This window comes from Pseudomonas sp. XWY-1 (assembly GCF_002953115.1).
GTDB classification, from domain to species: Bacteria; Pseudomonadota; Gammaproteobacteria; order Pseudomonadales; family Pseudomonadaceae; genus Aquipseudomonas; species Aquipseudomonas alloputida.
The window spans coordinates 114,021-223,889 of the sequence record NZ_CP026333.1; the positions used below are offsets into that span (position 1 = coordinate 114,021).

The 109,869-nt window shown below is 56.1% G+C and carries 124 protein-coding genes and 6 pseudogenes (2 of these 130 running past the window's edge); 90 read left to right on the plus strand and 40 right to left on the minus strand.

Features of this window, described 5'->3' with window-relative positions:
• Together PRJ_RS28175 and tmk are read right to left on the minus strand one after the other, a co-directional pair.
• A protein-coding gene (locus PRJ_RS28175; protein ID WP_104963019.1) for a tetratricopeptide repeat protein crosses the window boundary here: on the minus strand, positions 1-1,884 show its 5' portion. The gene continues 840 nt to the left of window position 1, outside the view; only the first 1,884 of its 2,724 coding nucleotides appear in the window; its start codon is at positions 1,882-1,884; its stop codon lies beyond the left edge, outside the window.
• A gap of 42 nt (positions 1,885-1,926) precedes the next feature.
• Positions 1,927-2,556 carry a dTMP kinase gene (gene tmk, locus PRJ_RS28180; protein WP_104963020.1) on the minus strand — a complete coding sequence of 210 codons (630 nt, stop codon included), beginning with the start codon at positions 2,554-2,556 and terminating at the stop codon, positions 1,927-1,929.
• A gap of 40 nt (positions 2,557-2,596) precedes the next feature.
• Here tmk and PRJ_RS28185 point away from each other — a divergent pair, with 40 nt between their 5' ends.
• Entirely contained in the window at positions 2,597-3,976 is a 1,380-nt protein-coding gene (locus PRJ_RS28185) for a radical SAM protein (RefSeq protein WP_104963021.1), read from the plus strand.
• A gap of 267 nt (positions 3,977-4,243) precedes the next feature.
• On the opposite strand, the gene PRJ_RS28190 is transcribed toward PRJ_RS28185, so the two are convergent.
• From PRJ_RS28190 to istA (PRJ_RS28235), 8 genes are all read right to left on the minus strand, one after another.
• Complete coding sequence (locus PRJ_RS28190; RefSeq protein WP_104963022.1) at positions 4,244-4,549, minus strand: hypothetical protein; 306 nt, start codon at positions 4,547-4,549, stop codon at positions 4,244-4,246.
• 915 nt (positions 4,550-5,464) lie between these two features.
• Positions 5,465-5,824 carry a histone-like nucleoid-structuring protein, MvaT/MvaU family gene (locus PRJ_RS28200; protein ID WP_104963023.1) on the minus strand — a complete coding sequence of 120 codons (360 nt, stop codon included), beginning with the start codon at positions 5,822-5,824 and terminating at the stop codon, positions 5,465-5,467.
• 56 nt (positions 5,825-5,880) lie between these two features.
• Entirely contained in the window at positions 5,881-7,797 is a 1,917-nt protein-coding gene (locus PRJ_RS28205) for a TniQ family protein (protein WP_104963024.1), read from the minus strand.
• A 238-nt stretch (positions 7,798-8,035) separates the two neighbouring features.
• Positions 8,036-9,186, minus strand: a protein-coding gene (locus PRJ_RS28215; protein WP_104963025.1) for an IS3 family transposase whose coding sequence is annotated in 2 segments (ribosomal slippage) — positions 8,036-8,949 and positions 8,949-9,186 — 1,152 coding nt in all. Because the reading frame shifts where the segments join, the coding sequence is not laid out codon by codon here.
• 22 nt (positions 9,187-9,208) lie between these two features.
• Entirely contained in the window at positions 9,209-10,798 is a 1,590-nt protein-coding gene (locus PRJ_RS28220; RefSeq protein WP_256597988.1) for a DDE-type integrase/transposase/recombinase, read from the minus strand.
• Entirely contained in the window at positions 10,779-11,375 is a 597-nt protein-coding gene (locus tag PRJ_RS28225; protein ID WP_104963026.1) for a TnsA endonuclease N-terminal domain-containing protein, read from the minus strand. The genes PRJ_RS28220 and PRJ_RS28225 overlap by 20 nt, the downstream gene beginning before the upstream one ends.
• 115 nt (positions 11,376-11,490) lie before the next feature.
• On the minus strand, positions 11,491-12,246 hold the full coding sequence (gene istB / locus PRJ_RS28230) for an IS21-like element ISPre4 family helper ATPase IstB (RefSeq protein ID WP_034000379.1): 756 nt from the start codon (positions 12,244-12,246) through the stop codon (positions 11,491-11,493).
• Positions 12,247-12,266: 20 nt separating this feature from the next.
• Positions 12,267-13,781: an IS21 family transposase gene (gene istA / locus PRJ_RS28235; protein WP_034000381.1), complete on the minus strand. Its 1,515-nt coding sequence runs from the start codon at positions 13,779-13,781 to the stop codon at positions 12,267-12,269.
• Positions 13,782-15,272: 1,491 nt separating this feature from the next.
• Here istA (PRJ_RS28235) and PRJ_RS30495 point away from each other — a divergent pair.
• The 5 genes from PRJ_RS30495 to PRJ_RS28260 all read left to right on the plus strand — a co-directional run bounded on the left by PRJ_RS30495 (position 15,273) and on the right by PRJ_RS28260 (position 18,395).
• Positions 15,273-15,671, plus strand: a complete 399-nt coding sequence (locus tag PRJ_RS30495) for a hypothetical protein (RefSeq protein ID WP_256597989.1) — start codon at positions 15,273-15,275, stop codon at positions 15,669-15,671.
• Complete coding sequence (locus PRJ_RS30500) at positions 15,668-16,732, plus strand: hypothetical protein (protein WP_256597990.1); 1,065 nt, start codon at positions 15,668-15,670, stop codon at positions 16,730-16,732. Before PRJ_RS30495 ends, PRJ_RS30500 begins: the two co-directional genes overlap by 4 nt.
• 164 nt (positions 16,733-16,896) lie before the next feature.
• Complete coding sequence (locus PRJ_RS28250) at positions 16,897-17,313, plus strand: hypothetical protein (protein WP_158682593.1); 417 nt, start codon at positions 16,897-16,899, stop codon at positions 17,311-17,313.
• Between the two features lie 441 nt (positions 17,314-17,754).
• Positions 17,755-18,087 (plus strand): hypothetical protein, encoded by a 333-nt coding sequence (locus PRJ_RS28255; RefSeq protein ID WP_104963029.1) that lies wholly within the window; start codon positions 17,755-17,757, stop codon positions 18,085-18,087.
• A gap of 8 nt (positions 18,088-18,095) precedes the next feature.
• Positions 18,096-18,395, plus strand: coding sequence for a hypothetical protein (locus tag PRJ_RS28260; RefSeq protein WP_104963030.1), 300 nt, complete (start codon positions 18,096-18,098; stop codon positions 18,393-18,395).
• Positions 18,396-18,550: 155 nt separating this feature from the next.
• On the opposite strand, the gene PRJ_RS28265 is transcribed toward PRJ_RS28260, so the two are convergent.
• Positions 18,551-19,834 (minus strand): Y-family DNA polymerase, encoded by a 1,284-nt coding sequence (locus tag PRJ_RS28265; RefSeq protein WP_104963031.1) that lies wholly within the window; start codon positions 19,832-19,834, stop codon positions 18,551-18,553.
• Positions 19,824-20,252 (minus strand): LexA family transcriptional regulator, encoded by a 429-nt coding sequence (locus tag PRJ_RS28270; RefSeq protein ID WP_104963032.1) that lies wholly within the window; start codon positions 20,250-20,252, stop codon positions 19,824-19,826. Before PRJ_RS28270 ends, PRJ_RS28265 begins: the two co-directional genes overlap by 11 nt.
• 277 nt (positions 20,253-20,529) lie before the next feature.
• Here PRJ_RS28270 and ligD point away from each other — a divergent pair, with 277 nt between their 5' ends.
• From ligD to PRJ_RS28300, 6 genes and pseudogenes are all read left to right on the plus strand, one after another.
• Positions 20,530-21,483 (plus strand): non-homologous end-joining DNA ligase, encoded by a 954-nt coding sequence (ligD, locus tag PRJ_RS28275; RefSeq protein ID WP_104963033.1) that lies wholly within the window; start codon positions 20,530-20,532, stop codon positions 21,481-21,483.
• 18 nt (positions 21,484-21,501) lie between these two features.
• Positions 21,502-21,786 (plus strand): hypothetical protein, encoded by a 285-nt coding sequence (locus PRJ_RS28280; protein ID WP_104963034.1) that lies wholly within the window; start codon positions 21,502-21,504, stop codon positions 21,784-21,786.
• A gap of 555 nt (positions 21,787-22,341) precedes the next feature.
• Entirely contained in the window at positions 22,342-22,989 is a 648-nt protein-coding gene (locus PRJ_RS28285; RefSeq protein ID WP_104963035.1) for an SOS response-associated peptidase, read from the plus strand.
• Positions 22,990-23,071: 82 nt separating this feature from the next.
• Positions 23,072-23,344 (plus strand): annotated as a pseudogene (locus PRJ_RS28290) (tyrosine-type recombinase/integrase); the annotation flags it as partial.
• A 317-nt stretch (positions 23,345-23,661) separates the two neighbouring features.
• On the plus strand, positions 23,662-23,994 hold the full coding sequence (locus PRJ_RS28295; RefSeq protein WP_100852527.1) for a DUF2790 domain-containing protein: 333 nt from the start codon (positions 23,662-23,664) through the stop codon (positions 23,992-23,994).
• Between the two features lie 133 nt (positions 23,995-24,127).
• On the plus strand, positions 24,128-24,316 hold the full coding sequence (locus PRJ_RS28300) for an AbrB/MazE/SpoVT family DNA-binding domain-containing protein (protein ID WP_100852528.1): 189 nt from the start codon (positions 24,128-24,130) through the stop codon (positions 24,314-24,316).
• Positions 24,317-24,421: 105 nt separating this feature from the next.
• Here PRJ_RS28300 and PRJ_RS28305 read toward each other — a convergent pair whose 3' ends face one another.
• The 6 genes from PRJ_RS28305 to PRJ_RS28330 form a co-directional block, all read right to left on the minus strand.
• Positions 24,422-24,877 carry a DUF411 domain-containing protein gene (locus PRJ_RS28305; RefSeq protein WP_100852529.1) on the minus strand — a complete coding sequence of 152 codons (456 nt, stop codon included), beginning with the start codon at positions 24,875-24,877 and terminating at the stop codon, positions 24,422-24,424.
• Positions 24,867-25,649 (minus strand): cytochrome c, encoded by a 783-nt coding sequence (locus tag PRJ_RS28310; RefSeq protein ID WP_104963037.1) that lies wholly within the window; start codon positions 25,647-25,649, stop codon positions 24,867-24,869. The genes PRJ_RS28305 and PRJ_RS28310 overlap by 11 nt, the downstream gene beginning before the upstream one ends.
• A gap of 10 nt (positions 25,650-25,659) precedes the next feature.
• Positions 25,660-26,775, minus strand: coding sequence for a copper resistance protein B (locus PRJ_RS28315; protein ID WP_104963038.1), 1,116 nt, complete (start codon positions 26,773-26,775; stop codon positions 25,660-25,662).
• A complete protein-coding gene (locus PRJ_RS28320) occupies positions 26,765-27,040 on the minus strand; it encodes a hypothetical protein (RefSeq protein ID WP_100852698.1) in 276 nt (91 codons plus the stop codon). Before PRJ_RS28320 ends, PRJ_RS28315 begins: the two co-directional genes overlap by 11 nt.
• Before the next feature lie 14 nt (positions 27,041-27,054).
• On the minus strand, positions 27,055-28,920 hold the full coding sequence (locus PRJ_RS28325) for a copper resistance system multicopper oxidase (protein ID WP_100852532.1): 1,866 nt from the start codon (positions 28,918-28,920) through the stop codon (positions 27,055-27,057).
• A 181-nt stretch (positions 28,921-29,101) separates the two neighbouring features.
• Positions 29,102-29,308: a co-regulatory protein PtrA N-terminal domain-containing protein gene (locus tag PRJ_RS28330; RefSeq protein WP_100852533.1), complete on the minus strand. Its 207-nt coding sequence runs from the start codon at positions 29,306-29,308 to the stop codon at positions 29,102-29,104.
• A 165-nt stretch (positions 29,309-29,473) separates the two neighbouring features.
• Here PRJ_RS28330 and PRJ_RS28335 point away from each other — a divergent pair, with 165 nt between their 5' ends.
• The 8 genes from PRJ_RS28335 to PRJ_RS28370 all read left to right on the plus strand — a co-directional run bounded on the left by PRJ_RS28335 (position 29,474) and on the right by PRJ_RS28370 (position 38,729).
• Entirely contained in the window at positions 29,474-30,151 is a 678-nt protein-coding gene (locus tag PRJ_RS28335; RefSeq protein ID WP_100852534.1) for a heavy metal response regulator transcription factor, read from the plus strand.
• Complete coding sequence (locus PRJ_RS28340; protein WP_100852535.1) at positions 30,151-31,557, plus strand: heavy metal sensor histidine kinase; 1,407 nt, start codon at positions 30,151-30,153, stop codon at positions 31,555-31,557. The genes PRJ_RS28335 and PRJ_RS28340 overlap by 1 nt, the downstream gene beginning before the upstream one ends.
• A gap of 36 nt (positions 31,558-31,593) precedes the next feature.
• Positions 31,594-31,941, plus strand: a complete 348-nt coding sequence (locus tag PRJ_RS28345) for a hypothetical protein (RefSeq protein WP_060519763.1) — start codon at positions 31,594-31,596, stop codon at positions 31,939-31,941.
• Between the two features lie 86 nt (positions 31,942-32,027).
• Entirely contained in the window at positions 32,028-33,278 is a 1,251-nt protein-coding gene (locus tag PRJ_RS28350) for a TolC family protein (RefSeq protein ID WP_100852536.1), read from the plus strand.
• Positions 33,275-34,738 (plus strand): efflux RND transporter periplasmic adaptor subunit, encoded by a 1,464-nt coding sequence (locus tag PRJ_RS28355; RefSeq protein WP_100852537.1) that lies wholly within the window; start codon positions 33,275-33,277, stop codon positions 34,736-34,738. Before PRJ_RS28350 ends, PRJ_RS28355 begins: the two co-directional genes overlap by 4 nt.
• Positions 34,735-37,893, plus strand: a complete 3,159-nt coding sequence (locus PRJ_RS28360) for an efflux RND transporter permease subunit (RefSeq protein WP_104963039.1) — start codon at positions 34,735-34,737, stop codon at positions 37,891-37,893. Before PRJ_RS28355 ends, PRJ_RS28360 begins: the two co-directional genes overlap by 4 nt.
• Entirely contained in the window at positions 37,890-38,243 is a 354-nt protein-coding gene (locus PRJ_RS28365) for a copper-binding protein (RefSeq protein WP_094010849.1), read from the plus strand. Before PRJ_RS28360 ends, PRJ_RS28365 begins: the two co-directional genes overlap by 4 nt.
• Before the next feature lie 159 nt (positions 38,244-38,402).
• A complete protein-coding gene (locus tag PRJ_RS28370; RefSeq protein ID WP_371928162.1) occupies positions 38,403-38,729 on the plus strand; it encodes a four-helix bundle copper-binding protein in 327 nt (108 codons plus the stop codon).
• Between the two features lie 582 nt (positions 38,730-39,311).
• Here PRJ_RS28370 and PRJ_RS28375 read toward each other — a convergent pair.
• The 3 genes from PRJ_RS28375 to PRJ_RS28385 all read right to left on the minus strand — a co-directional run bounded on the left by PRJ_RS28375 (position 39,312) and on the right by PRJ_RS28385 (position 42,570).
• Positions 39,312-39,707, minus strand: coding sequence for a hypothetical protein (locus PRJ_RS28375; protein ID WP_230384856.1), 396 nt, complete (start codon positions 39,705-39,707; stop codon positions 39,312-39,314).
• 355 nt (positions 39,708-40,062) lie between these two features.
• Positions 40,063-40,737, minus strand: coding sequence for a heavy metal response regulator transcription factor (locus PRJ_RS28380; protein ID WP_013974882.1), 675 nt, complete (start codon positions 40,735-40,737; stop codon positions 40,063-40,065).
• A gap of 489 nt (positions 40,738-41,226) precedes the next feature.
• A complete protein-coding gene (locus PRJ_RS28385; RefSeq protein ID WP_094010851.1) occupies positions 41,227-42,570 on the minus strand; it encodes an OprD family porin in 1,344 nt (447 codons plus the stop codon).
• 402 nt (positions 42,571-42,972) lie between these two features.
• On the opposite strand from PRJ_RS28385, the gene PRJ_RS28390 reads away from it, so the two are divergent.
• The 6 genes and pseudogenes from PRJ_RS28390 to PRJ_RS30800 all read left to right on the plus strand — a co-directional run.
• Positions 42,973-44,244 carry a TolC family protein gene (locus tag PRJ_RS28390; RefSeq protein ID WP_104963040.1) on the plus strand — a complete coding sequence of 424 codons (1,272 nt, stop codon included), beginning with the start codon at positions 42,973-42,975 and terminating at the stop codon, positions 44,242-44,244.
• A 69-nt stretch (positions 44,245-44,313) separates the two neighbouring features.
• On the plus strand, positions 44,314-45,594 hold the full coding sequence (locus PRJ_RS28395) for an efflux RND transporter periplasmic adaptor subunit (RefSeq protein ID WP_094010853.1): 1,281 nt from the start codon (positions 44,314-44,316) through the stop codon (positions 45,592-45,594).
• A gap of 24 nt (positions 45,595-45,618) precedes the next feature.
• Positions 45,619-48,780, plus strand: coding sequence for a CusA/CzcA family heavy metal efflux RND transporter (locus tag PRJ_RS28400; RefSeq protein WP_094010854.1), 3,162 nt, complete (start codon positions 45,619-45,621; stop codon positions 48,778-48,780).
• Positions 48,781-48,935: 155 nt separating this feature from the next.
• Entirely contained in the window at positions 48,936-49,259 is a 324-nt protein-coding gene (locus PRJ_RS28405) for a DUF2790 domain-containing protein (RefSeq protein WP_094010855.1), read from the plus strand.
• Positions 49,260-49,465: 206 nt separating this feature from the next.
• Positions 49,466-49,654, plus strand: a pseudogene (locus PRJ_RS28410) (hypothetical protein); the annotation flags it as partial.
• A 2-nt stretch (positions 49,655-49,656) separates the two neighbouring features.
• A pseudogene (locus PRJ_RS30800) lies at positions 49,657-50,114 on the plus strand (phospholipid carrier-dependent glycosyltransferase); the annotation flags it as partial.
• 85 nt (positions 50,115-50,199) lie between these two features.
• On the opposite strand, the gene PRJ_RS28420 reads toward PRJ_RS30800, so the two are convergent.
• A complete protein-coding gene (locus PRJ_RS28420) occupies positions 50,200-50,421 on the minus strand; it encodes a hypothetical protein (RefSeq protein ID WP_094010856.1) in 222 nt (73 codons plus the stop codon).
• 266 nt (positions 50,422-50,687) lie between these two features.
• Between PRJ_RS28420 and PRJ_RS28425 the strand changes: the two genes are divergently transcribed.
• On the plus strand, positions 50,688-51,275 hold the full coding sequence (locus PRJ_RS28425) for a hypothetical protein (RefSeq protein ID WP_094010857.1): 588 nt from the start codon (positions 50,688-50,690) through the stop codon (positions 51,273-51,275).
• Positions 51,276-51,331: 56 nt separating this feature from the next.
• Here the strand turns inward: PRJ_RS28425 and PRJ_RS28430 are convergent, their stop codons facing one another.
• Both PRJ_RS28430 and PRJ_RS28435 read right to left on the minus strand, forming a co-directional pair.
• Complete coding sequence (locus PRJ_RS28430; RefSeq protein ID WP_104963041.1) at positions 51,332-52,750, minus strand: heavy metal sensor histidine kinase; 1,419 nt, start codon at positions 52,748-52,750, stop codon at positions 51,332-51,334.
• Positions 52,747-53,421 (minus strand): heavy metal response regulator transcription factor, encoded by a 675-nt coding sequence (locus PRJ_RS28435; protein WP_094010859.1) that lies wholly within the window; start codon positions 53,419-53,421, stop codon positions 52,747-52,749. Before PRJ_RS28435 ends, PRJ_RS28430 begins: the two co-directional genes overlap by 4 nt.
• Before the next feature lie 699 nt (positions 53,422-54,120).
• Between PRJ_RS28435 and PRJ_RS28440 the strand changes: the two genes are divergently transcribed.
• The gene (locus tag PRJ_RS28440) at positions 54,121-54,447 is read left to right on the plus strand and encodes a DUF2790 domain-containing protein (protein ID WP_094010860.1); all 327 of its coding nucleotides are present in this window, start codon (positions 54,121-54,123) and stop codon (positions 54,445-54,447) included.
• Between the two features lie 32 nt (positions 54,448-54,479).
• On the opposite strand, the gene PRJ_RS28445 is transcribed toward PRJ_RS28440, so the two are convergent.
• The 3 genes from PRJ_RS28445 to PRJ_RS30505 form a co-directional block, all read right to left on the minus strand.
• Positions 54,480-54,830 carry a DUF3147 family protein gene (locus tag PRJ_RS28445; RefSeq protein WP_094010861.1) on the minus strand — a complete coding sequence of 117 codons (351 nt, stop codon included), beginning with the start codon at positions 54,828-54,830 and terminating at the stop codon, positions 54,480-54,482.
• Positions 54,831-54,987: 157 nt separating this feature from the next.
• The gene (locus tag PRJ_RS28450) at positions 54,988-55,893 is read right to left on the minus strand and encodes a cation diffusion facilitator family transporter (RefSeq protein WP_094010862.1); all 906 of its coding nucleotides are present in this window, start codon (positions 55,891-55,893) and stop codon (positions 54,988-54,990) included.
• 55 nt (positions 55,894-55,948) lie between these two features.
• Complete coding sequence (locus tag PRJ_RS30505) at positions 55,949-56,149, minus strand: zinc ribbon domain-containing protein (RefSeq protein WP_244891309.1); 201 nt, start codon at positions 56,147-56,149, stop codon at positions 55,949-55,951.
• On the opposite strand from PRJ_RS30505, the gene PRJ_RS30510 reads away from it, so the two are divergent.
• From PRJ_RS30510 to PRJ_RS28470, 5 genes are all read left to right on the plus strand, one after another.
• Complete coding sequence (locus tag PRJ_RS30510; RefSeq protein ID WP_244891312.1) at positions 56,087-56,278, plus strand: hypothetical protein; 192 nt, start codon at positions 56,087-56,089, stop codon at positions 56,276-56,278. The genes PRJ_RS30505 and PRJ_RS30510 overlap by 63 nt on opposite strands.
• A gap of 507 nt (positions 56,279-56,785) precedes the next feature.
• Positions 56,786-58,483 carry a phosphoethanolamine transferase gene (locus tag PRJ_RS28460; protein WP_104963042.1) on the plus strand — a complete coding sequence of 566 codons (1,698 nt, stop codon included), beginning with the start codon at positions 56,786-56,788 and terminating at the stop codon, positions 58,481-58,483.
• Positions 58,484-58,600: 117 nt separating this feature from the next.
• Positions 58,601-58,729 carry a hypothetical protein gene (locus PRJ_RS30515; protein WP_003253468.1) on the plus strand — a complete coding sequence of 43 codons (129 nt, stop codon included), beginning with the start codon at positions 58,601-58,603 and terminating at the stop codon, positions 58,727-58,729.
• Between the two features lie 150 nt (positions 58,730-58,879).
• Positions 58,880-59,377: a MarR family winged helix-turn-helix transcriptional regulator gene (locus tag PRJ_RS28465; RefSeq protein ID WP_100852545.1), complete on the plus strand. Its 498-nt coding sequence runs from the start codon at positions 58,880-58,882 to the stop codon at positions 59,375-59,377.
• A 43-nt stretch (positions 59,378-59,420) separates the two neighbouring features.
• A complete protein-coding gene (locus PRJ_RS28470) occupies positions 59,421-59,945 on the plus strand; it encodes an arsinothricin resistance N-acetyltransferase ArsN1 family A (protein ID WP_125921898.1) in 525 nt (174 codons plus the stop codon).
• Here PRJ_RS28470 and PRJ_RS28475 read toward each other — a convergent pair.
• Together PRJ_RS28475 and PRJ_RS28480 are read right to left on the minus strand one after the other, a co-directional pair.
• A pseudogene (locus PRJ_RS28475) lies at positions 59,920-60,963 on the minus strand (FAD-dependent oxidoreductase); the annotation flags it as partial. The gene PRJ_RS28470 and the pseudogene PRJ_RS28475 overlap by 26 nt on opposite strands.
• A gap of 42 nt (positions 60,964-61,005) precedes the next feature.
• Positions 61,006-61,344, minus strand: coding sequence for a helix-turn-helix transcriptional regulator (locus tag PRJ_RS28480; RefSeq protein ID WP_100852547.1), 339 nt, complete (start codon positions 61,342-61,344; stop codon positions 61,006-61,008).
• Between the two features lie 115 nt (positions 61,345-61,459).
• Between PRJ_RS28480 and PRJ_RS28485 the strand changes: the two genes are divergently transcribed.
• From PRJ_RS28485 to arsJ, 8 genes are read left to right on the plus strand one after another with little or no spacing between them, the layout of a single operon-like run.
• Positions 61,460-61,873: an arsenate reductase ArsC gene (locus PRJ_RS28485; protein WP_100852548.1), complete on the plus strand. Its 414-nt coding sequence runs from the start codon at positions 61,460-61,462 to the stop codon at positions 61,871-61,873.
• A gap of 8 nt (positions 61,874-61,881) precedes the next feature.
• Positions 61,882-62,238 (plus strand): metalloregulator ArsR/SmtB family transcription factor, encoded by a 357-nt coding sequence (locus PRJ_RS28490; RefSeq protein WP_100852549.1) that lies wholly within the window; start codon positions 61,882-61,884, stop codon positions 62,236-62,238.
• Between the two features lie 19 nt (positions 62,239-62,257).
• Positions 62,258-62,728 carry an arsenate reductase ArsC gene (locus PRJ_RS28495; protein WP_100852550.1) on the plus strand — a complete coding sequence of 157 codons (471 nt, stop codon included), beginning with the start codon at positions 62,258-62,260 and terminating at the stop codon, positions 62,726-62,728.
• An 18-nt stretch (positions 62,729-62,746) separates the two neighbouring features.
• The gene (arsB, locus tag PRJ_RS28500; RefSeq protein WP_100852551.1) at positions 62,747-63,808 is read left to right on the plus strand and encodes an ACR3 family arsenite efflux transporter; all 1,062 of its coding nucleotides are present in this window, start codon (positions 62,747-62,749) and stop codon (positions 63,806-63,808) included.
• A gap of 3 nt (positions 63,809-63,811) precedes the next feature.
• The gene (gene arsH, locus PRJ_RS28505) at positions 63,812-64,528 is read left to right on the plus strand and encodes an arsenical resistance protein ArsH (RefSeq protein ID WP_100852552.1); all 717 of its coding nucleotides are present in this window, start codon (positions 63,812-63,814) and stop codon (positions 64,526-64,528) included.
• A 12-nt stretch (positions 64,529-64,540) separates the two neighbouring features.
• Positions 64,541-65,044 (plus strand): dual specificity protein phosphatase family protein, encoded by a 504-nt coding sequence (locus tag PRJ_RS28510; protein ID WP_104963044.1) that lies wholly within the window; start codon positions 64,541-64,543, stop codon positions 65,042-65,044.
• Between the two features lie 32 nt (positions 65,045-65,076).
• On the plus strand, positions 65,077-66,081 hold the full coding sequence (locus tag PRJ_RS28515; protein ID WP_100852554.1) for an ArsJ-associated glyceraldehyde-3-phosphate dehydrogenase: 1,005 nt from the start codon (positions 65,077-65,079) through the stop codon (positions 66,079-66,081).
• Between the two features lie 9 nt (positions 66,082-66,090).
• Positions 66,091-67,323, plus strand: a complete 1,233-nt coding sequence (gene arsJ / locus PRJ_RS28520; RefSeq protein WP_100852555.1) for an organoarsenical effux MFS transporter ArsJ — start codon at positions 66,091-66,093, stop codon at positions 67,321-67,323.
• Between the two features lie 154 nt (positions 67,324-67,477).
• On the opposite strand, the gene PRJ_RS28525 is transcribed toward arsJ, so the two are convergent.
• Positions 67,478-70,456, minus strand: coding sequence for a TrlF family AAA-like ATPase (locus PRJ_RS28525; RefSeq protein ID WP_100852556.1), 2,979 nt, complete (start codon positions 70,454-70,456; stop codon positions 67,478-67,480).
• 282 nt (positions 70,457-70,738) lie between these two features.
• Here PRJ_RS28525 and PRJ_RS28530 point away from each other — a divergent pair, with 282 nt between their 5' ends.
• Both PRJ_RS28530 and PRJ_RS30000 read left to right on the plus strand, forming a co-directional pair.
• Positions 70,739-71,128, plus strand: coding sequence for an antitoxin Xre-like helix-turn-helix domain-containing protein (locus tag PRJ_RS28530; protein ID WP_100852557.1), 390 nt, complete (start codon positions 70,739-70,741; stop codon positions 71,126-71,128).
• A gap of 639 nt (positions 71,129-71,767) precedes the next feature.
• The gene (locus tag PRJ_RS30000; protein ID WP_162497242.1) at positions 71,768-72,106 is read left to right on the plus strand and encodes a hypothetical protein; all 339 of its coding nucleotides are present in this window, start codon (positions 71,768-71,770) and stop codon (positions 72,104-72,106) included.
• Here the strand turns inward: PRJ_RS30000 and PRJ_RS30805 are convergent.
• Genes PRJ_RS30805 through PRJ_RS28540 form a run of 3 tightly spaced genes read right to left on the minus strand, consistent with a single transcriptional unit; the run spans position 72,056 to position 73,759 of the window.
• A complete protein-coding gene (locus PRJ_RS30805) occupies positions 72,056-72,619 on the minus strand; it encodes a TnsD family Tn7-like transposition protein (protein WP_104963045.1) in 564 nt (187 codons plus the stop codon). The genes PRJ_RS30000 and PRJ_RS30805 overlap by 51 nt on opposite strands.
• Complete coding sequence (locus PRJ_RS29960; protein ID WP_158682595.1) at positions 72,537-72,848, minus strand: hypothetical protein; 312 nt, start codon at positions 72,846-72,848, stop codon at positions 72,537-72,539. Before PRJ_RS29960 ends, PRJ_RS30805 begins: the two co-directional genes overlap by 83 nt.
• Complete coding sequence (locus PRJ_RS28540; RefSeq protein ID WP_100852561.1) at positions 72,845-73,759, minus strand: TnsA endonuclease N-terminal domain-containing protein; 915 nt, start codon at positions 73,757-73,759, stop codon at positions 72,845-72,847. Before PRJ_RS28540 ends, PRJ_RS29960 begins: the two co-directional genes overlap by 4 nt.
• 234 nt (positions 73,760-73,993) lie before the next feature.
• On the opposite strand from PRJ_RS28540, the gene PRJ_RS28545 reads away from it, so the two are divergent.
• From PRJ_RS28545 to PRJ_RS28595, 11 genes are all read left to right on the plus strand, one after another.
• The gene (locus PRJ_RS28545; RefSeq protein WP_104963046.1) at positions 73,994-74,311 is read left to right on the plus strand and encodes a hypothetical protein; all 318 of its coding nucleotides are present in this window, start codon (positions 73,994-73,996) and stop codon (positions 74,309-74,311) included.
• Positions 74,312-74,334: 23 nt separating this feature from the next.
• Positions 74,335-74,559 (plus strand): hypothetical protein, encoded by a 225-nt coding sequence (locus tag PRJ_RS28550; protein WP_104963047.1) that lies wholly within the window; start codon positions 74,335-74,337, stop codon positions 74,557-74,559.
• Between the two features lie 93 nt (positions 74,560-74,652).
• Positions 74,653-74,916 (plus strand): hypothetical protein, encoded by a 264-nt coding sequence (locus PRJ_RS28555; protein ID WP_104963048.1) that lies wholly within the window; start codon positions 74,653-74,655, stop codon positions 74,914-74,916.
• A gap of 10 nt (positions 74,917-74,926) precedes the next feature.
• The gene (locus tag PRJ_RS28560; RefSeq protein WP_104963049.1) at positions 74,927-75,307 is read left to right on the plus strand and encodes a hypothetical protein; all 381 of its coding nucleotides are present in this window, start codon (positions 74,927-74,929) and stop codon (positions 75,305-75,307) included.
• 450 nt (positions 75,308-75,757) lie between these two features.
• A complete protein-coding gene (locus PRJ_RS30520) occupies positions 75,758-75,889 on the plus strand; it encodes a hypothetical protein (protein ID WP_256597992.1) in 132 nt (43 codons plus the stop codon).
• A gap of 83 nt (positions 75,890-75,972) precedes the next feature.
• The gene (locus PRJ_RS28570) at positions 75,973-76,185 is read left to right on the plus strand and encodes a hypothetical protein (protein WP_104963051.1); all 213 of its coding nucleotides are present in this window, start codon (positions 75,973-75,975) and stop codon (positions 76,183-76,185) included.
• Positions 76,186-76,229: 44 nt separating this feature from the next.
• The gene (locus tag PRJ_RS28575; RefSeq protein WP_104963052.1) at positions 76,230-76,520 is read left to right on the plus strand and encodes a hypothetical protein; all 291 of its coding nucleotides are present in this window, start codon (positions 76,230-76,232) and stop codon (positions 76,518-76,520) included.
• A gap of 16 nt (positions 76,521-76,536) precedes the next feature.
• The gene (locus PRJ_RS28580; RefSeq protein ID WP_104963053.1) at positions 76,537-76,725 is read left to right on the plus strand and encodes a hypothetical protein; all 189 of its coding nucleotides are present in this window, start codon (positions 76,537-76,539) and stop codon (positions 76,723-76,725) included.
• A 197-nt stretch (positions 76,726-76,922) separates the two neighbouring features.
• Positions 76,923-77,261, plus strand: coding sequence for a hypothetical protein (locus PRJ_RS28585; protein ID WP_104963054.1), 339 nt, complete (start codon positions 76,923-76,925; stop codon positions 77,259-77,261).
• Between the two features lie 356 nt (positions 77,262-77,617).
• Positions 77,618-78,172, plus strand: a complete 555-nt coding sequence (locus PRJ_RS29965; RefSeq protein ID WP_158682596.1) for a hypothetical protein — start codon at positions 77,618-77,620, stop codon at positions 78,170-78,172.
• 172 nt (positions 78,173-78,344) lie between these two features.
• Positions 78,345-79,307, plus strand: a complete 963-nt coding sequence (locus PRJ_RS28595; protein ID WP_371928165.1) for an IS5 family transposase — start codon at positions 78,345-78,347, stop codon at positions 79,305-79,307.
• On the opposite strand, the gene PRJ_RS28600 is transcribed toward PRJ_RS28595, so the two are convergent.
• A protein-coding gene (locus PRJ_RS28600; RefSeq protein WP_371928166.1) for an IS3 family transposase occupies positions 79,221-80,776 on the minus strand; the annotation gives its coding sequence in 2 pieces (ribosomal slippage) (positions 79,221-80,320 and positions 80,320-80,776; 1,557 coding nt in all). The two genes, PRJ_RS28595 and PRJ_RS28600, sit on opposite strands and share 87 nt — an antisense overlap.
• 66 nt (positions 80,777-80,842) lie before the next feature.
• Here PRJ_RS28600 and PRJ_RS28605 point away from each other — a divergent pair.
• The 7 genes and pseudogenes from PRJ_RS28605 to PRJ_RS29970 form a co-directional block, all read left to right on the plus strand.
• Positions 80,843-81,001 (plus strand): annotated as a pseudogene (locus tag PRJ_RS28605) (IS5/IS1182 family transposase); the annotation flags it as partial.
• A gap of 139 nt (positions 81,002-81,140) precedes the next feature.
• Positions 81,141-81,533, plus strand: a complete 393-nt coding sequence (locus PRJ_RS28610) for a hypothetical protein (protein ID WP_104963057.1) — start codon at positions 81,141-81,143, stop codon at positions 81,531-81,533.
• A 680-nt stretch (positions 81,534-82,213) separates the two neighbouring features.
• The gene (locus tag PRJ_RS28625) at positions 82,214-82,588 is read left to right on the plus strand and encodes a glyoxalase superfamily protein (RefSeq protein ID WP_104963059.1); all 375 of its coding nucleotides are present in this window, start codon (positions 82,214-82,216) and stop codon (positions 82,586-82,588) included.
• A 101-nt stretch (positions 82,589-82,689) separates the two neighbouring features.
• Positions 82,690-83,481, plus strand: coding sequence for a hypothetical protein (locus tag PRJ_RS28630; RefSeq protein ID WP_104963060.1), 792 nt, complete (start codon positions 82,690-82,692; stop codon positions 83,479-83,481).
• Positions 83,482-83,721: 240 nt separating this feature from the next.
• Entirely contained in the window at positions 83,722-84,690 is a 969-nt protein-coding gene (locus tag PRJ_RS28635; protein WP_177429929.1) for an HNH endonuclease signature motif containing protein, read from the plus strand.
• 760 nt (positions 84,691-85,450) lie between these two features.
• Positions 85,451-85,741 (plus strand): hypothetical protein, encoded by a 291-nt coding sequence (locus PRJ_RS28640; protein WP_104963138.1) that lies wholly within the window; start codon positions 85,451-85,453, stop codon positions 85,739-85,741.
• A 295-nt stretch (positions 85,742-86,036) separates the two neighbouring features.
• A complete protein-coding gene (locus PRJ_RS29970) occupies positions 86,037-86,219 on the plus strand; it encodes a hypothetical protein (RefSeq protein ID WP_158682597.1) in 183 nt (60 codons plus the stop codon).
• Positions 86,220-86,275: 56 nt separating this feature from the next.
• On the opposite strand, the gene PRJ_RS28650 is transcribed toward PRJ_RS29970, so the two are convergent.
• The 4 genes from PRJ_RS28650 to PRJ_RS28665 form a co-directional block, all read right to left on the minus strand.
• Positions 86,276-86,569 (minus strand): hypothetical protein, encoded by a 294-nt coding sequence (locus PRJ_RS28650; RefSeq protein ID WP_177429930.1) that lies wholly within the window; start codon positions 86,567-86,569, stop codon positions 86,276-86,278.
• Positions 86,570-86,769: 200 nt separating this feature from the next.
• Positions 86,770-86,952 (minus strand): hypothetical protein, encoded by a 183-nt coding sequence (locus tag PRJ_RS28655; protein ID WP_104963063.1) that lies wholly within the window; start codon positions 86,950-86,952, stop codon positions 86,770-86,772.
• A gap of 45 nt (positions 86,953-86,997) precedes the next feature.
• Positions 86,998-87,183, minus strand: a complete 186-nt coding sequence (locus tag PRJ_RS28660; protein WP_104963064.1) for a hypothetical protein — start codon at positions 87,181-87,183, stop codon at positions 86,998-87,000.
• Between the two features lie 134 nt (positions 87,184-87,317).
• Positions 87,318-87,968, minus strand: a complete 651-nt coding sequence (locus tag PRJ_RS28665) for a hypothetical protein (protein WP_104963065.1) — start codon at positions 87,966-87,968, stop codon at positions 87,318-87,320.
• Positions 87,969-88,121: 153 nt separating this feature from the next.
• On the opposite strand from PRJ_RS28665, the gene PRJ_RS28670 reads away from it, so the two are divergent.
• The 28 genes and pseudogenes from PRJ_RS28670 to PRJ_RS30525 all read left to right on the plus strand — a co-directional run bounded on the left by PRJ_RS28670 (position 88,122) and on the right by PRJ_RS30525 (position 106,922).
• Positions 88,122-88,394 carry a hypothetical protein gene (locus PRJ_RS28670; protein ID WP_104963066.1) on the plus strand — a complete coding sequence of 91 codons (273 nt, stop codon included), beginning with the start codon at positions 88,122-88,124 and terminating at the stop codon, positions 88,392-88,394.
• A gap of 44 nt (positions 88,395-88,438) precedes the next feature.
• Entirely contained in the window at positions 88,439-88,714 is a 276-nt protein-coding gene (locus PRJ_RS28675) for a hypothetical protein (protein WP_104963067.1), read from the plus strand.
• A 247-nt stretch (positions 88,715-88,961) separates the two neighbouring features.
• Positions 88,962-89,261, plus strand: coding sequence for a hypothetical protein (locus PRJ_RS28680; protein ID WP_104963068.1), 300 nt, complete (start codon positions 88,962-88,964; stop codon positions 89,259-89,261).
• Between the two features lie 473 nt (positions 89,262-89,734).
• Positions 89,735-91,156 (plus strand): group II intron reverse transcriptase/maturase, encoded by a 1,422-nt coding sequence (gene ltrA / locus PRJ_RS28685; protein WP_104963069.1) that lies wholly within the window; start codon positions 89,735-89,737, stop codon positions 91,154-91,156.
• Positions 91,157-91,411: 255 nt separating this feature from the next.
• Positions 91,412-91,642: a hypothetical protein gene (locus tag PRJ_RS28690; protein ID WP_104963070.1), complete on the plus strand. Its 231-nt coding sequence runs from the start codon at positions 91,412-91,414 to the stop codon at positions 91,640-91,642.
• 594 nt (positions 91,643-92,236) lie between these two features.
• A complete protein-coding gene (locus PRJ_RS28700) occupies positions 92,237-93,112 on the plus strand; it encodes a SprT-like domain-containing protein (protein WP_104963072.1) in 876 nt (291 codons plus the stop codon).
• 10 nt (positions 93,113-93,122) lie between these two features.
• A complete protein-coding gene (locus PRJ_RS28705) occupies positions 93,123-93,668 on the plus strand; it encodes a hypothetical protein (RefSeq protein WP_177429931.1) in 546 nt (181 codons plus the stop codon).
• A gap of 112 nt (positions 93,669-93,780) precedes the next feature.
• Positions 93,781-94,287: a hypothetical protein gene (locus PRJ_RS28710; RefSeq protein ID WP_104963073.1), complete on the plus strand. Its 507-nt coding sequence runs from the start codon at positions 93,781-93,783 to the stop codon at positions 94,285-94,287.
• Between the two features lie 248 nt (positions 94,288-94,535).
• Positions 94,536-94,940: a TraR/DksA family transcriptional regulator gene (locus PRJ_RS28715; protein ID WP_104963074.1), complete on the plus strand. Its 405-nt coding sequence runs from the start codon at positions 94,536-94,538 to the stop codon at positions 94,938-94,940.
• A gap of 50 nt (positions 94,941-94,990) precedes the next feature.
• Positions 94,991-95,140: pseudogene (locus PRJ_RS30810) on the plus strand (Arc family DNA-binding protein); the annotation flags it as partial.
• 183 nt (positions 95,141-95,323) lie between these two features.
• Positions 95,324-96,112 carry a hypothetical protein gene (locus tag PRJ_RS28725; RefSeq protein ID WP_104963076.1) on the plus strand — a complete coding sequence of 263 codons (789 nt, stop codon included), beginning with the start codon at positions 95,324-95,326 and terminating at the stop codon, positions 96,110-96,112.
• A 111-nt stretch (positions 96,113-96,223) separates the two neighbouring features.
• Positions 96,224-97,144: a recombination-associated protein RdgC gene (gene rdgC, locus PRJ_RS28730; protein ID WP_104963077.1), complete on the plus strand. Its 921-nt coding sequence runs from the start codon at positions 96,224-96,226 to the stop codon at positions 97,142-97,144.
• 167 nt (positions 97,145-97,311) lie between these two features.
• Positions 97,312-98,787 carry a DNA cytosine methyltransferase gene (locus PRJ_RS28735; protein ID WP_104963078.1) on the plus strand — a complete coding sequence of 492 codons (1,476 nt, stop codon included), beginning with the start codon at positions 97,312-97,314 and terminating at the stop codon, positions 98,785-98,787.
• A gap of 151 nt (positions 98,788-98,938) precedes the next feature.
• Positions 98,939-99,097, plus strand: coding sequence for a hypothetical protein (locus tag PRJ_RS29975; RefSeq protein ID WP_158682598.1), 159 nt, complete (start codon positions 98,939-98,941; stop codon positions 99,095-99,097).
• A gap of 102 nt (positions 99,098-99,199) precedes the next feature.
• A complete protein-coding gene (locus tag PRJ_RS28740; RefSeq protein ID WP_041925835.1) occupies positions 99,200-99,523 on the plus strand; it encodes a hypothetical protein in 324 nt (107 codons plus the stop codon).
• A 158-nt stretch (positions 99,524-99,681) separates the two neighbouring features.
• Complete coding sequence (locus tag PRJ_RS28745; RefSeq protein WP_023383712.1) at positions 99,682-99,951, plus strand: hypothetical protein; 270 nt, start codon at positions 99,682-99,684, stop codon at positions 99,949-99,951.
• Positions 99,948-100,106 (plus strand): hypothetical protein, encoded by a 159-nt coding sequence (locus PRJ_RS30145; RefSeq protein ID WP_023383713.1) that lies wholly within the window; start codon positions 99,948-99,950, stop codon positions 100,104-100,106. The genes PRJ_RS28745 and PRJ_RS30145 overlap by 4 nt, the downstream gene beginning before the upstream one ends.
• A gap of 228 nt (positions 100,107-100,334) precedes the next feature.
• On the plus strand, positions 100,335-100,811 hold the full coding sequence (locus tag PRJ_RS28750) for a hypothetical protein (protein WP_023383714.1): 477 nt from the start codon (positions 100,335-100,337) through the stop codon (positions 100,809-100,811).
• 320 nt (positions 100,812-101,131) lie between these two features.
• Positions 101,132-101,380, plus strand: coding sequence for a hypothetical protein (locus tag PRJ_RS28755; RefSeq protein ID WP_023383715.1), 249 nt, complete (start codon positions 101,132-101,134; stop codon positions 101,378-101,380).
• A 148-nt stretch (positions 101,381-101,528) separates the two neighbouring features.
• Positions 101,529-101,768 (plus strand): hypothetical protein, encoded by a 240-nt coding sequence (locus PRJ_RS28760; RefSeq protein ID WP_023383716.1) that lies wholly within the window; start codon positions 101,529-101,531, stop codon positions 101,766-101,768.
• Between the two features lie 8 nt (positions 101,769-101,776).
• Entirely contained in the window at positions 101,777-102,517 is a 741-nt protein-coding gene (locus tag PRJ_RS28765) for a hypothetical protein (protein WP_023383717.1), read from the plus strand.
• Between the two features lie 2 nt (positions 102,518-102,519).
• Positions 102,520-102,780, plus strand: coding sequence for a hypothetical protein (locus PRJ_RS28770; protein ID WP_023383718.1), 261 nt, complete (start codon positions 102,520-102,522; stop codon positions 102,778-102,780).
• Positions 102,777-103,718 (plus strand): signal peptidase I, encoded by a 942-nt coding sequence (lepB, locus tag PRJ_RS28775; RefSeq protein ID WP_023383719.1) that lies wholly within the window; start codon positions 102,777-102,779, stop codon positions 103,716-103,718. Before PRJ_RS28770 ends, lepB begins: the two co-directional genes overlap by 4 nt.
• A gap of 115 nt (positions 103,719-103,833) precedes the next feature.
• Positions 103,834-104,364: a hypothetical protein gene (locus PRJ_RS28780; protein ID WP_023383720.1), complete on the plus strand. Its 531-nt coding sequence runs from the start codon at positions 103,834-103,836 to the stop codon at positions 104,362-104,364.
• A gap of 141 nt (positions 104,365-104,505) precedes the next feature.
• Positions 104,506-104,751, plus strand: coding sequence for a hypothetical protein (locus PRJ_RS28785; protein ID WP_135002420.1), 246 nt, complete (start codon positions 104,506-104,508; stop codon positions 104,749-104,751).
• Positions 104,752-105,372, plus strand: coding sequence for a hypothetical protein (locus PRJ_RS28790; RefSeq protein ID WP_054895178.1), 621 nt, complete (start codon positions 104,752-104,754; stop codon positions 105,370-105,372).
• Positions 105,373-105,477: 105 nt separating this feature from the next.
• The gene (locus tag PRJ_RS28795) at positions 105,478-106,110 is read left to right on the plus strand and encodes a hypothetical protein (protein WP_023383723.1); all 633 of its coding nucleotides are present in this window, start codon (positions 105,478-105,480) and stop codon (positions 106,108-106,110) included.
• Between the two features lie 203 nt (positions 106,111-106,313).
• Positions 106,314-106,922 carry a hypothetical protein gene (locus PRJ_RS30525; protein ID WP_256597972.1) on the plus strand — a complete coding sequence of 203 codons (609 nt, stop codon included), beginning with the start codon at positions 106,314-106,316 and terminating at the stop codon, positions 106,920-106,922.
• Here the strand turns inward: PRJ_RS30525 and istB (PRJ_RS28805) are convergent.
• A complete protein-coding gene (gene istB / locus PRJ_RS28805) occupies positions 106,919-107,674 on the minus strand; it encodes an IS21-like element ISPre4 family helper ATPase IstB (protein ID WP_034000379.1) in 756 nt (251 codons plus the stop codon). The genes PRJ_RS30525 and istB (PRJ_RS28805) overlap by 4 nt on opposite strands.
• A 20-nt stretch (positions 107,675-107,694) precedes the next feature.
• Positions 107,695-109,209 carry an IS21 family transposase gene (gene istA, locus PRJ_RS28810; protein WP_034000381.1) on the minus strand — a complete coding sequence of 505 codons (1,515 nt, stop codon included), beginning with the start codon at positions 109,207-109,209 and terminating at the stop codon, positions 107,695-107,697.
• 264 nt (positions 109,210-109,473) lie between these two features.
• On the opposite strand from istA (PRJ_RS28810), the gene PRJ_RS28815 reads away from it, so the two are divergent.
• On the plus strand, positions 109,474-109,869 hold the 5' portion of the coding sequence (locus tag PRJ_RS28815) for a hypothetical protein (protein ID WP_023383725.1). Its footprint extends 9 nt past the window's final position; only the first 396 of its 405 coding nucleotides appear in the window; the start codon lies at positions 109,474-109,476; its stop codon lies off the right edge, out of view.

A 109,869-nucleotide genomic window follows, 5' to 3' on the forward strand; every position in this document is an offset into this window, starting at 1 on the left:
CGCGTAAGTGGCAACTACCTCCTCGAATAGGCGCTCGGCTGCCACATGCTTCCCTAGGTTGCGAAGCGTCTTAGCATGATGGTGCTTAATTTCGGCAATTTGCTTAGCACTTAGACCGACGATAGCTTCAAGATCCGTATAGGCTTGTAACACTCTGCTCAGCCATGCCCCGGCGGCTACTTCCCCGGACGTTTGCCAAAGGTAGCGTTCTCTCGCCTCAATAGTTTGGAGGACAACTAAGATGTCTACCTCATGATGAGTTGCACTTAGCGATCTGAGCCTTCGCGCTTCATCCAGCGGGTCAGGTAACAAATGCACTGGAATGGCGCTACCTGTCCAGGTCATGGCTACTGCATAGAGATATGCGGGACGACGATCGCCGTTCGCAACGTTGCTAGAAATTTTTCGTCGTAACTGAGAGGCAATCAGTTGCAGACCATGCCCGTCATCGCGAATCTGCTGAAGAATAAAAGACTCGAGGTGTCCGTCAATTTCTTTGGCCCTCTCATCAGTCAACCAATTGAGTGATTTCAGGGCTGCAAAGACGATGTCGTGAATGCGAAGTGATGCCGGACTTTCGGGTGCAGTGAGGCCATGATGTTCGAAAGATCTCAAACGCAACCGCCCGACAACATGTTTGAAGAAGTCGCGATCACAATGGCTCTGACCCGCCCATTGAAAAAGGCACAGCTCCTCTTCAAGTACCGGTTTCAATCGTCCGAGAATACGGTCTGCAAGCCGTACACCATCTACTGGCAGCTTTGCGACGTGGGTACAGTCATCTGCCAACTCACTCCATGACACGCCTTCGCGGGCGGCAGTATTGAGTAGCGCCAAGCTAAGCGGGTGCCCACCCACAGAGCGCCATATGGTGTTGAATTGCTTTCGAGGCGGCGGCGCATCGAGCCCCCTACCAAGCAATGTGCGGGCCTGTTGAGCATCCATTGTAGGCATGACGTAGGCTCCAGATGATGGATGCTGCCGAGTAATCAAAATCCGTGAATCGGGTCCGCACAAATCAGCGAGCTGGTGGACGGCGAGACTGGGACTAGCATCATCTACGACGAGAAAAGTGCTGTTTTTACGCAGCAGCGCGCTAACGTTCCGCTCGGCACCACCTCGACGAACTGGAACCGAAGACAATCGCTCGACGCTGTCGATATCCCGACCGCTTACCCAAAACCGATAATGAAAACGGTCCTCAATGCGCAGCAAATACGCAGCGGCCGCTTGGGACTTTCCAATACCGCCAATTCCACAAATCTCGACGCACGCCTCGGTCTCAAGTCGACGGTCCAGCTCTTTGTTTACAAATTCATTCTCAACATAAACCGGACTCAGTGAAGGCGCCTTCAACGATGCCGGATGGTCATCGCGAATTTCGGCCAAGACTGGCAGATGCTGCGCCAGATCGTCGATCGCATCGTCGCGGAGCATTAGCGTATCAATGATGACCTCGGCGATGGAGCGGCTGTCCATCAGGTGGAGGCGTCTTCCTGACATTCGGTCCTCCTGAAGGGCCTTACCCACCATCGCCTCTATTACGCCAGTCTCAGCGCGCTGCGAACTCAGGAGGTAAATATCCTTGGCACGTGGTGCAAGCAATAGTGAGTGGTCAAGATCGCCCCAGGGCTTTTGCATCGTGCCAGAAAAGTAGCCCTTCAAGATCGAGGCCTCGACGACGATGGTGCCGTCTTCGGAGACAGCATCCAACGCCCCCCCAACTGGGCTGCCATTCACCGCCGAACCTCGCTGTACCAGACGGATATCTAGCATACGTTCAACTAAAACCACTCCGAACCGCTCGAAGAGCGGACCCGGCGCCAAAATGCTAAGCGAGTCAATCACACGCTGTATCAGCAGATTACGTGTCAGGGAATTCATGAACGGTTCCGGCTAAAATCGGGAAGGCGGATCAGAGGTCAATCAGTTGGTTGGCGATGCATTAGTTAACAACGGTTCAACCAATAGCCAAACATCGTGTGCAACGTCCAACGGCGATTGATCACCATTGATGACATGACATCGCTCCGGGTTCTCGCGAGCGGTGTCCAGTAACCCGCTTCGGATAGCTGCGAAGTCCCGAGTCTTTTCTGCCGGATCGAGGTCACCATTGCGCCGCTCCCGCCGATACCTGGCAACTTCAATTGGAAGGTCGAGAATGATCGTTAAATCTGGCATCGTTGTACCGACGACGACCTCACATGTCGCCCTGAACAACCGACCAAGATCCACATCAGAAACCGCGACCTGAAACGCGTATGTCGAGTCAATAAAGCGATCGGAGACAACCCATTGGCCGTTGGCCAACGCGGGCTGGATTACACTCCGCACATGGTCAAATCGCGCAGCGCTTACCAGCAGGAGCTGTTCTGCCGGAACGAGGTCAAGGCCGGGATTGGTCAGAATTGCTCGGACGGCCATGCCCAATTGGCCACCATCCGGCTCTTTGGTCTGTAGAACTGGTTGGCCGATCCTCTTAAGATGCTCGACCAGTAACCTGACTTGCTCGGTCTTACCGCTACCGTCTATGCCTTCGAAGCTTACAAATGGCATGGCATCCCTTCCTTCAGAATTAAGCACATAGTGGGACTAAGTGAAGCGTTCGAACACAGTTGCGTTCATCTCTGCAGGTATGCTAACGCCTAAGAAGCGCGATCATATCCTTGCGCGCCGGCAGTTATATCTTAACTATGGCGCATTGTCGCTGGCGACGATCCTAGATGCTATGGGGACCGAGACAGTTCTGGTACATGGCGAGCACAGAGGGCCCGCCGAGGTGCTCCGCAGTCTACTCGAACAAGGCGTGCTACCGTCTCGGTATCCGATAATGCTATCAATTCCCAGCTTCTACGCTCTGCCGTGGGCGCAGGAGTTTTGCCGGCTCGCACGTAGTACAGATCCAGATGCTAAGATCATTGTCGGTGGACGTTGGGTGGTTGGGCCAGATCCCGACTGGTTACGCGAGAAACTACCCGAGGCAGATCTGCTGATCTCAGGGCTGGCTGAACCGCAAATCGCCAGCCTGCTCACTAGCGCGCCTGACTTAAGGATCCTACCAGCTCCACGACCAGATATTGCCCTGAACCATACGCTGGTATCAGGCTTTGAGCGTTATCAACCCAGTATTGAAGCCTCGCGCGGGTGTGGTGTGGGTTGCGCATTCTGCGAAGAGCGGGATATCCCTTTGGAAAAGCTGGGTGCCCCAGACCAGGTCGCCAGTGCTCTAGCAGCAGTTGTTGCTCAGTACAGCACTAGCGAGATCCGTCCTTATTTTCAATCTTCAATGTTCGTCCCCAATGTGAAATGGGGTACTGGCCTTGCGAACGCATTTAGGGCTTCTGGTCTAAACATTCACTGGCGTACGGAGAGCCGCGTAGATGTGCTTACCCCTGAGACTATCGCCTGTCTCGCCGAGGCAGGATTGAGGGTGCTTGACCTGGGGCTTGAGACAGCATCGCCCACTCAGATCCTGAACATGAACAAATCGCAACATCCGGATCGCTATCTAAATAAAGCGTCGACATTATTGAAAGCGTGTAACGATCACGGAATCGCCACCAAGGTAAACATTTTGCTTTATGCTGGTGAGACGACGAAAACTTTTGATGAAACGCGTTCGTTTCTAGACGACCATAAGGGCTCAATTGCCGGAGTATCGGTTGGTCCAGTCGTCGCTTACGGGCCGCCAAAAACCGCAGACATCCTTCTGCGTGACTGGTACAGAAGCGGTGCCATGCCTGTAGATCCGGACAGCGCGTACAAGTGTGGTATATCTACGATGCACCTCAGCCGTGACTTTGACGCACAATCGGCTGAGTTTGCGTCGCTGGAACTGTCCAGGCGGTACATGGATACGGAAGCTTATTTCAATTTGAAAAGTTTTTCCTACTACCCACGTGACTACTCGCGTGCAGACTTTGATCGCGATGTTGCCGCAAGCGATGAATCTCAGTTGCCGTTTCGGACATCCTAGCCTCTGTACGAAATCCCGAGAAACCCAATCGGCGCCCTTCTGACGCTGAAATTCAGTAGGATTTGCGACATCTCTTTTCGTACAGAACCTAGTGATCCTGCTCTAGGCGGGAGGTGTTAACCACTTTTTTCACTGTTAACCACTGTGGTTTACAGTGAAAAAAGTGGTTAACACGCCGTGGTCCCAAGTCCAGCACCTGATTCAGAAATATGTGATCGATTTCGTTTCATACGTCGGTCCGGCTACCGCTGCTCAGCCGATTCGTGGCTACCGCCAGGGATCAGGCAGCAGTATTTCTTCTCTTCCCTTCTCAATTTCCATGCTCAACACTGACACGAGAGTTTCCGCCACTGTTTCCCAGTGCGCAGCTTTGGCCTTGTACTGGTCAACATCAGTCCAGCCACCTCGCTCTGCGTTCAGTGCAGCGACAGCAGAGGTAGATGACAGCTCACAAGCGGCCCCGTATGCAGCCAGTAAACGGCGATTCTGAGGTGTATCAGGCCATTCCTGGTTCTGTTCGAAGTCATGTCTGCTGATTGCGTGGGTGCTTCCTGCTAACGACAAGGTCGACATATCTGTACTCCTTCCATGATGGAGTGCGCTTAGGCAGGGCTGGCGATGCCCCCCCATTTAAGCCAAGTACACGAACGAAGTATTTCTAGTGCCGCTTGTCACTGGGATATCTGCCAGCGCTGGACATGCTTAGGGAAAGTGGCGAGCTTCAGAAGCCACTCTCGCATCCCCCTGGTGGAGAAGCTATTGCCGTATCGGCTCGCAACGTCAGCGCTCGCCCATCCGTCAATGCCCTTACGGATGTCGTCAAAGCACTGAATTTCCCTGAGGCGGTCAAACCTGCGGTAGGTCCAACAGATCTCCCAGTTCCTCCCGTGCCAACTTCACCCTATCCAATCTGCGATAAGGATGATCAGAAGGCATCCGGATAAGGGATTCAAACCTCGCCGGATCGAATGTAATGACGTCCCTGTGAATGTGCTCAAGCTCCCCTTTGTGAGGTTGCGACACAACAAACTCCATGCTCTCCAGAAGTCCTGACGCTTCGTTATCTTTGACGATCCGGTGGCGGATGAAGCTCATCTTGAGATCGAAGTAGGTGCCCTTCGAACCTGAAAGCTTTCTCGACTCCAACCGACCGTTAGCGTTGATTTCTGCCCCTGGGGATCTGAAGCTACGTTGCGCTATTCGATACTGAGCTTGAGACCGCGGTGGGCCGCACGGCTACGTCGAGAAGGGGAGGCGTGATCCAGTGAAGCACCAGTGCTGTCAGAACGCTTGAGATGGTGTTGACAGCTATCGCGACGAGAGCATACGCATTTTTGGAGCATCCATTTTTTGAAGTGGACCTCTATTTAATGCGCACAAACTGTGTGTCACCACCACCTCAAGAAAATTTCGTCACACCCCAGAATGGGAATTCACGTTCGGGCTGCATCACGTTTTATCTCGTGCCAGAAGCCCTCGGCAGCGCTATCAGCTGGCGAGCCAAGACTCGACTACGTCGGCACCATACTCGTTTTTCCAGGCTTTGAGTGTGCGCTGATTACCACCCTTGGTTTCAACAATCTCACCACTGTGTGGATTCTTGTAGACCTTCACCACACGTGCTTTACGAAGTGCCTTCGGGGCAATCGAAGCGGACGCCACCGCTTGCGGATCGAGGATCATCACCACTTGCCGCAGACCGTAACCGTACTCGTTGAGCAGGGCGCGAAGCTTCGTTTCGAATTCCATTTCCTGCTTCAAGGAAGAGTCATTTTTTAGCGCTTCCAGCTCGGCCAGTTGGGCTGCGAGCTGTTGTTCGAGTAAGCGAAATTCAGCGAGACGGGACATAGGATTCTCCAGATGATGTTAGGTGATTTTAGCAACCAAAAAAGAGAGCTTGCTAACTATCTTGATCCCACATGCTTGAATCGGCTATCGCGAGGCTGAGCGATCGGCGTGGATAAAAGGGTGGTGGCGTCTGGGTCATCACTCTGCATCGCCTCACCCATTAGGTATTCAATCAGTTTTTTGCTTCTCACCCATACGTACTGCCGGCATGCTGCATTTGGTATGGTTGGTCCCGCAACGGGGCGAAACCTAGCCTCCCAAAGGAGTTTGAACGCTTCCTTGGTCGACGTTTCCAGGTACACAGCGATCTCCGGTCCCAAGATGTAGCCTCGCCTGAATCTTTCGATCGCTTGGGGCTTAACCACCAGTTGCGTACGCCTGCCGTATTCGACGTTGGTGCTCCAAAGCAGGCCAAGCCGAACAAACGCGTAAGCGCATTCTTCTTTAACACCCAATAGCGCAGCTGCTTTGACCACCGATAAACCGGGTAGGGTTAAGCCCTTGCCCCCTGTTCGGGCTTGTTGCCACGATGCAAACTCTTGCGCCTTGAGTAACCACGCCCCCACACCAACCGGGCCAGTCTCGGCCTGTCGGTAAGCACGAAGTTCACCTGCACGTATTGCCTGAACCAACTCGACCAACCCCCCCCCCTTGGGCAGAGAATGCTTGGCCAAGTAGTTGATCGTCACCAGACTCTGGTCAGTGCTGGTGGGCAGCTTCTCATCAATCATTTCGTTGATCGAGCGGCGGTCAATGAGCCACCTTTCGCCTGGGCGCGGTTCTCCACCAAAGAACTGGAGGGTACCGGCAGCCAGCAGCTGCCTAACCCGTGTGTGACAGAGGCTTAGTAAATTCACGGTTTGTTTCATATCAACCGCGCCCTGGATTTGCTGCGAGATTACCTTCAACTGATCCAAGTCCACGACCGTAAAAACACGATCTTCATGGGGCTTCTCCCGATAGGCGATTTGTCCCTGCTGATGGAGGCGTTTTACGACTGATACCCCGAGACCACAAGCTTCAGCAGCAGAAGCGAAGGAGACCCAACGATGTCTCTCAATCGTCTCCTCCCTCAAATTGCGATTTCGCTTCGCTAACGGTGCTTCCCACGCATGCTGCAGAAATGATTCGAACTCTCGACGAAGAAAGTCAAAACAAGGGTCATCCAGATCACGGTGGATGTCGTGGTATATCGGGCCGAACGATCTGCTGAGCGTCCAATGTTCGTTATCGGAATGGACTGCCTTGAGGCCACTCAGCAGTTCTCTGAATGCGAGAGGCCAGTTCATGAGAACCACGCCCGCCGCGTTTGCCATAAGCCGCGATATCTCTAGCGAACCTGAATCAGCAACCTTCAGCGGCTGGGTTCTTTCCGTAGGCAAACTTCTGACAGCGAGACGCGATGACAACTCGTGAAACTGTTCGTAGGTGAGGGCAGCCAATCCCGCGTCAGTTGGCAACGCTTCGGCGTAAAACCTATCTTCAAAGCCAGAGGTGAGCCAGGCGGCTGTACCACTCGCCGGCGCGATCTCAAAACTGGTCCCGCACAAAGAGGTGCCACACGCTTGGCAACAATTCGCACTCATCGCGCTTGGATCGGTTTCCTTCAAACAGTTGGGGCACCGCCCGTGGAGTTCAGTGCCGTGGACAGAACATGTCGTAACCAGCGTCAAGCCCCAGCTTTCTCTCCAATAACCGGCTTCGCTCAAACAGATCGGACAGTAACGCGCGTGATGAGTCGTCCATAGCTTGACCCCTTTAGGCTTAGGATCACGAAACTCAGCAGCGACCGTAGGCCAGCTCAGTGGTCCCTCCATCATCTGCAGCCAGTCCGCAACATCAGTCTCGTCGGCTCGTGCAAAGGCTGTGAGCAGTTCCTTTCTGGGTAATCCGTTGGCTTTCGCCAAGCGCTGCAGGTACCCCAAAAGACTTTCGTCGTGGTGTGGTCGTGGGTTGATTAAAAGACCAAACATTCCTATACATCCATGAAATCGAAGACATAAAAATCGAGGGAGTAGAGCCGGGCTAATAAGCCCGGCCCGTGGCCGTCAGGTATTGCTCCCTTCGAACGTCTCAAAAGGCTCCCGCTTCCCAAACAGAGGCTGGAAATTGAAGCTCGCACTGAAGGGGTTTCGATCCTCGGTGGCGTAGCTCCAAACCTCGTCTTCAAAAGCCTGGGCCAGCACAGGAAGTTGAATCGCCCCGGGTTCCCTAGACACTCTCCAAGCTCAGAAAATAGCGTTTCTCATACTCTACTGGCGACAGCTGCATAGCACTGCTGTGTCGACGCTTGGGGTTATAGAACATCTCGATGTAATCGAAAATATCACTTCGGGCTTCGTCACGCGTTGCGTAGATCTTTCGTCGGATTCGCTCCCGCTTCAAAAGCTGGAAAAAGCTCTCGGCTACGGCATTGTCGTGGCAGTTTCCCCTTCGGCTCATGCTACTGATCACATTGTTGGCTTTCAGGAAGCTTTGCCAATCTGAGCTACTGAACTGACTGCCTTGGTCTGAGTGAATCATCACTTGCTGCTGTGGCTTGCGTCGCCACACGGCCATCAGCATGGCGTCGATGGCTAGGTCGCTGCTCATCCTGGGCTTCATTGACCAACCAATGACTTGGCGAGAGAACAGATCCAGCACTACCGCCAGATACAGCCACCCTTCGTAGGTGCGGATGTAGGTGATATCGGTCACCCAGACCTTATTCGGCTCACTGACCTTGAACTGCCTGGCCAGATGGTTGGGCGATGCCGCTTTTGGTTTTCCGCCATAAAACCCAGTACGACGGCGATAGCCCGTTTGAGAACGCAGCCCCTCTGCCTGCATCAAGCGACCGACTCGATTTCGCCCACAGATCTCTCCTAGCTCTCGCAGGTCATCGTGAATCTTGCGATAGCCATACACGCCGCCGCTTTCTAACCAGGCCTGCTTGATCAAACCAAGCAGGCGCTGATCTTCTTTGGCTCGGGCAGATTGAGGCTCGGCCAGCCAAGCGTAGTAGCCGCTGGGATGCACCTTGAGGGTTTGGCAAAGGCGACGCACTGGGTAATCCGTCGAGTGCTTGTTGATGAAGGCGTACTTCAGCCGCACTCCTTGGCAAAGTACGCGGCGGCCTTCTTTAATATGTCTCGCTCTTCTGTCACCCGCTTGAGTTCAGCGCGCAGCTTGCGCAGTTCAGCCTGCTGTTCATTGTCTTGCTGACGCTGCTCTTGGGGCTTGCTGTAGACCTTGATCCAGGCGTAAAGGCTGTGCACGGACATGCCCAGGCGCTGGGCGACCTCGGCGACAGGTTTGCCTTTTTCGGTCACTTGCTTGACCGCTTCGATCTTGAATTCTTCGGGGTAACGCTGACGACTCATGGCACCTCCTATTTGGGCCTCATTATGAGGCTTGGAGGTGTCTACGAAACCAGGGGCGATTCACGTTTACCTTTTCCCCGTCTGCCAAACGCATACGTAGTTCAGCAAGTTCCGTAGAGTGGTAGCCCACTTTGGCTACCTCGATGCCGTAATGGTGAACCTTCACCGAGGCCCGCTTGGCCAGAATGCACTCCAACGAATCCAGGTCGACGGGAAGGCTAATGACATGGTTCGCCTCGCTAGTCCCCCAGACTTGAGCCGGTGTTCTGTTGTCCAGCCCCCGATGAGGAGTCTGGTGGTAACCATCGACGATCCATTTCACTACCACCGCTTCCAATTGAGGGAGCGTGAAGCATGCATTCTTCTCCGAGTCGTAATCGCCACGCTGCTGGATATTTGAGAAGGTGGTACCCGGGAGGTTGTGGATAAGCCCCAGGTTCTGTGTGCTGAAAAAGCGTTCGACGGCACCTTTCCTTTGAGGGGCTCTGGAAGCGGGATACATTATCTCGATACCCAACTCGTTGAACCCCATGATGAGATCACCCGCGTGAAATTCCGCCGCGTTGTCTGGGACGATGCGAGCCGGCAGCCCACGTGCCCACCATTCATTTCTCACTTTAGGAAAACGCTTCAGCAGTTCGGCCTTTGGGCGGATTGAGCGTTCGATCACACGAAGCACGGTCTCCGTATTTGGCGCCGACAGGTGAAGCAGATATCCCATCACCATTCGAGAGAAACGGTCGAGGACGATCGTCAGATAGGGGCGCCCAATGCACAGCCCCGAGGTTTCATCCACAAGCTGTACGTCCAATAGCGTGTGATCAATCTCCCACCGTTCCAAAATCTCATGGACACGTAGGACACCCGCCGCAACGCGGTGCTTTTTGTCTGCTGCGTGTTTTCCGAGCCTCTCCTTATCCACAAGGTACGGATCCAGCTTGGCGATGTACCTTCGGACAGTCATTCCGCTTGGGATCTTGAGCTGATCCGAAGACAAACGACTTTTGTTCCGCTCTTTTATCTGGTCCTCGAATTCTGAAACGACCACGCTGACCGCAGGAATCGTATCCTGCAGGTAGGTTTTATTAATCACGCCTTCAAGAATAACTTCGAGCTCTCCCTGTATCGCGGGGGCCCGTCCCTTTTTGGCATGCTGAGGGATAAGCTTTACTACGTTCTGGCCAATGTATTTGGCTGCCCAACGTCGAATGGTGGAAACCGAGGGTGCGCACGCATCCCCAATCTTTTTGGCGATTTCTCTAAGTGTCTTGATCATGTCTTCGTCACCCGGTAGCTTGTATTTACCGCGCTTAGTTAGGTCGTCCAGATACTTGCGTCGGCGCAATGCTTCATCCCCATGTTTTTTGGGGAAGCATGAGATGTCTGGAGGGATGTTCCGTACATACGGAACCTTCCCGAGATAAGGCTGATCAGCGGAGATCTCGATCTCGCGCTTCTCGTAGGCCTCATAGAACTCCTTTTCGGATAGCTTCGTGGGCTCACCAAGCTCATCGAAAAAGAGCAGCTTCCGGTCGATAAGCCTCTTCTCAAGCACCATCAGTACGCCACGAACGATGACGACCAATTTCACCCTAAGGGAAAAGGTTTGCATGGCGGTGCCCCCCTTGCAGGAAGACCGGGGAATTAGTGTCAATTGACCTATCTAGGTCAATACCCACCACCCCAAGGCCTAACAAGCGCCAGGCTTTCCTCTCACCAACCACGCAGAGCAAATCTGCAACGGTCATAGGCGGCCATTCGTTGAAGGCCGCCATTACCTCCTCCAACGCCTGATGCGAAAGCTCTGGACCGCGCCGGTGATACATCAACCTTCTAAGATTGGTAGCCAGGGGTTCAGCTTCAATTAACTTTTCAGTGATCACCGAAAAGTTACGGGCAGTGGCGTTGAAGTAGCGCTCAGCGGCATCCAGTCGCTGCCTGACGCTGGCAATCTTCAGTCGGTCGTGAGGCTTCACTTCAAACCACCACTCGCGCCCATCCGCGAGGAAAACCTGTACGTCTGGGTAATATTTGAAGTAGCCCTGGAGCGATGGAACACGTTCCTCACTGGGCTGCGGGACGTAGCCGATGACCGCAGGAGACAGCTCAAGAAGCCGAAAAAGAGCGCCTTCGAGCTGGGACTCCCAGGGCACAGGCTTTTTATTTTTGAGCGATGGTGCGGATTCCACGACACTTGGACACTCAGCCCACGATCATTTGGACACTCGTTCCATGCTCACTTGGACACCTGATCCACGTCCACTTGGACAGGCAGTCGGAGCGCAGCGACGCAGGTTTGCATTGTTAGTCTGAAGTCTCTGTCGCCGTCAATTTCGTTGCGCGTCTGCGCATCGATTCGCCCTTCAGTTCGATCCGATAAGCGTTGTGCACCAGCCGGTCGAGGATCGCATCGCCCAAGGTCGGGTCGCCGATCAGCGCATGCCATTTGTCCACCGGCATCTGGCTGGTGACCAGCGTCGAGCGGTTGCCGTAGCGGTCGTCCAGCAGTTCAAGCATGTCGCGCCGCTGCGCAGCGGTAAACGGCGCCAAGCCCCAGTCGTCCAGGATCAGCAGGTCGGTCTTGGCATAGCCGGCCATGAGTTTGGCGAAACGGCCGTCGCCGTGAGCCAGGCCCAGCTCCTCCATCAAGCGCGGCAAGCGCAGGTAGCGCACGCTGTAACCGTCGCGGCAGGCCTTGTGAGCCAGCGCGCAGGCGAGCCAGGTTTTGCCTACGCCCGTTGGGCCGCCGATGATCAGGTTCAGGCCGTCGCGCAGCCATTGGCCGCTGCCCAGTTGCAGGATCAGGGACTTGTCCAGGCCGCGTGGGCTGCGGTAATCGATGTCTTCCAGGCAGGCGTTATGGCGCAGTCGTGCCAGTTTCAGGCGGCTGCTCAGACGCGTGTTTTCACGTTCGGTCAGCTCGCGGTCGACCATCAGGCCGAGGCGTTCGTCGAAGCTCAGATCATTGATATCGGGCGTGGCGTGTTGCTCGCTCAGCGCCTTGATCATGCCGTGCAGGCGCAGGGTTTGCAGCTTGTCGAGTGTCGGGTTGGGCAGCATTTTGGTGCTCCTTTTTCAGGTCAGTGGTAGTAGCCAGGGCCGCGCAGGTTGATGTGTTCGTCGGGCAGTAGCGGCAGGTTTTGCTGGGACAGCGGTAGCTTTTCCAGCCCTTGGCGCAGGATCGATTCAAGGCTTTTGTAGCTGCACGCGCCCAGTGCCAGCGCTCGCTGGCAAGCGGCTTCCAGCCGCTCTTCGCCGTGCTGCTTGCTCAGGCGCAGGATGCCCAGGCAGGCGCGGAAGCCGTGCTGAGGATGGATTCGGCGCTCAAGGATGTAGGCGATAACGCCAGCGGTGTTAGGCCCGGTCTGCTCGGCCCAGCGGATCAGCCGTTGCGGTGTCCATTCGGCGTGCTCCCGGTGGCTCTTGGGCATGTGCTCGGTTTGGGTGGTGTGGCGGCCTTTGTGCAGCGAGCGCAGGTGACTGGCCACCCGCTGGTTGGCGTGGAAGCACTCGACGGTCTTAGCGGTTAGCCGCACTTCGAGTTGGTGCTTCACCAGCTGGTACGGCACCGAGTAGTAATGGCCCTCGACCTCGACGTGATAGTCGATGTGCACCCGCGCCTTTTTCCATTCGGCGTAGACATACGGATGTTCTGGTAGCGGTTGCAGTGCGGGTTGGTCGATGGTCTCGAAGGCCGAGCGGCGTGAGCCGGGCAGCTTCTTGAAGGGCTTTTGATTGAGGCGTTCGAGCAGCAGGCTGATTGCCGTGTTGAGTTCTCCGAGCGAGAAGAACTGGCGGTTGCGCAGCACTGCCAGGATCCAGCGCTCGACCACTTGCACACCCACTTCAACCTTGGCTTTGTCCTTGGGTTTACGCGAACGCGCGGGCAGTACGGCTACGCCGTAATGCTCGGCGAGATCGCGGTAACTGGGGTTGATGTCCGGCTCGTAGCGATGCGCCTTGGTGACGCCACTGCGCAGATTATCGGGCACCAGGATCTGCGATGTGCCGCCGAAAAAAGCAAAACAGCGGGCGTGCGAGCCCAGCCAGTCGGGCAGTTTCTGCGACCAGGTGGCCTCGGCAAAGGTGTAGCTGGACGCGCCGAGGACGGCGACGAAGATCTGGGCCTGACGGATTTCACCGGTCTGTCGGTCGATGATGGGCGCGGTCTGTCCGGCGTAATCGACGAACAGCTTTTCGCCGGCACGGTGCTCCTGGCGCATGACAACGTCGACCTTGGCGGCCCAGAGGCGGTAGTGCTCGCAGAACCAGCTGTATTGGAAGCCTTGCGGGTGAGCGAGTCGATATTCCTGCCAGAGTAGGGCCAAAGTGACGCCGGGGCGGCGTAACTCGGCATGCGCCCAAGACCAGTCAGGCATCGGACGTTGATCGCTGGGAACTGTTGGTGCTGGAGGGAACAGGCATCGCTCCAGTTCGGCATCCGATAACAATGTCGGCCAACTCAGCCCGCAAGCGTTGAAACGGTGCAAGTAATTGCCCGCACTGCCGCTACTGATGCGCAGGCTGGCGGCGATCTTGCGCACGGACAGGCCAGCGTCGAACTTTAGACGTAGTACCTCTCGGATTTTACGCATGGATATACGCTCCACGATGACCTCTTCGCTTCGAGAAAAGAGGTCGATGGTAGTGAATAATCCTGCGTTGCTGCCTGCCTGAGCATGGATCGGATCAGTGGAACATCACTGTCCAAGTGCTTGTGGAATCAGTGTCCAAGTGGCCGTGGAATGAGTGTCCAAGTGGCCGTGGAATGAGTGTCCAAGTCAGCGTGGACTGGGTGTCCAAGTGCGCATGGAATCCCCAGCGATGGGAAGTAGCCGCGGTAATGGTTGGACCGCCGCGTGACCACCTTTCGTACTGTCATGAAACACCTCCGAAAATCTCGAAACGAGCGCCGACGCTGCGCCAAAAAATCAAGGCGCAGAGCGGGCGAAGTGAGGCCTTTCGACAGGCAACACTGTGCCGTCGAGTGGCCTCGCTAAGGTCGAAAAGATGGGAGAGGATTGACAGCCGCTTCGAAAAAGCAGACATTGCGGATTCTCAGTACGCAAGTCAGCTTCGCTAAGCGCGGTCAGTCCTCTGAGGATTGGTCGCGTTTTTCTACATTTTGAGGCCTCCTTTTCTGCTCATAAGTCATGACCCTCATGACTGATCAGAATCTCAAGCAAGCGGCTTGCTCTATTTACTTCTAAACCGCCACGTGGTGATTGCCCGAGCAGTTTTGATCTGATCTGAAGTTCTCGCTCCAACCAGCTGATTGGATTACAAATCTTCAGAGCGATGCTGAAAAAGTTAGTCATAGATCTTATTCCAACATCACTTCGAAATCTACAATAAATCTAATTCGGCAAGTTCTGCTCAATACTGCCTCGATACTAAGTTTCTAAAAATAGATACTTAACAAGTATGTGTAATTAACTATTAACTTGTACGAGTATAAATTTTGGAATCGCAGCAATCCCTCAACACCTAAGGTCCGCCGCTGACCTTTTCAGTTTTCCCGGCTGCCCATCAGATCCCTTCCTCAATGCATCCCCATCCCCCTGAAATTCCAACGAGTGGAGTAGGGCGTACCGGCGGAACTCCGGGCAAAAAAAAAGCCCGCGATGGCGGGCTTGATGGTGACCGACGGGGACCAGGTTCGCAGTCCCGGTCGGTCAACTATTTGTGAAACCGTGCAGCTATTCTGTGAACCTACACCCGGCAGATCTTAATTCCTAGAAAACACGGCCCCTCACTGCGCAGTTTAGCCTAGCCAATCTGATCATCTACAGATAGATTATGTTTACGCGTTATGAATCGATAGTGTGAGGGGTGGCATGGGCGTAAATAGAAATGCTGATGGATCATTAGCCACGAGCTTAGCTGTAGAGCGCTCTGTGGTGACAAAACTTGTCATCACGGGAGCTGTAAACCTTGACCCGATCACCGTCTTTCTGGAGGACCTCGGGTCCCGACTGTCTCCACGTGATGACGGCCCAGATAGTGTCAGTTGTCAGGGTAACCTAACCATTCGTTGCGCAGGGGAGAGTTGGACCTCCTACTGGGGTGGCATGGGTTCAAGGACGGTGACTGAGTTCGTTGCCAAGTGCAGTGATGAGTACATCCTGAATTGCCTCAGCCGCGGCCTGAGCAGCACTCGATTCAGCGCAAAGGCTCTTAAACAGCTCTCAGCACGGTGCATCATCGATCGCCGACGGGAGCAGAGCGGTACTGATTGGGAGCTGGGGTATCTCGACGCAGAGGATGCACGTTCGCTGTACAGGAGGCTCGATGAGCTTCGCGATGTTGAATCGTTGCGGGACTGCTGGAGTCATTCCGAGCTCCTATCCCTTTTGTTCGGTGATGAATGGCATTACCCCGTCGATCGAGCTACCGAACCAAACCCGGACTACATGTACCTGCTGCGCATAGTCCAAGCTGTCCAGCAAGCGCTCACACAACCTGTCGAGGTGGCGGCAGCATGAACAGTTCTGGACAGCGGACAACTCTGCCGCCCTTCGCTAACCTGGTCATCCGAAAACTGCAGCGCTTTGACGAATGCGCCAGCGATGGCCAAGGCGCTGACATTGGCACCCAGTGGTTTGATGTTCTCACCCATCTGGGCTTGCTCAAGCGAGTTCAGCGAAGCCCGGCCCTATGGCAGGTCACCGATCAAGGGGAGCAGCTCTTGGAGCACCAGGCAGGCCCCCAGCGCAGCGAGGATGCTGTGCGGGTTGAAGCGGTCGCTGTGACACGCACTGATGAGGAAGGAATGCGGCTTGAGTGGCTGCTTGAGGGCGGCATCGCAGCGCTGGAGCATGCGGATCAGTTCCTACTGATTGCTCATGGCTCGATCACGGACGAGGAGGGCGCTGGCGAGGTCTATCTGAAAGCTCCAGCTATGCCGTCCGCAGAGCAGCGCGACATGGCTCGGGTATACGACGTCATTGGTCTGCACCATGGACACCCTGTGGGCGTGCTGCTGACGAACTTGGGTAACATCAAGCGCTTCTCGGACTACCTGGGAGCAGTGGAGCGCGCATTCTTCATGGTTCCAGGTGAGCCGTCGGAAGAAGTCGAAGATGCAGGCGCATCCATCGACGAAGAGTGCCTGTTGAATAAATTCCCGGCGACCAGTACTGAGCATTACGTTAATCAATTCCGTGAGGCCTTGATCACGATCGGGGCCTTACCGCGTAACGAGTCTGGTATCTCGGAAGTCGACGAGCTCAGGTCCGAATGCAGCCTGTTGAGAGCCCAGCTGGCTGAGTTGCCGGCGTACATTGCAGCGCTTGAAAAATTCCAGGCCGAGGACGGCGATTTTATCCGCCTCGCCGATGTGCTCGCAGCACTTTCAGCCTGTGCCGACCGGACACAGGCAACCGGTTATCGTCTGTTGGCTCCAGGCGAGAAGATGCGTGCTGATGACCAGTTTTTGGCTGACGACGCAGCTACCTGGAGCCAGCTTGCAGAAAACCCGTTGTTTATCGGCATGCCCTATTCACGCGGCTTGCTCCCGGTGCGCCGGGTAGCTTCTTCGGCATAAGGCACCACCACCCTCAACCCGGCCTGGCCGGGTTTTTTATGGGTCGAATTCAGGGAGCAAGCGGGTGCGGCCGACTTTCACTCTCCCGGCACCAGGGCTGGAGGCAGATCTTCATGCTGCGTGTGGTTCATCTCATTGGCACTAGGACAACGTCGAGGTATGCCATGACCTGTTTCATCGCGATTAAAACCAGCTGCACCATTCCTGAAAAAATGCATGTTCATTCTGTTCTGAATGAGCAAGGCCTTGTGGGTAATCGTTACCCCAGGACTATGGAGCAAGTACCTCGCGCAGTTCGCGAGTACTTCGAGCAGCTTCCGCTCGGTCCCGAAGCAACGAGTATTTTTTCGAACGAGGTGGAAGCTCTATCTGATCGTAAGGCAGCTGCTGGCTCTCTCGGACAGGCGCTTGAAGCACTGCCGGATTCGAAAGTACGAGGCCCAGTTAGGACTGCGCGCATTAAATGTAAATTGGCGGCGCAATACGGTAAGTCGCATACGGACCTGACTGACCGCTACTGCGAAGTGAGCGAGCTGCTCCATAAGGGCGGTGTGACAATCCATTTAAACAAAAACATATAAGCGCGTAGCGCTTGATAGGGGTAAAACATGAAAGCAGATGTCGGCAGTTTCGTTAAGCACGCCCGCCGTGTAAATCGTGTGGTTGTCCAGTGGAAGAAGCAGGGCGAGCACGCCAAAGCAGTTTACTGCCAGGGCATTCGTAAGCTTTGGATGTCTGAGGCTCGCCGAGCCGCTACATGACCTACCTCATTTATCTCTGTATCGAGCGGACTAACCAAAAGTTAACATTATGACCAATCACTAAACGGTTAATACTCACATCAACATGATCCGCGCTGGCGACACAGTTCTCCACAACGGCAAGCTTCGCACCGTCTGCAACTCGGACATCAAATTCCGCGGTTTCATGGGGACGACGCTTTTTGGTGACAGCTATCGCTTGGGCACTGTACTCGTGCAGCTAGCCTGTATCAATCGCGCCATCTAACAAGGAAAGCCCATATGCAATACAAAGTGACTTACCTGCTTGGTGACCAAGTGCGTGAAGCTGTTATGACACAGAAAGAACTGGATGAGTGCCGAAGCCGCTGTGGGGTGATCGAAGCGGTTATCGTCAGCGACCAGGAGACCTCTGCCACGGATTCCAATTCTGAAGGTCCGGAAAACGATGGTTGGACAGAATTTTCCTATGGTGACAAGCGCTGGTCGTTCGATTCTGATCAGTTGGCACTATGGGATGAACAGTTACAGGGATTTGATTTCTTTGGTTACCATATGCTGGTTAAACCCACAATTGAGTCAGTCACTGATTTTATTAAACGTCATGGTCACTAGGATTGGATATGATCAGCCTCGACTTCAATATAAAATACAGCCAAGCCGCTACGCAGTTGATAAGGGCTGGTATCTGCAGCGCGGAACACATTCCTTCTCTGGATGACATGAAAGACGCAATACTCCAAGGTCAGGAGTGTGAGCAGATATCATCGCCGTACTTTGAAGCATTCTTTGACTGGTGGGATTACTATACAGCCATTGAGCAAATCGAGAGTGGCTTCTCTGCAGAGGACCAAAAACCAATCCTTTTAGTTGCCTACGAGGCGCTAATAGCGTCTGGAGAGCTGTGCTCCGCATGGCATTAGTGTTGGGATTTAGGGCATCAGTTCAACATGTAATCACGAGGAGTGAGGATCACAACAAAACCAGACGGCGCCGGCAATATGTGGCGTATTGGGTTTCTACATTAAAGCTACACAGACCCGGCCTAAAGCCGGGTTTTTTTTTGAGAAGACGGGCCTCATCGGCAATGAACCCTCCACAATTGCTCCCAGCTTGTCATGTAACTGGGGCTCAGTAGTTCTCGACGCATACCCCAATCCGGGGTCAACGGTACCGCAGCGGTTCGCAGACAGTCATGCCCCCAGCGCTGGTTGATCTTATCCATCGTGGTCATAAGTGCGTCAGTGCGCTCAGGCTGGCTCGGGGTGAACAGGTCCTGGGTGTACTCCCCTCGCTTGCGCAGATCCATCAGCAGTACCTCGGCCTTGCTGTAGGCGTAACCTTGGCGGTAAATTCCATCGAGTGCACGCAGCGCGTAGCGCGTGAGCTGCCGCACGTCATCGGTTGGATAAGCCGGAATAGTCGTTGCGGCATTTGCATACTTCGGCCCGTCCCCATGGAACGAAGTCTGAATGCCGACGCGCAAGGCACCGCACAGTGATCGCTGCATGCGCAGCTTCTCAGCGGCTCGGTGAATGTAGGTCGCCAGTGCTTCCTGTAGGCCCTTGAGCGTACGCACTCGCTGGCCAAACATCTTGCTGGAACAGATCGACTGCTTTGGCGGCACAGATTGCTCTAGGTCCATGCAAGACTCGCCCTGTAGCTCCCTGATTGTTCGCTCCAGTAGAACACTGTATTTGCGGCCCATTGCTCGTGGGTCTGAGAGCGACAATTCCCAGGCCGTACTAATCCCGTCGCGAGCCAGATTATCGCGCATTCGTCGACCGATCCCCCATACCTCATCGACCGGCATTCGCCGGAGCAACCATTCGATAGCCTCCGGCTTGCGCAGATCCACCACGCCACCCGTTTTCTCCCGCCATACCTTCGATGCGTGCTGCGCCGCCTTGGCGAGGGTTTTGGTGTGCCCGATACCAACGCCAACCGGCAGCGCGGTCCACTGCAGTACCCGGGCTTGGATGGCACGGCCAACATCGATGATCGGCTCGGGCACGCCATCGAGCCGTATGAACAGCTCGTCAATTGAATATCGTTCCCAAGCGGGTACTAGAGATTCTATGGCAAGGCCGACGCGATGACTCAATTCGCCATACAAGCCATAATTGCTACTGAACACTGCGACGCCGTTCTGCTCCAAGAACCTGCGGACCTTGAAGTACGGGTCGCCCATCTTCAAACCGAGAGCTTTGGCCTCGTTTGTTCGAGCCACGATGCAGCCATCCGAGTTGGAGAGAACGACGACAGGACGCTGTCGAAGCTCCGGTCGAAAAATGCGCTCACAGCTGCAGTAGAACGAGTTGACGTCCACCAGGCCAAACACGGGGCGGGGTTCAATGTGCATGAGGTGTCAGACTCCAGACCACGACTCCGAATACTTCGATTGAGTCGTATTGGCTGGGTGCGATGTTTGGATAGTCAGGGTTGGCTGACTCCAGGATCCAGCCGGCCGGGGACTTGGCCAGTCGCTTTACCAATGGCTGATTATCGACGTACGCGAGGACGATATGTCCGGCGCTGGGTGTGATCGAGCGGTCCACTACCAGCAAGCCACCATTGAAAATGCCGGCGTCACGCATGCTGTCGCCTTCTACCTGAACCAGCCAGACATGGGGGGCGCGAATGTTCAGCCGCTCATCCAAGGATAGCGGTGGTTCGTAGTAGTCAGCCGCTGGGCTTGGGAACCCCCCCGCTGCGCAGCCGGCGAGGACGTGCAGCAACTCTTTGGAGGCGGCGAGTGGGTAGGGTGTGAGCGCGTTCATTAAGCACCATGAATTACTGTTCGCATATACAGTAATGCAGGCTGCTCGGCGCGGCTAGAGCGGCGTAGACGAAAGGCGGATCTTCCGCCCACCAAGGGCCATTTCTCACCAAGCACAAAGGGGCGCGATCCAGAACCAAGCGGGTGGTGAATGCCATTATTGTGACACACGTGCTGGTCAATCCGTATGCTGGGCAGTCTCCCAAGGAAAACAACATCGGATCTTTTCGCCTGTTGAATACTCAAATAATAACTGTGGTCCAGTAGGCGGGATCGTCATGGCCGGTAAGAAAGTCCCGATGCCTGAGCGGATGAACCCGCAGCTGGTGAGCATGGTGGCTAGGCCGCCGGCCGCGGGTTGGCGGTGGGAAGTTAAGCTCGACGGGTATAGATTCCTTGCTCGGATTGATGGACCGATCGTCCAGTTATTTACCAAGAATGGCCACGACTGGACAAAGAAGCTTCCCCGTATCGCCAAATGTCTCGCCCGGCTTCCAGTCCGCTCGGCCTGGTTGGATGGCGAGGTGGTCTTCCAGCAGGAGGACGGCATGCCTGCATTTCACATGTTGAAGCCTGCTTTCGATGCCGGAAAAACGGACGATCTCCATTACGCAATTTTCGACATGCCTTACCTGAATGGAGTGGACTTGCGTGGTGAGCCGCTTGAGCTGCGTCGCCAGGCCCTTGAGGCACTGCTGGATTACTGCCCTCTGGAACAAATCCGGTTCAGCCCCTCGCTCGATGCTGATCCAGTACAGCTTCTCGCCAACTGTGCCCGCCTGGGGCTTGAAGGCATCGTTGGAAAGCGCGATGGCAGCCTCTACACGGGCGAGCGGGACGGCGCCTGGATCAAACTCAAGTGCTGGAACAGGGCAGAGTTTGTGATTGTCGGGCTCACTAAGTCGGCTGCAGGGATCCGCTCGTTACTGTTGGGTGTTCATGATGACGACGGGCGATTGGTGTATGCCGGCCGTGTGAGTTCTGGCATCGACAGAATCAGTTCACAAATCCTTCTCGCTTCTCTTGTGCAACTCACACGAGAGAGATCTGCCCTGTGTGATCCGCCGCAACTGGGCAGGAATGTTGTTTGGCTGGAGCCTCTGCAGGTCTGTGAAGTGCAATTTGCCGAGCTCACCCCCGCCGGCAAGGTGCGGCACCCGGTGTTCATCGGTCTTCGTGATGACAAGCCTGCCGCAGGAATCAGCTTAGAGACAGACACGGATCAGCTTTGAGCAGGCCGGGAGGGTAACGTGTATGAAGTCCATATCGACGCTGAGGGATGTGTGATTCAGTGTGAAATTACTGAAATCATCGAAGCGGAGTCTAGCCCTGGTATCTGGTCGAGTGACTGGGATGCTAAGGGATACCGGGAAATGGAATATCGGGTGGTCTCCGGCATTGTCTATGACGAGAGTGGTGCCGCAACAGCACTCGGCCGGAACGGCTGCGCAGAGCTTGCAGAACGGTACGGCGAATTTATCGAACAAGCTCTTTGGAAGCAGCTCGATGCTGCCCACCTGGATAGTACCCTGTAGCCTTGCCCAGGTACAGCGCCTATACCGACTTGGCGCTGATCAACTTTATCGTCGAGCGCGCAATGCTCCAGGCAGGAAGGTCAGCCTGCCCATAGGGACAAGCCCGCCAGCTCTCGGCGGTCCTTTCCCTGGTCGAGGACTAGGCCGGCGGCCACATAGCTCTTGAGGTAGCGTGCCAGGTCCGATTGCAATGGGCAGCAGGGGGACAGGGAACGTAGAGGGGGTGTGTAGGGCAGGTCGCGAAAATCAAGGCGGTCGGGGCGAGCGTCAAATACCCGGCCGGCGATGGGGGTGCGATTGACCGGCGGCTTGAGTGCCGGGTTGTCGAAAACGCCGAAACTCCTGTAATCCCAAGTGCAGATGCACAACGAACCTAGCAGCGAAACGATTTAAGCATCGTGCCACCGCTCTTTTGATATCCAGCTGCTGGTCCGCGGCTGAGCAATATGAGCGATAGACTAAACAGGTGCTAGGTTCCCTTCTCCATCCGCTCCGCTTTCGTCCGAGCAGTTGGTTTTAGACAAGCGCCCTTTTTGAGGCCCAGGAGATTCTTGCATGTGCAGTCATTACGAAGCCCCGACGCAGGATCAGCTTGCAGCAGCTTTCGGCGTAGAGAGCGATCGGCAGTGGAAGCTGGACCTCTGGCCCGGGTACATTGGCCCACTTTTACGCCGTTCGATTGACCAGGTGGAGCAGAGTGAGGAGGGGCTTGCGCCGGAATTACTGTCCGGGACGTTCGGATTGATACCCAGCTGGAGCAAGGACACGAAGATTTCCAGGCGCACGTACAATGCTCGGTCGGAAACCGTGGCCGAGAAACCCTCTTATCGCAACGCCTGGCGGCGAGCTCAGCACTGCATCATCCCGGCGGCCGCCATCTACGAGCCGGACTGGCGGTCGGGAAAGGCGGTGGCAACCCGGATCGCCCGGGCTGATGGTGAGGTCATGGGCATCGCCGGTTTGTGGGAGGAATGGCGCGACCCGGGGACCAACCAGGTGCTGCATTCCTACACAATGTTGACCGTCAACGCCGATACCCATGCGTTCATGTGCAACTACCACCGGCCCGAGGATGAAAAGCGCATGGTGGTCATACTACCCAGAGACCTGTACCGGGATTGGTTAGAGGCGCCGGTAGAGGCAAGCGCTGATTTTATGCGGCGTTATCCAGCGGATCGGCTGGCCGCGGTCGAGCGGGCGTAATTGGATTTTCCGTGAATTTTTCGACGCCGGCCTTGGCAATCAATAACCGCTGCCTGTATGAGTAAACAGCGGCGCAATACTCAAGGGCCAAGCCTTCGAACTTGCATTCAAATACCGCCAGTTGGATAGCGGGCCTGAGGTTTACAGGGCGTGTGACTCCCTGCAACAGGCCATCAGCAGGCTTTACCGGCAGGCGGGCATAAAGTATGGGGCATCGCACAGCGGGCGGCGCTCGTTAGCGGCAAAGGTGCTAGCCGCGACCGGCGACGTAGAAACCGTTCAAGTAATTTTGGGGCATGCGGAGCTCGACCACACGAAGCCCTATCTGACAGTCAATCTGTTGTTTCCTAAATAAGCTAGTAACAAAACCCACTGCCTTTTGCTGACCTGAGACGAATCTGTCGACGGAAATTTGCGAAAATAACAAGGTAACAGAGGCGTCGGCGCTGGTTTTTTCGGGTCCACGTTTTGCTAAAAAACTAAGTAACAATACCGCTTTCCCCTGCTTTCAGTCGCCGCCGGCTCGCAGTCTAGGCTGGACAACCCTAGTGAAAAACCATCTTGCAATGCAGCATCTCGCTCTCCTCGAGCTTACTCAGATGTAATCCACGGCTCACGTGTATGACAGCTGCAGAGTCTTAAGCTTCAATCATGTCTCTTGGAGTGATTGAAATGAAAGTCGTTAGAAACATCACCGCCATCCTGGCCATTGTGGCCTCCTCAGCCGCGATCGCCGAAGGAGGATCCGACCGTCTATACGGGAAGATGATTCAGGCCAATGAGCAAGCTATGCGAGCTTATGCAGCCGCCAATGATAAGAAGCCACCGGAGGTGATCCATTATCGCTACGGGATGCGGCTCGACGTGGCGAGGGTAATCAGCATGACATCGACCAAGGCGAGCTGTGACGTGATGCCAGCACAGATGAACTACGAGGATTCCAATGGAGACCTGAAAATCCTTGAGTACCGGACCGCTGGTATCGGTTGCCGGGGCCAGAACTGAGCACTGATCAAGCGGGCAGGAGTTACACTGATAAAAAGCCGGGTTGAAGCGTCAATTCCGGCGATCGCCTGGTTACCGGCTTTCATGACTGGTGGAGTACGATGAGGATTGGTAGCTCAGGCAGGAGAGACCAATGACTGAATCAGCGCGCACCACGGTTAAGTGCCTTGATCCCGGCGACGGCTCCGGCGATGTGATTGTGGAATTACCCGACGACATTCTGCGCGAGCTAGGGATCACGACGGGCGACAGGCTCTCCATCGAGCTTATCAACGGCGATATCGTACTCAAGCCAGTCCGCGAGCGCCGTGAATCTGATTAGGTACGCTTTGCAGGCCCTCTGTGCCGTCGTGTTGAGCTGATGACGCTTTCGAGCGGGGAAATATGGGACGGCAGTCAGCCTACTGCCGTCCTTGTGGTCGGTGCGTTATTTGGCTGGATAGCTGGCGACTACTAGGTCCTCGCCGCTTTTGGTTAACCCAATGACTTGGTAAGCATGGCTTACGCCATCAACCTCCATGCCTGGGGATCCAGCTGGCATTCCTGGCACGGCGATCCCTTCCAGATCGTTCCGCTCCTTGAGTTCTCGAATCTGCTCAGCTGGCACGTGACCTTCAACAAACTTTCCGTCAATCACGGCTGTGTGGCAGGACGCTAACCGTGGCGCTACGCCCAGCTTCTGTTTCACTGCCCTCATGTCCGTCTCAACATGGTCGGTCACTTTGAAACCATTGGCTTCCAGGTACGTGATCCATTTCTTGCAGCAACCGCAGTTCGCGTCTCGGTGAACGTCGATGGACAAAGGCTCGGCAGCGTAGGTCGCCGAGGTGACCAGCAGCCCAGCGATAGCGGCTAGACGAACGAGTATCCGGTTAGTTGGCATGAGTGTGCTCCTTACCGTCTTTGTGAACATGCGTCTTTGTCGACGGTTTCGGGTGGGCGTCCGAATGGGCTTCGGCCGCATTGTGGTCGCCGTGATGATCTGCGGCTTGGGCGGCGCCTGCGGGTGCAGCTCCATGGTCGTGAGCTGCCTGGGCATGATCGTCGTCTGCCGCTTCGTCGTGATCGCCATGCTCGGCATGACCGCTCCCGCCGTGCTGGCCCTCATGGTTATGCATATCGCTTTCACCGCCGCCGTGCTGGTGGCCACCGCTCGTGGCCACCAAAGCCATGTACTGCTCGGGATTCATTTGGGGAAGTTGATCCAGGAACGCGACGATTCCCCAGATGTACTCATCACCCATGCTCTTGCCCCAAGCGGGCATGCCGGTGGCTTTGATACCGTGCTTGATCGTCCAGAATGCGGCAGCCGGATCGCCTCCGACACCCACCTTGGTGAGGTCAGGTGGCGACGGGTATAGCGCTTGGCTAAGTTCTGTCTTCCCAACGCCAGGGGCGAGGTGGCACCCAATGCACATGGCGTTGTAGTTGCCTGCGCCTGCCTTGATCAACGCAGCGTCCTTCAGGTCAGGCACTTCAATGTCTCGCGCTCGAACCTCAATCGACCTGTCGCGAGCCATGGCGAGAAACGAATGGACAGCCGGGAAGTGAGGATCATCGGCGCCGACATTCACCAAGCCGAAATACGCGGTGCCCAATACCGCAGCACTTCCGACAGCACCGGCCACAAGCAGCGTTGTAATTGTTCTTTTCATGTTGGAATTCTCAGAACCACATCCTGATACCGGCAACGAAGCGTGCCTCATTAACATCTCCACCCTCGTCTCGGATGAAGTCAGCGGTGTTGCCGTAGGAGCGGCTCCAGGTAACGCCTATGTACGGGGCAAACTGGCGGACGATTTCATACCGTAGACGCAGCCCGACTTCGGTATTGGCCAGACCCGAGCCAACACCCCGCTCAGGATCGTTCTTGCCATAGAAGTTCGCCTCAGCCGTGGGCTGCAAAATCAAGCGATTGGTCAGCAGGATGTCGTATTCGCCTTCAAGACGCGCAGCAGTCTGGCCGTTTTCGCCAATGAACGCCGTAGCTTCGGCCTCGAAGTCATACAAGGCCATGCCCTGAATACCAAAGGCTGCCCAGGTCTGCGGTGATTCCGGTTTGAAATCCTGACGGACCCCGGCGACCACGTCCCACCAAGGACTGACCGAGCGCCCGTATAGCAGTTGCAGCTCAGCGTCTTCGGTTACCCCGTTGGTGCGCTCGCCTTCCGAGCGAACCCAGAGTCGATTGATGTCGCCACCTACCCAGCCAGATGCATCCCAAGCCAGGGTGCTGCCCTCATCGGCGTTCTGGTATTCGAGCTGGTCCAACAGGAAGAAGCTGTTGATTCCGCTGTCGTGCACCTGGTGGCCACCCAAAGGCGGAAAGGCTGCCTCGCGGTCGGCATCAGTGAGCACTGGAATCGGCGTGCGGCTCGTTGTGGTCGGAGAAGTCGCTGAACCATGATTCATCTGGGAATGGTCCATGCCCTTCATTGAACCGTGATCCATGCCCTTCATGTTTCCATGGCCCATTTTGCTGTGGTCCATCTTGCTATGGTCCACCGGGCTGGATTTGCTCTGGCTTTGAGCATGCCCCATCTGGCTGTGATCAACAGGGGCAGGCTGTTTCTGCTGTTTGCTCATCCCCATCTTGCTGTGATCCATCGCCGGCATCGATTCGGACGGAGCAGCTTCCATTTGCATGGAACCGTGCCCCATTTTCGAATGATCCATGCCCGAGTGATCCATTTCTTCAGCGGCGAAGCTGGGCGTTACGCCCAGCATGCCGATTGAAACAGTCAGGGCCAGCAGCGAAGGCCGCCCAAGGCTATTGACCATCTTTCCCTGCCTTAGCTTTGTCGCTGCCATGCGATTCCATCATTTTGTCGTGGTCCATACCTTCCATGGACCCATGGTCCATGCCTTCATGGTTCATCCCCTGGCCCTGCTTGTCCTGCGAGCCTTTGGCTTTACCGGCCTCGGTGGATTTCTGGGAATGCTGATCATGGTTGTCGCTAGACCACGACGACGGGGCATAAACAGCCAACATGCCGACCACCGCAGCGGAGAGGAAAAAGGCGCTTCGTTTCATTGGTTTGCTCATCTCAAATCTCCAGTTCATTCGTCCACACGGACTTCTCGGAACATGCCCATTTCCATGTGGAACAGTAGGTGACAGTGATAGGCCCAACGTCCCAAGGCATCTGCGGTGACGCGATAGCTTCGTTTTGAGCCAGGTGGCATGTCGATGGTGTGCTTGCGAACCATGAAGTTGCCGTTCTCGTCCTCCAGATCACTCCACATACCGTGGAGATGGATGGGGTGAGTCATCATGGTGTCGTTGACCAAGGTGATGCGAAGACGCTCGCCATATTTCAACCGCAGCGGTTCAGCGTCGGAGAATTTGATACCGTCGAACGACCACGCGAACTTCTCCATGTGGCCGGTAAGGTGCAGTTCGATTGTGCGTCCAGGCTCTCGACCATCGGGATCGATGAAGGTGCTCCGCAAATCGGCGTAGGTCAGCACTCGGCGCCCGTTGTTGCGCAGGCCAATTCCCGGATCGTTCAGTTTCGGGGTCGGCGACATGGTCTGCATATCGACCAACGGGTTGTTGGTCTCGGAAGCCGGATGGCTCTGCATTGCACCGCTCATGCCGGCCATGCCCTCATGACTCATCCCAGCCATCGTGCTGTGATCCATGCCGGCCATGTTGCTATGGTCCATTCCAGCCATCTTGCTGTGGTCCATGCCGGCCATGCTGCCATGGTCCATCCCAGCCATCTTGCTGTGGTCCATGCCGGCCATGTTGCCTTGGTCCATGCCAGCCATGCTGCCGTGATCCATTCCGCCCATGCTGCCGTGGTCCATGCCCATATCGCTCATGGCGATGATCGGGCGCGGATCTACCTCCGGTACGGGCGCTTGCAAGCCTTCACGAACCGCCAGGGTGCCTCGGGAGTACCCGGTACGGTCCATGGATTGCGCGAAGATCGTATAGGCCTGCTCGTTTTCAGGTTCGACGATGACATCGTAGGTTTCGGCAACGGCAATCCGGAACTCATCGACCGATACGGGTTTGACGTACTGGCCGTCAGCAGCCACAACCGTCATCTTGAGCCCAGGAATGCGGACATCGAAATAGGTCATGGCCGAGCCGTTGATAAAGCGCAGGCGGATCTTCTCGCCGGGCTTGAAGATACCCGTCCAGTTGCCGTTCGGAGCCTGGCCGTTCATGAGGTAGGTGTAGGTATACCCGCTCACATCAGCGAGGTCGGTGGGGCTCATCTTCATTTCAGCCCACATCTTCCGATCCGCTACAGCGGCCGACCAGCCTTTCTCGCTCACATCGTCAACGAAGTCGCTGACCGTACGCTTGTGGAAGTTGTAGTAGTCAGATTGCTTCTTGAGTTTGGAGAGCACCCGCGCCGGGTCTTCATCTGTCCAATCGCTGAGCATGACGACGTAATCACGGTCGTACACAAACGGCTCTGGATCCTTGGCATCGATCACCAACGCCCCATAGACCCCGGACTGTTCCTGGAAGCCTGAGTGGCTGTGATACCAGTAGGTGCCGTTCTGGTGGACCTTGAACTTGTATTCGTACATGCCATCGGGAGCGATGCCGTGGAAGCTCAAGCCCGGCACACCGTCCATGTTGGCGGGCAGGATGATGCCGTGCCAGTGAATGGAGGTGTCTTGTTTCAGCCGGTTGCGTACGCGCAGCGTCACGGTGTCGCCTTCGCGCCATCGCAGGATCGGCCCTGGCACGGAGCCGTTGATGGCCATGGCCGTACGAGCTGCACCCGTGATGTTGACGGGCAGTTCACCGATATACAGGTCGAAGTCCGTGCCGGTGAGCACGTTCGGTTGGCCAGGGCTGGTCACGGCCCAGACCGGCGCGCGCCACATGCCCAGCCCACCCAGAAGTCCGGTAGCGGCCAGGCCTTTGACGAATGATCGTCTCGTGGTTTTGCTTTGCATGCCGTTGCGTCCAGTCAGGTAGATCGCTGATATCCAGGCTGCTCGATGGCGCAGCCGTTGGGTTCATTGGAGCTCTCACCAGTCTCTTAGACTTGCGCCACTGCGCGAGGCTGATGAGAGGCCGTAGTCTGAAACTGCCATAGTTCAGATTCCGGGGTGATTACATTTCTGTAAGCTCGGATCAGCAGCTCTCGTGGCCAGCGTGCTTGCTGGACTGGGCGGCGACCGGCGTCTGCTCTTTCTTCTGCTGCGCAACCTGGTAGGCCTGCATGGAGCTTTGGCGAGCCGCTTCCATCCGCGCAAAGGTCCGGTCCGCGCCGCCCTCTGCCAGGGCGAGGCCTGCCGCGCCAAAGGTGACGACCATCACAATTGCTTTGACCATGTTCATCTGGAGATCCTCAGTGGGTTCTGCGCCTCATGGCGTCAGGTACAGGGTCAAGTTAGCTTCGCGGTGCTGTCAGAAAACTGATCTCGACATTACTTTTCCGTCAGCTTCTGGTTGGGCGTCTTTTTTCCTGCAAACTGGAGATGCACCCCGCGTGGATGAGAGCAGATGAAATTACTCGTAGCCGAAGATGAGCCGAAAACCGGTGTCTACCTCCAGCAAGGCCTGACAGAAGCCGGCTTCACCGTTGACCGGGTGATGACAGGCACTGACGCCCTGCAACAGGCACAGAGCGAAGCGTATGACTTGCTGATCCTCGACGTGATGATGCCGGGGCTCGATGGCTGGGAGGTCCTGCGCAAGATCCGTGCGGCGGGTCAGGATGTGCCAGTCCTTTTCTTGACGGCCCGAGACGGCGTAGACGACCGCGTGAAAGGTTTGGAACTGGGCGCTGATGATTACCTGGTGAAGCCCTTTGCGTTCTCGGAGCTACTGGCTCGGGTTCGCACGTTGCTGCGCAGAGGCAATGGTGGTTCTGCTCAAACCACCATGAAGATGGCAGACCTTGAGGTAGACCTGCTCAAGCGTCGAGCTACGCGAAACGGCAAGCGGATTGACCTTACTGCCAAGGAGTTTTGCCTGTTGGAGCTGCTCATGCGCCGACGCGGCGAGGTGCTCCCCAAGTCGCTGATCGCTTCCCAGGTCTGGGACATGAATTTCGACAGTGACACCAACGTGATCGAGGTAGCGATTCGCCGATTGCGGGCCAAAATAGATGACGACTTTGCGCCAAAGCTCATCCATACCGCCCGAGGCATGGGCTACATGATGGATGTGCCCGAGTGATGCGCCCGCAATCATCGCTCGTCAAGCGACTGACCCTGATGTTCATGTTCGCGGTGACTGCTGTCCTGGTGGTTGCCGGCGTGGCTTTCTACGGGCTCAGTCAGCACCATTTCCGGATGCTGGATGAGCAGGCGCTTTCCGAAAAGCTGGAGTCAACGCGTCATATCCTGTCCATCTCAGCAGCGCGAGGCGGGCTCCACGATCAGGAGCAGCAGCTGCGGGCATTGCTCGGCGCACATCAGGATTTGTCGGCGAAAATCACCAAGGCTGACGGTACGGTCCTTTTTTCAGACCCCAAAGCCTCCCAAATTCCTCAGCGATTCGAGCAGGCGCACCGGGGTGCGGTCTGGGAATGGCAGGATGAATCGCAGAACTTTCGCGGCATTACCGCCCAGCTGACCATTGCAGGCGAGCCGGAACCGGTGACGGCCGTGCTGATGCTCGATGTCACCACTCACGCGCATTTCTTTGTCACCCTGCAATGGTGGTTCGGAATTGGCCTGGTGATCAGCGCGATTGTGAGCGCAGGCTTGGGCTGGGTCGTGGCCAAGAGTGGGCTTCGGCCTGTTGGACAAATCACCAAAGTGGCCACCGGGATGTCGGCACGATCGCTCCGCGAGCGCATTCCCCTGGAGCCCGTGCCGCTAGAGCTTCAGGAGCTCATCCTGTCTTTCAACGGGATGCTGGGACGATTGGAAGATGCATTCGTTCGGTTGTCCAACTTCTCTGCCGATATCGCTCACGAGTTGAGAACGCCAGTCAGCAACCTTCTGACCCATACCGAAGTGGTGCTCACCAAGAAGCGTGACTTGGATGCCTATGAGGAAAACCTCTATTCGAACCTGGAAGACCTCAAGCGCATGTCGCGCATGATCGACGACATGCTGTTCCTCGCCAAGGCTGATAACGGTCTGATCGTGCCCGAGCAGATCGATGTGGAGCTCTCTGAACTCGTATCCAAGCTGTTCGAGTACTACCAGTTCCTGGCTGAGGATCAAGGCACCCAGCTGACCCTGCACGGGCAGGGTAAGGTTCGTGGCGATCGCCTGATGATTGACCGGGCGCTTTCCAACCTCCTATCCAACGCGTTGCGCTACACCCCGGAAGGCAACGAGATATCAGTGCAGATCGAGCAGACGCCTGAAAGGGTGACGCTTTCCGTGCGTAACAGCGGGGTAACCATCGATCCCCAGCACATTGGCAAGATCTTCGACCGATTCTATCGAGCCGATCCAGCCAGGCGCGAAGGCGGCCCAAGCAATGCAGGCCTGGGTTTGTCCATAACCCGCTCTATCATCGAGGCTCACAGCGGACGAATCTGGTGTACTTCAGCGGAGGGTGTCACAACCTTCTTCATCAGTCTCCCAGCCTCCAAGCGGTTGGTTAGTGCAGCCCCAACCCCTTAATGCTGAACTCATCCCGGTAACCTATACTCGCCCATCATGAATCGGTTCATTCGACTGCTCACCATCCTGATGCTTATCGTGGCGCTTCCGCTTAACGGGATGGCGGGCATCGATTCGGCGACTGAACCTTGCCCAATGCAGACCATGGGCATGGAAATGATGGCGGGTATGGATCATGACTGCTGCCAGGACCAAGACCTGGGCAAGGCCGGCGATCACGCCAAATCCTGCAAGGTCGGCCAGGAGTGCAGGACTGCCAGTACCGTGCAGCTCAGCTTCCTGACGCCTGGGCTGACCTTTGCTAAGCCACGACCTGCCGATACCTACGCGGTAGGCATAGCGACAGGCTCTCCCCCCGATCCATGGCGGCCTCCCCGCGTCTGATTCCCTCTTAATTTCACATCGTCGTTCCGCCTAGCAGCGGGGCGATCGCATGCGCCTGGGCGCTGATCTTTCGAGGAATCATTTTCATGACTCCCCAACGTTTTCAGGGACGGATAACCACGGCCGTCTTTTCCATACTGCTGCCGGCTGTCTCGGCACAGGCTGCAACGCTGTCGCTGGATGATGCGCTGCAACTGGCTGAACGCAACGCTCCCTCTCTACAGGCCCGCCAGGAGCAGGCATCAGCTGCGCGCAGCGCAGTCATTCCAGCGGGCGAACTTCCCGATCCGCGCCTGAATCTTGGGGTACAGAACCTGCCGATTGAAGGCACCGACCGCTGGAGCATGAACAGAGACTTCATGACCATGCAGGTGGTTGGCCTGTCCCAAGAAGTACCGAACCGGGACAAACGCAAAGCTCGCATAGAGACAGCGCAGGCTACGGTCGAGCGAGCCGATGCCGAGGCGCTGTTCGAACGGCTGAAAGTTCGGGCGGCAACCGCACAGGCTTGGGTGGCTGCATACACCGTGCAGCGAAAGCTTGAACAGTTCGACGCCTTCTACAAAGAAAACCAGCTGCTGGCTTCCACGGTGCGGGCCCGCCTGGCCGGTGGTGCAGGCTCCACCGCCGATACGCTGGCTCCCAAGCAAGAAGCCGCGCAGCTGGACGAGCAGAAAGACGTTCTGTTGAGTCAATCAGCTCAGGCGCGAGCCGCGCTGAAGCGCTGGATTGGGCAGGACGCCGAAGTAGGCGCGCCGACGTTCCCTGTCTGGCCTGTAGACGCAGCTGAATACCTGCACTCCGTCCATGCCCATCCGGAGCTCAATACCTACCACGCCATGACACGCGAGGCTCAAGCCCAGGTGCATCAGGCTCAGGCGGAGAAGAAATCGGATTGGTCCTGGGGGGTGGATTATCAGCGCCGTGGCCCGGACTTCAGCAACATGGTCAGCCTGCAAGTCAGCTTCCAGTTGCCGTTGTTCACCAGCTCCCGGCAAGACCCAATGATTGCGGCACGACGCGCACAAGTTCGCCAATTGGAAAATGAGCAGGACGCTGCCCTGCGCGAGCATCAAGCTCAGCTTGAAACAGACCTTGCCGAGTACCAACGCTTGCAACGGGCTGTACGGCGCAGTCGCGAAACACTTTTGCCCCTGGCCGAGGACCGGGTACGCCTCGCTCTGGCGGACTACCGCGCCGGTAATTCGCCGTTGAGTGAAGTGCTGTGGGCACGCCGGCAGCGTGTGGAAGCGCTGCTACAGGATGTGGACCTGCAAGGACAGTTGGCGGCAACAGCAGCGCGTCTGCATTTCGTTTATGGAGAGGTGCGGGCATGAGGAATAGGTCGATTGGTTTGCTCGTGGCTGCTGCCCTTGCTATTGGGATAGGCGCGGGCTTCTGGCTAGGTGGAAGAGGTGCGTATTCCCCATCCCAGCCAGTAGGTGAGGAAAAAAAAGCGCTGTACTGGTATGACCCGATGTATCCCCAGCAGCACTTCCCGGCGCCCGGAAAATCGCCGTTCATGGACATGCCGCTCGTGCCCAAGTATTCGGATGACACGGCTGGCGAGGAGCAGCCTGCGGTTCAGGTCTCGGCTGGGCTCCAGCAAAACCTTGGGATTCGATTGGCGACGGTGACGGCTGGCCGGCTAGAACGGACCCTGAGTGTGAGCGGCGTTCTAACGTTCGACGAACGCGACTTCAGCGTATTGCAGGCCCGGACTGGCGGCTACGTCGAGCGCGTCTATGGTCGAGCGACGGGCGACATCGTTGCCAAAGGGGCTCCTCTAGCCGATGTGCTAACCCCGGAGTGGGCTGGTTTGCAGGAGGAATACCTGGCGCTGCGGCATTCCGGCGACGCGCAGCTGACGGCGGCGGCACGACAGCGGCTTGTGCTCGCCGGCATGCCGGCCGACCTGATCAACCGGGTCGCGAGCACTGGGAAGGTGCAGCTCTCGGTCACACTCTCCGCACCCACGGCCGGAGTCATCCAGGTTCTCGATTTGCGACCCGGAATGACCCTGATGCCGGGTGCTACCTTGGCGAGGATCAATGGAGTGGCCAACGTCTGGCTGGAAGCGGCTGTGCCGGAAGCCCAGGCTCAGGGCCTTCGCGAAGGCCAGCCTGTGCAGGCGCGATTGCCAGCGTTCCCGGGCGATCCCGTACCGGGCAAGTTGACCGCGCTATTGGCCGATGCCGATTTGCAGAGCCGCACGTTGCGCCTGCGTATCGAGTTGCCCAACCCGGATGGACGGCTTCGTCCTGGGATGACCGCTCAAGTGGCTCTCCATCCCGGCGAGTCTTCCGAGCAAAGCCTCTTGGTGCCTGCCGAGGCGGTCATCCGCACCGGCAAGCGAGACCTGTTGATGCTGGCTGAGGACGGTGGTCGCTTCCGGCCGGTGGAAGTCGTGTTGGGCCAGGAGAGCAGAGGGAAAGTTGCGGTGTTGCAGGGCCTTCAGGCAGGACAGCGCATCGTCGCGTCCGGGCAATTCCTGTTGGACTCCGACGCTAATTTGAAAGGCATCGAGGCGGCGACGGCGCAGGATAGTCAGCCTAATGCGGGGCCAGCCCTGCATGAAGCGGATGGCCGTGTCGTGCAGATAGACGGCACCCAGCTCACCGTTGCCCACGGTCCTTTCATCACCCTGGGCATGCCAGGGATGACCATGACCTTTCCTGTGGCTAATCAGTCTCTCCTTAATGGCCTCAAGGTCGGTGTGCAGATTCGCTTTGGCATACGCGAACGCGACGAGGGCATGGTAGTTGAGCAGATCAACGTGGTGGAGGGCCAACCATGATTGCCAAACTGATCCGCTGGTCGGTAGGCAACCGTGTGCTGGTGCTCCTCGCCACGCTGTTTCTGGTGGCATGGGGCTTCGTCTCGGTGCGTAGCCTGCCAATCGACGCCTTGCCCGACCTGTCGGACGTGCAGGTGATCATCCGCACGTCCTACCCAGGCCAGGCTCCCCAGATCGTTGAGAATCAGGTGACCTATCCGCTGACCACTACCATGCTCTCGGTTCCGGGGGCCAAAACGGTTCGCGGCTTCTCCGCCTTCGGTGACAGCTTCGTCTATGTGCTGTTCGAGGACGGCACCGATCTGTATTGGGCGCGCTCACGGGTGCTTGAGTACCTGAGCCAGGCGCAATCGCGATTACCTGCGGCAGCCAAGCCGGTACTGGGTCCTGACGCCACCGGGGTGGGCTGGATTTATCAGTATGCGTTGGTCGATCGCAACGGCGGCCATGACCTGTCGCAACTGCGCAGCCTTCAGGACTGGTTCCTGCGCTATGAGCTCAAGACGCTACCGGATGTCGCTGAGGTGGCCACCATCGGCGGTATGGTCAAGCAGTATCAGGTCGTGCTCGATCCGCTGCGCATAGCCAGCCTCGGTATCACCCAGGCTGAGGTGGTGGAGGCTATAGGCAAGGCCAACCAGGAGACCGGTGGCGGTGTACTGGAGCAGGGCGAAGCGGAATTCATGGTACGTGCGGCCGGCTATCTGCGATCACTGGATGATTTCAGGGCGATACCGCTGCGACTGGCTACCAAGGGCGTGCCGGTGACAGTAGGCGACGTCGCTACGGTGCAGATAGGTCCGGCAGCCCGCAGAGGCATAGGCGAACTGGACGGCCTCGGCGAAGCCGTGGGAGGTGTGGTAATCCTGCGCAGCGGCAAGAATGCTCGTGAGGCCATTGCCCACGTCAAGGCCAAGCTCGAAACCCTGAAGAAAGGCCTGCCAGCCGGGGTGGAGCTTGTCACCGTCTACGACCGTAGCCAGTTGATCGACCGTGCCGTGGGGAACCTCAGTCACAAGCTGATCGAGGAATTCGTGGTAGTGGCGTTGGTATGCGCAGCGTTTCTCTGGCACCTGCGCTCGTCGTTGGTGGCCATCGTGGCGCTGCCCGTCGGAATCCTGATTGCGCTGATCGTGATGCGTCATCAGGGCATTAACGCCAACATCATGTCCCTTGGCGGAATCGCTATTGCCATCGGTGCAATGGTGGACGCTGCCGTGGTCATGATCGAGAACGCCCACAAACGCGTTGAGGCTTGGCATGCTCGACATCCTGGTCAGCCGTTGCGAGGCGAAGCGCATTGGAAGGTAATGACGGAGGCGGCCGTCGAGGTAGGACCGGCACTGTTCTTCAGTCTGATGATCATCACGCTATCGTTCATCCCGGTGTTCACGCTGCAAGCTCAGGAGGGTCGCCTCTTTGCACCCCTGGCCTTTACCAAGACCTACGCGATGGCAGCGGCGGCTGCGCTATCGGTGACCCTGATACCGGTGCTGATGGGGTACTGGATTAGAGGGCCACTACCTGCGGAACAGCGCAACCCGCTCAACCGGGGCCTCATCCGGCTGTACCGTCCAGCATTGGAGGTCGTCCTGCGCCGGCCTCTGGTTACCCTCGCTGGAGCATTGCTCATCCTGCTCAGCAGTCTGTGGCCCTTGAATCATCTTGGGGGCGAGTTCCTTCCTCCGCTCGATGAAGGTGATCTGCTCTACATGCCTTCAGCCTTGCCTGGACTCTCGGCACAGAAAGCTTCAGAGCTGTTGCAGCGAACGGATCGTCTGATTCGAACCGTTCCCGAAGTGGCCAGTGTCTTTGGTAAAGCTGGCCGCGCCGAGTCAGCTACCGACCCGGCACCGCTGGAAATGTTCGAGACCACCGTTCGGCTCAAGCCCAAGAGTGAGTGGCGTCCTGGAATGACCACGGAGAGGCTCATCGAGGAGCTTGATCGCACTGTGCGTGTGCCTGGGCTGACCAACATCTGGATCCCGCCAATCCGCAACCGCATCGATATGCTGGCCACCGGCATCAAGAGCCCAATCGGCGTAAAGGTTGCCGGAAGCGACTTGGACCAGATAGACCGGGCTACGCTCGCTGTGGAGCGGGCAGCGAAGAAGGTGCCTGGAGTGGCTTCGGCGCTGGCGGAGCGTTTGACTGGCGGTCGCTACATTGATCTGGATATCGACCGCCATGCCGCAGCCCGTTACGGTCTGAACATTACCGACGTACAGGCCATCGTGGCCGGCGCCATTGGTGGCGAAACCATTGGGGAAACGGTTGAAGGCTTGGCTCGTTATCCCATCAGCTTACGCTATCCACGCGAATGGCGTGATTCGGTGGAAGCGCTGCGTCAACTGCCGATCTACACCTCGCAGGGTGGCCAGCTGACGCTCGGCAGCGTGGCCCGCATACGTATTGCTGATGGCCCGCCAATGTTGAAGAGCGAGAATGCTCGCCCCTCGGGCTGGGTGTACATCGATGTGCGCGGCCGGGACCTTTCGTCTGTTGTCGCAGACCTACGTCAGGCGATCGACAGCGAGGTAAAGCTCGATCCAGGCATGAGCTTGAGCTACTCCGGGCAGTTCGAATACCTGGAGCGGGCGAACGCCCGTCTGGCCTGGGTGGTGCCGGCGACGCTGGCCATCATCTTCGTGCTGCTCTATCTGACTTTTGGCCGCCTCGGTGAGGCGCTGCTCATCATGGGCACGTTACCGTTCGCGCTAACCGGAGGCGTTTGGCTGCTGTACCTGCTGGGCTACAACCTGTCGGTGGCCACAGGCGTTGGCTTCATTGCCCTGGCAGGCGTAGCGGCGGAGTTCGGAGTGATCATGCTCATCTACCTGAATAACGCTTGGGCTGAGCGTCAGGCCAACGGCGAAACCACACGAGAAGCGCTGCTCGACGCAATCCGTGAGGGCGCGGTGCAACGCATCAGGCCCAAGGCAATGACTGTGGCGGTCATCGTTGCAGGCCTGCTGCCCATCCTCTGGAGCAGCGGTACCGGCAGCGAGGTCATGAGCCGCATCGCGGTGCCCATGGTGGGCGGCATGCTCACCGCCCCCTTGCTTTCCCTTTTTGTAATCCCTGCGGCGTACTGGCTGATCCGTCGCCGCGAACTTGCTGTAACTACCCCCAACCTCTCAGGAAAAATCCAATGAAAAAGCTAATTGTTATCGCAGGCCTGGTCACAGCTTTCGCCGCCAGCGTGCAAGCCCAGGACATGAACGGTATGGACATGAAGAAAATGCCAGCTTCCGCCGAGGGTGGCCAAGGCAGCCAGGCGGCACCCACTGCGCATGCTGAGGGGACAATAAAGGCGCTGGATCCTCAAAGCGGGAAAATCACCTTGGCGCACGGCCCGGTAGCAGAGCTCAAATGGCCGGCGATGACCATGGGATTCCAAGCTGAGCCTGCGCATTTGAAGGGCTTGAACGTAGGAGACAAGGTGAAATTTGGGTTCCGTATGGAAGGAAGCACCGCGAGAATCGTGAGCGTCCAGAAACAGTGATTATCCAGCCTTAAATGATCGGGCAGGCCTTCACACGAGATAATTCGGACAAGCTTACACAAATGTAATCAATCTTCAGGACCCCGTCAGGTCGAACGCTACATACCGTCATGAGACGGTACGTTGGCATCACATCCACCCGATACCAGAGATATGACCATGAACAGTCGCTTTGAAGAATGTATCTCGGAATGCCTGCGCTGTGCGCTGGCCTGTGAAGGCTGCGCGTCAGCCTGCCTGCAAGAACAGGACGTAAAAATGATGGTTGACTGCATCAAGCTGGACAGGGATTGCGCAGATATGTGCAAGCTTGCCGCTACCTTGATGGCACGAGAAAGCGTGCTCGCCAAAAAACTTTGTGCCCTATGCGCCAAAATTTGCCGAGCCTGCGGAGAGGAGTGCGGTAAGCATCAGGCAGACCACTGTCAGCAGTGCGCACAGGCCTGCATGACCTGCGCAGAATCCTGCGAAGCAATGGCTGCGTAAGCGAATCTCGCCTAACCTCCGCCTGCTTTCCACGCGCCTCATAAAGGATTTGGGTACGTCGATAACCGTCGTGCCTAGGGGCGACGGGTAGATCGCTGATGGGGAAGTGCCCTGGCAGAGCCTAGCTTGGGCTAGCCAACCAAAGGCGCTGGTTTACAGATCTGGTAGCAAAGAAGCCCGCCTGGGCGGCGGGCTATCAGATGTCTCCAAGGGGAGGCTGTAGGCCAACAAGTCTCGGAGCAAGCACTTGCAGGATACGCCTCTTGGCTCACGCCCACCAGCCAGCTTCGGCCGGAGCGAATGGTTCTACGTTGAGGGCATTGGAAGCGGCTTATGTAGGCCTGTCAATTGGCAGGGCAATCCGCAAAGACAAAGCAGGCCGATTATCCCCAGGCGGTATACCCCCAGGCAGAGTCAAAGGCAAAGCGAGGGGTGAAATCTAGCGGGTACCCCCATTTGAGGGCAGAATCACCAGCTTCGCCTACGTTGCACTGGGTTGAGGGGGCTGTTTGAAACTGCTACCTAGCGCGACAGCGACCATCGCCGCCATGAGCAAGTGCATCACAGGTGCGCCTTGAGTACTCAGCACAAAGGCCATAGCAAACGGCCCCGCGGCCTGCACCAGGAGCATTGGGCGAGCCAATGCTCCCATGCGTGCGCGATACCCTTGGGGCCAAACAGCACCAGAGGCAAGATGCCTCTTGCAATAGTGAGAATCCCGATGCCGGCGCGATACAGCGCTGCTGTAGGGAATGCCAGCGAAGGCACGCCAGGAATGAATAAGCAGATGCCGATGAAGCTCACCAACACGCCGGCACGGGCCGACCAGGTTGGGTGAAGATGCCGAGCAAGCGAGAACTCCAATACTCTGGCCACCACCTGGGCCGGCCCAATGACCATCCCCACGGCCAACACCGTGACCGTTGGAAGGCCAAGTTCCTTGAGCGAGGTGAGAAGATGCACAGAGAGGGTGGCCATGACGAAGGCAATGACCGTCAGCAGCCCCGCAACGAGCCAGAAAAGCCGGTGGCCGCCATCATCGTTGAGCGGCGACTGAGCTTCCTGCTTGGTGCTGTAGTCGGGAGGTTAACCTCATCGCCGGCACACGGTATCAGAGGTAAGCCTGGTGGCTGTTGAAGACAATGTCAGCTGAGCGTGCGTCAGCTCTGGCATAAGCTTGGCCTTCCGTTACCTGTTGATAATCTATGCTATACCTCCTGTCCAGCACACCTCATACGTTTAGTGAGGAAACGCGCGCTAAGGGTCAAAAACAGTATGGCTCGACTTACATGCATGATCACTGGCTCTATTTTCATGACTAAGGAGCGGGCGATCAACGCTTCTCAAGCACATAGCCCACACCTCGAAGCGTATGGATCAGCTTCGTCTCGAAAGGGTCATCGATCTTGGCTCTAAGTCTTCGAATCGACACTTCTACAACGTTTGTATCGCAGTCGAAGTTCATGTCCCAGACCTGTGAGATGATCTGTGTGCGGCTGAGCACCACGCCGGTGTTGCGCATTAGGTAGTGCAGAAGTGCAAACTCTTTCGTCGTCAGATCAATACGCTGGCCGTCCCTGAAGGCCCTGTGACGGCTCTGGTCTAGCTCCAGGTCAGCGACACGAATAATCTCCACAGATGCAGGGTGTTCAGACCTGCGCATTAACGCGCGAACCCGGGCTAGCAGTTCTGGGAACTCAAATGGTTTGATCAGGTAGTCATCTGCACCGTTCTCCAGACCCCGGACCTTATCTGCCAAACGACTTCTCGCCGTGAGCATCATGATGCGTGAGGGGCAATTCTTACGCCTCAAAAGCTCAAGTACCTGCCACCCATCCATTTCTGGCAGATTGATATCAAGAATAATCAACTCGTATTCGTGTTGCTTGGCTAGGAATAGCCCATCTGACCCGGTATGCACGCAATCGACGACATAACCGCATTCTGTAAGGCCTTGACGCACATATTCCGCAGTTTTTACTTCGTCCTCAATTACCAGAATTCGCATGGGATTTTGTCTCGATATCACTGAGAAATTAACCGCGCACGCGCGCCGGAATTATTGAAAAGAATGGTAAATCAAAATGAGCGGGGCGGGGCCTAAATAACGGATTTGTAATTTCCAGGTAATATGATTGATAGTCTGGAGGTATATCTTTTCGCGGTTTGGGTTTGACAGGTGCAGGGCCTCTCTCCAATAGGTAATTTGACCTTATTAAGTATGGGGTTGTTTTCTTCTTTGTGTTGACTTTGTTCCGTTCAGATGACGGCGAAGTTACTCATGTCGAGGAAACTGGTCATTGGTGCAGCCATGAGTTTCACCGGCATGCAATGCGTACACTCGAACGGTTGATTGAATTTTAGGTAAAAAAAGGCGCCCAAAGGGCGCCAAATATCCACCTTTTACCAAAGGAGCACTTAAGCCACTCAAGGTGAATTCGTAATGCACATTTTTCTGAAGAGACCAGTTTACGAATAAACTGATCCCCTTAGAGAATCACAGAATCGAAAGCGGGTACTCAATGATCACACGAGTTTCATCCAGATCCGATTCGAATGCAGTGGCACGCGTGGTGGCCTGGCGCAACCGGAAGGACAGGTCTTTTGCTGGACCGGTTTGCACGACATATTTAACCTCTACGTCACGTTCCCAACGTTTCTGATTGGTGAGCGGATCACCGTTGGCGTCGGTGCGCATGTAGAACTGGTTGGCGTTCGAGTAGTCTGCGCCCGAGCCTCTGGCGTAGCGGGTCATGAACGTCAGACCAGGAATGCCGTAGCTGGTGAAGTTCAGGTCGTAGCGCAGCATCCAGGAACGCTCTTTCGGCGAGTTGAAGTCGCTGTACTGGATAGAGTTGTCGACGAAAATCGAGTCTGACTGACGTAGGTAGTCGAAATCATCGTCGCCGTTGTTGCGTTGGTGCGACAGGGCCAGGGTGTGAGCGCCGTAACGGACACCGACCTTGGCACTCCAGATATCGTTGTCAAACTCGCCTAGGCGCTGCTTCCCTTCATCCACGGCTTTGTAATAGTTGAAGCCGCCAATCAGCGCAAGGTCGTCGTTCAGTGGATAGGCGAAGCTGGTGCCAGCGTAGTACTGGTTCCAGACTTCTTTCAACTGACTGGCGTATACGCTCAGGGTCCAGTTATCGTTGATCGCGTAATCACCGCCACCGTAGCCTACCCAAGGCGAGTTAACCGGGCCACCGTAGAAAGTTGCGAAGTTATCATTCAGATTGCTGGAGACCGGCTGGCTCATCGCATGCAGTCGGCCACCCTGCAGGGTGAGGCCCTGGATGCTGGTGTTCTCAACGGTCACACCGCGGAAGCTTTCAGGCAACAGGCGCGAGTCGCCTGATGCAACAACTGGCGTCGACGGGAAAACATCACCAACTTTCACGACCGTATCAAACAAGCGAACTTTAGCCGCCCCGCCAACCTTGGTGTATTCGTCGCGAGCTTCGCCTTTGTTATCAACAGGCATCACGTCGAATGAACTACGACCGCCGTTGCGCCCGTCACCAGTATCGAGCTTAAGCCCGATCATGGCAAAGGCGTCAACACCAACGCCGACCGTCCCTTGGGTAAAACCAGAGTTGAATTTGGTGATGATCCCGTGCGCCCAGGCCTCGGAGTAGCCATTGGTGTTGCCCTTGCCGCTGTTGTAAGTGGGGGCCGAGCTGTCGCGGTTATCACGATTGAAATAGAAGTTGCGGTTGAGCACTGTAAGGCTGCTACCTTCGATGAAACCTTCGGGCTTATCTTCAGCTTGAGCAGTAACTGCATAGCTTCCAGACAGCGCCGAAACTGCCGCCAAATACAGTGGTACTTTGATTTTCATCCGATGCTCCTTTGATTTACGGCAGTTTTTATTATGTTTTCCGGCGCGGGTGTCGTTATAAGCTCTGAGCCGGCGGCGCGCCTCGCGTAGCGCCGAGCTCATATTTGCAGGCGGAAGATAACGGGATGGTGATAGGATAATTACAATTTCGTCATCTGGTCGTTATTTTGGTCATTGACGCCGCATGCTAGCCATCTCTCGCGTTCGCAATGAAATTCGATGGTTCGACTGTGTCATCAGCGTTTTCGGGCATTACAAGCTTTTCTTACGAAATTGTAATTTTCTAGCCACCCCTCTGATAGCTAGCGCTCTTTAGAGTGCCATCACCTAATCCAGTGGGGCTTGGCAGCTATTTCGGCGTTCTGGCCAAGCTAACGAAGTTTGTGCACGAGGACCAAGAAAGTGCTCCGGTATAACCGCAATGTCTTATCCAAGACCTACATCTCACCGTGGAAAATTGCCGCTCTCTATGCGGTGATTTCCGGGTTGCTGGCACCCACTGCATTTGCCCAAAGCATCAGCTTGCCCCAAGCGCTGTCGACGGCAATGGATGCCAACCCAGACCTCGCGGCGGCACGTCAGGAAATTGGCATCGCGGACGGTGCGCGCAAGCAAGCCGGGCTGATTCCAAATCCCGAAATCTCGTATGAGATGGAGGACACACGGCGTAACACCAGCACAACTACCGTTACGCTAAGTCAGACCTTGGAGCTCGGTGGTAAGCGGGGAGCCCGCGTAGATGTCGCCACATACGGCCAGAGTGTTGCACAACTGGAACTGGACCGACGCGTGAATGGTCTGCGTGCAGACGTCGTGCAGGCGTTTTACGCTGCATTACGAGCCCAAACCGGACTCGACCTCGCTAAACAATCCCTTGAACTTACTGAGCGCGGCCTTCGCATTGTCGATGGTCGAGTTCGCGCAGGTAAATCTTCACCTGTGGAGGCTACCCGCGCCCAGGTTCAACTGGCTGAAGCCCGGTTGCAGGTCCGTCGCGCCGAAACGGAAAAAGCGAACGCTTACCAGCAACTCGCCCAAGTCACGGGGAGTTCTGTGACCATATTCGATCGCCTTGAATCACCAACCTTGTCTCCTGGCTTGCCGCCGCGCACTGAAGAGTTGCTGGCAAAGCTCGATCAGACTCCGGAAATGCGCCAGGCAGTGGTGCAGATTGATAAGAGCGATGCCTCGCTTGGCGCAGAAAAAGCTCAGCGTATTCCAAACCTCACGGTAAGCGTGGGTAGCCAGTACGACCGCTCGGTGCGCGAGCGAGTCAATGTCGTTGGTCTGTCCATGCCTTTGCCGCTGTTTGATCGTAACCAAGGCAACATTCTTTCCGCTTCTCGACGTGCCGATCAGGCCCGCGACCTGCGTAACGCTGTCGAGTTGAGACTGCGCGCCCAAACCCAAACCGCGCTGAACCAGTGGTCCACCGCCATGCAAGAAGTTGAGTCCTACGACAAGACCATTCTGCCCTCAGCCCAGCAGGCCGTGGATACCGCAACCCGCGGATTCGAGATGGGGAAATTCGGCTTTATCGAAGTACTGGACGCCCAGCGCACCTTGATCCTTGCTCGTGGCCAGTATCTCGACTCGCTGGCAGCGGCGACCAATGCGCGTGCGCAAGTAGAAAGGGTTTATGGCGAAGTCGGCTCGACCGCCGGCGCGCGCTGAACGGGCCATACATTTTTCTCGGCAGTCGGCGTTTAAACATGCCGGTGCCTACGATCAGCAGGAGTAGCAATGGAAAACAAACGCAAGATCGCCCTCGCGGTGGCCGCTGTGGCAATCCTTGGATTTGGCGGCCTCGCCTGGAACAGCAGTTCCGATCAACAAGCGGCGACTAACGCAGAACATGGTACTGACGATGGTCATGGCCATGAAAAGAAGGCCGGATCAGCTAAAAAAGAGAAAAGTGATGCGGAGCATGGTGAAGAGGGGCACGGTGAAGAAGGTCATGGCGAAGAGGGCCACAGTGAAGAGCGGGGTGAGGAAGAGGGCAAGCTGACCCTCAGTGCTGAACAGATCAAAGCAGCGGGCGTGACTCTGGAATCGGCTGCGCCTCGTGATCTGGGAACCGTCGTGAGCTTCCCGGGTGAGATTCGTTTTGACGAGGACCGCACTGCGCACGTTGTTCCTCGCGTTCCAGGCGTTGTCGAAACAGTCCAGGCGAATTTGGGTGAGTCCGTCAAGAAGGGCCAAGTCCTTGCAGTGATTGCCAGCCAACAGATCTCTGACCTACGCAGCGAGCAACAGGCTGCACAGCGTCGTGTCGAACTGGCGCGAGTGACCTTCGATCGAGAGAAGCAGCTCTGGCAGGACAAGATTTCTGCGGAGCAGGACTACCTCCAGGCTCGCCAGGCGCTGCAGGAAGCGGAGATCTCGTTAGCCAACGCCAAACAGAAGGTCGGCGCGATCGGCGCCTCGGTGAACTCTGTCGGTGGTAACCGCTACGAACTCAGGGCTCCCTTTGACGCCGTAGTGGTGGAGAAGCACTTGACCGTCGGTGAAGTCGTCAGCGAGGCGACTAACGCCTTCATTCTGTCCGACCTCAACCAAGTCTGGGCCACTTTCGCTGTACCGCCTACCGATTTGGCCAAGGTCACTACCGGCCGCGCCGTGAAGGTTTCCTCACCTGACATGAATGTGGAGGTCGAGGGCAAGGTGGGTTATGTCGGCAGCCTGTTGGGCGAGCAAAATCGAGCAGCGACCGTCCGCGTTACCTTGACCAATCCCAACGGGGCCTGGCGCCCTGGTCTTTTCGTCAACATCGCAGTCACTTCCCAGACTGCTCGCGTGGCGGTGGCTGTCCCGGAACACGCCGTGCAGACCGTTGATGACAAACCTTCGGTCTTCGTACGCACCGCCGAGGGCTTCGACACCCGCCCAGTAAAGCTGGGCCGCCGCGACAGTGGGTACGTGGAAATCACGGACGGTATCGAAGCGGGCGCTCACGTGGCTACCAATGGCAGCTTCACACTCAAGTCTGAGCTCGGCAAAGCCTCTGCCGAGCACAGCCACTGATGCGAACTGACAGGATGATTTCTCATGTTTGAACGTATCATCAGATTTGCCATTGAACAGCGGATCGTTGTGATGATCGCTGTCCTGATCATGGCCGGTATCGGCATCTACAGCTACCAGAAACTGCCGATCGATGCCGTTCCTGACATCACCAACGTCCAGGTGCAGATCAATACTGCAGCGCCTGGCTATTCCCCATTGGAAACTGAGCAGCGGATCACGTTTCCAGTTGAAACAGCCATGGCTGGTCTTCCAGGCCTTCAGCAGACCCGTTCCTTGTCTCGCTCTGGCCTGTCTCAGGTCACCGTGATCTTCAAGGATGGCACCGACATTTTCTTTGCCCGCCAGCTGATTAACGAGCGGCTGCAGGTTGCGAAGGAACAGCTGCCAGAGGGTGTAGAAGCTGTCATGGGGCCGGTATCCACCGGGCTCGGGGAGATCTTCCTGTGGACCGTAGAAGCCGAAGATGGCGCGGTCAAAGAAGACGGTACGCCCTACACGCCCACCGACCTGCGGGTGATCCAGGACTGGATCATCAAGCCTCAGCTGCGCAACGTACCCGGCGTTGCAGAGATCAACACCATCGGTGGCTTTGCCAAACAGTTCCTTGTTGCGCCGGATCCGAAGCGCCTGGCTACCTACAAGCTGACCCTGAATGATTTGGTCGCAGCGTTGGAAAGCAACAACGCCAACGTCGGCGCCGGTTACATCGAGCGTAATGGCGAGCAGCTGCTCATCCGTGCACCTGGCCAAGTCCGCGATATCGAAGACATCGCCAGCATCGTAATCACCAGTGTGGATGGTGCACCGATTCGCATCAGCAATGTTGCCGACGTCAGCATCGGTAAAGAGCTCCGTACGGGTGCTGCTACCGAGAATGGCCGCGAGGTCGTGCTCGGTACCGTGTTTATGCTTATCGGTGAGAACAGCCGTACTGTGTCCCAAGCTGTCGCCGCGAAGCTCGCGGATATCAACCGTACCCTGCCAAAGGGCGTGGTTGCCGTCACCGTTTACGACCGTACCAACTTGGTTGAAAAAGCCATTGCGACGGTGAAGAAGAACCTGGTGGAAGGCGCGATCCTGGTTATCGCCATCCTCTTCCTGTTCCTCGGCAACATCCGTGCTGCGCTGATTACCGCGATGGTCATCCCACTCTCCATGCTGTTCACCTTCACTGGCATGTTCAACAACAAGGTCAGTGCCAACCTGATGAGTCTGGGAGCACTCGACTTCGGCATCATCGTAGACGGGGCCGTGGTTATCGTGGAGAACGCGATCCGTCGATTGGCCCATGCGCAGCACAAACATGGCCGTATGCTCACCAAAACCGAACGCTTCCATGAGGTCTTTGCCGCTGCCCGCGAAGCGCGTCGGCCACTGATCTTCGGGCAGCTGATCATTATGGTGGTGTACCTGCCCATCTTCGCTCTCACCGGCGTGGAGGGCAAAATGTTCCACCCCATGGCATTCACCGTTGTGATGGCGCTATTGGGTGCAATGATCCTCTCCGTTACCTTCGTGCCTGCGGCGATCGCCATGTTCGTCACGGGCAAGGTCAAGGAGGAAGAGGGCGTTGTTATGCGCACTGCGCGGCTACGTTATGAGCCTGTGCTGCAGTGGGTGCTTGGGCATCGGAATATCGCTTTCTCCGCAGCAGTAGCACTGGTCGTTCTCAGCGGTGTACTTGCCAGTCGCATGGGAAGCGAGTTCATCCCAAGTCTCAGTGAGGGGGACTTCGCTCTTCAAGCCTTGCGCGTACCGGGAACTAGCCTCAGCCAGTCGGTGGATATGCAGGAGCGTTTGGAAAAAGCAGTCATCGAGCAGGTACCGGAAGTTGAGCGTATGTTCGGCCGAACCGGTACGGCTGAAATCGCCTCTGACCCAATGCCGCCAAATATCTCCGACGCCTACGTCATGCTCAAACCAAAGGACCAATGGGCCGATCCCGACAAGTCGCGAGAGGAACTCATTGCCGAGGTTCAGAAGGCGGCAGCCAGTGTCCCGGGCAGCAACTATGAACTCTCCCAGCCTATCCAGCTCCGTTTCAACGAACTGATCTCCGGGGTGCGCAGCGATGTTGCGGTGAAGGTTTATGGTGACGACATGGACGTGCTCAACAGCACGGCCAATAAGATCGCCGCAGCGCTCAAAGCGGTACCAGGCTCCTCGGAGGTCAAGGTTGAGCAGACCACAGGTCTGCCGGTGCTGACCATTAACATCGACCGGGAAAAAGCAGCACGCTATGGCCTGAGCATTGGGGACGTGCAGAATTCGATCGCGATTGCTGTGGGTGGTCGTAAAGCGGGAACGTTGTACGAGGGTGATCGCCGATTCGACATGGTGGTGCGCCTGCCTGAGGCCATACGTACCGACGTCGCGGGTATGTCTAGCTTGTTGATTCCTGTGCCTGCCAATGCGGCTCAGGGCGCCAATCAGATCGGTTTCATTCCACTTTCGCAGGTCGCTAAGCTGGACTTGCAGTTGGGCCCGAACCAGATCAGCCGCGAGAACGGTAAGCGCTTGGTTATTGTAAGCGCCAACGTTCGGGGCCGTGACCTTGGGTCGTTCGTTGATGAGGCGGCATCTACCCTGTCAACGAAGGTGGAAATCCCAGCAGGTTACTGGACCAGTTGGGGCGGCCAGTTCGAGCAGTTGCAGTCTGCAGCCAAGCGCCTGCAGATTGTGGTTCCAGTAGCCTTGCTGCTGGTAATGACCTTGCTGTTCTTGATGTTCAACAACCTGAAGGACGGCATGCTGGTCTTCACCGGTATTCCATTCGCTCTCACTGGCGGGGTCGTGGCCCTTTGGCTGCGTGATATCCCGCTCTCGATCTCGGCAGGGGTAGGCTTCATCGCTCTCTCCGGCGTCGCGGTACTGAACGGCCTGGTGATGATTGCCTTCATTCGCGGGTTGCGAGAAGAGGGACGAACGCTCAGGCAGGCCGTTGACGAAGGAGCTCTGACCCGACTGCGACCTGTGCTGATGACTGCGCTGGTGGCTTCCCTGGGCTTCATTCCGATGGCCTTGGCCACCGGTACAGGTGCCGAGGTTCAACGGCCGCTGGCAACGGTGGTGATTGGCGGGATTCTGTCCTCCACCGCGTTGACCTTGCTGGTACTGCCTGCTCTGTATCATTGGGCACACCGAAAAGATGAAGATGGCGATGAGGCCGAAGTGGTTAGCTGATAGCCACTGATAAAGAAGCCCACAACCCGTGCTGTGGGCTTTTTTATATGAAGCTGATGCACTTACCTTTCAAAATTGTAAGTTTCTCGTCATGCCGGTGATGCCTGTGCGTTGCTAAAGTTACGCCGAGATGATTTGAATTTGAGAGGTTCCTAATGAAAAAGCTAATTTTTGCTGCTGCACTTGTTATGTTTTCGATGGCTTCGCAGGCTTATACTTACTCTGAAAGCAAGCAGCTGCAATACATCAAGGAGCATCAGACTGCTGTAGCGAACTATGCCGAGAGAAATGGCAAACCGATGCCGGAGATCCAGGACTACAATTACGGCATGAAGATCGATGTTGCGAAATTCGTGCGTCAGTCCCAAGACCCGCGTACCTGCCAAGTTTACCCGCGATTGATGACCTTCGAGGACTCTCAGGGTACGCTTAAGACGGTTCGCTACTCCATGTACTCGCAATGCATCAACAACAAGTAGTAATTGCTGTGAGTAGAACACTTAGAGAATTCATAAATGCCAGGCAGTGCCTGGCATTTTTTATTGAGCTCGATGAACGTCATTTAGGCTAGATGCCTTAATGACTGCCCCTGGGTTAGCTGTGAAATAAATCTCAGCTACACAACAGTAATGTCTTCCAACTGCACAGGGCAGTTTATAGTCTTGCCCCCCAGAAGGGACGAGTTATGAAAAGTTCGCTTGAACGCCCAGATGACCAAGCAGGGCATGAAGGGCTGAGCCATGAGTACGACGGCATCTTTGGCATGAACACCGAGCTGGTTTTCGCGCTGATCTGTGGTGCCCTGCTCGGAGCCGGAGCGCTCGCAGGAAAACTAGGGCTGATCGACAGGCTGCCGCTGGTTCTGTACGTGTCTCGGCGTTGCTCCTGTCCGGTCGGATCAATGAGGTTGGCCGAAGGATCACCAGGGCGCCGCCGCGAGCGTTGATACTGCCAATCATCGGCGTCGACATCATCTATGCCGGGGTGTTGATGCAGAGGCCCCAGAACCAGCGAGATGTCGTTCAGGCCTGGTTGAATGTGCTCCATCGGCCCCTCTGATCTACCCTGGTCGCCGCTCGTATTCCTCGGAGTTCTACAGCAGCGGGAAGTCCGAAAACATCCAGTACCCAGCAAAGTGGCCTCGTGACAGCTCTTTCTACCTGTCCCGGCGCTTACACGACAGCAATGCTGAGCTGCCTGCCAACCTGGGCTGTGTCGAGATCACCGAAGCGAACGCCAGTCAGCTGTTGCTGTGCCGTTGGAAAGACGCCAAGCAAGGTACCGAAGGTCTGGTCGGAGAAAGTAATGCGGAAACGCCTCGTACAAACGAAGGTAAAATTCCAGACACAAAAAAACCAGGATTTACCCTGGCTTTTTTGTCGATTGCTCTCGTCATTTGAAGTCCTATTTAACCGCCGTTTAGTTATCGGCTTGTTCCTTACCATCCTTGCTTTCTTTCTTTTGCTCTTGAGCGACTTGTTTTTTGTTCTGGTCCGAAGAGTCATCGTTCCATAGGCGAGCCTGTTCATTTCGGAAGTTTTCCTGGAACTGTTTCGCTCGCTCGTAACCACCTTCAGCGTAAGCGGTACCCATGAGACCAAGCAGCAGGCTGCCAATAGCGATAGATTTGACAAATTTCATTGTGTGCCTCGGTTCTTACTAGGCCTGCCTGACTGACGGCCTTTGTTGGTTTGTAGTTTAGGAACGCGAAGCTAACGACAAGGTGAGTCAATAATTACAATTCCGTAATTTGGGCGGCTGGCGGGATGCGCCAAATCTGCAAATCTGGAAGGATCATGTCTACCTCGCTTGTGCCGAGGGTGACTTCAAACTGCTTCTTAAATTACATATTTGACATCTAACAAAATAAATCAGTGCGGCGTTACCGGCCGCCCTAGGAGATAGCCATGAATGACATAGAGTCTTGGGCTGTTGCCATCGGTGACTTCCGTCGAAGCACTGAAAAACTCACAGTTCAGCTCGATGAGCTGGCCTCCCAGACCAGGGCCTGCAACGCCGTTCTGGAAAAGTCGAACGAGCTGGTGGAGGAGGTTGACCTTGTCAGTCGGCAGATTCAGGAGGAGGTACGAAAGGCTGAGAAAGCCTGGTCCAATGCCGAAGAGGTCGCCATACGCGCTGCGGCAGAGGCATATTCCGCTGCCGCTCGTGGAGTCGAGACCGCCATCCAACCGCTGATTTCGGAGCTCACTGCCGCGACAAAATCAGCGAATGCCTCGATCCTGGAGCTAAAGCAAGCACCGGTGCTGGCCAAGCGCTATGTCATGGTGGTGGCGACAGCATTCTTTATCCTGGCACTGCTCTGTGTGTACTCGACCATGCAATTCATTGAGGCCGCCGGCAGTGTGAGCGCCCAGGAAAAAGTGAATGCCCAATACTTCTCCCACCTGTGGAGAAACGCCAACCCAGAAGAGCAAAAGATCATAAAGTCGGTAATTCTGCGGTCACCTATGGACCCTGTGGTGCTTAGGCACTGAGGCATTGCATAGACAAAAGGCCCGTCGATTGACGGGCCTTTTCAAGTGGGCGCGCTTCAAGCAGCGGTCTTTGCCGGCTGCTTTAGCTGGGCTTCGGGAAAGTGAAGGTGGAACCAGGTGAAATTTTCCTCGGTCACTTCCACGCTCGCCGAGCCTTGATGCAGGCTCATGATCGACTGCACGATGGCAAGGCCAAGACCGGTCCCCCCTTCGCTTCGTGCTCGGCTCTTATCTACGCGGTAGAACCGTTCAAACAAATGCGCATGGTGTTCCTTGGCGATCCCGCGGCCCGGGTTGCCGACGCTCAAGGTCGTGCCGCTACCACCGCGTTGCACTTTCACGTAGACCGTGCGACCGCGAGGGCAGTAGCGAATCGCATTTGACACCAGATTCGAGACGGCTCGTTGAATCATCAGGCGGTTACCGCGCACCACGTCATCACTGCCAGAGATCTGCAGCTGGATCTCGCCATCCTCTGCCGAAATGCTGAAGAGATCACACACCCGCTGAACTTCATCGACCAGGGACACAGGTTCGAACTCCACCATGGATGCTGGATGACTGACCTGAGCGAGGAACAGCATGTCGGAAACCATGCGGCTCATGCGGTCCAGCTCTTCTGTGCACGACTCCAGCACTTCCCTGTACTCGGGAAGCGATCGCTCTCTGGTCAGTGCAACTTGGGCTTTACCCATCAGGTTGGATAGCGGCGCTCGCAGTTCGTGAGCAAGATCGTCAGAAAACTGCGAGAGCTGCTGAACCCCGTCATCCAGGCGAGCCAGCATGATGTTGATACCGTCGGCGAGCTCTTTGAGTTCTGCTGGCATTCCATTAGTCGGCAGACGATGGTCGAGGCTCTCGGTGGAGATCTTCGAGGCGACTTTCAGGAACTTGGTCAGAGGCAGCAGACCTCTGCGTACGGTCCACCAGCCGATTGCGAGGATCAGCGCGATGATGAGCGGGGAAATCATCAGGGCCCAGGTGAGCAATGCATCAAGCAGCGCTTCATTGGACGACTGGTCCATAGTCATGTACACGCTGACTTCGGTTCCGTCGCCCAAATTCATGGTGCGAGAAGCTGTCAGCAAGGGGCGGTCCTGGGTGTCGCGCCACTCATGTTCCTTCGGCTGTGCGGATGGTTGAAACTTGTGCACCTCCACGTTGACCTGCTTCGAGCCTATCGAGAGCAGGGGCATCTCACTCTGCGCCGACTCAAAAATGCTGACGTACAGGTTGTTGTGGCCCATCACCAGATCCACAAGCTGATGTGCGTCAGCGTTGACTCCTGAGATGTCGGAAATCATGGACAGGTTGTGAGCCATGCCTGCCATCTTCACTTCCAGGTCACTGCGGGCATTTCGCTCCAGCGCCTGGCCCACCATCAGATACCCGAAAGTGGCGAATAGAAGCAGCAACGCTGCGCTCATCAACCCCACTTTTAATCCCAGCTTTGCAGCCAGGCTGAATGGCCTCATGCGCGTTCCTCAAAAACGTACCCTACGCCACGAAGCGTGTGAATGAGCTTGGTTTCAAACGGGTCATCGATCTTCGAGCGAAGGCGCCGGATAGCGACATCGATGACGTTGGTATCGCAGTCAAAATTCATGTCCCAGACCAACGAAATGATCTGGGAACGAGTCAACGCTTCGCCCGTCCTGCTCATAAGCAGGTGCAGGAGCGAAAATTCCTTGGTGGTAAGGTCGATGCGTGTGCCAGCGCGGAAAACCCGATGGCGCACTGAGTCGAGTTCCAAGTCGGCAATTTTCAGCGAACTCTTCTCGACTAATTCATCACCACGCCGCTGCAGCGAACGGATTCGAGCGAGCAGCTCCGGGAATTCGAAGGGTTTGACAAGGTAATCGTCGGCTCCGCCATCCAAGCCTTTGAGCTTGTCGTTGATGCGACCACGAGCGGTCAGCATGATGATGCGGACCCGGCTGGTTTTCCTGATGGTTTCCAAAAGGTCCCAACCGTCGATGCCAGGAAGGTTTACGTCCAGCAGAACCAACGAATAGACGTTAGTATTGAACAAGTGCAGGGCGTCAACACCATTGTGCACGATATCTACGACATACCCGCTTTCGGATAGGCCCTGCTGAAGATATTCGGCAGTTTTAATTTCGTCTTCCACAACTAGCACGCGCATAACTTATCTCAAGGTGTGAGGAAGGAATTGGCCTAATCCGCCAAGACTGTGGTTGCAGGCAGTTTGAAGGTTCGGCTGAGTGCATGGCATCTGGTGGTCGCTACCTCTGTCCATACGCCGGGGTCACCTGAGGACGCTTGAATCTTAACGCGAAGACGCTGGCCGCGGCGAAATCCTACAAATTTGTAATGTAGCCGCAAGATTGCTGACAGTCATGACGGCTTTCCCTACTGAGCTTAGCGGATTCTGTGGCTTGCAGCGGTTTGCAGTCCTCACGCCTGACAGGCGGATTCGGCCGAGAGGAGTGGTGTTTCTGCCAAGCTGCTCAGCTTTTGTGGCGTTTACTCCTTCAAGCTCAAGCTACGAGTGGTAGCAAGCCACCGATCGTTCTCCCCATAAATAACGGGCTTAAACCGGCGAGCATGCTTGGCTTTTCATCTTACTCAGGCAAGGATAATTACTTTACAATCTATTACATGTCCAAATTGTAATTTCACAATCATCTTGTCGTTAGCCGCTTTTGCTAGTTTAAGTGCAGCACACAGGCAGCGCTGCTTTGGGTCAGTCTCATCTGAAGCAGCATGGCGGGAGTAACGAAACCCTGCTCACGCCAATGCATTCACCTTGGAACCATACGCTCCTTTGGTAAGGTGAATTTTAGCGCCCCGCCATGGGCGCTTTTTTATAAATGGACTTCTCATGAAAACAACTATATCGGCTATTGCTGCGTTCATGCTTTTCTCTGCACTGTCGACAAATGCCCATAGCAGCGTTCTGATCAACGACGATCTTGAGCAGTCTGCCAGGAAGGCTACGGAACGCTATGCACAGAGCGTGAAGAAACCCATGCCCGAGCTTGAAGACTACGCATACGGTATGGATTTGGACGTTGGCAAGTTGGTGTACGTCTCGCCTAGCGTGCGGTACTGCGGGAATGTGAGAAGCATGATGACTTACGAGGATTCCAAGGGCGAACTGCACATGGTTCGCTACCTCGTGAAAGGTGAGTGCATCAACAGCCGGTAAGCGGTGGCTGAGTGCTTTCCTCTACACCCGACTCAAAGCAACTCGATGCCCAATCGCCTTAGAAGTAGGGCAAAGCCTCCGAAGCTCGCCATGGTGATGAGGATGCTGGAGATAAGTGTTGACCAGAATCCCAACTTGGGCAGCAGTGCCGGAAACGCGATAAACATCGGCAGCGTTGGAATCACATACCAGAACGTGTACCAGGCATGATTGGAAATCTTCTCCATGCTCTGGTTTTCCAAGTAGAGCCAGATGAGCGTCAAGACGGTGACCAATGGCAGGGCGGCAACCAAGCCGCCCAGCTTGTCACTGCGCTTTGCCAGCTCAGACACGAGAATTACTATCGCGGCAGTGACCAGGTACTTCGTAATGATCCAAGTCATCGCTGAACCTACTTGAGCTAGTGGAATGGATCTTCCGGGATCATTCACCAGGCACTCATGAAGTGCTTCTGCTGTCGCCAATCCATCCTTGCCTAATCCTCGACAACACCACCCCCGACGTTGAAGGCGGTGTGTTGATCAGGTGTCTATCGGCCGATTAATGCGACGGCGAAGGGACGTTCTCGTGGAAAGCTGCGCGCTCGATCTGAATAGTGCAGTGATGGATTTCGAACGCGTCGCTGACTGCATCCACGACGGCCGCTAGCACAGCATCTCCATCTGCTGCGTCTCGGACGACCACGTGCGACGTCATCACGTTGCTTCCGCTGCTGACAGCCCAAACGTGTAAGTCATGTACATCCGTGACGCCTTCGACCTTGAGGATCGTGGCCTCGATTGCCGCCACGTTGAGTCCCCGGGGTACACCTTCCATAAGAATCCCCAAGCTCTCTCGAAGCAATTGCCACGTCCGCGGCAATACCCAAAGGCCGATCGCTACGGCAACAACCGTGTCGACCCAGATCCAGCCGGTAAAGCGGATAATGAGGGCGGCGATGATCACGCCCAACGATCCGAGCATGTCGCTCCAGACTTCGAGGTAGGCGCCTTTGACGTTGAGGCTCTCGTTGCTGGCAGATGCCAGCAGTCGCATTGAAATCAGGTTGATGATCAGGCCGGCAATTGCAATCCACATCATCGCCCCGGTGGCGATCTCCGCCGGCATGAAGAAGCGCTGGTAGGCCTCGTACAAGATGTACATCGCCACCAGGAAGAGCAGCACGGCGTTGAACGTGGAGGCTAGGATCTCCAACCGCGCATAGCCAAAGGTTCTTTTCTGATCCGCCGGCCGCTTGGCGATCTGAAGCGCAATCAACGAAATTGCCAAAGCGGCGGTGTCGGTGAACATGTGAGACGCATCCGACAGCAACGCCAGGCTGCCGGTAATCCATGCGCCGATCACTTCAGCGATCATGAAGCTACCGGTCAGGATCAATGCCATGACTAGTTTCTTCTGATGCCCCTCACGAACCGCGGCACTGCCATGATCATGATTCGATCCCACGTATTTCTCCTTGCACAGGGTAGTGGTCGCGTTGGATTTCCAGAGTGGTCAGGCGCTAAGGGGTTGCCTGGCCGCACTGGCTGCAGAATTTTGCTCCTGCTGTCAGGGACGAGCCGCAGGCCGTGCAACCACTCGATAGTGGTGTTCCGCAGTTTAGACAAAAGCGTGCGGACGGGGCGTTTGCGGTCCGGCAGTGCCTGCAAGTCTGCAGATCTTTGATTGGGGCTTGAGCTATTGCGCGACCATCCTCAATCACCCGGTCATTACCGTCGCAGGATTGCTGCTGCTCGAAGCGACCATGCCGGTCATGTCGATCACTCCCGTGCCCACTACCGTGATGCTTGCCACCGCCGTGGTTTCCACGGCCGTGGTGGCCACCCAATAAATTTTTGAGAAAACTCATGGTGTTCGTCCCTCATCGATAGGTGACATCAGCACGAGCAAAAGGTGAAAGAAGTGTTCTGCTCGCTAGAATGACTTTTAAGTTAAAGTAAAAGTTCAAAGTTAGCGTACGACAAAACGAAGCTGGTTTGTTTATGAAATTTAATTTAATTCACCGGGCGGCATTGACTGCTCAAAAAGTCGGACTTATCCGATTTTTTATCATAGCCTGAGCATTTACAATCGAAAAAGTCATTATCGCGATTCTGTCAGCATTGTAATCGCGAAGTCATCATGACGTTATCGTGTGGCGGAAATAATGCGCCTAGCGAGAACTAATTTCTCATTTAATCCTATGCCTCACACATCCTAAGCGTCCTCAGGCTAAGGGGATCAAGGTCTCTGGCGCTCTGTACGCCCTGATTCGCTCTGTGTCTGTCGATGGCTTGCCATTTAGCTCCCGACTATTCATAACCAGCGCCATGGATGAGCAGCTCTCTAGAGTTCGATAATGACACCTTCTAAATCCATTATTCACAACCTGTTAAGTAAATGGATCCATGCTATTCGCAATGTTAGACAGGAAGGCATTAGCACCAATTCACTCGTCGCGCTAGTAACTTTATGGTTGTTGCTATTCGCGAACGCTGAGCTTTGGCGTGTGCTCTGGCGCCTGGCATTCAACACTAATGAAGTTAACTGGTTGCTCGCCGCCAGCCTGCCAGTCGTAGTGTTCGTTTGGGTGTTCACCGTACTTAGCTTGCTGTCATGGTCAAGACTCGCAAAACCTCTGCTGTGCCTGGTGCTGATCAGCGCGTCGTTCGCCAGCTACTTCATGAGTACTTACGGTATCGTCATTGATTACACGATGTTCACCAACGTCGTGGAGACCGACGTCGGTGAGGTGTCCGAGCTACTGAACTGGAAGCTTGGCCTCTGGGTGGCAATGGTAGGGGTATTGCCCGTCTACCTGATCTGTCTGGTGCCCCTGCGGCGCAAGCCCTGGACCAAAGCGTTGGGTAGCAGACTCATCGTCCTGTCGCTCACACTGGTAACCCTTGCTGGTGTCGTGCTGAGCCAGTACCAGTCTTATGCCTCCCTCCTACGCAACAATCGAGAGATCCGGCTCATTCTGGTTCCCACCAATTTGTTTGCTGCCGGTCATGGTTACCTGAAACGCAAGCTGGCCACACCGAAAGCACTGACCTCCATCGGTACCGACGCCCTGGTGACCAGGCAGGGAGCGGCTCGCAAACCCAAGCTGCTGGTACTGGCAGTGGGGGAGACCGCACGTTCCGCCAACTTCTCCCTTAATGGTTACTCCCGCAATACGAATCCAGAGCTGGAAAAGCGCAATGTCATCAGCTTCTCGAATGTGAGCTCGTGCGGCACCGCCACCGCGGTTTCGCTGCCATGCATGTTCTTGGACGTCGGTAGGGATAAGTACAAGGATGGCTTGGCCAAGAGTCGAGAAGGGCTGCTCGATGTGCTTCAGCGCGCAGGCATCAGTGTCATGTGGACTGATAACAATTCGGGCTGCAAAGGGGTCTGTGATCGGGTGCCAAACCACAAGGCTACCCAACACGCAGATGCTCAGCTGTGCAGCAGCGACGAGTGCAAGGACGGTGTATTGCTCTCGGAGATGGAGGACTTCATCAAGCGTCAGGAAGGCGATGCAGTCCTGGTGCTCCACTACAAAGGTAGTCACGGCCCGGCTTACTACAAGCGCTACCTCCCGCAGTTCAAGAAATTCGGGCCGGTCTGCGAGACCAATGAGCTCGACAAATGTAAGCAGCAGGAGGTGATCAATGCCTACGACAATTCGATCCTCTACACCGACTACGTCACGGCTGGCCTGATCGATATTCTGGCCGCGAACAACAAATTCGACACTGCGCTGATGTACGTTTCGGACCACGGGGAGTCACTGGGAGAGGCTGGTCTTTACCTGCATGGGCTGCCCTATGCGATGGCACCAGATGAGCAAACCAAGGTGCCATTGGTGCTCTGGATGTCTGACGCTTTCGCGAAAAGCGAACGCCTTAATGTGGGCTGCTTGAAAGTACAGGCAAGCTCGCCACTGAGCCGCGACAACCTGTTCCACACCGTACTCGGGATGATGAGCGTCCAGACATCCTCGTATAGCTCAGCTCTGGATTTTACGGCCCCTTGCAAGACTTTGACCGGAAGCACCTACTCAGGCCTCTAATACGGACTGAACGCGTGAGGTCGACAGCGCTTCCACATCGAGCTGCTTTGACAGCAGCCAGAAGCTCGACTAACTACATAGCAGTACTCAACAACCCAAGCGGAAAAGGAAATTTGCATGAGCATCAAGCCAGGCCCTAAACGCACCAACGAAGATGGCACTCCGGACAAGAGGCAGCGGGTCACGCCTGAGAAGCAGAAGGATCACCCAGACCTGAAACCCCACAAGCATAAAAAGGGGGAGTAGGGCAGAAAAGCAGCTCTTCGGAGCTGCTTTTTTATCTGCATACCGATAACCCATCCGCGTAAACGATCAACCACAATCAATCTGCTGGTCAATGTTGATGACCGCGTTCTTCAACCATAACGTTGTGAGTAACAACTAATTGGAAATGCCATGTCGGATAAGCACAGCGGCGATCTCAGCCGGGATGCCGAAGATCTCTACGAGGCACTTGCCCAGCTGGTGCGCATTTACCAATTCAGGGATCGCGACCGCATTTGCTGCTACGACGTATCGGTCACTCAGTGCCACGCGGTTGAAGCTTTGGTGAAGCTGGGACCACTGCGTCTCCAGGTCCTGGCCGAGCAGATGTTCCTGGACAAGAGCACAGCCAGTCGTGTCGTCGATACCCTGGAGCGAAAGGGGTATGTCACCCGAGTAGAGGATCCAGAAGATCGTCGGGCGGTCCAGGTGCAAGCCACCGAAGCCGGCGGCGAGCTGTACGAGCGGATTCGTGCCAGCCTGATCGCCGAAGAGAAGGCAATGATCAGCTGTCTGCCGCCAGAAGTACGTCAAGGGGCCCTGACGCTGCTACGCCAATTGACTCGTGCTGCCAAACTACGTTGTGGCTTGGCCACCGAATGCTGCCCAGCCCAGCCGCAAAAAAAGTGAAACCTCTTTAACAAAGTTGTTCCATTTCACCAAAGGAAGCCGGATGCACATTCGCCTCGCTGAAACCGGTGATGTTCAGGCCATTGCCGAGATCTACAACCAGGGGATCGAAGACCGCAGCTCTACGTTCGAGACCCAGCCGCGTACTGAAACTGATATACAGCCGTGGGTTGCCGATATGTCACGCTATCCGGTGCTGGTCGTCGAGCTCGACGGGGCGGTAGTGGCGTGGGCAAACCTGAGCAGTTACCGCGCGCGTTCCTGCTACGCCGGCATCGCCGACTTCTCAATCTATCTTCATCGTGACGTCCGCAGACGTGGTATCGGCAAGCTGCTGCTCAAGGCATTGCTCAGCGAGGCAGAGGCACGTGGTTTCTGGAAGGTCCTTTCCCGCATTTTCACCTTCAACGAGGCGAGCCTCGCGCTCTGCCAGTCCTGCGGCTTCAGGACGATTGGCGTCTATGAGAAGCACGCTTGCCTTGAAGGCCGCTGGCTGGATTGCGCGATCGTTGAACGGGTGTTTCCGTCGAACCAACCCGTTCTAGATGACGGAGCAGTTGAGGCATGAGATAGCCCGCGTCAGTCCCTACCCCCCTGAGGGTTGCCGAGGCGAAGTTCCTTTGCTTGGGCAGCCCGACGAAGTACAGGCCGGGCACCTGATCTGCCACGCCGTCTTGCTGCAGGACACGACCTTGCCGGTCGGCGACTGGAAGCTGTGCCAGAAACGCCAGGTTCGGCCGGAAACCGGTGGCGAAGATCAGCGCATCGGTCTGATGGGTGGTTCCATCCGGCCAGACGACGCCGTCAGGCACCACCTGCTGGAACATCGCTTTGCGCTGGAGCCGCCCGGTATCCAAGGCCTTCCGGTACTTGCCGGTATCCAGCACAGGCGTGCTCTGGTCACTCAACCAGCGCGTGTGCTCCAACCGGGTGAATTTCAACCAAGTGTGAAAATCGAGTCCCAGAATCCGCTGAGGGAAGAAGCGGATCTTCTCGCGGGTAGCCAGCACTACCTGTGCAACGCCTGCAAGTTCATAGGCAATCTGAACAGCGGAGTTAGCTGCCCCCACAACGACAACACGCTGGCCGTCAAAGGCCTCAGGTGTTCGATAAGCCGAGCTATGCAGACAGTATCCTGAAAAGTTCTCCAGCCCAGGAATGTCAGGCATGAAAGGACGGCTGAAGCCCCCTGATGCCACTACCACAGCACGCGCAGTTAAAGTCGCTCCGTTGGCGGTGCGAATCTCAAATGCCTTGTCCTTAAGTACGACCGCCACCACACGGGTACCGCCCTGAAAAGGCAGCTGAAACTCGGCGGCGTATTTCTCCAGGTACTGCACCACTTCGTCTCGCAGCGGGTAGCCCTTGGGATTGCCAGGAAACGCCCGCCCCGGCAGCGCGGAGTACTCCGCTGGTGAAAACAACTGCAGGCTTTCGTAGTAGTTACGCCAATTCCCGCCTGGGGATGTCTGCTCATCCAGGATGAGGTAATCCAAGCCGTGCTGCTGTAAATGCCAGCCAGTCGCCAAACCTGCTTGCCCACCACCGATGACGACCACATCCAGAACGCGATTCGAATCATTCATATGTGCGCACTCATACATATATAAGAGCAAAAAAAGCCCGTGCTACGGACAGCAGATCGAAACCAGACCTTTGGTTCGCTGGAGCAGGCCTTCCAGTCGCTCGACGATCGCCCCACCATTCACTTCATAGAACACCTGCCGACCCACCTTGGTGGCCTTCACGATCTTGGCTTCATGCAATACCTGCAGGTGCCTGGAGATCACCGAGCGCTCCTGTGGCAGCTCTTTGGCGATTTCGCCGACATCCGCCCGGCCGAGCAAAAGTACGCGCTTGAAAACCGCGACTCTGGAAGGCTCGCAAAGCGCTTTGAAGAAGGTCTCGTCTAGCGACTCGATGGCGGCTTCGATGGCTTGAGCACGGAGATTTTGGTTGGTCGTCATGCAGCCAATATATGTGCATGAACGCGCACATGTAAAGCCACCCATCATCGAGGGGTTGCGATACATTCGAAAAAGCGTATATTCGAAAAACCATATACACTCAGGGTACCAAGTGATGACTGGCAAGACCCGCGTTCTGTTTGTTTGCACCGCAAACGCCGCTCGCTCCCAGCTCGCCGAAGCTTTGCTCCGGCATACAGACCCTGTTCACTTCGAAGCTTTCAGCGCCGGGACCCAGCCTGGCGAGGTCGACCCGCGTACCTATGCCGCCCTTGAGCACCTCGCTATCGATACCAGCGCTTTGCGCAGCAAGTCCATCGACGAGTTCGCAGGGGAACGGTTCGACTACGTGATTACTCTGTGCGACAAGGCAGCCCACGAGTGCCTTACGTTGCCTGCCTTCGGCGAGGCTCTGGCGTGGAACTTCGAAGACCCTGTGACCAGTGACAAACACGATGCTTTCCGACACGCGCTTCACGAGATCCATGAACGCATCAAGATGTTCGTCCTTGTGAAAACCAAACACTGAGTAACCCCATGACTGACTCGCTGACCCCCACCAAAGTCTTCAAATGCCTCGCCGACGAAAACCGCATTCGGATGATGCTGCTGATCGCTCGCGAGGAAGAACTCTGCGTCTGTGAACTGACCTGCGCGCTGCAAGAAAGCCAGCCCAAGGTTTCCCGCCACCTGGCGCAGCTGCGTACGTGTGACCTGCTGGAAGACCGCCGTCAGGGCCAGTGGGTTTATTACCGGCTGCATCCAGAGCTGCCCGCCTGGGTACGTGAGGTCCTGGCGACGACGCTGGAGGCCAACCACGAGTGGCTGAGTACTAGCACCAAAAGACTGGACACCATGGGTGACCGCCCACAACGCGTCGCCTCCTGCTGCTGATCATTGCCGAGAAAAACCGATGAAAGTTCTGTTCCTCTGCACCGCCAATAGCTGCCGCAGCATCCTCTCCGAGGCTGTTTTCAATCATCTGGCACCGGCCGGCATGAAGGCCTACAGCGCCGGCAGCCAGCCAAAGGGCGAGGTGCATCCGCTTTCCATCACCGCGCTGCAGCGTGCCGGTATCTCCACCGAGGGCCTCAGCAGCAAGTCCAGCGACGCGCATGCCGAGCTGGCACCAGACTTTGTCATCACCGTCTGCGACAAGGCCGCTGGCGAAGCCTGCCCCGTGTTCTTCGGACCAGCTGTGAAAGCCCACTGGGGGCTTTCTGACCCTTCGGACCTGCAGGGCAACACCGCCGAATTGGACGCAGCGTTCGACGTCACGCTTGAGCAGATCAAACGACGCCTCAAGGCATTCCTCGCGCTGCCTTTCGAAAAACTGGATGCCGCCCAACTCAAGGTTGAGCTGGCCCGCATCGGAACGCTCTGACGTTTAGGGAGATCCACCATGAGCAAAAGCCGACTTTCATTCCTCGACCGCTACCTGACGGTCTGGATCTTTCTGGCCATGGGCCTGGGCATTGGTCTGGGCAGTCTGTTCCAGGGTTTTCCAGAGTGGCTGAACAGCCTGTCGGTAGGCTCGACAAACATCCCCATCGCCATTGGCCTCATCGTCATGATGTACCCACCTCTGGCGAAGGTGAAATACGAGGAGTTGCCGCAGGTCTTCAAGGACAAACGCATCCTCACGTTGTCCCTGATCCAGAACTGGGTGATCGGCCCGGTCCTGATGTTCGGGCTGGCCGTTGTCTTCCTTTCCGACAAGCCTGAGTACATGACCGGCCTGATCCTCATCGGATTGGCGCGCTGCATTGCCATGGTCCTGGTGTGGAACCAGATCGCCGGTGGCAACAACCAGTACGTGGCGGGCCTGGTCGCCTTCAACAGCATTTTCCAGATCCTGTTCTTCAGCGTGTACGCCTGGATCTTCCTGGGCTTGCTGCCGCCACTGTTTGGCCTTGAGGGTAGCGTCATCGAGACCAGCTTCCTCGAAATCGCCCAATCGGTACTGATCTATCTGGGCATCCCGTTCCTGGCCGGTTTCCTGACCCGCAAAATTCTGATCAGCAGCAAGGGCGAGACCTGGTACCAGGAGTGCTTCATCCCGAAGATCAGTCCACTGACGCTCGTGGCGTTGCTGCTGACCATCGTCGCCATGTTCAGCCTGAAAGGCGACATGGTGCTGCAACTGCCGCTGGATGTGCTGCGCATCGCTATCCCGCTGACCATCTACTTCGTGGTGATGTTTTTCATCAGCTTCTGGATGGGCAAGCTGCTGGAAGCTGACTACCCGCGCACCACTGCACTGGCATTCACCGCAGCAAGCAACAATTTCGAACTGGCCATTGCCGTGGCCATCGCCACCTTCGGTCTTGCCTCGCCGGTCGCGTTTGCCACCGTCATCGGGCCATTGGTGGAAGTGCCGGTACTGATCTCACTGGTGGGCGTGGCCTTGTGGCTCAAGCGCCGCTGGTTCGATCAGCCATCTGGCGCCTTGTCTCAGGAGTAAATCATGACCGAACACCACATCCCCAATATCAACAACGATCTGGTCGACCTGCCGACAGAAGACAAACTGGCAGTCGAGCAAAAGTCCACCCACAAGCCTCGCATTCTGCTGCTGTACGGATCGACCCGCGAACGCTCGTTCAGCCGCCTGCTGACGGAAGAAGCCGCACGGCTGCTGGAGCACTTCGGTGCCGAGACGCGGATCTTCAACCCGACCGGGCTGCCACTGGCGGATGACGTGCCCGATGACCACCCCATGGTCAAGGAGCTGCGCGATCTGGTGCTGTGGTCCGAAGGCATGGTCTGGTGCTCGCCGGAACGCCACGGTGCAATGACCGGCGTGTTCAAGTCGCAGATCGACTGGATTCCACTGAGCATGGGCGCAGTGCGCCCCACTCAAGGCAAAACCCTCGCGGTGATGCAGGTCTGCGGCGGCTCGCAGTCGTTCAACGTGGTCAACCAGCTGCGCGTCCTCGGCCGCTGGATGCGCATGTTCACTATCCCTAACCAGTCGTCCGTGCCGAAGGCCTATCTGGAATTCGACGAGGCGGGCCGCATGAAGCCCTCTTCGTACTACGACCGTGTCGTCGACGTGATGGAGGAACTGGTGAAGTTCACCCTGCTGCTTCGTGATCGTTCCGACTACCTGGTCGATCGCTACTCCGAACGTAAAGAGTCGGCTGAAGACCTATCCAAGCGTGTCAATCAACGATCCATTTGAGGCTTTGTGAGCATGCAATTGCACCCGTATTCCGTGCTGGCTAATTCTGAACTGGTCGGCCAGCTGATCTTCACTCCGTGCCCAGGTACCAAAGAGACATCGGTATCTCAGGCGTTGGAAACGCTGCGCGAAGCCGGCGCGAGCGCGCTGGTAACTCTGATGCCGAGTGAAGAACTGCTGCAGAACGAAATCGATCTGCTTCCCGTGGAGTGTCAACTGCTGGGCCTCGAATGGTTCCACCTGCCGGTCGAGGACGACGAAGCACCCGGTGAGCCGTTTGCTGCCGCCTGGGACACTCACCGGGAACGCCTGAAAGAGCTGGTGATGACCGGTAAGACGATCGCCATTCACTGCAAGGGAGGCTCTGGACGCACCGGCCTGTTTGCGGCCCGTCTGATGATCGAGTGCGGCATTCCTGTGCAAGAAGCTGTTGCCCAGGTCCAGGCCCTGCGCCCGCGTGCGATCCAGAACCCTGCGCACGTTGGATACATCAACCAGTTCAGCGACACCCTCTAACCTTTCGCTAATCGCGATTCGAGAACAAGAACATGGCTATCAAAGTAGGCATCAATGGGTTTGGCCGTATTGGTCGCTTGGCGCTTCGCGCGTCCTGGGACTGGCCGGAATTCGAGTTCCTGCAGATCAATGACCCTGCCGGCGACGCAGCGACCCACGCCCACCTGATCAACTTCGATTCGGTGCACGGGCGCTGGCATCGTGAGGCGAGTGCTGAAGGCGACTCGGTGATGATCGAGGGCAAGCGCATCAAGGTCACCGCGAACAAGACGATTGCCGACACCGACTGGTCGGGCTGCGATCTGGTTATCGAGGCCAGCGGCAAGATGAAGTCGGTGGCCGTGCTTCAGGCCTATCTGGATCAAGGCGTCAAACGCGTGGTGGTCTGCGCTCCGGTGAAGGAAAAGGGTGCACTGAACGTGGTGATGGGCGTCAACCAGCACCTGTTCGACCCGGCGCAGCACCGTATCGTGACCGCCGCCTCCTGCACCACCAACTGCCTGGCACCGGTGGTCAAGGTGATTCACGAGAACCTGGGCATTCGTCACGGTTCGATCACCACCATCCACGACCTCACCAACACCCAGAGCATCCTCGATACGCCGCACAAGGACCTGCGCCGCGCCCGTGCCTCGGGCATGAGCCTGATCCCGACCACCACGGGTTCGGCTACTGCGATCGCTGAGATCTTCCCCGAGCTACGCGGCAAGCTGAATGGTCACGCCGTGCGTGTACCGCTGGCCAACGCCTCGCTGACCGACTGTGTGTTTGAAGTCGAGCGCGAGACGACAGCTGAGGAGGTTAACGCGCTGCTGAAGGCGGCGGCCGATGGACCACTGAAAGACATCCTTGGCTACGAAGAGCGCCCCCTGGTGTCTATCGACTACCGCACTGATCCACGCTCCTCGATCATCGACGCGCTGTCGACCTTGGTGGTCAATGGTACACAGGTGAAGATATATGCCTGGTACGACAACGAGTGGGGCTATGCCAACCGTGCGGCAGAACTGGCACGACTGGTCGGCGCGGCGGAGTAAACGGCGATCATGAAGGCGTTGTCAGCCCTATCTGGGGAAGTGCGTCAGTACCTGCTGATTACCGGCAACTACTGGGCCTTCACCCTCACCGACGGTGCATTGCGCATGTTGGTGGTACTGCACTTCCATTCGTTGGGCTACACGCCGCTGCAGATCGCCGCGCTGTTCCTGTTCTACGAAGTGTTTGGCGTCATCACCAACCTAGTGGGCGGCTACCTCGGCGCCCGCCTGGGGCTCAACCGCACCATGAACATCGGCCTGGGCATGCAGGTGCTGGCCTTGCTGATGCTCACGGTTCCGGCAGCCTGGCTGACAGTGCCGTGGGTGATGGCCGCCCAGGCGCTGTCCGGCATCGCCAAGGACCTGAACAAGATGAGCGCCAAGAGCTCCATCAAGCTTCTGGTACCGGATAGCCAGCAAGGCACTCTCTACAAATGGGTGGCCATCCTCACGGGCTCGAAGAACGCGCTCAAAGGCGTGGGCTTTTTCCTCGGCGGAGCATTGCTCGCGTTGCTTGGCTTCACGCTGGCGGTGCTGGTTATGGCAGCAGTACTGGCCCTGATCTGGATCGGCAGTCTAGTGCTGCTGAACAGGGACTTGGGCAAAGCCAAGGCCAAGCCGAAGTTCCGCGACATGCTGTCCAAGAGCCGGGCCATCAACATCCTTTCGGCTGCACGACTGTTTCTCTTCGGTGCCAGGGACGTCTGGTTCGTCGTGGCGCTGCCGGTGTACTTGAGCACCGCGTTTGGCTGGGACTTTTGGCTGGTCGGTGGCTTCTTGGCCGCGTGGATCATTGGCTATGGCATCGTCCAGTCGTTTGCTCCTCACATCACCGGCAAGAAGCGCGGTCATGTACCCGACGGTCGAGCGGCCTTTATCTGGGCGATCGCCCTGGCTGGATTGCCCGCGCTCATTGGTCTGGGCCTATCGGCAGGCTGGTCGGCCCAGGTAGTGCTGCTCGGCGGGCTGATGCTGTTCGGTGTGCTGTTCGCGGTGAACTCATCGCTGCACAGCTACCTGATCGTCAGCTATGCCAAGCAAGACGGCGTTTCCCTGGACGTAGGTTTCTACTACATGTCCAACGCATTGGGCCGGCTGATCGGCACGTTGCTTTCAGGTTGGGTGTTCCAAGCCTCTGGCCTGGAGGCATGCTTGTGGATTTCCAGCACGTTCGTATTCGCTGCTGCACTCATCTCGATAGCACTGCCAAAGCAAAGCAATACGACCAGTACCTTGGCCTGAGGTCGCTCACTACAGCCAGCAGACAGGGGAGTCCTGGCCACAGCGCCGGCTTAGGCGCTGGAGCCAGGAGGTCCATCGACGATGCGATAAAGTCCAGAACTTCCCGGCACGTGCGTGGCAAGCAACCGCCAATAAACGCTCGCCACGCCAACCCCTACCTTTCCAAGCGTACCCGCAACCGTCTGGCACGCTCTTGGAAAGCGGTATCACCACCTTCCAAGATCTCACACACTGCTGTCCGGACTTCACAGTTCTCAAGGCCGCCCGAAACATACGTGATAGGCGGTAAGCCGCCTGGAGTATTGGGCCCCGAGGATGCCACGATGATCTGATCAGCATCAGTGTTGATCACTAGGTTGGCATTGTGCGTCACCATGATCACCTGACGTTTCGCTTTTGCCGCGATAAATAGGTCGACCAGCTCATCGAAGACCGATTTGGGATCGAGGTTCTCCTCCGGCTGGTCAATGATCAGGGGGCGATCATCCGCATCATCGAGCGCGAGATAGAGCAGTAGCAGTACGATCCCGCGCGTGCCAGGTGAAAGCTTTCTAATATCGATACCGTCGTACAGGATCTCGTAACTGACAGTCATGTGGTCGGTGCTATAGAGCCAGGTAGCGAACTGCTTGGACCAAGCGCGGAACTCCGCCTGCTGGGCTTGTGCAACCGGAGCATGATCAATGAAGTGCTTGCGATATTTGTCCATGAAGGCTGCCATCGCCGCTTGGATGTCCTGAGCCGAACCAGTCTCCCAAGCTGCTTTGAGATCCTTCGTAGCCGCGGTGATCAGCGACCCGCGCCCGTTGAACGGTCCTGCCTTGCGCCGATCAAGCAGCTTCTCTTCACCAATTTCACCCCAAGCGGCGACGTCGGCAGTCCGTCGAACCAAGATGCCTAGTTTTTTCAAGGTCCCTGAGGATTCGCCAAGACGAGCCATTAAAGGTGCATAGAGATCGGCCAAGGCATCTTGCTCATTGATGATCGCCTCAAACACCCGGCCGTACGTCTCACTGCGTTCAGCCTGCAGTGCTTTGCGGCGGGCTTCCGCCCCTTGAGCATCTGTGAGCTTGGTTTCGAGAGCCTTGAGCGTCGCGTTTTCCTGAGTAATACGGTCGGTCAACGCCTTGAATTGCTCTTGAATAAGCTTATCTGCGCTGAACAACGCTTCAAGGCGGGTCATTTCAGCAGCGATAGGCGCCAGAGGAAGCGTTGCAAGATCCACAGTGTCGGCAATCAACGGGACCAGAGGGTCACCGGGTACCGGTGGTACTCCACGTAGCTTGATGATCTCCTGATCAGACCACTGAATGTATCCGGCAAGACTCTTGTCGACATCCCCCTTGTAGACCAGAAGAAACTGTTCCCATTGCTCCTGTCCTAAACCACTATTGGCATGTCTGGCTTGAACCTGCCGGAGCATTTCGGGCGCTCCAGTGGCCCGCATACTCTTGACCTCGTCTTGCAGGGCCACGAAGGTCCGCCGCTGACTGCTGTAGGCCTGAATCCGACTGCGCATCTTCTCTGCGGCCGCGCTAAGCTGCGCATGCCGTGTCGCATGAGCCTCTGTGCCCTGAACGACGAGCTTTGCCAAGTCGACAGAATATCCAGCGATCTGCTGTTTTTTCTGCGCAACCTGGAAGCCTAGCGAGGCAACCGAGCTCTCTTTCTCAAACTCAGTGGCGATTCGCTCCGAGATGTCATCTATCGCGGCAGCCTCTCGATCCCTCGACTGCTGGAAACGGCTTGTCAGCTGTTCTCGCAGCTGTTCAAAGTCAATCGCCCCGTCTCGACTGTCGGGGCTATGGGAGTCAAAAATTACCCGCTGGATCTCATCAACGAGGCCGTCTGACATGCCCTTCGCGGAGCACAACTCCTCGACGAACTGCTGCGAGAGGTAACGAGCTCGCGGGAAGGCCATATGCCCGTTGGCATCTCTTCCATCTAAAGCGCGCTCAACCGACGCGCCACCTCCCCAGGTCAGGGTCGTAGAAGCGTTGCCGATCAACCTACGAGCACGGGCCAGAAATGACGCACTACTATTTTCGTCCGCGTCCCAGCTCTCTTGGGTGATCGCATCGCAGCCCGCAGCGATAATGTCCGCCAGCGCCGTTTTTCCCGAACCTCTCGCCCCAATGATGGCAACAAGGCCTGGATTGAGCGGTATATCTGGAGTCGCCGCCCAGTCCGCGCGGTTTATCCTCACGTGAGAAATGACCTGGGACGGCAGCGCCGATCGAGGCGGCAACTCGCCTACATAGGCTCGTCCCTCTGGATCGATGCATGCTTGGCGAAGAGAATCAAAATCCAGCGCACCTTTGATCCAAGAAAACCGGTTATCCACCGGCTGACCAATTGATTTCTGGTCATGTGAATCACTGCCATGAAGGCATGGCTTGCAGCCACCATAACGAAGGCGCAGGTCCTCAGCCGTCATGGCAGGTCGCTGGCCGAGCCAGAATTCACGCTGGGCCGGATGGCTGGAAAAGATGATGTGAGCAAACTTCTCGATTTCTTGCCGCAGGGTCGCATCGGCCGCCTGTCTAACCCCGGACGTACCGTCACTCGCGTTACCCGCGACAGCGACCAACGTATTTTTTTTGGCCCAGTCGCTTTCCCCAAGCACCTTTCGTAGCTGGTCAAAATTGACCTTGAACTGCGTCGCCCCATGCCGCAACGCCGCGAGCTCATCCACAATCAAGGGATCTGCACACTTACCGAGCTTGATCAGCTCTTCTCGCGTGCAATCGAAGCGGTCACCGAAGGCATGGAACTGGAGCCGCTTGAGGATGCGCTTGATCTCATCTATGTGATCGGGATCTTCAGGACTGACGAGAAGGTGAAGGTTCACATAACCCGTTTTGGCGAACACATCCAGACGAAGCTCGATGTTGGGGAAGATGAGCTGAACCCCCGGCAAACGGCCGGCTTCTTTGTGCTTGAGAATTTGCTCGTAGGTGTCCGTGACATAGTAGTCAGTCACAGCGATCGCTTCGACTGCAGGCTGTAGCCCTTCAAGGGAGCTGAGGTAGGCCTCCCACGGATCGTTTGAGCCAAACCGGTTATTAAGAACCGTACCAGGAGCGTGGATATGCGGCTCCCACCGATGCCATTCAGATCCCCTGCTAATCATCTGAAGCCCCCATTGCCGTAGTCTCCATACCTGGACCGCGAAGGTTTTATCGGAGCTTAAACGAGAGCGATGGGTGTTTCCTATGGCTATTTGATGGCGCTGCGCCATGTCCTTCCCACGTGGTGCTCGAGCTGGTCGCTTTCCAGATGAGACGGACTAGTGAGCAAATGATCGGGAGCTTATGCTTTGAACAACGGTTCGCGGAATGTGAATAGCGCCTGGCATATCAGACCCATGCGCCATGGTCCGGAGCGGCATCGACGACAAAGGAGGCGGTTTTTAGTGGCGATCTCAAGTGAGCTCACTCATGATCAACAGGCAGTAGCCCTAAAAACCGCGCTGCGGGTGCTCGAGGAGTGGAATGCCACTCATGATCAGGTGTGCAGCATCCTCCGCATCTCGCCGTCTTCGCGAAAGCGTATCGCCCACCACCCTGACGCCGTGCTGCGCCTCGACACTGACCAATTGCAGCGTGTCAGCTTGGTGCTGAACATCCACGCCGCCTTACGAAATACCTTTGACAACCAAGCGAACGTGAAGGGTTTTCCTTCCATGAAGAACGACAATGCCTTCTTCCAAGGTCGTTCCCCCTTAGAGGTGATGTCAAAAGGAAGCCTCATCACACTGTACGAAACCTACAAGCGGCTCGATCACCTCCAGTGGAGTGGCTAATACCCAGCGCACGCTTTCGCGGGTAGCAGACCGCAGATCCATCGAAGGGGATGCTGAGGTCCCATTGAGGTGATCCCAAGTCACCGCGGAAGTCACTGATGTACTATCTCCCATCTACTTTTCTCAAGAGAGTGTTGCTTGCTACCAAAAAATGCACCGGTCACAGAGCCATTCGATGAGGAATACTTTGCGTCGACCATCTTAAGAAACAATGAACTCTGCGGGATAGTCGAAAACGAGTCCCGGTATCTTGAGATCACCGAGTTCGAGTTGAATGTATTGAAGTTAGGAGACACTAGGGCATTTCGCGGAATCTTTGGCCCTGATGCCTTGAGCAGGCATACTCTCTATCCGATAGCTATATTGTTCGATAGGGTCCGATACCGATCCGCGTCTGTACTGCCCAGGGGACCATTTAGGGTATGCGCTCAATGTGTCATTGAAGATGTGCAGCGCCTAGGTACCGCCTATATACACCGCACCCATGTAACTCCAGGACCGCTGGGCGTTGAAGTATGCCATCGACACGCATCGCCCTTGCTGGAGAACTGCCCTACCTGCAAAGTAACATTGCAGCGGCACAAGCTTACGAAGCTAAGTTCATGCCTAACCCATGAGCGCTATGGCAAGGCGCATGCGGTGCAAAGCTCATCCGAACATAATTATTCTAAATTCGTTTATGACGTACTGAATTTACCATCCCCCGAAGAGTTTCGAGTTTTTTCCATCCCCGCCATAAATCGTTCTCTGGAGGTTCACGGTTATGAAACTCCATCAATTAGTAGCTATTTCCAGTTTTGTATAAATGAAGACCCTACCACGGCGATTGATGAACGGATTTACTTGCAAGCTGAAGCCGCCATAAAAAGTTCGCCTCGTACACCTATGCAGTTATTCACTCGGGTCGCATATCTCCTGTACGGCAACCTAGACAATTTCATGACCGCTATGAATGCCTGTCGCGCCGACAATGATTGACGCAACTTCACTCTCCGCCAGATGCAATACTCTTATGTTAGCCTGCCTGAATAGGCTGGACCGAGTAATATTCACATTTTTCATAGCTAGGAAACGAGCGGCCCAGTGTAGCTTTCTGAGCTGATGATCATGCCGGCTTTCCAAACACGCCTTGATGAACGCCGTAGACCTGGGCAGCTTCCGCTGCTGTCGAAACGCATCAGGAGGTACAGATAAGACGCGACACAGAGCCGCTAGTGAAATAAGAACTGGCCTACCTGGCAACGCGTATAAGTCATCCAAAGCGCGTGACAACCTTGCGACTAGCTCACGGTCTCTCCCGTCCCAGTCAATGTTATCGTTAACTGCCAAACGCTTCGCATGACAAGAAATATAGTTTCGGAGCCATGCCCGGTCGTGACGATATAGCCAAGTATAATTTTGCGCCTTCTTAGCTGGACCTATAGCGTAGCTTGTAGTAAAGGATTGCTTTTTCGCGTGACAATTTTTCTTTATCACTGAGCTCGTCCTCATCCTTAAGCATGTATGCCGCAGGGAGGTCCTGCTCAACTCGGAGGATTCCCTGCTCCAGCTCGTAGGAAATCTCCTCAATGCCGATCACGCCTGGCTTCTTCAAGGGGTACTCAAGCCCAATGATCAGCGCCTGCCCGGTACTATGGTTAATATCTATAATCCTTGAGACCGACTTTATTAAGGCGGATTCGAGTACCGGGACTAAGACATAATTAATGGGCAATTTCACAACGTGACCTCACCGAAATATACCGCTGTGGAGGGCACTGTTAGCCCCATCAGAGGCTTAGATATTCCAAGTTCGAACTCATCTAAATTAACTATGATTCGCTTATGCCAAATAAGATAAAAAACTAGCTCTTTTACAACCGAGTATTCTATATATACGTTCTGACTGATAAGCCTCAACAATCGCCTCAGTGAAATACGCTCTACTTCGACTGGGTCGGCAGCACTCAGGAACTGCAGAATCTTCTTGACGTTGTTGTCAGATGCAATAGACAAAGGCAAATTGGCATAGCTTCGAATGATGATGAGATTCTTGATCTTCATGTGTGGAAGATCTTCGAAGAAGCATAGCTTCGATTCGACTCCACGCCGCGCCCAATACTCTTTCTCGATTTCTTGCTTTTCGAAGATGCGCTTTCGCTTTTCGACAGAAGCGTTAGCTATTTCACTTCGATATTTAAGTGAAATTGCGACAAGCGTCGTCGCATCAGCTCCAGCGCGGGTGTAGCTAAGCATGAAGTCTGCGGTGTGAACGAACGGCACATCCGTACCGATATAACGGGCGGGCTTGATATTTTTTTGCAACGCGATGGAGTGGGTCTCATCGTAATCAAGCAGCGGGAACTGCTCACGGATGTCCGTGATGTCTTGATTGAACTCCATCAGGACGAAGAAACTGAATTCGCCATTGGACAAGCAGTGATGCCCGCGAGCGACCCGGACTCCAGGCACGACTCTGGACGTGCCCCTGGAAGGAACCGACCGGATTTTGAGCCAGGGCCGGTAGGACTCACGTTCACCGCTGCCGACGCCTTTTTTGATCAGCTTCTCGAGGTAATCCCTGCTAACAAGCTTTCCCCGACGCGGATTGAAGGCCGCGGGAGGTGTCGGATTGGGCTGGGAGGGATTCATAGCGGCGCCAGCCTCGGAGTGCAAATCGCTTCAAATCGACGATGCGGCCGCTATACAGCCGCTTGAACCCCGATTTTACGCCTCCGAGGGGCTTGTTACCTACTTAATTTCGCTTGTTACCTACTTAATTTTTTTTGTTACTCCCTTTTTTAGGAAGCAACACAATCAAGAAACCATTCGACGGGCTTTCGAAGTGGCTTTATAGTTCCGTTAATTGGTACTAATGGAGTAAGTATGTCTGCGTTTGATGTGAATGAAAACGGTGTTCCTCAGTACCCCAAAGGGCACGCCGGACGGTTGCTGGTGACACTCGCAGCCATTGACCGGCTGGAGCGGCCTACAGCATCCAGCGTTGCGGCCTTGACCGGGCTCAGCAAGGGCAAGATTGACGACTACGTTCAAGCTCTGAACGCCGAGTTCGGCACCGTGATCGTTAAGGAAGGCCCGGAATATAGGGTCGATTCATGGGGGGAAATATTAAAGCGAGTCGGTGTAAAAAAGGTTTTGACAGTTCCGATTAACGGAACTAGAATTGATGCTATCGAAGGATGAGTTACCGATAGGAAAGAGACGAAATGGCCAATTTTGCAGCGGTAAACAAAGCGATCAAAGAAGCTTTCCCGACTCTGGACATCCGGGCGGTACGCTGCAAGGGCTACGTGTATTTCGACGGCGACGATGGCTTTGACAAGTTCAGATCAATTTACTCGCACCCAACTAGTACAAGTACCGACACAATGATTCGCCTTTGCTTGAGTGAAATAAATCGAGCAACTGAAGACGGAACAACCACCGCTTGAAAATTGCGGTAACCCCCAAGCCCAGCCCTCGCGCTGGCCGAGGCCATAGAAGGATGCCCGTTTTGGCGTCCACCTCATCCAAGGAATGACCCGATGCCACTACCGAAACGCAAGAACATGACCCTGCGCGAGCAGGAAACCGCTGCGAAGGCCCAGTGCCACGACTGGAACACCGCGCACCCCGAAGGCGCTGCCGTGCTCTACGAGGAACTGCTGGGCTCTGGTGAAAAAATCCAGACCAGAACCTGCGGCAAGGCCTTCGTCATGTGCTGCGAGCCCGTCATCATGGTGGACGATGTTTCGGGGGCTGTTTCCCTGGATCACTGCACCGTCGTCACAGAGCACGCGGCAGCGTAGGAAATCACCCATGCCTCGCACCATCGAAAGCATTGTTGAAAACCACCGCGTAGCGGCAGAGCGCCGCGCCGCTGGCAAGCCTGTGTGGGATCGCAGGATCGACGTAAAGGCGATCCTGCATGAAGATCAGTCGAACACCTCCAATGAGCATGCGGCGCAGGTGGCTAACCGCATAGGTGCGCTGATTCGCAGCCATGTTCCAGCTGCTTGGCTGGATTGGAACTCCGACGACCTGGATGAAGACTTGACCCAAATCGTTGAGGGCATGGAAGCATTAAAGCCGGATAGCTACGAAGGCAAGGCAGATTTCACCCCGCTGGACGACCTCAACAGCATGCTGGATCAGCTCTACGACTGGGCTGACGGCAAGCGTGTGTGGCTCGGCCACTGATCAGGGAATACGAAATGGCAAACCCTATGGCTCTGTGTATGCGAAAAGGTGGGATCGATGCGGTAGTGGTTGCCGCAGCCCTGGGGTGGACTGTCCTTTGTGTGGTATGGCTCCTCGGTGGCTCAGGCTATCAATTCTTACAACCGACGGCTTTTGAACTGACCACCCGTTTTTTGCTTTCTAATCCGGTGACGGCTTTAGATGCCTCGGAAACTATACAGGCCCAAGGCTACCTCAGCCTCATCGAGCAACATCGTTTGTTAGCCAGGACCTCACAGTAGCAATGGCTGAAAGTAAGTTAACGCCCAGGACGACCGCAAAGCAGCCGCGATCAACACGACCGTGACGCCGAATAAGCAGGAAAACGGCACCGCCCAAGCCCAGCCATGCGCTGGGCCGAGGCAGTAGAGGGACACGGTAACCGTGCCCAGGATCGAGCAGGAATGAGGCATGAACATCCCGGCATGGGCAGTAACGGTAGGTTTGGTTGTCATCATCATCGCGGGAGCCGCGTGGGTTTACAGTCGTGGCACGGACAAAAACGACCCGAACGGCAGCGACAACAATAAGCCCAAACGTTGAGGGAAAACGGCACTGCCCAAGCCCAGCCATCGAGCTGGGCAGCCACGTTGAACCGGCACATTAACAACCCAAAAGGAGTCGCTATGAACACGGACCTGATCGTCAAACGGATTTTGCTCACACCCGTGGCAGCAGGCTTTGGGTGGCTCGTTGCCACCATGATTCTCATAGGGCTAAAACTGGCCTTCCCCACGTTTTCAACCACATGGATTGAGCGCGCAGGCCCTATCGGCGCCATTGTGGGCATCGTCATTTTCTACGCGATGACCTGGAAGGAAGGTCGCTCGGCCAAATAGGCCCATGCCGAGAATAAACCCCATTAACTTCACGGATTTCCCACATGAATGACAATCAGCGCGACCTTCTTGTTCGGGGTGGAATCTACATAGTGGCTGGCTTGATTTGCGCCGCCATCTTCTCTGTGTGTTGGCATTACGTTGGCTCGCGCATCAGTTTGGGGTTCCCGTCGTACTCCTTGGGTGCTTCCCTAGAATTTCCGATTCAGCTGGCAGCTAACGCGCTGCTGTCGATGTTGATTGGCTTCTTGTTTATGGGGCTTACACTGGCCATGCCTCGCCATATCCGCCGTAAACAATTCTGCCGTCGTAAGCATGCCGAGAACGCCAAATAATCACGGAAAACGACCGATGAGTATCAGCAAGAAGGTTCAAATGGCCAGGCTTTCATTTTGGGCGGGCACGGTCACGACGCTTTGGGGAGCCTTTGTCCTCATCGAAAAAATTCACAGCGAGTCTGTCGATCTGTTTTGGGCATCCACTCTTTTCCTTGTCGGTGGTGTGCTCCTGGTGAGCTCATTTCGTGTCCAGCAGGGATAACTAGGAAATCAGCAAATGCCCAAGTGTCTCTGCATAATTTGCGCTGGAATCGCGGACGCGAAATCCGCGCCCTGGTACTGCAAAAGGCCCAATCAAGGGCCGGTTGTGTGCAGCGTTTTCCTTGAACTGATGGTCAGTCTCAGATGACACTGATCCTCAGTCTTTGATATTTTCTTTTGGCTGATGCAGGTAGGCCCATGACCCTGAAGATTGATCCATCCGCTGTACAACCGTTCAAATTCAACCCGTTGGAAGCGGGCCGCGCTGAACCAGATTTTATTGTTCAGTTGCTGGAACAGTTCGCCGGTACGAAGCTCAGTGACGAAAAAAAGACCTCGATCCTCACCATTATTTCAGAGCTGCCGGAAGGCGCAGGCATGCGCGATCTGTATGAAGCAATCAAGGTGCAGGAGGCCGCAAGCCTTGGCGTCACAGTAGAGCAGTACGAGGCCCTTTCGCCGGTTCTTGAAGCGCTCCAACGGATGCTTGCACTGGGCGATCACGGTGCCCTCTTTGCACAACCTGCTGACGTGTAGGAAAACGCCCAAGTACACCACAAGCCCAGCCAAGCGCTGGGGAGCGGCAGTATGAAGCCAGCACAATATCTTGTGCCGTTGAGCAGCTGGTCGAACACAATATGTAGTGGTAGAGGGAAAAACGATGAAGGCCGCGAAATTAGCATGGCAAAAACAGGTTAGCGGCGCGCTCGTAACCTTGCAGCGAAAGCGAATGCATCTGGAGCATAAATTAGGCTTTTGGAGTTTGCCCGGCTACGCCTGGATACGGTGCGTTTTAGGCAAGCCACCTATTGCCGATGAAGTCACGCCGCAGATTGAGAAGATTGAGCACCGCATGTGCCTCATTTCATCCCGCTACAGGTAAGAAAACGACCATGACTATTGCAGGTTTTTTTGTTGACTGGAACGGTGATACACGCAGGACTTCCCCGCATGCAGCGCCGCTTAGCTCAATTCTGTACGAAAGCTCACTTCTCTTAAATCGGAAACCATCCATGAAGCTTCATTTTTTCTCCGCAGCTGCACTCGCCACGCTGTTAGCAACCTCTGTGCACGCTGCGACGCCGTATAACGTTTTTCTGTCAGGGCAAGTGTTCAAAGGTGATGAGCTGGTCACCAATTTTGCAACACCTATTTTGATCGGTCGGACGTTGCCGGTTAAAGACCAAGACAGGGGAGGGGCTGAAAGAAACGAGTCATTTACACTCGAATTGACGCCTGAACCTGTCCCACAAAATCGCATTTCGGTGGCCATCAAGGCAGGTTGGGGGGGCAATTCTGAATCAAGCTCAGTGGCGGGAGGGGTGCTTAATGAACGCGTCGAAATGGCTCAGGGAGAAACCAAGACCATTCCCTTTGGGCCGTGCGGGCAGTCAAATCCCCAAGGTAGCTGTTACAAGGTGGTGTTCAGCGCAACCGCGCAGCGATAGCGGGGAAAACGCGACCGGTACACCCAAGCCCCGGCCCTCAACATCCGGGGCCGAGGCCGTAGAGGCGGGTGCGTTTTTCGCTCTAGGGATTCTCCGATCAAGTCAGCACAGGCCATCTGACCTGTGCTGAAATAGCCCTCCGTCCAACTGCCTTCTACAAGTCCGCCATCCCATGAGCCAGATGAGCTTTTCCGATTTCGAGTACGCCGGCAAGCGCAAGCAAACCCGTCGCGAGCGTTTCCTGGCCGAGATGGAACAGGTGGTTCCGTGGAGTGGACTGGTGGCGTTGATCGAGCCTCACTACCCAAAGGCTGGCGGTGGCCGCAAGCCTTATCCTCTGGAAACCATGCTGCGCATTCACCTGCTGCAGAATTGGTTCTCTTTGAGCGATCCCGCCATGGAAGAGGCGCTGTACGAGATCACTTCGATGCGCCAGTTCGCTCGTCTGACGCTCAGCGCTCCGATCCCCGAAGACACGACGATCATGAACTTCCGGCACCTGCTGGAGAAGCATCAGTTGGCAGCCGGCATTCTGGAAACCATCAACAATTACCTGCAAGACAAGGGCCTGTCGTTGCGCCAGGGCACCATTGTCGACGCGACCATCATCCACGCGCCCAGTTCGACCAAGAACAAGGAAGGCAAGCGCGATCCTGAAATGCATCAAACGAAGAAGGGCAACCAGTACTATTTCGGCATGAAGGCCCACATCGGCGCGGATGCTGAGTCGGGTCTGGTGCATCACGTTCATGGCACCGCCGCGAACGTAGCTGATGTGACGGAGGTCGCTCAGCTATTGCATGGCGAAGAGAATGTCGTGTGTGCGGATGCGGGTTACACAGGCGTGGAAAAGCGGCCAGAACACGAGGGACGGCAGGTGATATGGCAGGTCGCTGCCCGCCGCAGCACCTACAAACACTTGAGCAAACGCAGCGTGCTCTACCAAGCCAAGCGCAAGATCGAAAAGGCCAAGGCGCAAGTGCGTGCGAAGGTGGAGCACCCGTTCCGGGCGGCGTTTTTCAAGGTAGTTGTCGCGTCAACCATCCAACTATGCGGCTTGCTTCACGTGCTGTTGTTCTCGGTCAGGGTTCAGCAGCACGGTACCAATCGGCTCCCAGTTGCGAGTGCGTCCTGACCATCGCTCCGGATTCTTGCTTCGAGCGCGCTCATAGAGTTCGTGGCGCAGGGCAAGGATTTGCCTGTCCTGACCTCGATGACGCTCTGCTGGCGTGACGAAGCGGATTCGGCTGTGTCGGTGTTCGTGGTTGTACCAACGGATAAAATCACGCACCCAACATCGTGCAGCATCCAAGGTCTCGAAACCCTTGGTCGGCCATTGCGGGCAGTACTTCAGTGTTCTGAAAAGCGCCTCCGAGTATGGATTGTCATTACTGACACGCGGCCTGCCACGGGACGGTGTTATGCCCAGCTCGTACATCTTGCTCAGCAAAGTGGCCGATTTCATCGGCGTGCCGTTGTCCGAGTGCAACACCAACGGCTCTCTCAAGCACTGTTCGCTGATTACACTTCTCTGCAGCAACACTGCAGCTTTGGCGCCGTCTTCGTTCTCGTGTACCTCCCAGCCCACAGTCTTGCGGCTGTAGATGTCTTCGATCAGGTATAGGTAGTAGTATTTTCCACGCACCGAAGACGGCAAGTATGTGATGTCCCACGACCACACCCGGTTAGGTGCGCAGGCAGCATGCGTTGTCGGCTCGGCATGACGCCCAGGGCGTTGAGCACGCCCTCGGCGTTCTCGCTGTCCAGCAGCCCGAAGCACCCGGTAAAAGGTCGACTCCGAGCCTATATAGAGCTGCTTATCGGCCAGCCTCGGCACGATCTGGCTAGGTGGCAAGTGAGCATATTCAGCGCTGTTGCACAGGTTGAGAATCGCTTGTCGCTCGTGCTCGCTCAGCGCGTTCGGTGGGGTTGCGCGAACTGTAGTTGTACGTGCATCCGCCGCCACTTCTTCCGATTGAGTCCAGCGCTGCAACGTTCTGAGCGTCAAGCCAACTTCCTGACATGCCGTCAATTTCCGAGCTCCGGAATTAATCGCCTCAGTCAGCCAAGCCACCAGCAGTTGCCGTTCCGGCAGAGCAGTCAATTGTCCTCGTCGTCTACTCCCCAGTAGTCGTTGAGCTTTTTTCGCAGCACCAATAACGCGGCTGTTTCAGCCAACGCCTTATCCTTGCGGCGCAGTTCGCGCTCAAGCTGTTTAATGCGTTTCTGATCCTGACGGGCCTGCTCCCGATCAACCTTAGGCTGCGCTGTTGGAGGGGCCATCCCACTCATGAACGCTTGCCGCCAGGCAGCAAGCTGCTCGGGATACAAGCCTTTGCGACGGCAGTATTCACCCACCTCGATCTCGGACAAGCTGGCGCATTCGGCTACAGCTGCGAATTTCATTTCTGCCGACCAACTCTCGGTCGGGTGTTTGGGATCGGTCACCACCACACATCCTTCGGCACTGGCTCGTTTGCGCCAGGTATACAGCGACATTTCAGTAACGCCCTCGCGCCTAGCGACTTCGGCCATCGTCAGGTTGAGTGGAGGACCCAGCATCTTGAGCAGTTCGGCTTTGCGCTCAGAGGAATAGTACGGCACAACGGCTCTCTTTCCGCCCCCGGGGTCTGGTTTCAGGTAAATCTGGCGAGGCGACAACTATCCTGACACCGGGGGCGGGTGATCAAACGCCAGTTCGGCTATGTAAAGACTCGTTTTCGCGGCTTGGCCAAGAACACGGCGCAACTGACCACGCTGTTTGCCCTGTCGAATCTGTGGATGGTGCGCCGGCAATTATTGCCTGCTGCGGGAGAGGTGCGCCCGTAGTCCAGATAACCAAGGCTTTGCCTTGGTTATCCAATAATCAGCGACTGAAAATCGGGCTTTTCGGCATCCCTAAGCTGCCCATTTTCGACTGATGAGCAACTTGTTCGGAGTTTCCCTAGGATCAAGCAGGGAAAAGAACATGTGGGAAATTTTGTTGTTGGTAATCTGTTTGCCGCTGATCATTGCATTGGTTTTGGGGGTGGGCAAAATTTCGGCGGGCGTTGTCCTGTCTTTCGGTTTTCTACTGGACTCACTATGCACGAAAATCTGCAATGCATATCTCGCCCGCTACCTGCTGACGACACTACGAACGCACCACCCTGAGCTCCCCATTCTATCGATTAAGTTGCGGCGGATTGGTTTCGACTCGTTGCGTATCATCCAGTTGACGCACAGCGGCGGCTATTCCTCCCAGTTCACGCTACGTCTCCCAACCAAGCATCGGCTCGCTGGGGCTACCAAAGCCGAGCTATACCGATCGGCTTGCAAACTCCATCGCCTTGCGCCAGCTGCGGCTGCTGAGACCAGTTAAACCTCCCCGTTTGATAGGAAACCTCCATGAACCTTCCAATTGACCTCCCTAATGGCTGGTCCGCCGAGACGGACGAGACCTTCGGGGGGCGATCATCACTGCGGTTGACCCAGACGGACACAAGGGCTTTGTCACGGTCAACGAGGCGAAGCGTTCGTTCGAACTGGGCATGAACCTGGTGAGGCAGCGCAAGCATTACTCCGGCCGCTACTGGCGGAAGGAGTTGTACGAAGAGGCTGCGGCCACTCTCCAGGCAGCAATGAGTTAAGCGGAAACGACCATGCCTCGCAAGAGCAAATACGGAAACATGCCACCAGCGCCTGAGTACACCGCGAAGGTGAAGCGTATCGGCGCGAAGCGCTGGGCATAGTGCGGGGCCTGGAGCTTGCTAGGGCGTTGGAGGCCTCAAGCATCGAACATCTCTATCTGCTGATTGATGATGCTGCGACAGCACGGGTTCTGGAACTGGAGGGCAATGGCGGCGGTACCTGAATCCCCATGGCAGTTGTGCTTGATTGTCCCGACGGTCTGCAATAGCCTCTTGCGCATGGCTACTTGCTGCCCGGCCCCCTCCGCCAAAATGGCATGGTGAAAGCAAGGTTTACCCCGAATGGTGATTCTCACCGGCAGGTCCAACGGAGGGACGACGCGCACAGCGGCCGGAATAGCGAGAATGCACCATGCCCAAGATTGAAACGCTCAAAATGCAGGCCAAGCGCCTGCGCGTCCACCTCTCCAGCCACAACATGCCTGTGACGCATAGCCAAAGCCTGGAGGCTGTCGCAGCCATGCATGGTCATCGCAATTGGAACACGGCGGTGGCTAAGTTGACCCGGCCACTTGTTCAACCCCCTTTGCGGCTGGAAGTGACGAGAGACAGCACTCCCGAGAATCTGCACGCTTCTTTACAAGCACTGCTGCGCCTGGCACCGGATGATGTGATCCGTTTTCAACTGGCGCCAAACCTGAGCGTCGAATTGGTGCATGAGGCGCAGATTATGGCGGATCAAGTCGGGCGGGTAGGGATCCCCGCTCTGATCGAAGAATCGGTGTAGCAGTTGCTGTTGTTGCTAAGAGCCTAGGCTCAATAAAAATTGGGCGCCATGTATCGCCTGCGAAGGTCTCTGAGACTCGACATACAAATAGGAATCGCGGAATGCAACGTCTTGAGCAGCAGCTAGACGGCCTCAAATTGAGAGAGGTGTGGGAACAATTACCGTTAAACCTTCGCGCAATTCCAAAACTGATACTTGACTCAACCGGAATCGAACTTGAAGTATTGCACAAGGCGGAATGCCGTGATCCAGTCTTCAATATCGATAGGGCAACTGCGGGCTTTGAAATCGATGGTGATCAGCAGAAAGTTGTGCTTTGGTGTGACCCATTGACCGCTACGGCCTCTGTTATCGGGCATGAACTTCTTCACCTGCGACGTGATATCTGCGAAAGCCAGATTAAACTAATGCCCACTAGATTCTGTGACCCCGCTATGTCCAATATTGCCTACCAACTGGAAAATGAGATGGAACATATCTTTATTATTCCTGAGGAGATCAAACTTTTTTCTGATGCAGAGGATCGTTGGGCAAAGGATTATGCGGATGTGATCAACCGAATCATGAGTCGTGAGGAACCAGATAAAACTGAAATGGTTATGGCTTGGATGCAAATTAGAAATTCCCTACCGAACCACACTGATCTGGCAAAGAAATTAGGCCCTCACATCTATGCCCAAGGAGAAATGTGGGCCCAGGAGAGCCAAAGTTTCAATGACGTGGCAAAGGAAGCGAAGGACCAAAACAGTAAAAAAAGCCTGCTCAGTTGGATGATGGAGGCCATTCATACATGGCATCCTGATCATAAGGATACAGTGGGCTACGGAAGATGGAAGATAACGGGTGCTGGCCTGAGTTTCGAACCGATGGGGATCGGCTTGTTGACCGACTAGACGCACCTTGGCTCTAGGTATGCCGAGTATCACTTGGGGCGTGCTAAGCCATTGGATTCTGCAGTGGGCCCCGGTGTGCTGATCGGTAAGGCGCAACTCAAGGGCTGATCGGCTGCTGTTGCAAAATGACTACACGAAGCCCCGGCCTGGTTGGGGCTTATCCATTTTAAGCTCCGGGCAGGCTAACCTATCAGGGAGTCAAACTGGACTGCGAGCAGCGTGCTAGAAGGGAGTGTTGCCTTGTCCAATTCACCGCCCCGTCGGTTTCGAGGCTCGGAGAGTCTCGCGGCCGAACAGCGCTCTCGCGATGCTGTGCGCCCATTTCTGGAGGCCTGCGGCTTCAACGTTGTAGAGGATCGCCGGATCCTCACCGGTTCAGCATCCCAGCAAATTGTCGATTTCCACACACCCGATGGCCTGCATGTCAAAGCCCGGGTGCGTCTGTGCTGGCGCCGGGATGGTCGTAACCCGAATGAGCAAAAGTACTCTGCTGCTCAGTTGACAGCTCACCTCCGGCCTGGCGGGTGGGGCGCTACCCTGGAGCACGTGGTGGGGAGAGATCTCGCCCAGGGCATGAGCCACGCCCTGCTATTCCAGCGCGACGGTGAGGCAGTGGTCTATGCGGCCCTTATCCCGCTAAGCGCGTTGCATTCGATCTGGAATCGTCAGCGGGAAGTGAGCGATGAACTCTTGCGTCGTGGGCTGAAGGGCCGCATCAAGAAAAACCATGCCCAGAACGGAACCAGTCCAACGCTGTGGCTGCAGGATGATCGGTTGCCAGATACTCACCAGGTAGCTGACGTATTGTGGCAATGGCCAGGGGTTGTCGATCTCGCGAAGCTGGTTGCTACGGATGCATTAGCGCCGGGCCTTGACGACACATTCGACGATTGTCCTACGCCGGATTATTCGTCTTTAGGGCGGGACCTGGGGGAAAGAGTGAGCACTCCGCGGTCGCACGTGAAGCGAGATCCACGGGTGCGCCTGGCGGTTCTAGAGCGATCTCGGTACCAATGTGAGAGATGCGCCGAGAGTCGAACTTTCCGCGGCTTTCTGGACGTGCATCACGTGCTAGGTGCCGAGGTGTCGGACCGCGTCTACAACTGCGTGGCACTCTGTCCGAATTGCCACCGGGAAGCTCATTACGGTGAAAACCGAGATGAATTGAATACGCAGCTTCTGGAGTACGCCCTTCAGTTCCGATCGTGACTGCCATTGCAGATCGTCGTGACGCCATTCTAGGACCTCTTAAACAAAACAGGTCCGATCATGAACGCAGCACCAGAAGCAATTTATCGGCAGGTGGACGAAGACCAGGTCACGTTCTGGGTCGCAGTCGATGGGCGAGGGTATCGAGCATGGGGTACCTTCAGGGGTAGGCACATCAACGCCCGGGGAGGATCTCGATCGGCCGCAGTAGGCGAGTGGCTTCAAAAGGCGAATTACGCAGCCAACGAGTGATGTCTCGGCAGAGGAGCGTAAGGGTGGATCCTCGACCGCTCCTCAGCCCCTGCTTGCGCCTGTAGTGCAGGGCAGCATGGAAGCCGAGTGTGTGCAGATCAGGTTAATCGAAGGTGGGCAGCCCCGCCTTTTCGATGAAGCGTTCAAGCACCGTTTGTTCGTCCGGTGCTGTTGGCGTGCCACCGTGTGACGCCTTACCGCGCTGTTGCGTGGCGTGATTCTCGAAACAATGGCTGCTTCAAGGCCTGGCGCGAACCGGCAACGGTCAAGATCTGGCCTGGGCCATTGGGGATCACTGAAATTGAGCTTGAGGTGGTTACCAGGGCCCTAGCTGCAGAATTCACCTCCCTGGAAGTTAAGGTGATGGGGGCGGCTTGTCAGGTCCCATCGCTAGGATTGTCGGTCCGGTCATGAGCTCAGCACACGAATTTTGGTGCCCCAAGTAGGCACATGTGCCTACAATGCAAGAGTAGGCACATGTGCCTATTTTCAGATGTTTGGAGGATTGATGAACGACGAACACCGGGAAGCCAACCGGCAAGCATTTCTGGCGCTGCTGAAACAATTTAACGTGAAGCAAGGTGAGAGTGCGGTGCTCATCAATGCCGTCACCCGGCGGCCATGCTCAATTCGAACTGTTCGCTCTTGGCTCAACGATCCGACAAAGAAATCATCCCGGCCTTGTCCATCCTGGGCGGTAAAAGCCTTGCAAGATGGGATTGTGTACATGCAGCAATTGATGGAGCGTCGAGAGCAGCAGCAAGCCGCGAAGCTGACAGCTGAAGACACCCCTAGGTAGGCACATGTGCCTATTCCCTTGCGGGTAGGCACATGTGCCTACCTTCGTTATGCCACAGCTCGAACAAACCAATTAAGCCCGGCCTGCTTCCGGGCTGATACCGTATAAAACCATGTGATTTTGGCGCACCTGAAATGAGGTTGGCGATATGCCTGTATGCCCGATTGACCCCGCTGACCTGGAGCGGCTCGCCAGCTCGGATAATGGGAGCCTGCAGGTCACCTTGTACCGGAGTGGCCAGGGTCTAGTCCCGTTGAAGGTTTGTGAAGACCAGGACCTAGCACGGGACGAGAAAATGACTGAACTGCGCTCCCTCATCAAGCACATGAAGACTATGAGAGATGAGTATTCCATCGCGTACAACGAAGGACTCATTGATGGTCGGCTCAAAGAACTGAGAGCGCTTGGGATTTTGAGCGAAGAGGACGTCTCTACTATCGAAGGGGAAGTTGCGGCGTGTGTGGCCCGTCTTTGCTGAGCCAGCGCCAGCCCGCACAAATGAATTTTTAGGTTCAGCCGGCTGCGCATAGCACGTTAGCCAGGCAGCAGAAAACTCGTGTCGATTCCATTGTGAGGAATATCCACGCCCCACCATTCAAGCGAGCGGTCGCGGAAGGTGAGCCAGTCAGCCTGTGTTGGGCCTCCATGCGTACACATTCGGCACTCAGGTAAGCCAGACATCTGTTCGGTAACAGTATTGTGAAGATCAATTCCCCGAGGACTGAATCGTCCGACCGTTGAGCCGTCACTGCTGTGTATCCAGATTGTCTGGCGATTGGCGGCGATCTGAAGCTCGTAAAACAGCTCCTGGTCGGTTTTTTGAGTCATGTCTGTACTTGAAGTTTGCGTGTACACGGTGATTTACACCTACGTGGCTATCGTGGCAACCCTTCGAAGAAGCCACTATAACCTGGTCGGTGGACCAGATGACTCGCGGCTTCACTCTACTTGACCGGAAGCGCAACGAAAAACGCCCCCAGCAAGCCGGGGGCGATGGTGTGCATGCTCAAGCCGCAGTTTGCTGTGGCTCAGTCATACGGGGTTGCGGCCGTGGGAGGCAAGCCACGCTCTGCGCGGAATTCTTGGGCCATCTTTGCACGACGCATATCGGAGAGGATGTCGAACTCGCGCTCGTATTCAGGATTGACGCTGTCAGTAGCTGCGTAGGCGGCTCGGACCTTCCGTGCTTGTGCTTCGATTGCGTTATTCATGATGTTCCTGGGTGAGGTTGGAGGACTGAGGTGGAAGGCTGGTGATCAGCCGGCGGCGGGCAATCGTTCATTCAGTTCTTTGAGCTTCTGGTCGTAGTGCTCAACCAGGTTGCTGTATTCCTTCGACTGCCAGCTTTCTAGGCCGCCGGCGTTTAGGACCTGCAAGCAGTAGTCTTTCTGTCCTTGAACAGACAGGATTTCGTCTTTGATCAGTTGCAGATAATGGTTCATGGTGTGTGTCCACCCGATGCGTTGTTGGCTATGTACGCGGTGATGGCGCACATGCAAAAAGAAACTCTGGGCAATAAAAACCCCAGGCGAACCCGGGGTGTGGTGGAGCGTTTGCCTAAGTGAGCATGGAGACGCTATTCATCATCCGCGGCCTGGGCGCGAGGGCGAAGCAGCCGCACTGCATAGGTGCCGCTTACTACGTGGTCAACTTGGGCTGAAAAACGGCTGGTGCCCGCTTCAATTGCCTCTGTCGAGCAGTCTGGGGTGAAGCGCGCAGTCGTTGTGCTCAGCACATTGTTACCCTCGCTGTAGTATTCAGCGATCAGTCGCCTGGCACCGTCATCCCCGGCTTGTAGGTATGCGATTGCCTCTTTGATGCCGACCGCTGTTTGGTACTGCTTTCTGGCCACACCAGATGTGCAGTTGAAACTCAGGTCGTCGACGATCAGCCAACCTTGAGATCCCAACCGATCAGCAATTAGCGTTTTCAGCGCATCGGCGTCATCTGCAGTGGTTACAGGTAAAGTTGTAGTCGGCTCACCTGGTAGGTGTTTTGCGTCGATTCGGTGAGCCAGATCCTCGGTCACAATGAAATGCGTGGAGCCAAAGGTTCGGACGACTCCACGCCCTTCGATTGGGGACTCCAAGCGATCGAGGAGGGGTCTGGTGTCGCGAATCTCCACTCCCTCTCCGGTCTGGGAGATGCGCACGATGCACGCCATCTTGACGATGGTCCGTGCAAGCTCCGGGGTCAGGCAGGTCGCTACTTTCACGAGTGTTGTCATGGTTTCTCTCCTGAGGAATTGAACATCGTGCTCAGGGATGAGTTACATGGCAGAACAAGGACGCTGGCGCTCACCGGCACATCCGTTACACGCGTGCGTGAGCCATCTCCATGGGCAAGTTCAACCAGATTTCCCTTCTGAGGAGTGCCACCCATGAGCAGCAACAAAACCGTCCCTGTCGCCGAGTACCGCCGTGCCTACGACCGTCTCCACCGCAAGGTCAATGACTACCATGCCTGCTGCAGTGCCAATGAGGTATCCCATTGGAAAGAGATGACCCAACGTGTTTTGACTGAGGTCTCGAACATTTCGTGCTCGCGTGCGAAACCTGATGATGTCGAAAACATGGCCAAAGCGCGTGCGAGGGTCGAGGGCAACCTGGCCGCAGCCGACGAGCGAATCGAAGCCTACAAACGCGCTGCGTAAGGTTTTCAGAGCGAGCAAAAAGTGACTACTGGCGGATGAGCAGTATGGAATACCTTCAATACACTGCGGCGCCGTCGGCACGCAGTGCTGATGTTCGCCGCATGCGTGCGGCATTGGCGAATGCAGGCTACATGGCCAGCGAGAACGATATCGAGCGGCTGTGGGATGACTACAGCTTCGCGAGACGCTTCTACAAGGCAGGTTGGTTTGATTTGCCCCAGGACGATGAGCAACTGCTGGAGATTCTGCTTGCTGGGTTCAAGGTGAAGCCTGTCCCCTACGACGATGACGATTCTATCCAGTGGCCTTCGCACTGGTAGTACATTCCGCCAGGCCTGGTCCCCTAACGCTGCACCACCCCGTTCTGCTCACGCAGTTCGGGGTTTTTTACACCTGCGCTTTCTGCTCAGGAGGGTAATGTCAGGAAGGCGCAACTCAAAGAGCCTGCGGCGATCGGCTGCTGATACCCGCAGCTTCGACCGCGGGAGCTGCCGTCTGGGGCGGCTTATCAGGTGTTGTTGGCCATTCCTAGCTATACGGCCAACCCACTTCTTGAGGAAAAACCCAATGCAAACAATGCCCGCGACCATCGCTATGCTGCGCAACATTGCTCCCGTTTCAGTGGGCGTCAGCCAGTTCAACGGAAAGCCAGTGTTCAAAGCCTACTCGAAAACCGAGGATCGCTTTTATGAGCTGCGCGGTGACGCCTCAACCAGCGATCACTATGCTGCACTGGTTGCCGAGTTCGGCGACGCAATCAGCAAGCCTGCGGCAGATCATGATGTCGAGCAATGCCCCCGGTGCTTCACCGATCTTGAAGTATTCCAGGTTGGCCTTTGCGACGATTGCCAGGCACTCGGTTACTGAACCAATAACGTTTTATCCACCCGGCCCACGAGGCCGGGTTTTTTGTTGTGCGCCAGGCATGGCGCGTTGCGCGTAAGCGCAACCTGCTTGGCTGTGGTGGCCAAGCGGGTGACTTGGAGGTGAAAGTCCTCTACACACCCGGCAAGGGGAAGTGTTAGCCGGAGGCAAGGGTGTCGCGGGCGACTGCGAATCTGAAGGAAGCCCGAGGCAAAATGCTGGCCTGACGAACAGGAAGCGGATCAGGCGGCACAGCGGGGTTAGGCGGCAACAATCGCCAAAGCCCAATACTTGCACGGAACGCTGTGACGTAAATCCGACAGGCATAAGCAGGAAGGTCACGCGAATTACCCTGGGAGATCTGTACGTTTGCCATTGTGCTACCGCGCGTCGAAAGGCGACGGGATGAGCGTGCAGAAGTCAGCCGAAGCCGTAGTAAGTGGCGGATAACCGCGCCACCAAGGGCCGAACAGGTTATGCCGCTAGTAGGCGTCACTGTCTCGTTGGTAGCCGTAATGCAGAAATTTCCCACAGCGGAAACTGTCATCCCGAATCCCGGCCAGAAGCCGAGGGTGATGCCTGACAGTGCAAAGGTGCCGGCGGCGTCAGCGACGTGGACGAACTCGGAGCCGGACACGCTGATGGAGCGGGTGCTTGCACCGGCCAACCTCAGACGTGCGTATCAACGCGTGGTCAGCAACAAGGGAGCGCCGGGTGCCGATGGCATGACGGTCGCTGACTTGGCGGGCTACATGAAACAGTATTGGCCAACCCTCAAGGCCAGGCTACTGGCCGGTGAATACCATCCACAAGCAGTGCGAGCGGTTGAAATTCCCAAGCCGCAGGGCGGCACACGGCAACTGGGAATCCCCAGCGTCGTGGATCGCTTGATCCAGCAAGCCTTGCAGCAACAGCTCACGCTCATCTTCGACCCACTGTTCTCGGACTACAGTTATGGCTTCCGTCCGGGCAGAAGCACACATCAAGCTGTCGAGATGGCCCGTGCCCATGTGGCATCGGGACATCGGTGGTGCGTGGAAATCGATCTGGAAAAGTTCTTCGATCGAGTCAACCACGACATCCTCATGGCCTGTATCGAGTGCCGGGTCAAAGATAAGTGCGTACTTAGGCTTATCCGTCGCTACCTTGAAGCGGGAGTCATGTCAGGTGGTGTCGTTAGCCCACGGCAGGAAGGGACGCCGCAAGGCGGCCCGCTCTCGCCGCTGCTGTCGAATATCCTGCTCGATGAATTTGACCGCGAACTGGAGCGGCGGGGCCATCGCTTCGTGCGCTATGCCGATGACGCGAACATTTATGTGCGCAGTCCTCGGGCTGGCGAGCGAGTACTGGTCAGTGTCGAGCGCTTCCTGAACCAACGTTTGAAACTGACGGTGAATCAGAAGAAGAGTCGAGTCGCGAGAGCCTGGAAGTGTGACTACTTGGGCTATGGGATGAGCTGGCATCAGCAGCCAAGGCTGCGGGTGGCAACGATGAGCCTGGGTCGCCTGCGCGACCGGCTCGCAGAGCTGCTACGCGGTGCACGGGGTCGCAAGATGGCAAATACCATCGAGCGGATAAACCCTGTATTACGAGGCTGGGCGGGTTACTTCAAGCTCAGCCAGAGCAAACGGCCACTTGAGGAACTGGATGGCTGGCTCAGGCACAAACTCCGCTGTGCCATCTGGCGCCAATGGAAGCAGCCCTCTACGAGGGTGCGCAACCTGATGCGCCTGGGTCTAAGTGAAGAGCGTGCCTGCAAATCAGCCTCTAATGGTCGAGGCCCATGGTGGAACTCGGGAGCATCTCATATGAATCAGGCGCTGCCGAAGAAGCTATGGGATCGACTCGGACTGGTCTCGATACTGGATACGATCAACCGGCTTAGCCGCATAGCCTGAACCGCCGTGTACGGAACCGTACGCACGGTGGTGTGAGAGGACGGCGGGTGTGAACCCGCCTCCTACTCGATCCTCCTGACAGTCTGCGGACAGGTTGTTCCTAGTTGATTATTGTTGTCCTATAGTTTAAAAATGCTCTTTCCCACCGCGCCTGCGTGGAAGGGACGAGGTGGCGGGGGGCTGTTGACCAACCGATGCCTACAACATTTTCGAGGACTTAGCCTGCATACGGTCTGCCCACACAATTTTGGGTGCATGAATTTGGAAAACGAAGTTCGACTGAAACAGCCGTTGTTGACCCCGGCAGAGTTCAAGGCTGAGTACAAGGCCCGCGGCTGGAATGGCCGCATGCTCGCCATCCGCTGGGATAAGACGGCTGTGTGGATCAGCAAGGTGGTCAACGATCCAGACCGTGATCCGCACTGGGATGACGCTGTCCGCGGCTTGCCAAATATAGTGATCACCAAGAAGTCAAAGGCGAAGTAGGTGCGATCGGCACCGGGGATCCGCGCAGGTTTTGGCCGGCTGGCTCGTTATACTCCTGGCAAAATGAAAGTCGAATGAGGCGTATGTAATTGCGTTCCGCATCTCCCTGAGTCATGCAACGCAAGCCTCAGGAGATTGCAAATGGGAACACTCAACTCGACCCCTACTGGTCCGGAGATGCCTCTCAAATTGTGGGGAGGAGAACAAGGCCAGCGGCTGCGTCGCGCCCAGGCACGTCACGAGAGAATGGTAGCCAAGGCGCTCAACGGCAACGCATCTAGCCGCCGTCTCAAACAATTGGTCATGCGCTATGACCGGATACTTCTCGCCGCCGTAAAGCTCGTGCCTAGGTAGCAATGAAGAATCACGCCCATCAAGAAGCCTCAGCCCAGCTGAGGTTTTTTTTGCCTGCGGAAAGGCGATCGGCGAAGCTGGTGATCTGGCTTATCCATCTATTTGTGCGTTTACGATACTTAACGCGTACGTGTAAAATATGTGGTTTCTATCTAGGAGTCCTCCCTCAGCCATGCATACACCTTCCTCTGCTCGTAAAACCCAGCTGAGTATCCAGGTGCTGCCAGAGGCTGACGCCTGATGCTTCCCGTCGACGAACTGAAGGCGGTCAGGGCCCGTGTCACAGAGTGCCTGGGACTGGCGGCATCTCATCTTTCCCGTGACATTCCAGAGATACCGGTCCTGTTTAACCTAACTGGTAAATCCGGTGGCATGTTCAGGTACCGCAAAGACAAGGGGACTGGCCGGTGCTACGACCTGCAATTCCGGTTCAACCGCATTTTGGCGCGAGAGAATCTCTCAGAGTACCTCGATCAAATCTGTCCGCATGAGGTCGCCCACTATGTCACTCACCTGGTATGGGGGGCAGATGTCGATCCGCACGGGGCCGAATGGACCCAGATTATGGTTGATGTGTTCAAGGTCCAGGCCGACAGATGTCACCAGCTTGACACATCGAGATCAGTAAAGAGGGAGTTCCTGTACCAGTGCGGGTGTGAAGGTAGAACATTCCGGTTATCGACCAAAAGGCACAACCGCATGGTCAGGCAGACGGCCCTATACAACTGCAATGCTTGCGGTCAGCTCCTGGCTTTCATCCGAGAGGCTGATAAGGCTGCGGCCCAGGTCATCTCAAAGCTGTTCATTAGCACCTCGGGACCCGCGATCGACAGCGCTCAAGCTCACCGGATCGCCAAGCTCATCATTGATCACCAGGTGAACCAGGTCGTCATTGACTGCTTAATCACGGGTGAGCGCCACCGCCAGTTGATAAGCAAGAAATTGAATGTCCCGTTGGCCTCGGTGACCAGGCATCCGACCCCCGACACCCTGCCAGGCGGGGTGACTCACGCCATCGTCTTCGGTGATGGCCAAGACGAGCGTCAAGGGCGCGTAGCGAAGGCTTTCGAGCAGCGAGGGGTGAAGGTACGGATGGTGCGAGCAGGTGTTAGCTGAGGTGGCGGTTATGAAAGCGCCCATTACCACTGAAGCATTTTGTGTAGAGCCCACCATGCGTCATACCGAACCGACCCAGCAACACCCCGATGCCGCGGACACTTTCCGCCTGAAAGCATTCCGAGTCGTCACCGGCGAACTGTTCGCTGCAGCCAATGCGCAGCATGCGCTCGACATGGCCAAATCGCACCTCTCACAGCCCCAGCTCAGCCTGCGTGACGTCGTCGCGGCGAACCACTGGGATTGGGTGGTAGCGGATGAGAATGGCGTTGAGCTCGCCGGCGGCGCTTCGGCGCTACTCGCCCGGGCTACCGCACCGGGCTTGCTTGGTCGTTGCAGAACAGACCATTCCTACCAGACCGTGTTCGTCGAAGACCTGAGCGGACGAAGCTTGGAATGGGCCATGCGTGAAGCGAGCTTCAAGGCATTTGGTTTCATGATGAGCGCAGAGCCTGGTTGCCCAGTCGCCACTCAGAGGGACGCCGTACGGCGGTGGCTTGGGGATGTCGTGAGCGTCCCTGCAGATCTACTTATCCTGGACGTGCAGGCGGCGTGAGCCTTTTGCATGCCGGCACCATGCACCCAGCGGCAGGGGAGAGGCCTCACGTCATACATGTCCTTGTGGGCCATCCCCACCTACAAACTTAACGCACATGAGGTGCCGCACCATGACTAACCCAAACCAAGCAGTAGCAGTCTCCACTGAAGGCCGTGTACCAGCTGATTGGAAAGCTCCTGACTTCTATCAGCCATTGGACCTTCTGCGGGCCAAGCTGGCGTTCCAGTTCGGTGATTTCGCACATCTTGTGCTCGGTCAGTTCGAAAAAGCCAAGACAGCCTACCTGGGCCGCGATTTGTCGCAGGCTCAGTTCCCCCGCACTGGCGAGGAGGCGATGATCGAGCTTGAGGTTCGAGCTGAAACCCTGCAGTGGGTTGTTGAAATGGCCGGTCTGACAGGGAAGGCTGCCGACTACGCAGCCAACCGCTATCACGAGGACACCGCGTTCTTGCTGGTCTACTCGATGCCAAACGAAGATGGGCTCCAGACGTTCCGCTGTGGTGGTGGTAGCCCGGGCGCCGCTCTTGCTCAATTCGCGCAGCAGAATCCTGACCGAGTTCAGCTCGTGCAGGAGATCTACGTGGACAAACGAAGCCTTCAGCCAGAAGCGGCATAACGATTCACCCAAACCCCACCGCCTAGCGCTGGGGTTTTTTTACGTCTGGAGAAAACCCAGCCGTTCGGGCAGAAAATATTTTCTGCATGCATAACACGTATGTGTAATTTTACTGTTGTGCGTTTCGGATACTGTCCGTAATATCGGTGCGTGTGAAAATGACAGCATGGTGCCATCAACCTGCCGTATCGATCGTCGAGACGCTGGCGCCAGGCACATTGACCCAACCAATCACGAGGCCCAATCGGATGACCCCTCAGGAACTGTTGCAACAGCCCGACGACCAGTACATGAACCCTGAGCAAGTAGCGTTCTTCAAAAACCTGCTGGTGAGCGAGAGCGCTACCGCCACGGGGCGGATCGAGCAGCTGCGCATCGACCTGACGGGCTTGGAAAAAGCCCCTGATGAAGTCGACGCAGCACTGATCGAGCAAGAGCGCCAGTCCATCCTGGGCAGCATCGAACGCGAGAACCAAAGCCTGCGCGATATCAAACAGGCGCTGTCTGCCATTGCAGACGGTAGCTACGGCTGGTGCGAAGACACCGGCGAGCCGATCGGCCTCCGTCGCTTACTCTCCAATCCGCGCTCTCTCCTGACTGTCGAGGCCAAGGAGAGCCGCGAAAACAAATCCCGGCACCTTCGCGCAGCGTAATCACTTTTCACCTGAGACATCGCCAGCTCGCCATACTGAGGTTAATTCCCATGCCCAAGTCCCAGCCCCGCAATACATCCCGCACAGCAGATAAGTTCGTGGTGCGCCTGCCTGACGGCATGCGAGAGAAGATCGCTGACATCGCTAGAGACAATCACCGCAGCATGAACTCCGAAATCATCGCCCGCCTCGGATTGAGCATCGAGCAGGATGAGCATGGCGACCTGACGGTGCGCACGCTGGCGCAGGTAACTCGGCGTTGTGAGGAGCTGGAGCAAGAGCTGGCGCAGATCAAGGCAGCTCAGGGCAACGAAACACCGAAGGCAAGTCTGCAGCAGCTGCCGCGACTGTCGATCGCCAGCGCGCAGTGAAGGACGACCGCCATGGGGAACCTGCTTGATGTAGCTCCTGGCGCAACTGGCGCCGGCACTGCCGGCATTGCGGCGTTGCTCTTGAAGGCCGCCCAGCGCTATTTCTACTTGCGTGGCCCTGCCCTCCGAACCGGGAAAGCCAATACCCCAATGGTACGTATCGGCATCGACGCGCTGCTGAGCGGCGAATCGCTCGATGCTGAGGTCGACCGGGCCATGATCGAGGCGCATGCCGCGGGGCTCAGTGTTCCACCAGGAGCCAGCGGCCATGCCGGCAGCCATCAGTTCTCAGCGGCAGAAGCGGCGTTTTTGCGAAAGCTGCTCACAGCGCCACAACCAGCGCAGGCGGCCCAACTCTTGAAGTACGCAAGCGCGGTAGGGGTGCGTGATACCGCGAATCTCTTTGCCAACTACATCGCGTACATGAACTCTCCGATGCCCTGGCTGCAGCAAACGGCCATTGAAGGCCTACTCGCGACTTTCAGTAGCTCACCATCCAACCGTTTTGAAAATGCGCCTACTGAGCGCCAGCGGGCTACTGAGGGCAGTACGCGCCGCACCTGGTCACAGGCGGTACCCGAAAGTGCAGGCCATTTTTGGAACTGGAGTGGGAAGGAGGGCATCGATGCCTCCTTGTTGGTGGTCACCTGGTCGTCGGACTTAGGCAAGTTCTGCGTAGAAGGGGCACCTGGTACATCGCGACCGATCAGTTGTGAGGAGTGGGGAGGATGGTGGGCAGGGCTCGACCGGCCTAACCCAGCTCAAGAGATCAATTGCCTCCGCTACGCGGCTGCCGGCTGATCGACAGCTCACCTTTCCGGTAGATATCACTCAGCCACTTCAACCTCAATTACTCAAGACTGCGCTCATAAGGGCGCTGTCATCACCGACATCACCTAACAAGGCATGACCATGTGGTTTAAGAATCTGACCGTTTACCGTCTGACCCAAGATATTGAATTCGCCGCGGATACGCTCCAAGCCGCCCTGGCGTCGAAGCCGGCACGGCCGTGCGGTTCGCAAGAGCTGGTCACCTATGGCTTCATCGCGCCGCTGGGCAAGGGGGAAGATGCTCCGCTCGTTCACCAGAGCGGGAATTTCTTTCTGATCAGTGCTCGGAAGGAAGAGCGCATCCTGCCGGCAAGCGTGGTCAATGATGCTGTGAAGGAGAAGGTCGAGGAGATCGAGAGCGCCCAGCAGCGCAAGGTCTACAAGAAAGAGCGTGACCAGATCAAAGACGAAACGATCCAGGCCTTGCTGCCGAAAGCGTTTATTCGTCGGGGTGTGATCACAGCGGCCATCGCGCCCAAGCTCGGGCTGATCATCGTCAACAATGCGAGCGCCAAACGTGCAGAGGATCTGCTCTCCACGCTCCGTGAGGTAATGGGGTCCCTGCCGGTGCGCCCGGTGACTGTGAAGATCGCCCCGAGCGCAACCCTCACTGACTGGCTCAAAACCGGCCAGGCGAGCGAAGGGTTCTATGTCCTCGACGAATGTGAACTGCATGACACCCATGACGAGGGCGGATCGGTTCGCTGCAAGCGGCAGGATCTCACCAGCGACGAAATCAAAAATCACCTGGCCACTGGCAAGGTCGCGACCAAGCTGTCGCTGGCCTGGCAGGACAAATTGTCTTTCGTCCTGGACGACAAGCTTGTGATCAGGCGCGTGAAGTTCGAAGAGCTGCTTCAGGAGCAGGCTGCCCAGGATGGGGGAGAGGATGCCCTGGCTCAGGCTGACGCCACATTCGTGTTGATGATGATGACCTTCGCCGAATTCCTCCCAGCTCTTTACGAGGCGCTGGGTGGGGAGGAAGTGCCGGCGTCCATCTGAATCAAGCAAGACATCAAGCCTCCGCCGTGGCGGGGGCTTTTTTTTGCTCGAAAAAAGTATGGAGCCTTGTTCCGCATTCCAGGTGTGTACGGACAACCAGTTTGTCATTTCCCCGATCGGGCTCAGTCCCCGTCAGGGGAGCTGTGTCGACTACTTGGAGCAGCACAATGACCACCATCATCAACGCAACAATTGGCGAATCGAAAGGCGTTTCACGTGTCTTCATGGAGGGCCGTCACCTGCTGACAGCGGGTGTTCAGATTGGCAATAAATACTCGATTAAGTCTGACAAGGTTGCCCGACGTCTAGAGCTAATTGAGGTTCAATCCGGCTTCGCCGGAAAGTGCATCAGCGTATCAAAACGTGAGCGCAATGGGGTTGTTCATCCAGTAATCGACCTGCGTTCAGAGCAAATTCGTGAAGTCTTTGAAGATGATCATAAGGTCCGCGTTGCGATTCGTCGTGGCCGGATTGTGATCACTGCTTTGCAGATTCAAACCAAGATCCGCGAGCGCCTCAAGCGCATGAAAGAAAAGTTGGACCGTGGCCAGAAGCTCGCTGTATGTAGTCTTTTTCATGGCGGTGGGATCTTAGATGCCGCAGTGCACTCTGGCTTAATGCGGTCGGGTGTAGGCTCGTTCTTACAAGTCGGTGTTGAACTAGAAAGCGAGTATCTCGACTGCTCAATGCGGAATAACACTGAAATTTGGACAGAGGATTCAATTGCGATCAACTCTGATGTTCGGGATGTGTATCTAAGTGAAAATACGCCGCAATGTGAGGTTTTGCTTGGAGGGATTCCATGTATAGCAGCGTCAAAGAGCGGTAAGGTTAAAAATAAACTGACTTTTGCAGAGGAGCATGCTGACGCAGGCGCGCTTTTCGTGGACTATCTCAACTGGCTCCGTCATGTCAACCCTTGTATTGCGCTGATTGAAAATGTTGGGGAGTACGCAAATACAGCTTCCATGGCGGCTATCCGAAGTGTGTTTATCTACCTCGGATACAGAATTCATGAAGCAGTCCTTGATGGATGGGACTACGGGACGCTGGAGCACCGGAAACGCTTGGTCGTTGTGGCAATAACTCCCGGTCTTGGGGACTCTTTCTCGTTTGAAAATCTGAAGGTGAACAAGGTGAGAGAGACATGCATCAATGCAATAATTGATGACATTCCTCTCGACGACGAATCTTGGAAATCCTATGAATACTTGGCAACTAAGGAGAAAAGAGACAAGGCTGAAGGCAAGGGTTTCGCGAGGCAATTACTAACAGGAAATGAATCTGGTTGTGGCACGCTTGGGACGGGCTACAAGAAGGGCAGAAGTACCGAACCCTTCATATTGCATCCGGAAAATCCAGGTCTCAGCAGGCTCTTTACTAAAGCGGAACATGAAAGGCTCAAAGGGATTCCTGCAGGTTTAACCGACGGAGTTTCTGAGACAATTGGTCATGAGATTTGTGGTCAGAGTGTCTGCTTTCCTAAGTTTGTTTCGGTGGGCGAAGAAATAGGGCGAGCGCTCATGTCATCCCGCAATAACGTGGTTAACTTTCCGACGCGATCAGCTCAAGCCAGCATGGACGAGACGGTTTGCGCGGAACCAGAGAAATTCCAAACTGGATCACTGGCTTTACTGATCTGATTGGTGAGGTACCGCCGTAAACGCTACTCAAACCCGGTTCGCTTAGGCGAATCGGGTTTTTCTTTGCTCGATGAAATTGTTTCAGGCGCTTGATGCCGCCCACCTAATTTGCTATACATTAGTTACTAGTTTTCCCAGAGAGGGGGCAAACATGAAAGCTATGACTTTTACTTCTGAATTTCTGAGTGCTGCAAAACAGGCTCCACGCATCTATTTTGCGCCTCTAGTGGGTGCTTATAAAGCCATCAAGGCTGAAATGGCCAAGGCCGGCGGAGGCGACCGCTCAGCCAAGATCCCCCCCAAGCACTGACCTTCACAAAGAACCCGCCGATCGAGCGGGTTTTTTGTGCCTGTGGTTTACTGGTTTCTGTGAAGCATCCCCTTGGAGCAAGTTAACTTTCAGGGGGCCATCATGCTTCTCGCAATCAACGATCCTGCTGTTCAATCCGCTTTGATAAATGCATTTGCTGCTGTCACCAGTACCGTCCTGGCTGCGGCCTCGGCCGCTCTGATCGGAAAGAAATTTTCGGACCGAAAAAAACTGGAGCAGTCCTTGGAGCTGTGTCAGAAGGACGTCGAATTCTTACTCCAGGTGGAGGCAGAGCATGTCGAGCTCCACAAGGAGCGGGGTGACAAATCCAACAAGCTGAAGGTCCGTGAGAGAGTTAGGGATCTCGGCTTCTCGTTCTCAGGCAAATTCACACCAGGTCGGCTGCGGCAGGCCCGGCAGAGCTGATCGAGATGTGTCCACCCATCAACCCAGCCAGGCTATGCCTGGCTTTTTTGTGCCTGCCGATTACAGACCCGCGTTACGCATCTCCAGGGGCTAGGTCTACCGCAAGAAGGCCTATGGGATTTCTCAACGACCGCCCCAGGTCCTTTCAGGAGTAACAGATGTCCAAAACGCACAAAAAACCTTGGTGGAGCCCGATCGCTCACTTCGGAGCCCATGGCTTCGTCGGTACTATCATCTTCTTGATCATCATGGTGCCAGCAGTCTTGCTCAACCATTTGGTCCAATACTTGGCTAAGTTTGGGATAAGCGATTTCACCTTGCTAATTCTCGGGCTTCTCGAACATGCCATTGTGCTTGTAGATGCTGGTCTTTTCTTCGTCTTTATTTGCATTGGGGCAGCCCGGGCAATCAAGGAGTTTGCTGAATGAATCAATCATTTGGGTCTGAGTTCGCTAACGCTGCAAGGCAGGCACCACGAATCTTCTTCGCGCCATTGATGGGGGCTGTAGCTGCCATCAAAGATGAGTTCAGGCGCGTGAAGTACGGTGCAGACCAAAACAGCAAGCCGCTGCAATCCAAATAAACGCTCAGCAGAGCTACCTATAAAGTAACGCTAAATCCGACCCACCATCCTAGATGGTGGGTCTTTTTTTTGGTTCTGATTTTCGGTGCCGCCGTGTCCTCCCAGGCGCTGCTTGCGGGCAATGAGCGGCAAGAGGCTGGCAGATTTGCACCGACTCTATAGCCGTATGCGTACGCGTTATGTATTCTTGTACCTGGTAATTTCTTGGAACCGATAGGAGCGTTCAATTTGGCCAACACACTCGAATTCGAGGTCGGCGCCGGCTACGAGGTGGCCAACCCACCCAAGCTTGCTGTTGGTGACGATCAGCACCACCAGCTCTCTCGTTTTTTCACTGTGCTGGCCACCGACGAGCACGGGGTGTCGGTGTATGACGGGTGGTACGGTGAGGGTTTTTCGAGCTTGCATCTCCCGCATGATGTCCTTGCGCAGCTTGACGTGACGAGGCTGCCGTCCCGAGGTGAGGCCGGAGCTGCGGACTTGGCCAACGCTATCGCTACCTCAGCCGCCGCTGCCATCGAGCGCCGTGACCAGGTGAAGGAGCACGGTGCTGCTGAGCAAAGCGTGCACGCCTCGCAACGATTCTTCGTGCAGTTCTTCTCCGGCCAGATCAGGGGGCTCGCCTCCAAAGGGCTGATAAACCCAGACCTTGCAGTTCAGATGATCAGCCTGTCGACCGGGGTGGAGCTTACTGTCGGTGAATAGTCGAGGGCGATTCTTCTCTCTGCGCATCGCTATAGCTGCCGTTGCCACTGTCTGCGCTGTTGCTGCTGTCGGCCTGATCCTGTTCAAACCTTGGGCCCAGCGTGGCTTCGAGGTAGCAGCAGCTAAGCCGGTGGGGCGGTACTGCCTGATCAAGCCAGGTGAGCACCGGACCCATTGCGAGGGCGAGGATACCGGCCCCAGGGACCCAGTATTAGCAGCCATCAAAACCATGTCTCAACAAGGGGGGCGGCCGTGATGCCACCTCTCGCCAGTCAAATCGTACTACCTGTTCTGTATCCAACCCAACCTGAGGAACCGCTATGACAATCACTACCGACATGCTCGCTCGTATCGCCGTTGTGGTGCTGGCCGTAATCATTTCGATCGCTATCAACCGCCGCAAAGCTCTTTTCACTGTGAAAAACGCCTCTGGCCCTGAGCAGGTCCAGGCCATTCAGGGCTTTGCTGACCGTTCGCTGCGCGATGTCAATATCCTGATCTGGCTGTGCTCGGCCCTCTGCGCAGCCGCACTGGCCGTGTGTTTCTACTCGATCTTCATCCCGCTGTAAGCCTGTCCTGGTCGATGGCCAAGGCCTCGGTTCATATCTGTGAACTGAGGCCTTTTTTGTGGCGGCATCATGACATCGAATGGCTAGAAGTATTTTGATTCATCCAGTATTATGCGTACGTGTTATAAATCAAATCTAGGAGCTTGAGATGCAGCAAATCCAATTCTGGGCCATGCGGACGTTGAACATTGTTGGCCAAGTGCCGGCAGCCTTAGCACTCGCGGCTTTCGTGTTTGTGTGGGCAAAGATTGGCCACATCACCCCCACACTCGCTTTCGTGCTGATCGCGGTCCTGGTGATGGCAGTGCTCTTCGTACAGCTGATGAAAATGGCCGATCGTAAAAAAGCCAAAGCTGAGCAGGCTCGTGCTGGCGCCGGTCTGCGCTGAGCTGCACCATGTCTGCCAGCCTGACGCAAATCACTCGGTGCCGTCCGTATGTGCGAAGCCTGATCGATACCGGCTTCTACAGCGAGATTCCGATGCATCGCGGGGTGGTTGAGCGCGTGGAGCTCGCAGGTGGCTATACCGTGGAGCTGAGCCTTTCAGGGGATGTATTTGATGGCTCTGCGGTGTGTGAAGTGCGACTGGTTACAGCCTGGCTCCTATTGAAGTCAGAGGCTGTTCCGGTCGCTATCCTGGACGGGGTTTTGTTGTCCAGTGGAGAGGGGAAGCGATACTCCTTGGCTGATGCTTGCGATCTGGTCAGCGAGGCCGTCCAGGCGCTGGTTCACGAGCTGGTCAGGACCTGCCATCAGGACTTCGGCGCTGTGCTGGAAGCTGGCAGCGTCTTTGTTATAACCCGGCTGGAAGTTCGCGATAAATTCAGGTCGTCAGAGCTGAGTCAGTCTATCGTCGAAGTTTCATGTACCTGGCTTCGTTCGAAATGCCGGTTGGCGCTTCTTACCCTGCAGCCGTTTCCTCTCCAATACGAAAATACTGCACCCGTTCTAGGCAGCCGGCATTACGAGCCATACTGGCGAGCCCTTAGTGCGGACGTGGAAAAGCTCTCTTCATATTACAGCTATCACTTTGATTGTATCGCTGCGTCACTTGAGTCAACTCTGTTGATCAAGCCGCTGAGCGGATACAAATGCGCGCTAAGCCGGGCAGGGTGGTCGTTCATAGCCGCGGAGTAAACATGCTCGCTACACAGAAGCAGCCTAAAGGCGTGAAGTACAATATCCAACTCCTCATGAACGGATGGGTGGTTGCAGCGCTCTTGTGGACGGTTGGATCCTTAATTGAATTCCTCCTGGAGAAGTTCAAAGTCACCCCTGCCTACAGCTACGGCTTCTGGGTCAAGGTGGTTGGCTGGGCAGTGGGCGGTATCTTTTTTGCTCTGTTCATAAGCCGCTTGGCTATCTATCGTTACCATAAAAAGATGGGCAAATACTTATGAGCCTGTTTTTGATCGGAGTTGGCTTGACCGTAGCTGCTCCGGCGCTCTGTCGCAAAAAGTATCAGGCCCACGGGCCAGCCTGGATTTACTCCCTAGGGTGCGCCGCCGCGGTGCTCGGCCCCTACATTTTGCTTTGCACATTTTTGGACATGGCGACATTGCTCGCGACTGCAGCAGTCCTTGGCCTGCCGTTCTGGGTCTATGAACGGTATCGGGGAGCTAGGGGCCGGCATCACTACACGCAAGGCGTGGTGGCCTTTCTGGTGGAGTTGACGCCTGTTGCCGTTTTCCTGCTCCTATTCCGATCCTTTGTCGCCGAACCATACCTTGTTCCGTCGTCATCGATGCGCCCCACGCTTGGGGTGGGGAGTGTCGTTGTAGTCGATAAGTTCACCTACGGGATGAGATTGCCATTCGTTCCGAAGCCAATCACGCAAGGTCGACCCCCGAAATTTGGCGATGTTCTGGTTTTCCGATTCCCACTCGATCCGTCTAAGCCTTACATCAAGCGTGTGGTGGGAGTGCCAGGTGACCACATCACTTATCAAGGCGGTGTATTGGCCATTAATAATGTACCGGCGGTACATGTGGGCGAGAAGCCATATGCTTACGAAGATGAAGCTAGCGGGAAGCTCAAGCAGGTCGATTATGCGCTGGAGAATATTCACGACTTACAAATCGGCACGATCAAAGACCCTGGTATCAGTGACTTTGGTGTAAGTACTGATTTTCCTGCTATTCCCGGTTGTGAGAGAAATCTGTCAGGCTTGGCATGTACTGTTCCTGCCGATTCTTATTTCGTACTGGGTGACAATCGACCCAATAGCCTGGACAGCCGTTACTGGGGGTTTGTCACGGATAAGGAAATCATAGGTCGTGCCATTTTTGATCTTGATTTCACTAGCGGCAAATTGGATATAAGCCGAGTAACTCGCTGATTCGCAACCAAGGAGCGCCTGTCATGGACCGACGCAAGAATACAACGCCGTGTTTCTCATTACCTGCTTGTAAGGCAACGCAAGGCCTTGCACCCACCTTTCAGGAGAGAAACGCATGAACTTCCATAACACAGCAATCAAATACGCCCAACTCGCAGCAGCTGCAGTCGATTCCCGCGGTCACCTGCTGCACCAGGTGGGATCGTACCCTGCAGGAACGGTACGTGACGCTGAGCTCGCTGAGCTTGAGCAAGCGTATCGATCGACAGTCATCGCCGAGGTGGTGAGCTCCAGTGAACTGAAGGCCACGGCCCACGTCGTGTTGTCCCAGGACGACGAGGAGTCTGGTGCGGATGCAGAGGTGATCGGTATCTGCTTTGACTCCGCTTCGGCAGAAGGTCTTGCCGACGAGGCTGCATCCGAAATGGCTAAACGCATCAATCAGTTGCTGGCCAATGACATGGGCGCCGATTTCGAACCTGTTTCGGTCACGCAGACTGGCCAGGAGCGTATCGTCTCCAATTCCGATGTCGGTATTCTGGGTGCTATACGCATCAAGACTGCTTCGGTAAGCATCGAGGGCAACGGTTTCGGACTGCATACCGTTACCTCGCCAATCATCCCGCATGGGATGGCCAGTTTGTAAACCAGCTGTATGCCCGGGCCAAGTGCCCGGGTTTTTTTTGCGCTCGGAAGTATGGGTTCCATGGGGTCGCACGTGGCGTTGTGCTGATCTATGCTCATCCAGTATTATCAGTACACGTTACGTATCGATAGGGCTCTAGTCATGGATAGCCGTTCCTCACACTCTCTGATCATTCGCGTCGTGGTTGCTCTTGTCGTCGTAGTCATGGGCCTGCTGGCTACCATGGCTGTTGGCGCCGGCCTGGTGGAGATCTCCCCCAAGCTGATTTTCAAGGGAGTATTCCTTTGCCTTGTCGGTGGAGCGCTGCTCCTCATCATTCGCGCCTACGTGGCCGCTCCTGTGGAGCTGGATGACCAGGCTGCTGCAGATGCTAACGGAAGCAAATAGATGTTCGACCTTCATGAAGGGGGCAGCAGTCCCGAAGCGTCAGCCAATATGAGCTCTCGCAATCTCTTTTTCGAATCGGCGGATAGCGGTTTGAGCAATGTTGCCTGGGCCCAGCTGATGGACCAGTTCCGCGACGAGCAGGGCTGGGCGGATACCCGGCTTAGCAAAGAAATTGGCATCAGCATCTCCATGATCCGCCAATGCCGAGTGCACATGCGCCCCTTGCCGCCTCCAGCGCGCATACGCACGCTGGGCGCGATGGGTGTGGAGGTGACCTTGTCGACTCTGCTCGCAGCATTGCCAGAGCCAATTCGAGAGGCAGTGGAGGCGGCCAATCAACAGTCACAGGTGGTCCGCGAGACATTGGTGTATGGTTTCTTCGATCGCCTGGACGCCGGCGGATCACCAGACCTGGTCAGTGCCTTCTTCGATGGTTTGGCAGCGATCTCGGGGCTGAGTGACAGTGAGCAAGCGTCCCGTATCGGCCTGTCCCTGGAGGATTTCATTCAGATCCGCACAGGGCGTAGACCCATCCCGTTTCGTGTCAAGATGGCTATCTCTGGTGCCTACACGTCCAAGGAGCTTGGTCCCCTGATCCTATCGCTGCTGCCGGCGGCCTAGGAAAGGGGAATTTTCACAGCATTCGCTAACGCCAATATTATACATACGTGTTATGCTTCGGAAAGATTCTGGCGGTTGTCGCCGGTGCATTTTCTGGAGGTGTCTATGGCGGCTCACATTACTGCTCCAACCAAGTGCCTTTGTGGGCATGTTGATCTGTTCAGCTTTTCCTCTCCGGGGATGGGCGGGCGCCGGCAGGATCGCCTCTACGCCAATAGCACTCTCTGCGGGGATTGTAGCGCCCATATCCGCGACCTGGTGAAGCCCCAAGCAAAGGGCTTCTATCAGATCAGCTTGCCCCAGCTGGTGGGCCACACTCGTGCAGTTTCCTGGGCCAATTCGCTCCGCCTGGGCCATATACGCTCTCTCGGTCCGATCATGGCTCACCTGAAGGGCAGGACTGATCCAGTGGCGGTTGCGGCGCTGGCCGTCTTCGAGATGCTCTTCAAGATCACTGATGCTCAGTACTGGATCGGTGGCAAGGAGCACGCATTTGGCGCTGGCCACTGGGTGGTTTCGGAGATCGAGCATTTGATGCGCAAGCGTGACCTTTCCATGCACGAGAACTCCCGATCAGCCTATTGCTACTGGAAGGCAATCAATCCCGCAGTCATCCACCAAGCCCGGCAGGAAGCGTCTGCGCTTCTGTCATCGACTCCAGTGTCGACGGGTGAATCGCCGGCAGTCCAACCATTCCAAGCACAACCCCCAGCGGACAGCACTTCGGTGTTCCTCTGATCGGTGCCTCAGGTGAATTCGTGCAAGTAGAGAACTCAATAGCGCACCAAGACTCAGGAGCGTTTCCAGGGCCAGCTCCATCCGACACCCCTTGCTGCGCGGTAGTAAGGGGGGCGGTTCAATGCGCTGGATATGGCTTCCTGGCGAGCCAGGGGGCCATTATTGGCCATAACGAGATGACCCCTTGCCCTGCATGCAATACCGTGTTGTTTCTGGCCAACGCGAAGAACCAGGCCTCTGCGCCTGCAGGCGCAGCCGGCAGCGACATGGCAACAGAACAGATCTGGCTGGATGCGCTCCGGGTAGCTCATCGGGAGAACCCCGGTGGCGTGCACGCGGCCTTGGAAGAGGTCGGTGAGGTGCAAGTCCGGGTACTGGTGCCTGATCGATCGGCCGTTGTTGTTCGTATTTACAACGCCCCCTACCAGCTCAGTGAGACAGAGCTCGATGATGCGGCCGTCGACGCCATCGCGCTCAGCATGAAGGTGAAGATGGCCAGGAGCCGGGCGAAAGGCCGTGCTGGCTGGAATGAAGGCGATACATGCCCTGCTGATTTCCTATCGAGAGAACTGCGCGAGCACGTCGAGAAAGGAGACCCGCTCGATGTCGCTATCTACGCGATGATGTTGCACCTACGCGGGGAGGTCATCTCTCCAGCAGATTGCGCCACTCACGCATCAATGCGGATTCCACGACACTTGGACACTCAGCCCACGATCATTTGGACACTCGTTCCATGCTCACTTGGACACCTGATCCACGTCCACTTGGACAGGCAGTCGGAGCGCAGCGACGCAGGTTTGCATTGTTAGTCTGAAGTCTCTGTCGCCGTCAATTTCGTTGCGCGTCTGCGCATCGATTCGCCCTTCAGTTCGATCCGATAAGCGTTGTGCACCAGCCGGTCGAGGATCGCATCGCCCAAGGTCGGGTCGCCGATCAGCGCATGCCATTTGTCCACCGGCATCTGGCTGGTGACCAGCGTCGAGCGGTTGCCGTAGCGGTCGTCCAGCAGTTCAAGCATGTCGCGCCGCTGCGCAGCGGTAAACGGCGCCAAGCCCCAGTCGTCCAGGATCAGCAGGTCGGTCTTGGCATAGCCGGCCATGAGTTTGGCGAAACGGCCGTCGCCGTGAGCCAGGCCCAGCTCCTCCATCAAGCGCGGCAAGCGCAGGTAGCGCACGCTGTAACCGTCGCGGCAGGCCTTGTGAGCCAGCGCGCAGGCGAGCCAGGTTTTGCCTACGCCCGTTGGGCCGCCGATGATCAGGTTCAGGCCGTCGCGCAGCCATTGGCCGCTGCCCAGTTGCAGGATCAGGGACTTGTCCAGGCCGCGTGGGCTGCGGTAATCGATGTCTTCCAGGCAGGCGTTATGGCGCAGTCGTGCCAGTTTCAGGCGGCTGCTCAGACGCGTGTTTTCACGTTCGGTCAGCTCGCGGTCGACCATCAGGCCGAGGCGTTCGTCGAAGCTCAGATCATTGATATCGGGCGTGGCGTGTTGCTCGCTCAGCGCCTTGATCATGCCGTGCAGGCGCAGGGTTTGCAGCTTGTCGAGTGTCGGGTTGGGCAGCATTTTGGTGCTCCTTTTTCAGGTCAGTGGTAGTAGCCAGGGCCGCGCAGGTTGATGTGTTCGTCGGGCAGTAGCGGCAGGTTTTGCTGGGACAGCGGTAGCTTTTCCAGCCCTTGGCGCAGGATCGATTCAAGGCTTTTGTAGCTGCACGCGCCCAGTGCCAGCGCTCGCTGGCAAGCGGCTTCCAGCCGCTCTTCGCCGTGCTGCTTGCTCAGGCGCAGGATGCCCAGGCAGGCGCGGAAGCCGTGCTGAGGATGGATTCGGCGCTCAAGGATGTAGGCGATAACGCCAGCGGTGTTAGGCCCGGTCTGCTCGGCCCAGCGGATCAGCCGTTGCGGTGTCCATTCGGCGTGCTCCCGGTGGCTCTTGGGCATGTGCTCGGTTTGGGTGGTGTGGCGGCCTTTGTGCAGCGAGCGCAGGTGACTGGCCACCCGCTGGTTGGCGTGGAAGCACTCGACGGTCTTAGCGGTTAGCCGCACTTCGAGTTGGTGCTTCACCAGCTGGTACGGCACCGAGTAGTAATGGCCCTCGACCTCGACGTGATAGTCGATGTGCACCCGCGCCTTTTTCCATTCGGCGTAGACATACGGATGTTCTGGTAGCGGTTGCAGTGCGGGTTGGTCGATGGTCTCGAAGGCCGAGCGGCGTGAGCCGGGCAGCTTCTTGAAGGGCTTTTGATTGAGGCGTTCGAGCAGCAGGCTGATTGCCGTGTTGAGTTCTCCGAGCGAGAAGAACTGGCGGTTGCGCAGCACTGCCAGGATCCAGCGCTCGACCACTTGCACACCCACTTCAACCTTGGCTTTGTCCTTGGGTTTACGCGAACGCGCGGGCAGTACGGCTACGCCGTAATGCTCGGCGAGATCGCGGTAACTGGGGTTGATGTCCGGCTCGTAGCGATGCGCCTTGGTGACGCCACTGCGCAGATTATCGGGCACCAGGATCTGCGATGTGCCGCCGAAAAAAGCAAAACAGCGGGCGTGCGAGCCCAGCCAGTCGGGCAGTTTCTGCGACCAGGTGGCCTCGGCAAAGGTGTAGCTGGACGCGCCGAGGACGGCGACGAAGATCTGGGCCTGACGGATTTCACCGGTCTGTCGGTCGATGATGGGCGCGGTCTGTCCGGCGTAATCGACGAACAGCTTTTCGCCGGCACGGTGCTCCTGGCGCATGACAACGTCGACCTTGGCGGCCCAGAGGCGGTAGTGCTCGCAGAACCAGCTGTATTGGAAGCCTTGCGGGTGAGCGAGTCGATATTCCTGCCAGAGTAGGGCCAAAGTGACGCCGGGGCGGCGTAACTCGGCATGCGCCCAAGACCAGTCAGGCATCGGACGTTGATCGCTGGGAACTGTTGGTGCTGGAGGGAACAGGCATCGCTCCAGTTCGGCATCCGATAACAATGTCGGCCAACTCAGCCCGCAAGCGTTGAAACGGTGCAAGTAATTGCCCGCACTGCCGCTACTGATGCGCAGGCTGGCGGCGATCTTGCGCACGGACAGGCCAGCGTCGAACTTTAGACGTAGTACCTCTCGGATTTTACGCATGGATATACGCTCCACGATGACCTCTTCGCTTCGAGAAAAGAGGTCGATGGTAGTGAATAATCCTGCGTTGCTGCCTGCCTGAGCATGGATCGGATCAGTGGAACATCACTGTCCAAGTGCTTGTGGAATCAGTGTCCAAGTGGCCGTGGAATGAGTGTCCAAGTGGCCGTGGAATGAGTGTCCAAGTCAGCGTGGACTGGGTGTCCAAGTGCGCATGGAATCCCCACGCATCAACCCAAAACGACCCTGTTTGAGTAAGCCCCCATGATCAGACTGACAAAACTGGCCATCTTCGCCATCGCGGCATTCGGCGCTTGCAGTGCCTCTGCTGTCGAGCTTGTGCTTTCTTCCAATGCCAATGAAATCCCTCAGGACCTGGTCAAGGAGACGATTTCATCCCACTTGCCAGAGCAGATTGTGAAGTTGGATGGCGGCTACAAGCTTTACGCCTACCTGGAAACGGCCGACTATCAACCAGGTGAGCGGCTTTTCAGCTATTCGGTGCAGCTCCACAAGCGCGTGGTGGAGGCTGGCACAGGCAAGGTCTACTGGGTTAGCACAGGCGGCGTCAGGGGCCACGGTGTAGCCGTTTCTCAGGATACGATCCTCGGCAACCTAGGAAGTGACCTCGTGGCTGGCGCCAGTTCATTCAAGCTCGAT

What these genes read in the sequence shown, in the direction of transcription:
- PRJ_RS28465 (WP_100852545.1), top strand. Translation starts at nt 58,880, where the DNA reads ATGTCGGATAAGCACAGCGGCGATCTCAGCCGGGATGCCGAAGATCTC.
- PRJ_RS28765 (WP_023383717.1), top strand. Translation starts at nt 101,777, where the DNA reads ATGTCTGCCAGCCTGACGCAAATCACTCGGTGCCGTCCGTATGTGCGA.
- PRJ_RS28485 (WP_100852548.1), top strand. Translation starts at nt 61,460, where the DNA reads ATGACTGGCAAGACCCGCGTTCTGTTTGTTTGCACCGCAAACGCCGCT.
- PRJ_RS28430 (WP_104963041.1), bottom strand. Translation starts at nt 52,750, where the DNA reads ATGAGGCCATTCAGCCTGGCTGCAAAGCTGGGATTAAAAGTGGGGTTG.
- PRJ_RS28760 (WP_023383716.1), top strand. Translation starts at nt 101,529, where the DNA reads ATGCAGCAAATCCAATTCTGGGCCATGCGGACGTTGAACATTGTTGGC.
- PRJ_RS28370 (WP_371928162.1), top strand. Translation starts at nt 38,403, where the DNA reads ATGAACAGTCGCTTTGAAGAATGTATCTCGGAATGCCTGCGCTGTGCG.
- istB (WP_034000379.1), bottom strand. Translation starts at nt 12,246, where the DNA reads ATGCTGCCCAACCCGACACTCGACAAGCTGCAAACCCTGCGCCTGCAC.
- PRJ_RS28675 (WP_104963067.1), top strand. Translation starts at nt 88,439, where the DNA reads ATGGAATACCTTCAATACACTGCGGCGCCGTCGGCACGCAGTGCTGAT.
- PRJ_RS28495 (WP_100852550.1), top strand. Translation starts at nt 62,258, where the DNA reads ATGAAAGTTCTGTTCCTCTGCACCGCCAATAGCTGCCGCAGCATCCTC.
- arsH (WP_100852552.1), top strand. Translation starts at nt 63,812, where the DNA reads ATGACCGAACACCACATCCCCAATATCAACAACGATCTGGTCGACCTG.
- PRJ_RS28295 (WP_100852527.1), top strand. Translation starts at nt 23,662, where the DNA reads ATGAAAGTCGTTAGAAACATCACCGCCATCCTGGCCATTGTGGCCTCC.
- PRJ_RS28350 (WP_100852536.1), top strand. Translation starts at nt 32,028, where the DNA reads ATGACTCCCCAACGTTTTCAGGGACGGATAACCACGGCCGTCTTTTCC.
- istB (WP_034000379.1), bottom strand. Translation starts at nt 107,674, where the DNA reads ATGCTGCCCAACCCGACACTCGACAAGCTGCAAACCCTGCGCCTGCAC.
- PRJ_RS28580 (WP_104963053.1), top strand. Translation starts at nt 76,537, where the DNA reads ATGAGTATCAGCAAGAAGGTTCAAATGGCCAGGCTTTCATTTTGGGCG.
- PRJ_RS30515 (WP_003253468.1), top strand. Translation starts at nt 58,601, where the DNA reads ATGAGCATCAAGCCAGGCCCTAAACGCACCAACGAAGATGGCACTCCG.
- rdgC (WP_104963077.1), top strand. Translation starts at nt 96,224, where the DNA reads ATGTGGTTTAAGAATCTGACCGTTTACCGTCTGACCCAAGATATTGAA.
- PRJ_RS28200 (WP_104963023.1), bottom strand. Translation starts at nt 5,824, where the DNA reads ATGTCCCGTCTCGCTGAATTTCGCTTACTCGAACAACAGCTCGCAGCC.
- PRJ_RS28525 (WP_100852556.1), bottom strand. Translation starts at nt 70,456, where the DNA reads ATGATTAGCAGGGGATCTGAATGGCATCGGTGGGAGCCGCATATCCAC.
- PRJ_RS28595 (WP_371928165.1), top strand. Translation starts at nt 78,345, where the DNA reads ATGAGCCAGATGAGCTTTTCCGATTTCGAGTACGCCGGCAAGCGCAAG.
- PRJ_RS28510 (WP_104963044.1), top strand. Translation starts at nt 64,541, where the DNA reads ATGCAATTGCACCCGTATTCCGTGCTGGCTAATTCTGAACTGGTCGGC.
- lepB (WP_023383719.1), top strand. Translation starts at nt 102,777, where the DNA reads ATGAGCCTGTTTTTGATCGGAGTTGGCTTGACCGTAGCTGCTCCGGCG.
- PRJ_RS28285 (WP_104963035.1), top strand. Translation starts at nt 22,342, where the DNA reads ATGTGCAGTCATTACGAAGCCCCGACGCAGGATCAGCTTGCAGCAGCT.
- PRJ_RS28445 (WP_094010861.1), bottom strand. Translation starts at nt 54,830, where the DNA reads ATGACTTGGATCATTACGAAGTACCTGGTCACTGCCGCGATAGTAATT.
- PRJ_RS28365 (WP_094010849.1), top strand. Translation starts at nt 37,890, where the DNA reads ATGAAAAAGCTAATTGTTATCGCAGGCCTGGTCACAGCTTTCGCCGCC.
- PRJ_RS28630 (WP_104963060.1), top strand. Translation starts at nt 82,690, where the DNA reads ATGCAACGTCTTGAGCAGCAGCTAGACGGCCTCAAATTGAGAGAGGTG.
- PRJ_RS28310 (WP_104963037.1), bottom strand. Translation starts at nt 25,649, where the DNA reads ATGAAAAGAACAATTACAACGCTGCTTGTGGCCGGTGCTGTCGGAAGT.
- PRJ_RS30145 (WP_023383713.1), top strand. Translation starts at nt 99,948, where the DNA reads ATGAATCAATCATTTGGGTCTGAGTTCGCTAACGCTGCAAGGCAGGCA.
- PRJ_RS28395 (WP_094010853.1), top strand. Translation starts at nt 44,314, where the DNA reads ATGGAAAACAAACGCAAGATCGCCCTCGCGGTGGCCGCTGTGGCAATC.
- PRJ_RS28735 (WP_104963078.1), top strand. Translation starts at nt 97,312, where the DNA reads ATGACCACCATCATCAACGCAACAATTGGCGAATCGAAAGGCGTTTCA.
- PRJ_RS28640 (WP_104963138.1), top strand. Translation starts at nt 85,451, where the DNA reads ATGAACGACGAACACCGGGAAGCCAACCGGCAAGCATTTCTGGCGCTG.
- PRJ_RS28300 (WP_100852528.1), top strand. Translation starts at nt 24,128, where the DNA reads ATGACTGAATCAGCGCGCACCACGGTTAAGTGCCTTGATCCCGGCGAC.
- PRJ_RS28770 (WP_023383718.1), top strand. Translation starts at nt 102,520, where the DNA reads ATGCTCGCTACACAGAAGCAGCCTAAAGGCGTGAAGTACAATATCCAA.
- PRJ_RS28405 (WP_094010855.1), top strand. Translation starts at nt 48,936, where the DNA reads ATGAAAAAGCTAATTTTTGCTGCTGCACTTGTTATGTTTTCGATGGCT.
- PRJ_RS28345 (WP_060519763.1), top strand. Translation starts at nt 31,594, where the DNA reads ATGAATCGGTTCATTCGACTGCTCACCATCCTGATGCTTATCGTGGCG.
- arsJ (WP_100852555.1), top strand. Translation starts at nt 66,091, where the DNA reads ATGAAGGCGTTGTCAGCCCTATCTGGGGAAGTGCGTCAGTACCTGCTG.
- PRJ_RS28700 (WP_104963072.1), top strand. Translation starts at nt 92,237, where the DNA reads ATGCTTCCCGTCGACGAACTGAAGGCGGTCAGGGCCCGTGTCACAGAG.
- PRJ_RS28440 (WP_094010860.1), top strand. Translation starts at nt 54,121, where the DNA reads ATGAAAACAACTATATCGGCTATTGCTGCGTTCATGCTTTTCTCTGCA.
- PRJ_RS28795 (WP_023383723.1), top strand. Translation starts at nt 105,478, where the DNA reads ATGGCGGCTCACATTACTGCTCCAACCAAGTGCCTTTGTGGGCATGTT.
- tmk (WP_104963020.1), bottom strand. Translation starts at nt 2,556, where the DNA reads ATGCCATTTGTAAGCTTCGAAGGCATAGACGGTAGCGGTAAGACCGAG.
- PRJ_RS28515 (WP_100852554.1), top strand. Translation starts at nt 65,077, where the DNA reads ATGGCTATCAAAGTAGGCATCAATGGGTTTGGCCGTATTGGTCGCTTG.
- PRJ_RS28360 (WP_104963039.1), top strand. Translation starts at nt 34,735, where the DNA reads ATGATTGCCAAACTGATCCGCTGGTCGGTAGGCAACCGTGTGCTGGTG.
- PRJ_RS28460 (WP_104963042.1), top strand. Translation starts at nt 56,786, where the DNA reads ATGACACCTTCTAAATCCATTATTCACAACCTGTTAAGTAAATGGATC.
- PRJ_RS28380 (WP_013974882.1), bottom strand. Translation starts at nt 40,737, where the DNA reads ATGCGAATTCTGGTAATTGAGGACGAAGTAAAAACTGCGGAATATGTG.
- PRJ_RS28715 (WP_104963074.1), top strand. Translation starts at nt 94,536, where the DNA reads ATGACCCCTCAGGAACTGTTGCAACAGCCCGACGACCAGTACATGAAC.
- PRJ_RS30500 (WP_256597990.1), top strand. Translation starts at nt 15,668, where the DNA reads ATGAACAGTTCTGGACAGCGGACAACTCTGCCGCCCTTCGCTAACCTG.
- PRJ_RS28260 (WP_104963030.1), top strand. Translation starts at nt 18,096, where the DNA reads ATGATCAGCCTCGACTTCAATATAAAATACAGCCAAGCCGCTACGCAG.
- PRJ_RS28220 (WP_256597988.1), bottom strand. Translation starts at nt 10,798, where the DNA reads ATGCAAACCTTTTCCCTTAGGGTGAAATTGGTCGTCATCGTTCGTGGC.
- PRJ_RS28660 (WP_104963064.1), bottom strand. Translation starts at nt 87,183, where the DNA reads ATGAACCATTATCTGCAACTGATCAAAGACGAAATCCTGTCTGTTCAA.
- PRJ_RS28335 (WP_100852534.1), top strand. Translation starts at nt 29,474, where the DNA reads ATGAAATTACTCGTAGCCGAAGATGAGCCGAAAACCGGTGTCTACCTC.
- PRJ_RS28265 (WP_104963031.1), bottom strand. Translation starts at nt 19,834, where the DNA reads ATGCACATTGAACCCCGCCCCGTGTTTGGCCTGGTGGACGTCAACTCG.
- PRJ_RS28385 (WP_094010851.1), bottom strand. Translation starts at nt 42,570, where the DNA reads ATGAAAATCAAAGTACCACTGTATTTGGCGGCAGTTTCGGCGCTGTCT.
- PRJ_RS28755 (WP_023383715.1), top strand. Translation starts at nt 101,132, where the DNA reads ATGACAATCACTACCGACATGCTCGCTCGTATCGCCGTTGTGGTGCTG.
- PRJ_RS29975 (WP_158682598.1), top strand. Translation starts at nt 98,939, where the DNA reads ATGAAAGCTATGACTTTTACTTCTGAATTTCTGAGTGCTGCAAAACAG.
- PRJ_RS28205 (WP_104963024.1), bottom strand. Translation starts at nt 7,797, where the DNA reads ATGTTTGGTCTTTTAATCAACCCACGACCACACCACGACGAAAGTCTT.
- PRJ_RS28555 (WP_104963048.1), top strand. Translation starts at nt 74,653, where the DNA reads ATGCCACTACCGAAACGCAAGAACATGACCCTGCGCGAGCAGGAAACC.
- PRJ_RS28490 (WP_100852549.1), top strand. Translation starts at nt 61,882, where the DNA reads ATGACTGACTCGCTGACCCCCACCAAAGTCTTCAAATGCCTCGCCGAC.
- PRJ_RS28190 (WP_104963022.1), bottom strand. Translation starts at nt 4,549, where the DNA reads ATGTCGACCTTGTCGTTAGCAGGAAGCACCCACGCAATCAGCAGACAT.
- PRJ_RS30805 (WP_104963045.1), bottom strand. Translation starts at nt 72,619, where the DNA reads ATGAGGACGAGCTCAGTGATAAAGAAAAATTGTCACGCGAAAAAGCAA.
- PRJ_RS28710 (WP_104963073.1), top strand. Translation starts at nt 93,781, where the DNA reads ATGACTAACCCAAACCAAGCAGTAGCAGTCTCCACTGAAGGCCGTGTA.
- PRJ_RS28270 (WP_104963032.1), bottom strand. Translation starts at nt 20,252, where the DNA reads ATGAACGCGCTCACACCCTACCCACTCGCCGCCTCCAAAGAGTTGCTG.
- PRJ_RS28745 (WP_023383712.1), top strand. Translation starts at nt 99,682, where the DNA reads ATGTCCAAAACGCACAAAAAACCTTGGTGGAGCCCGATCGCTCACTTC.
- PRJ_RS30520 (WP_256597992.1), top strand. Translation starts at nt 75,758, where the DNA reads ATGAACATCCCGGCATGGGCAGTAACGGTAGGTTTGGTTGTCATCATC.
- PRJ_RS28705 (WP_177429931.1), top strand. Translation starts at nt 93,123, where the DNA reads ATGAAAGCGCCCATTACCACTGAAGCATTTTGTGTAGAGCCCACCATG.
- PRJ_RS28400 (WP_094010854.1), top strand. Translation starts at nt 45,619, where the DNA reads ATGTTTGAACGTATCATCAGATTTGCCATTGAACAGCGGATCGTTGTG.
- PRJ_RS28655 (WP_104963063.1), bottom strand. Translation starts at nt 86,952, where the DNA reads ATGAATAACGCAATCGAAGCACAAGCACGGAAGGTCCGAGCCGCCTAC.
- PRJ_RS28725 (WP_104963076.1), top strand. Translation starts at nt 95,324, where the DNA reads ATGGGGAACCTGCTTGATGTAGCTCCTGGCGCAACTGGCGCCGGCACT.
- PRJ_RS28785 (WP_135002420.1), top strand. Translation starts at nt 104,506, where the DNA reads ATGGATAGCCGTTCCTCACACTCTCTGATCATTCGCGTCGTGGTTGCT.
- PRJ_RS28425 (WP_094010857.1), top strand. Translation starts at nt 50,688, where the DNA reads ATGAATGACATAGAGTCTTGGGCTGTTGCCATCGGTGACTTCCGTCGA.
- istA (WP_034000381.1), bottom strand. Translation starts at nt 109,209, where the DNA reads ATGCGTAAAATCCGAGAGGTACTACGTCTAAAGTTCGACGCTGGCCTG.
- PRJ_RS28375 (WP_230384856.1), bottom strand. Translation starts at nt 39,707, where the DNA reads ATGGCCACCCTCTCTGTGCATCTTCTCACCTCGCTCAAGGAACTTGGC.
- PRJ_RS28690 (WP_104963070.1), top strand. Translation starts at nt 91,412, where the DNA reads ATGAATTTGGAAAACGAAGTTCGACTGAAACAGCCGTTGTTGACCCCG.
- PRJ_RS28790 (WP_054895178.1), top strand. Translation starts at nt 104,752, where the DNA reads ATGTTCGACCTTCATGAAGGGGGCAGCAGTCCCGAAGCGTCAGCCAAT.
- PRJ_RS28480 (WP_100852547.1), bottom strand. Translation starts at nt 61,344, where the DNA reads ATGACGACCAACCAAAATCTCCGTGCTCAAGCCATCGAAGCCGCCATC.
- PRJ_RS28570 (WP_104963051.1), top strand. Translation starts at nt 75,973, where the DNA reads ATGAACACGGACCTGATCGTCAAACGGATTTTGCTCACACCCGTGGCA.
- PRJ_RS28250 (WP_158682593.1), top strand. Translation starts at nt 16,897, where the DNA reads ATGACCTGTTTCATCGCGATTAAAACCAGCTGCACCATTCCTGAAAAA.
- PRJ_RS29970 (WP_158682597.1), top strand. Translation starts at nt 86,037, where the DNA reads ATGACTGAACTGCGCTCCCTCATCAAGCACATGAAGACTATGAGAGAT.
- PRJ_RS28545 (WP_104963046.1), top strand. Translation starts at nt 73,994, where the DNA reads ATGTCTGCGTTTGATGTGAATGAAAACGGTGTTCCTCAGTACCCCAAA.
- ltrA (WP_104963069.1), top strand. Translation starts at nt 89,735, where the DNA reads ATGCCGCTAGTAGGCGTCACTGTCTCGTTGGTAGCCGTAATGCAGAAA.
- PRJ_RS28355 (WP_100852537.1), top strand. Translation starts at nt 33,275, where the DNA reads ATGAGGAATAGGTCGATTGGTTTGCTCGTGGCTGCTGCCCTTGCTATT.
- PRJ_RS28560 (WP_104963049.1), top strand. Translation starts at nt 74,927, where the DNA reads ATGCCTCGCACCATCGAAAGCATTGTTGAAAACCACCGCGTAGCGGCA.
- PRJ_RS28435 (WP_094010859.1), bottom strand. Translation starts at nt 53,421, where the DNA reads ATGCGCGTGCTAGTTGTGGAAGACGAAATTAAAACTGCCGAATATCTT.
- istA (WP_034000381.1), bottom strand. Translation starts at nt 13,781, where the DNA reads ATGCGTAAAATCCGAGAGGTACTACGTCTAAAGTTCGACGCTGGCCTG.
- PRJ_RS28305 (WP_100852529.1), bottom strand. Translation starts at nt 24,877, where the DNA reads ATGCCAACTAACCGGATACTCGTTCGTCTAGCCGCTATCGCTGGGCTG.
- PRJ_RS28470 (WP_125921898.1), top strand. Translation starts at nt 59,421, where the DNA reads ATGCACATTCGCCTCGCTGAAACCGGTGATGTTCAGGCCATTGCCGAG.
- PRJ_RS28330 (WP_100852533.1), bottom strand. Translation starts at nt 29,308, where the DNA reads ATGAACATGGTCAAAGCAATTGTGATGGTCGTCACCTTTGGCGCGGCA.
- PRJ_RS28255 (WP_104963029.1), top strand. Translation starts at nt 17,755, where the DNA reads ATGCAATACAAAGTGACTTACCTGCTTGGTGACCAAGTGCGTGAAGCT.
- PRJ_RS28670 (WP_104963066.1), top strand. Translation starts at nt 88,122, where the DNA reads ATGAGCAGCAACAAAACCGTCCCTGTCGCCGAGTACCGCCGTGCCTAC.
- PRJ_RS28325 (WP_100852532.1), bottom strand. Translation starts at nt 28,920, where the DNA reads ATGCAAAGCAAAACCACGAGACGATCATTCGTCAAAGGCCTGGCCGCT.
- arsB (WP_100852551.1), top strand. Translation starts at nt 62,747, where the DNA reads ATGAGCAAAAGCCGACTTTCATTCCTCGACCGCTACCTGACGGTCTGG.
- PRJ_RS28625 (WP_104963059.1), top strand. Translation starts at nt 82,214, where the DNA reads ATGCCCAAGATTGAAACGCTCAAAATGCAGGCCAAGCGCCTGCGCGTC.
- PRJ_RS29965 (WP_158682596.1), top strand. Translation starts at nt 77,618, where the DNA reads ATGACTATTGCAGGTTTTTTTGTTGACTGGAACGGTGATACACGCAGG.
- PRJ_RS28575 (WP_104963052.1), top strand. Translation starts at nt 76,230, where the DNA reads ATGAATGACAATCAGCGCGACCTTCTTGTTCGGGGTGGAATCTACATA.
- PRJ_RS28420 (WP_094010856.1), bottom strand. Translation starts at nt 50,421, where the DNA reads ATGAAATTTGTCAAATCTATCGCTATTGGCAGCCTGCTGCTTGGTCTC.
- PRJ_RS28610 (WP_104963057.1), top strand. Translation starts at nt 81,141, where the DNA reads ATGTGGGAAATTTTGTTGTTGGTAATCTGTTTGCCGCTGATCATTGCA.
- PRJ_RS28680 (WP_104963068.1), top strand. Translation starts at nt 88,962, where the DNA reads ATGCAAACAATGCCCGCGACCATCGCTATGCTGCGCAACATTGCTCCC.
- PRJ_RS28315 (WP_104963038.1), bottom strand. Translation starts at nt 26,775, where the DNA reads ATGGTCAATAGCCTTGGGCGGCCTTCGCTGCTGGCCCTGACTGTTTCA.
- PRJ_RS28585 (WP_104963054.1), top strand. Translation starts at nt 76,923, where the DNA reads ATGACCCTGAAGATTGATCCATCCGCTGTACAACCGTTCAAATTCAAC.
- PRJ_RS28550 (WP_104963047.1), top strand. Translation starts at nt 74,335, where the DNA reads ATGGCCAATTTTGCAGCGGTAAACAAAGCGATCAAAGAAGCTTTCCCG.
- PRJ_RS28665 (WP_104963065.1), bottom strand. Translation starts at nt 87,968, where the DNA reads ATGACAACACTCGTGAAAGTAGCGACCTGCCTGACCCCGGAGCTTGCA.
- PRJ_RS28320 (WP_100852698.1), bottom strand. Translation starts at nt 27,040, where the DNA reads ATGAGCAAACCAATGAAACGAAGCGCCTTTTTCCTCTCCGCTGCGGTG.
- PRJ_RS28780 (WP_023383720.1), top strand. Translation starts at nt 103,834, where the DNA reads ATGAACTTCCATAACACAGCAATCAAATACGCCCAACTCGCAGCAGCT.
- PRJ_RS28340 (WP_100852535.1), top strand. Translation starts at nt 30,151, where the DNA reads ATGCGCCCGCAATCATCGCTCGTCAAGCGACTGACCCTGATGTTCATG.
- PRJ_RS28650 (WP_177429930.1), bottom strand. Translation starts at nt 86,569, where the DNA reads ATGACTCAAAAAACCGACCAGGAGCTGTTTTACGAGCTTCAGATCGCC.
- ligD (WP_104963033.1), top strand. Translation starts at nt 20,530, where the DNA reads ATGGCCGGTAAGAAAGTCCCGATGCCTGAGCGGATGAACCCGCAGCTG.
- PRJ_RS28540 (WP_100852561.1), bottom strand. Translation starts at nt 73,759, where the DNA reads ATGAATCCCTCCCAGCCCAATCCGACACCTCCCGCGGCCTTCAATCCG.
- PRJ_RS28740 (WP_041925835.1), top strand. Translation starts at nt 99,200, where the DNA reads ATGCTTCTCGCAATCAACGATCCTGCTGTTCAATCCGCTTTGATAAAT.